The organism is Candidatus Saccharibacteria bacterium oral taxon 488, assembly GCA_010202645.1.
In the GTDB taxonomy this organism is placed as follows: domain Bacteria; phylum Patescibacteriota; class Saccharimonadia; order Saccharimonadales; family Saccharimonadaceae; genus Nanosynbacter.
Genome location: CP047920.1, coordinates 172382 through 287724, shown reverse-complemented (window position 1 = coordinate 287724; position 115343 = coordinate 172382). Strand labels below are relative to the sequence as shown.

Below are 115343 nucleotides of genomic sequence, written 5' to 3'. Positions count from 1 at the left end.
ACGAGCAACACACGCAATCTCCCGCCAGCGTCGTTACCATCTCCGCCAATCCCTCCAGCCGATAGCCGTCGACATTTTCATTGGCATATTCATTTTCAATCACTCGCGCGCCCTTATAGTCACTTTGTTGCAATAAGAATTCCAGCACGCTGGTCTTGCCGGCTCCCAGCGAGCCGTTCACCAAATACAGCGGCACCTTGTCAACAACCGCCCGCGCTTCGTCAAACGCCGCATTAACACTAAATTCCAAATCATCATCGCGTTTCGCCATACATCTATTATACGTCATCACGACCAAGGTGATATACTAAGGCTATGAAAGTCATTCTGGCCCTTGGCAATCCTGGCAAAAAGTATACTTACACGCGGCATAATGCTGGCTTTTTGGTGGTTGACCAGTTGGCGGCGGAGCAGGGTGCACAATTTAGCAATAAGCCCAAATTCTTTGCGGATATTGCTAAGCTAAATAATATCAAGCTAGCCTCAACTGCTGACGCAAAGTCGTTAACCGCTAGTCCGCAGGAAAAAGTTCTCTTGGTCAAACCAACGACGTACTATAACGAAGTCGGCGTTGCCGCGCGGGCGCTCATGGATTTTTATAAATTGACGCTGGATGATTTACTGGTTATTCATGACGACACTGACCTTGATTTTGGTAAAATCCGTATCCGTAAAGGCGGCCGCGACGCTGGCAGCAACGGCTTAAAATCGCTTCATGCTCACATTGGTTCTGACTTTTGGCATATTCGTATCGGTACAGACAATCTACTGCGGCGGCAAGCCTCAACCGACCGTTTTGTTATGATGAATTTTAATAGCGATGAATTAACTATTTTGAAAAATTGGGCCATCCCAACGGTGCAAACAATGATTCATGACTTTTTATCCGATCACATTTCAGCCATAAGCGTCAAATTATAACCCCCGACATATCACTACATCATTACGCCTGCGAAATTAAAAATGCTTATTGCAACAATGTCGCAATAAGCAAGCGATATCGCCCGAAACAAAAAGCCACAAATATCAATTACCGTCGCTTTCGCGGCACAATCCTCGCCGCGCCATGTTTCAGCCGCCGCTCAGCATTATGTAATTTCGCTGCGGCTGCTTCTTGCAAATTAATCGCTCGCGCCTCCAGTATACTACTACCAACCGCCAAACTCACAAACAATAGCCCCAGACCACCCGTCGCCCATTCCGGCAGTTCCAGATGAAACAGCTTAGCAATCATCATCATACCCAGCGCCATAATCGCCCAGTGCGCACCGTTTTCCAGATATTTATACTTGCCAAGCACGCCCGTCCGCAGCAAATACACCGTCAGCGAACGCACCCAAATCGCTCCGGCGCCGAGCCCCGCCACGATCAGCAACACACTGCTGGTAATAGCAAACGCGCCAATGACGCCGTCGAAGCTGAAACTGGCATCCAGCACCTCCAGATAGAGCAGGCTAGCGAACGCCGCCCAGCCAACCTTGACCTTGACCGATTTAGCATCATCCTCATGAAAGAATGAGCCGAACAGCTCCAGCCCGATGTGCAGTATAATCCCCAATACCGACGAGATCAGCACCAGCGCTCGATGCGGCGGCTCGACCGTGAAATACAGCACCGCCGCCACGCTCAGCATCAGACATACCTTGAAATTCTCAAACCGCCCAGCCTTGGCCAGCCACGGCTCGACATGCCGCATCCAGTGCACGCGCTTGTTGTAATCAATGAAATAACTGAGGCCGATCATAATCAAAAACGCTCCGCCAAACGCGTCGATCATCGGCGACGCCTCGTGCAAAATATGCCCGTACTCGACCGGCTTGTTCAGCGCCAAATCGACCACCTCCATAAAGCCGTGACCGCTCGCCACCATCACGATGATAATCGGCAGCACGAACCGCACCACAAACACCGCCACGAAAATACCGACCGTCAAGAACACCTTTTGCCAAACCTGGCTCATGCCGGCCAACACCTTGCTGTTAATCACCGCATTATCGAAACTAAAGGTGACCTCCAGCACCACTAAAATTACGAACAACCACAGACCATTAAGGCCTAGTTGGGTGAAAATCAGCCCGCCCAACGCCAGCGTCAACAGCGCCGAAAACCAAAAAATCCGAAATGGGTGATGCGAGTGTAGCCAATGTTTCATACTGAGTTTTAGTATAGCATGCTAGGCGGAGAGTAGTATAATAGAAACTATGCCGTCACTACAGACAATATATCAGCACGCTGGCGCCTGGTTCAAAAACCACAGCGATGCAATCCGATGGACTATCGTCGGCCTGTTTGGCATCGTTGTGATGCAGTATGGTTTACAAATCGACCTCTGGCTGATTGCTCATCCGCCGCACACATGGGCCGAGACGTTGGCGCCATTGGCACAGGATTTCCTGACACTAACCTGCAGCGTCATCGTTGAGGCCACACCGTTTCTCATCATCGGCATCATTGTTTCCGCTCTCATCCGCCGCTTCCTACCGCCAGACCGATTGCTGAAAATCCTACCCAAACACACGCTCATCCGCCGCATTCTCCTCTCGCTCGTCGGCATTGCGCTGCCAGTCTGCGAGTGCGGCAATGTGCCAGTCGCCCGCAGCCTCCTAGCGCACGGCCTCAAACCCGCCGACGTCATCAGCTTTCTCCTCGCCGCGCCGATCCTCAATCCGATCACCATCATCGCCACCATGACCGCCTTTAGTTTTGAACCACGCATGGTCTGGTGGCGCATCGGCTTTGGCTTTCTGATCGTCCAGCTGACCGCTTTGATCGTCAGCTTCATTCACCCCAGACACGTCCTCCAGCCGTCATTTGCTGCCTCCTGCACCGACCGTCACCCAACGACCTTTCGCCACATTCTCGCTGATTCTCGCAACGAATTTTGGCAACTCACCACCATGCTCGTCCTCGGCGCCATGATCGCTGCCGCCACCCAAGTCTTCGTCCCGCGCTCCATCATCAACGCCGTCGGCGGCGACATCATCCTGTCGGTCATCGCCATGATCGGCCTCGGCTTTGTCGTCTCTATCTGCTCCAGCGTCGATGCGTTTTTTGCGTTGGCCTACGCCCGTATCTTTACCAATGGCTCCGTTCTCGCCTTTCTGCTAACTGGCCCGATGATCGACATCAAGCTCATTCTCCTCATGAGAAGCACCTTCCGCCCGCGATTTATCCTGCTGGTTATGCTCATTATTTTCAGTCTGTCACTCGCGATAGGGATCGGAGTCAATCTATATGCACGCTAAGTTCGGCTCATTGTTACGCGCTGGCGGTGGGCTACTCGCCTGTGGCTACATCATCCTCATCGCCGTCCGCGGCCAGCTCGGCTTTTACATTCATCCGCGCTACCATCTGCTCGCCGTCGTGGCGGCCATGACTGGCGGTATGTTACTAATCCTCGATATCATCTTGCAGCTACGCCATAACCCAGCAGGGAAGCGACGAGCCTCCGCTGGCGCGACAACCACGAAGCACCCAGAAAAGCCGCGGCGTAAAATCTCTCTACTTTCAATCATCACCGCCGGCATCCTCGCTCTGGCCATCGTCCTGCCGCCGCGCCCACTGTCCTCGTCCAGCGCCGCCAACCGCGCCACGTCCGGGCCAACCAGCACGACCGGCCGCTGCGAAAAACCAGAGCCGCTTGACGGCAAGCCCGTTTCCATGAACCGCTGGCGTAACGCGTTTGATGACTGCCCGAATGACAGCTTTTTTGACAGCGTAACCATCGACGTCACTGGCTTCGTGGCGCGCGACCCGAGTGGCTTTTACGACAACCGCTATTTCGAGCTCTCGCGCTTCGTTATCAGCTGCTGCGCCGTCGACAGCACCCCGATCAATATCCTCGTTAAATCCCCAGACGCCGAGCGTTACCGCAACAACCAGTGGCTACAAGTGCGCGGCCAGGTTAAACGTGAGCTATCCGGCGGCCGAGCTGTCTATGTGCTCACTAACCCCACCATCACCCCAACCACCGAACCAGCCAATCCATACGAATTCCTCGGTGTTTAGCTACTCGTTATTATTGCGACAATGTATCAATTAGTGCTACACTTCGTTACTGCACGGGCTTATACACAAAGACTGAATTAATCACCTCATCGGTCGGATGATATTCCTCCATCAGCCGCACACCCTCAAAAGCGTGAGCATCAAATCCTGGATAGAGCAGGGTGCGCGCCCCGTACGCCCCGCGCGCGATCAGTCGCCCATCTGGTTTGAGCGCTGGTCGTACATGATCAACAATTGCTTGCTTTTCCGCCAGCGTTTCGCCAGCCAGCCCCGCCACATATATCGCATCATACCGCCCCTCATCCAACGCTACCGACTGACCCAGACCAGTCACAAATTTACCCGGCCAATTAAGTGCCGTGGCAAGGCCGCGTGATAACTCAATCGCCTCGTTCGATGCATCAATATGGGTAATCTGCGCTCCCGTTAATTGATGCAACCACCAGCCCGTCAGCGGCAACGGCCCGCTACCGATCATCGCAACCTCCGAGGAGTCACACAGCCACAGCCCAGCTCGCCCCAGTAGTCCAATCTCACGCCGCGTCAACTCTTTATAATTCTCATGATACGGAAACGCTTCCAGCTTTGCCCACGGGTTATCCGCCTTCGTGATACGCCTCGACCAGTACTGCTCCAGTTTTCCTTCGGCTACCGCGCAGCGCTGCTGCACCTGACGGCGAATATCCTCGTCGCACAGTAGCGGCTCCTCACCGTGCGCCACCACTGTCTCAACTAATTTGGTAAATGCCGCATTAACTTCCTCAGAAGGTGTGAGCTGCGGCAAGCTCAGCACTCGTTTAATACATTTATCCATAACTCATCAGTATGGCGTATTGTGTAGCTTATTGCAATTTTGTCGCAATAAGTGCTACAATTGCGACATGGATACCTTACGCGACATCTTTCGCCAAGCCGACCTTCGCCTGACCAAATCACGCTGCGAAGTCTTTACGGCACTCGAATCTATCGACGTACCACTGACCATCGCCGAAATCGCCAAGCGTTGCCCGAACACTAACCGCACCAGCATCTATCGCATTCTCGAAACCTTTCACGAGCTCCACGTCATTAACACCATCCACATCGGTTGGAAAGTCCGTTATGAGCTCGCCGAGCCATTTATCAAGCATCACCACCACCTCTACTGTACGCGCTGTCATAACGCCGAACCGCTGGAGACACCAGAGCTAGAGCGGCTCATCACCTTGATCGGCCGGCGCCATCACTTCCGTGTCGAGCGCCACCACTTTGAACTCGAAGGAGTGTGCCAGGCCTGCATGGCAGCTGGTGATACGCAGCCCGACCCAACCAAGACCAAAACGACGAGCCAAGCCTAGCCGACCGCCGGGCAGCAGCCACCCAAAAATAGCAAACATACGGGACCCGATACTCTCTTACAAACTACACCTCAAGCTTTGCCCGTAGCATGTCGCGCTCACGCGTCAGCGCCCGGTAGCGCTTAAACGCGCTCATCAGTTCGTTGCGCGCGGTCGCGTCTAGGTCAAAAATCGCGAGCAGCACCGAATCAATTTCCTTGACCGCCCGCTGCGCTTCTGACAAATTCGCCACGCCCGGCACCGTATCGAGGTATTCCTCGCGAATCGCTTCGGTCTTTTTCTCGTATAGTGCCAGCCGCTTGGCCGGGCTCTCGGCCGCTTTTTTACTCAGCCGGCCCAGCGCCTTTTCGTACTCCTGTCGCGCTGCCAACACCGTCACATAATCAATATTCAGCCCGAACAGCCGCGCCGCCAAGCCACCGCGCTCCTGTTCAATCGCCGCCATTTCTCGCTCAATTGCCGCCAACCGCCGCGTTACCTCGCGCCGTAGTTTCTTGACCTGACGACCGGCCCGCAGCCGCTGCCAGCATCGTACCAGCCCCCAGGCCTGCTTGTCCACCACAGTCACACCGACCTCAGAGAGCACCGCCCGGTACAGTTCGTACCGCATAAAATCTTCAACCTGCTGCCGACAGACCTCAATTGGCTGCCGGGCAAACGCTAGCGTTCGCTGATACGGCTTTTTCTCTCGCTTTGACGTAAACTGTGACCCCGCAAAGGCCAGTCGCTCCTCCTCGAGCCGCACCGGTATCATCATGGCGATCAGCCGTTGCTGCGACGACGTCTCAGCCAGCAAATCCTCCCGTAAGGCTTGTTGCAACATTGTCGCGTTATGTGCCGAAGCAATTGTCTCTAGCCTCGGCAACCATTCGTCCCGCCATGCCGTCAACATGTCGTGCATTGTGCGCTTGCTACGATTCAGCACCCGCGCGTCTCGTCGAAATCGCCGCGGCACACGTACCAAGACGGCGGCCGCTTGGGCTCGAAACACCAACGGGCGCTCTTGGCTTAACTTGACTAAGGTATCGTGCTCAATTATCTGCGTCATATGCCTTCACTATACTATTTTAGAGACAAAAAGTCAATATTATGCTCACGCATATTCATCTAACGTCTCGCTTTCCGGCAGGTCACCTCACACTAATTCACGCCCAATCTTCACTTACACGGTGCAAGATCACATCAAAAACCCAACTAAAAAAGCGCCAGGTAAGGGTGGGCATCACCTGGCGCTTTGTTACCCTTCAACCCACCCGAGCTACCGTCTCAGTGAAGCGTCGTGACTAAAACTCCAAAAGTCCGCGCCTGATTATAATATCAACACCATCCAGTGCTCACCTTAACAGAGGTCGCCTTCAAAAAAGGGCAGTTAAAGGGGTTAGTATGCGCGTAACGTTGAATCGCAAAAAGTGGAGGGTAAGAATACTTAATGCCATTGCGCGCAACCTAACATATTAGTTAGAATAGGGGGTATAAGGTGCTTTTGATTAGCGCTTTAACTAACCAATCGCTCCTGATTATAGCAAGCATTTGACAACATGTCAATACTTTTTATCACAAAAGTCATGGAAATCAATAGAATCCATCCAGATGAGCATAATTTTACCCAGAGGTTGGCAAGTATTGCTAATCCACCGAAAAGCTTGTGTTTCATGGGAAATTTGCCAGATAGCGGCGCACCGGTCGTGGCAATCGTTGGCTCACGCAAACCCTCGGCGTACGGCCGGGAGGTGACTGAGCAGCTGGCGGGCGACCTGGCAACAGCCGGCTGTATCATCGTCAGTGGCTTGGCGCTCGGCATCGACGGCATTGCCCAGAAAGCCGCCCTCGAGGCTGGCGGCACAGTCATCGGTGTCATTCCCAATGAACTACCTGACATCTCGCCGCAAACCAATTACAAATTAGCTATGAACATCATCGAAAACGGCGGCGCTATTCTATCCGAGTGGAAAAAAGGCGACGGTAAAATCGTCAATCGCTGGAGCTTTCTAGAGCGCAACCGCTTGGTCTCCGGCTTGGCTGACGCCGTCATCATCACCGAGGCCGCCGAACGCAGCGGCACGCTGAACACCGCCGCCCACGCCTTGTCCCAAGGCCGCGATGTCTTTGCCGTGCCAGGCAATATCACCAGTCCGCTGTCTGCCGGCTGCAACGCGCTACTCAAACAAGGCGCCCTCGTCGCCACCACCGCTACGGACATCCTCGACGCTATCGCCCCGTCAGCCACTCAACCCGTCACCGACCAAACCATCGTCCCCCTCGGTGAAACCCCAGCCGAAAACACTATCATTGGCTTGCTCCGGGCCGGCCTGAGAGACGGCGACCAACTACAACAACAATCCGGCCTCACCCCAGCCGACTTCGCCACGGCGCTAACCATGCTAGAGATCAACGGCGTAGTCAAACCGCTTGGGGCGAATAATTGGACCCTTAACTAGTACTAGTGTCAACAATGCGTCTATGCTTGTGGCGCTTCTGCCACGATGCTATGCTAGTCTCAATGAATAGAGAATTATCAAGGCCCAATACAACCATTGAAACGTGCCATAATCCAGACACCCCTATCGACCCAGAGGTATCAGACGACATACTCACGCTACCCAATCTCGTTACCATAGTAGGTGGACTATGCAGCATATACGGCATCCAAAACGCTGACACCGTTAAGGGTATCGCCGCCTTGGTCGTTGGCGAACTGTCAGACAAGGCTGATGGAGCACTAGCGAGACGCCTCCATCAGCAATCAAAACTTGGCATCAAGCTTGACCCCATCAGAGATAAAGTGGTCGCCGCCACTGCACTCCTAAAGATAGTAGAAGACGGCCTCGCCTCAAAGACTGTCGTTGCATCTATGACCAGCCTCGAGGCGACCAAAGCAATAGCCACGCTCATAGCGGAACAAAAGCACCGCCAACTCCCCGACCAGGCCAAACCGCTCCGACCAACACAGGCCGGCCGTATCAGTAGCGCCCTCGTATCGACCGCAACATCACTATACATACTCAGCGGTTCAGCAAGGTCGTTTGGCCACGAGAAAACAGCAAAGATACTCCGTAGCCTCGGTGACGGAGTATCTAAAGTATACTTACCATTTGCCAGCCTAGCAGCCGCTCAATATATGATACGTGCCGCCAAACTCAGTAAGCAAGTCAAGGAAGAAATACGCCGACAGCAATAAGAGGCTCTCGCGCCCAAACACCCTCGGCGGTTGTGGTTGCGAGGTGATTTGATATAATATAAAGTTATGAAAAATCTCGTCATCGTCGAGTCGCCAGCTAAAGCGAAAACCATTGAAAAGTACTTGGGCAAGGATTTTCATGTCTTATCAAGCGTGGGACATATCCGCTCAATCGTCAAAAAAACCAAGGACGGCACGCCACCAATTGATGTGGCGAATGATTTTTTTGCTGTCTACGAAGTCGATCCCGAGAAAAAGAAAGTCATCACCGAGCTAAAGAAAAACGTCAAGGCCGTCGGCAAAGACAATGTCTGGCTGGCCACCGATGAAGACCGCGAAGGGGAGGCCATCGCTTGGCATCTCTGTAAAGTGCTGGATTTGCCGATTGAGACGACCAGGCGCATCGTCTTTCACGAGATCACCAAGGACGCTATCACCACCGCCATCCAGAACCCGCGCACCGTCGACATGAACCTGGTGCAGGCACAGCAAGCCCGGCAAATCCTCGACCGGCTGGTTGGTTTTGAGCTCAGCCCCGTGGTCTGGCAAAAAGTACCGGGCGGCAAGTCAGCCGGCCGCGTCCAGAGCCCGGCAGTACGTCTGTTAGTCGAACGCGAACGAGAAATTATGAAGTTCGAGGGCAGCTCACAGTTCAAGGTGACCGCCATATTCATCCATGATAACCAAGAATTCAAAGCCGAGCTCAACCAGAAATTTGATTCCGAAGCAGCCGCCCACGAATTCTTGAACAGTCTCAAGCCAGCCACATTCACCGTCAGCGACATCTCCAAGACGCCCGGCACTCGCAACCCAGCCGCGCCGTTCACGACCTCGACTCTGCAGCAGGAGGCCAACGCCAAGCTTGGCTTCAGCTCCAAAGCCACCATGGCCTCGGCCCAGCGGCTCTACCAAGACGGTAAAATCACCTACATGCGTACCGACTCGGTCAATTTGAGCGGGCAGGCTATCGCCAGCGCCACCGACTTTATCAAGCGGCTGTACGGCCCAGATTATTCCACCGTCCGCAAATTCAAAACCAAATCCGCCTCCGCCCAAGAAGCCCACGAGGCCATCCGCCCGACCGACATCACCCGCGAAATCGTCACCTCCAACGAGTACGACCAAAAACTCTACGACCTCATCCGCCGCCGCACCCTGGCATCCCAAATGTCGGCAGCGAAATTGGAGAAGACCACGGTGGTAATTGCTATCGGCGGCGCTCGGGCATCTCATAAAACAATCCGGGACCCACATAAGCCAGCCCAGATTTTTTCTGAGACGCCACTCGCGCCAGATGCGCCAGCGCCAGCGACACCTCCCGCGCTGGAGGCTGTGAAACGTTCGCGAGGAGCGGACGTTTCAGCCGAACGCTCGCGTAGTATCTCCAGTGGAGATGCAAGCGAAAAGAGTACTCCAGAGAAGGAGCGTGGCGCTGGTGATGCCGATTTTGCTGACGATGTCCGAGATGCGACCGCAACAGACCTACACTTCGAAGCCAAAGGCGAAGTCATCACCTTTGACGGCTTCTTGCGCGTGTACGGCGGCGGCAAAGACGAAATCTTGCCGAAGCTCCACTCTGGCGACACACTTGAAACCCACGACATCACCGCCCGCCAAACCTTCGCCCGTCCACCGGCCCGCTATACCGAAGGCTCACTGGTTAAGAAGCTCGAAGACCTCGGTATTGGCCGGCCAAGCACCTACGCCACTATCATCGACACCGTACAGACCCGCGGCTACGTCGAAAAAGGTGACAGCGAAGGCCAGCCGCGCGACGTCATCGTCCTCAGCTACAACGGCGAAGAGGTCAGCCGCGACGTCGTTCAGGAAAAAACCGGTTCCACCCGCGGCAAGCTCATCCCAACGCCAAGCGGGGAACTGATCGCCGACTTTTTGACCGACCATTTCACGCAAATCGTTGACTATGATTTCACCGCCAATGTCGAAACTGAATTTGATAAAATCGCCGCCGCTGATCTGGCTAAAAGCGCCATGCTCCACGGATTTTACATGCCATTTCACAAATTGATTGAACAATCAGGCGGCATCGACCGCAGTAAAGTCGGCGCCAACCGCGAAGTCGGCATCGATCCAAAATCTGGCAAGCCAATCCTGGCGCGCTTTGGCCGCTTCGGTCCAATGTTGCAGCTGGGAGCCACTGACGACGAGGACAAGCCACGCTTTGCACCGCTACCGAAGGGCGCGAAAATTGAGACCGTCACCTTAGAGCAGGCACTAGAAATGTTCAAACTACCGCGCGTCGTCGGTCAAACCGAAGACGGACAAGACATCAAGGCCAACATCGGCCGCTTTGGTCCATACATCCAAGTTGGCAAGCTCTTCGTCTCCATCAAGCCTGAAGACCCGCACACCATCACCCCAGAAAAAGCCCGCGAACTCTACGCCGCCAAGCTCCAGGCCGAAGCCGAGAAAAACATCGCTGATTTTGGTGACGGCGTCAAAGTCCTTAACGGTCGCTTTGGCCCGTACATCACCGACGGCACGAAAAACGCCAAAATCCCCAAAGACACCGACCCAAAAACCATCACTCACGAGCAGGCCTTGGAGCTCCTAAAGGCCGCACCCGCAAAACCCACTCGCCGCGGCCGCGCCTCGGCCAAACCATCCAAATCCCCGAGAAAGAGCAGCCGTGCAAAGAAATAATTGACTCATAAAATAACCTAATCAAGCCATATTTTATTAGTGCTGCATAGACCACATTCCCATAATTCACAAAATTAAAAACTATCACACCATTTCATTGCAAAAATTGTTAAATACATGCTATAATTATGGCGTACTATACGACTTGCTTGACACGAAAATATTTTATTGTATAATAGCAATATCGTCATATATCAACATAACTTCTGAGGTGAGGCAGAGAGGATTTAACATAAAGCCATGAGCGACACACAAGAACAGAGCGCACCAGACAAGCAGCTTCGGCAAGCGGCCGAGGATGTTTTGGCGCAAATTCCGCAGGAGCGCGAGAAAGAGATTATTAGCCGTCGCTTTGGTTTATACGGCAGCAAAGAGACGCTGGAGCAGATCGGCGACATGCTCGGAATCACTCGTGAGCGTGTCCGCCAGCTCGAGAAGGCTATCCTCGTTCGTCTGCGCCTGTTGGTGGCTGACGGCGGCATACCAAGTGCCTCGGCCGCTGAAAAGATGGTTACCTCACACCTGTCAGAAATGGGCCGAGCTGCACCGCTGCATAATCTCGCCAAGCACGTCCTCGGCCGGGATGTCACCGATAGCGAACGATCACACGTCGCCTTTATCGCCGAGCTCAATCCGTCGATCAACATCATCACCGAGAACGATGACTATTACCACTCAGCCATCATCGGCACGCCAAACGACGAGAAGAATATCAAGAAGCAAGTCGAAGAAATTGTCAAAGCCATCAAACAGCACGGCGAGCCAGTCACCGCTGAGGAACTACACAAAACGCTCAATTACGAACACCCATCCAACATTGCCGCGCTCGCTTCGATCAGCAAGAAACTAGCTCACCTCCGCGGCCTGTGGGGCCTGATCAAGTGGCCGCTCGTCAACCCAAAAACCATTCGTGACAAGATTTTCGTCATTCTCGACAGCAACGGCCAGCCAATGCACTTCTCGGACATCGCTAAAGCCATCAAGGACAGCGATTTCAAGCGCAAAGATGTCACCATCCAAGCCATTCACAATGAGCTCATCAAAGACAAACGCTTCGTCCTGATAGGCCGCGGCATCTACGCCCTCGAATCATGGGGCTACGCTCGCGGTACCGTCGCTGACATCATTGCCAGCGTCCTACGCGAGGCCGGCGAGCCGCTGCACCGCGATGAAATCGTGAAGCGCGTCCTCGACAAGCGTCAAGTCAAAGAAACCACCATTCTGCTCAACTTGCAAGCCAAACCGCAATTCCAACGCTCCGCCAAGGCCACCTACATTCTGGTCAGCGAAGCCTAGGTTTGCATTTATCTATAAGGGGTGAGATAATGAAATAGCATGGAAATTATCTCTTCGATGATTAGTTTTTTAACACAGTGGTACGTCTGGATACCCATCACAGCCGTGCTGTCATTCTTGACGTGGCGCAACTATCAGCGGGCCGACGAATTCGAACCGACCGAGAGTGTGTTATTAGTACTCGAAATCCCCAAAGCCAACGACAAGAAAGAACTAGCCGCCGAGCAATTATTCGCCAGCCTGCACGGTATCTTGCGCGACAAACGCGAACTTAGGTTATCGGGCGGGCGACAGGAGCATATCAGCTTTGAAATCGCCTCGGTCAACGGTCAAATTCGTTTTTACGTCTGGGTACCCCGGACGCTACAGAGCTTCGTCGAGGGACAAATTTACGCCCAGTACCCAACCGTTCAAATCCACGTCGCCAGCGAAGATTACACCGAGCACGAGCGTGAGCACTCCACCGTGTACACCACTGAGCTAACCTTGACGGCGCCAGAGTTCTTGCCAATTCGCACCTTTCAAACCTTTGAAGTCGATCCACTGGCGGGAATTACCGGTACGCTGGCCAAGCTAGAATTGACCGGCGAGGAACTCTGGGTGCAGGTACTCATCAGGCCGATCGCCGACAGCTGGCAACAGTCCGCTGATCGCTGGATCGCCAGCGTCAAGAGTGGGCATAAACTCATCCCCGGGCTCGGCGGTGGCGGCCTGCAATGGATCGGTACGCTACTCGAGGCCCTCTGGAGACCACCGGGCCAGGGAAGTGATGGCAAAAAAGCGCCCGAGCTATCTGAGCGTGACAAGACGCGCGTTTCTGAGGCAGAGAAGAAGGCCACTAAATTAGGCTACGACGTCAAGATCCGCCTGGCGTACCTCGGTGAAGATCAAACCAGCGCCAAGCTACATATGCAGGCGCTGGTCGGTGCTTTTAAGCAATTCAACTCAACCAACCTCAACGGCTTTCGCGCCGTCAAGGGTGCGTTCGGCAAGGAGTTTCTCGACAAGTACCGCAAGCGCGCGTTTTACGGCGATGGCTACATCTTGAACATCGAAGAGCTAGCTTCTGTCTTTCACTTGCCGCACACCAATGTCGAGACGCCAAACATCGTCTGGGCCAGCGCCAAAACCGCCGAACCGCCGTCCAAGCTGCCTGTTCTGACCGGCAGCGACGCCAATGACGACCAAATTTCCGCCTTTGGCGTCACCAATTTCCGCGGCATCAACCATCAATTCGGCATGCTGCGCTACGACCGCTCGCGCCACGTCTACATCATCGGCCAGACGGGGGCAGGTAAGTCGGGTTTACTGGAGCTGTTCGCGCTCAGCGACATCTTTCACAATCAAGGCTACGCCATCATCGACCCGCACGGCGACTTCGCCATCAACAATATGAAATTCATCCCCGGCTCACGGCTGAACGACGTCGTCTATTTCAACCCGGCCGACACTGCCTATCCACTCGGCTTCAACCCGCTGGAAGTCACCAACCCGAACCAAAAAACCAATATTTCATCAGAGGTCATCGGCGTTCTGAAGCGTATGTTTGGCGAGAGTTGGGGCCCGCGGCTGGAGTACATTTTGCGCTACACCATCCTGGCGCTGCTCGACCGCCCAGAAACAACCATGCTCGACATCACTCGCATGCTGACTGATAAAAACTTCCGCAAAGAAACGCTAGGCTATTGCCGTGACACCGTGGTCTTGCAGTTCTGGAACGTCGAATTCGCCAGCTGGAACGACAAATTCGTCGCCGAAGCGGTCGCGCCAGTCCTCAACAAGGTCGGCGCCTTTACCGCCAACCCCATCATCCGCAACATCATCGGCCAGCCCAAATCCACCTTCAACATCCGCCAAATTATGGACGAAGGCAGAATTCTCATCGTCAATTTGTCCAAGGGTTTGATCGGCGAGGACAACGCCGCCATCCTCGGCTCATTCCTGGTCACCAAGATTCAGCTGGCTGCCATGTCGCGCTCTGACATCCCTGACATCCGCGACCGCCGCCCATTCTATCTTTACGTCGACGAGTTCCAGAACTTTGCCACCGATTCATTTGCCACCATCCTGTCTGAAGCCCGCAAATACGGCCTCAATCTGACCGTCGCCAACCAGTACATCTCACAGATGAACGAAACCGTGCGCGACGCGGTGTTTGGCAATGTTGGCACCATGATCTCGTTCCGCGTGTCTGCCGACGACGCACCAATCCTCGCCAAACAATTTGAGCCGAATTTTGAAGCCGTCGACCTCTTACAGATGCACAATCGTAATTTCGTCATCAATATGGTCATCGGGGGAGAGAAGACCCCGGCTTTCTCCGCGCGCACCCTCGAGCTCCCACCAAGCCAAGCCGACAACACACCGCACATCATCGAACATTCGCGGCGTATGTACTCACGGAGCCGGGAAGACGTTGAGCGAGAAATTGCCGCCGTCATCATGCCACCGCGCCCGCAAGCCGTCGCCGCAGCCGCACTAGCCCAGCCCGTTCAGGCGGCCACTAATCAACCGGTGCAGGGAGCCACGGCCACTAACACCCAACACCCCGCACCACAACCCGAACCCGTCACAGACAGCGGCGAAGTCATCTTGCAAATCCGCGGCAACAGCGCATTTGAATCAGCAGCTACCGACACCACCACACCGAAGAAACGCCGACGACGACGGAAGAAGAGTTCGACATAAGTATAATTTATGGCTTACACACCAGAGATTCCTCTAGATCGTCTCATCATGAAAAACATCAGCTACCTGCAGTATCCCGATCGTCCTGGGCATTTCTGTTTATAGAAGCACGAATAAGCTCGATGAGATCTTGATGCCCTTTATAATCTTCCCCTTCCTCGACAAGGCGCATGCTTTCCGCAAATAGTTTATCGTGGAGATCACGACTTCCTTCACTTAGCTCTGGTTCAGTAGGAGTATCGTCTAGGTCCCATTCGCGTAGCGCTGAATCAACAAAAAGATCCGCCCCGCCGTCTGGAGCATAGACCCTTGTTTTATCAATTTTTCTTCCGAAAAGCTTTGATAACTCCATCTTATCTCCCTTTATAATTATAGCACATACGAAACGATAGGGAAGTAACCATAATTTAAACTATGTTTAACTATAAACCCCCTTCTCAAACTAGATACAATTCAAGTTACTTGGAAATATATAGAACAAAAAGCGAACTTATCACATTAGCGGTTCAAGCGGCTTTAGGCTGCCAAGATTACGCACATACAGGCCGTATCGTTGTATCGCAGTCCATATATAGCAAACCTGGACGGATACAACAATGGGTACTATAACAACCAAGAGTGCTCAATCACCATAAAACATAAAACGCCGAGGTAAGTAAAACAAAGTTTTCAATAAATTCCGCAAAACCGCATTCGGTAGATTTATCCGTCAATCACGGTAACAGCACGGGGCGTCCAGTAAAGGGCAGCCAAAGCCAAGCTAACATTACATACAAAACAAAAAATATTATCGCGAAGAGACGATAGAGCATGCGTCTTTTCGTAGATAATTTAATGTCGCACAAGGTAGCTTTTACGTATTATGGTTATTTTGATACGCTAAACTTCGTTATACATACACTTAATATACCCTTTATAACTTTTTCGCCTAACACCTCTTACGGTGGGGGATCTCCTCCATACTTTCACCATACTACGGTGAGTGCTAATACCAGGATACGTTCAAGCTACCATAAACAGAACAGGCCACACTAACCACTTTCGACTTTCAGCCGGGGGAGTTTGGGATGCCTCCAGCGCCAGCGTCGTCTCCGTCTCTCAAATAAATATCAAGCTAGGCCTTACCAAACTAAACGTTGTTACAATCTAGGCGTAACTCGTAGACTTTTCCACATCACAAGGCACCACCCAGCATGGGCATATGCGCTTATACGAGACCATGCACGACAAACACAGCATCCCGCTGGTTAAGCCTACAAACATTTGACTTTTTCCTATTTTATTCCCCTGCTCTATTTTTTCCACAAGCACCTTATTTGATTTTTTGCTATTTTGATATTATAACTATGTTTTTCTTAATCCTCTGATAAACGAACAAAAAGCGAACTAGCGGAGTAATGGGCTCCGTCTCTACCCTGTTAGTGGTGCGGCCCCGTATAACCCGGTGAGACATAGATCACCCCTATCCGCTACTTATAAAACACCCGCTGATTGACGCGCACATCGATATACGCAGGAGCCGCGCCACTACTCTGGAAGAACGCCATAGCCTTGACCGCTTGCGCTACCTGTGCTGCCGCCTCCCTGTCGGTGGTCATTTTAATACTGTATGGACGGCCCTTGATTGACAGAAGCGCCTGGCGGACGGTGTTTTGCGGCAGGATAATTTCCGTAACCTCTAGCTGGTGCTCACGAAAGCCGGCAACAGCTTGACCGAGAAAGCTAAGGAAATGGCGATTGATAACCTCCTGGCCGGCGGCAGTCGGCACACCGCTCTGGTCTTTGACGATGACTGACGGCGAGCTCGCGTAGGTGGTCGAGAATGTCACGCCTGCGTCGTCAACAAAATAGCTCTTATCGCCAGAAGTCCACTGGACGACTGGCTGGCGAAAGGTAAGCTTGAGGCGCGGCCTAGCGAGCTGGTCGGCCTCGAGGCGAACCGTCTTGACCTCCGGGGCTTTCTCGAGGAAAAAACTAGCCAGCGACTGGTGATTCAGTACAAATAAGAATCGCTCGACCGGACGTGCACTGAGATATTCATCGATGAGGCGGTGGTAGCGATCGGCCTCTTTGGCGCTCGCCGCGTCTGGCGTTTGTACCGAGACCGTGACGGTACATTGCCATGCGAGTAGACCAATGACGACAAGCACCAGCGCACTGCTGAGTAACATAATCCACCGCGTCCGGCGACGTCGAGATTTCGCATGCTGAACCGTGCGCTCTGAGGTCTCGACTGGCGAGGCAGTGTGGCGGGTGTTGAGATTGCGATTACGACGATAGGCTGTCTCGAATGAACTATCCTCGTTAATCAGCGCCGCTTGACGACGAGCTGCAATTTCGCGGCGTGTGGTCGGCGTAGATTTTGCCCGAGAAAAGGGTAATTTCACCGACGTCTCCCCTGTCGACGAATGACGGTGAGGAGCATCGCTGCCATGTCCTTGGCGGCGTTGGGCTTCGCAAATGTACCGATGTTTCGCCCGAGGCCGGCCAAGATCCGCGGTGACTTGACGAGGCCAATGACCTTCTTGCTCAGCACCTCTGGCGTCTGCTCCAGCGTCGACTCCTCAACGATCACTGCCGCCAGCGCGTCCTGATACACCTTGGCATTCTTGAGCTGATGACCAGCCGTCAACATACCATTCGGCACGATCACCGCTGGTTTATGCAGTGCCGCCAGCTCCAGCAGCGTCGTCGCACCAGCCCGCGCCACCACCACATCCGCTGCTGCCAATACTTCGGCCATGCCGTGGTTAACAAACGCTTCCAATCGCCAGCCCGCCCGACTATCAACACGCTCTTTCAGCTCGTCAAACTGATGCTTACCAGAGATCAAGAACACCGACGCCTCAGCCAGCAGCTGCTCGCGCGTGGCTACCACCACCTCGTTGAGGCGCGCTGCTCCCAGTCCACCGCCAGTCACCACCACCAGTGGCCGCGCCGGATCGAAGCCAAACTTGGCCTTTAGTTGCCGCCGCTCGGTCGCGCTGTATGGTCGAAATTCCTCAGCCACCGGAATGCCGACATACTCCGCCTTGACATCAGGATAATTATAATGCTCCAGCGGCGCCCCGGTGCCGATCTTGGCAGCAAATGGCGCCAATAGCCGATTAGTTAGCCCTGGATGCGCATCCGAATCATGCAGCACCAGCGGAATCTTCAGCAGCCGCGCCGCATAGCCAACCGGCAGGCACACGTAGCCGCCCTTGATAAAAATCACATCCGGCCGCCACCTGAGCAACTTACAAAAGCTCTGAATAAACCCAATACCAACCAAAAAGATATCACGCAGATTCGGTAGCAAAATTGACGGACGAAGATGAAACGTCATGCTTTTACCGTGGTAGCGGCGGATTTTGCCAGCGATAATCAACTCAACCGGGATCGCCTCGTCAAATTTACCAAAAATACCGCGAGCACTAGCGCCAAACTTCCGATCACACCAAAACCGCAATTCGTGATCACCCGATGAGCGCAACTCCTTACACACTGCCACGACTGGCGTAACGTGTCCGCCCGAGCCGCCGCCGACCGCCAAGATCTTTGCCACTTCCCTCTCCTTCCATTAATGGTTTGTGCGCCGTATAGGCTGACAGTTGAAATGCCAGACCCAGCGCCGCTGCGATAAATAACATGCTGGTGCCGCCATAACTGAGCAGCGGCAGTGAGATACCAGTCATCGGAATAATCCCCGTCATTGAGCCAATATTCATCAGCACATGCGACGCCACCCAGCCAAACACGCCCGCCACCACTAGCCTTAGGTGCATATCAGCCAGCCGCGACGTCACCTTGAGCAGGCTCAGCAGCAGCGCCGAAAACAGTGCCAAGATAACCAACAAACCAACAAAACCAAAGGTCTCACCCATCACTGCAAAAATCGAGTCGTTAATCGCCTCCGGCAGGTAGCCCGTCGCCTGCACGCTTTTACCGATGCCGAGGCCCAGTAGGCCACCCGAGCCGAGGGCGATGCGCGCCTGCTGGATATGATAATTATTTTCATCCCGGCTGGCTGATTGATGCGTATCACCCTGGATAAAGGTCATCACGCGCTCGATGCGGTGCGGCGACGAGAACGTCAGCACCAACGCCGCCGCCGCGATAATGAACACAATGCGCCGCAGTAGCCGAGCGTCCATCCCCGACACCGCTAACACCGACAGCACCAGCGCTACGAGCGACACACCCGTCCCCAAATCTTTCTGCAGTACCACCACCACAAACATCGACACCGCCATAACAATACCCAGCGGGATCAGCGTCTCGTTGATATCATTGATCTTGCCTTGACGCACCCGCTTGGCCAAAAATCCAGCCACAAACAATAGTAAGCCAAATTTCAATAACTCCGCCGGCTGAAAACTACCCAGTCCACCCAGATAAAACCAGCGGTACGCACCGTTGGTGTCCGATGCAAACGGCAGATGCAGCAACGCCCCACAAACCACCAACAAGAAACACGCTGCCAAGCCCGCCACAAACAGCCGCTTGGCCCACGCCTCGGTCAACCACCGATACGGCAATATCGCCGCCACTCCAAACGCCACCACAGCGGTGATGACACTGGCCAGCTGCTTATTAAAAAAGAAGGTGTCGCTATAATTCGCGCCGTGCGTATGATTCAACACATTCGCCCGCTGCGGTCCCAACGCATACATCACCACCAGCCCGAGCATCAATAACAGCCCCATGTACAGCACGATCTGATACATCGGCCGATGTCGACGCACCGCCTTGGCGGTTGAGGTGGCAGTGCGGTTACGCAATATGACCCCCCGCCAGCGCCAGCATCACGCCGATAAACGCCATCACGCAGCCAATCACCCAAAATCGCATCGTCACTTTAGTTTCTGGCCAACCGCTGGCCTCCAGGTGATGATGGATTGGCGCTGACAAGAAAATTTTGCGCTTAAAGAGTTTTTTGCTCACAATCTGGATCAAGCTCGAGCCCGCCTCGATCACAAACAACAACCCAATCACCGGCAGCAGCAGCAATGAATTAGTCAGCATTGCCACCACCCCCAAACTTACCCCGTAAGCAAAACTACCAACATCGCCCATGAAAAACCGTGCTGGATAGATGTTAAACCAGAGATAGCTCAGTAACACACCAACCACCGTGAAGCAGAATCCCGCCAGTAACACCTGTTGTTGCAGCAAGGCAATCACCCCAAACGCCCCAAAGCTAATCCCCAGTAGCCCACCGGCCAAACCATCCAAACCATCAGAAATATTCACTGCGTTACCAGTCGCCACCGCCGCAAACGCAAACAACGGAATGATCAACCAGCCAATACTCACATCTCCCATAAACGGCACATGAAAGCTCATCACGCCCAACTTGACATAGAAAAACCAACCAAGCACCAAACCAATCAGCGTAATCAGCGCAAACTTAACCGGTGCACGCATGCCAGCATCTTTCTTGTTGCTACCAAAAATATTCAAATAGTCATCGATCAGCCCCACCGCCGCACCGCCAGCAAACGCCGCCAGTGGCAGCCATGTCTGCGCTCGATCCAAATTAAACAATAATGTCACCAGCCCAGCCGCGATCACACTGATAACACCAGCCATCGTTGGAATATTGCGCCGTATTTTTCCCTCATGCAGCCGATTAAATACCTGAAGCTTTTCCCCTGTCACCGCATTTTCGCGCTGGTGCTTCCAAAACCGGTATCGATAGGCAAAAAACGTATAAATCGGCGTCAAAAACATCGCTAGTAAGAACGCCCCGACACTGAGCAAAAATACGTGCGTTAATTCGTTGGTCATTGTTTGTAAAGCAGTTGCCATGGCTATCCCTTCGGTGCTAATTTCATATAATCAATCATCCAGTTGGAGATATCAGTAAAAATTGGTGCAGCGTGAATGTTACCCTGTAAGTTCTTGCGCTTGCCAGGCGCCGCGACACGTACCATTATGACATACTCGGGGCGATTTGCGCCACCATAGCCAATATACGTCGCTACCGTTTCGTCCATGGTATAGCTACCATTGATCAGCGTCTCTGAGGTGCCGGTCTTGCCGCCGACATCATAGCCCGGCTTATCTTTATCGGGCATACGCTGATTGAGAACTGCCCGCGCTGTTGACAGCATGCCACGCATCGTGGCTGATGACTGCTCAGAAATAGTCCTGCGCAGCGGTGAAGCAGCCGAAGGCCTCAAACCGCCATTCACATCCACCGTTCCAGCTACCACCGTCGGTCGAAAATACTGCCCGCCATTCACCACCGAACAAAACGCACTGGCTGCCTGCACCATCGTCGCATTCATACCCTGCCCAAACGTAATATTGGCGTAATTCACCTCCGCCCCCGGCCGATTCGGCGTATAGAGTAGCCCCGGCGCCTCCGCTAACTCAATCCCCGTCGCCTCACCAAACCCAAATTTCTCGTGATAATACTCATACAGCGTCTGTCGCGCACCCGGGGTGATCGTCGATCCATCGCCCAGCCGCCGCGCAATCGTGATCATGCCGACATTGAGCGAATTGTTAAACGCACTCTGCATACTCGTCGTGCCGCCAAGCCCCCTTAGGGCATTACAAATTTTCCGATCCCCCACCTCAGTACAATCAGTGTTCGAGTACGTTGACTGCGGCGTCACCACACCCTTATCAATCCCTGTCGCCATACTGAACGTCTTGACAATGGAACCCGGCTCAAACGGCAGCATCGTCGTCGCGTTGCTAAACACTGCTGCGTCTTTTTGCTTGGCGTACTCGGCTGGATTATACGTCGGATAATTTGCCATCGCTAGCACCTGCCCACTATTCGGATTCATCACCATCACACTACCCTCGGTTGCGCCGGCCTTTTCGATACCTCGTTTGAGCGCTTCTTCGGCGTGACTCTGCACATTTCGATCAATCGACAACGCCACATTCTCGCCCGACTTCGCCTCGACACGCACGTTATCCTTACTCAGCGTCAGCGGCACATTACGCACATCCGCCACTGTTTTGAGCAAGCCATCGCGGCCCTTCAGCCTATCATTCAGCGCCCCTTCAACTCCGTACTGACCCTTGCCCTCAGCATTCACGAAGCCTAGCACCTGCGCCGCCAGCTGCCCCTCCGGATAGTTGCGAATCGAGCCTTTTTGGTACAGGACCCCGACAAAATCCTTGGCCTTTAACTTCTCGGCCTGTGTACGCGTAATATTACGCGCCAGCACTTCGTAGCGAGAGGTGGTGCGCTCCAGCCGCTTGGCTGCGTCACTCACTACCTCGCCGCCCGCGATTTCCTGCAATGCTGCGATAATCTGCTGACGCTGCTCTTGCTTGACCGTCTGCGGATCAGCGATCACCGTATAGACCGTCTGGTTGAGCACCGCGGGAACGGGCGCGCCGCCATCCATCATATATAGTTTGCCCCGCTCGGCAGGAATGACGAAGTGCCGCTGCTGGCTAGCCTGAGCCAGCGACACGTATTCGCTGTGCTTGATGATCTGTAGATAAAACAGTCGCATCACAAAAATCGCCATCATCCCCAACAGAATGATAGCGAGTACGCCGGTTCGAGATTGCGTTAAGTGACGTTTCATACCGCTTGTCCTATTGTACCACTTTTACCCCCAGGCTAGCGAGCGTAGTTCGTCTGTGTCGGTGTTTTCATCGCCGAGGCGACGTTGCTATGCTTGACCTTTTCGAGTGCTGTCAGCCGCGCATTCTGTACCTCTAGCTCTGACTTTTTCGTCGCCAGCTCATTCAACTGCGAATCCAGCCCCTCCGCCTCGTAACCATAGGCCGTCGTCTTGGTCGCCTGCGTCAAGTACACCAGCCCCAGCACCATAATCATCAGCGCCACCAACACCGTATGCGCCACTGGCCCGAGCTTGGTCTGTGATCGAAAACGGGTGGCGTTCTGGTTACGGCGAAGCTGCGGCCCAGGACGACGCGGCGTAAATGTGGTGGATGAGCGTGTGTGCATAAATAATTTCTGTGTGTTTAATTTGTTACGGTTTGGTTTTCGGCGGCGTGTCATCAAGACACAGGAAAACACGGCCGGTCGGCTCGCCCCTATCGTGGAAGAACGAGCCGCCGAGCTTGCATACTTTTTCCGGGAAAACTATCAAGCGAGCTTACTTAGCCGCGGCGTACCGCAACGGTCTCAGCTGCTTCTGCGTCCTGGAATTGTACTTTGATGTGGATTGGCATGGTGTCGCCCTCCTTCTTTTTGTTTATGTTTTCACGGCGTAGCGAAACTTGGCGCTTCGACTGCGCGGATTGTGAACATCTTCTGTTCCAGACACCGGTTTTTTCTCTGGGATGATCAGCTCGGCCTCGTAACCGGCAGCTGCTTGCTCCCAGCAATATCGCTTAACCAATCGATCCTCTAGGCTATGAAAGCTAATTATTCCGACCCGCCCGCCCCTGCTAAGAAGGCGTGGCAGCAGCGGCAATAATTCCTCAACTAGCCGAAGTTCGTGATTGACTTCAATGCGCAGTGCCTGAAAGGTGCGAGTCGCCGGATGATGTTTCATCCCGCCGCGACCGACAGTGTGCTTGATCAGATCAGCCAGCTCAGTCGTTCCCCGAATCGGCCTGGCACCAACAATTGCCTGCGCAATCCGCCTGGCCCGTCCGGGACTTTCCTCGCCGTAACGAGTAATCAGCCGCGTCAGCTCATCAACCGAATACGAATTGACGATATCCGCTGCCGTCGTTTCCGTCCGATTATCCATCCGCATATCCAGCGGCCCGTCAAACCGAAACGAAAAACCTCTCTCTGCTCTGTCAAGCTGCGGTGACGACACCCCCAAATCAGCCAAAATCACGTCAAATGTACGTCCCTGCTTGACCAAATCCTGCGCTGCGCTCACAAAATCCTTGTGAATCAGCGTCGCGCCTTTTTCGGCCAAATCGCCCAGCGTGCTAATCGCTTTATCATCGCGGTCAACCAGCACTGCGCCCAAGTAATTATCCGTCCTCGTCAAGAATTCCCTGGCATGGCCGCCATAGCCAGCCGTCAGGTCGAGATACCTCTCGCCTCTGGCTGGCCGCAACCTATCCAAGGTCACCTCAAGGAGTACGGGAACATGAATCGGTTCGCTCACTTGAAGCGCTTCCGACTGTGGTGGATGTTCTTTAATACTCATAGCAAAAGTATACCATCCCGCAAGCCGATCCGCACGAGCGTAAGCGAGCTTTAGGGGGAGGAGGCAGCGCAGACGAATTTAGTTCGGCTGGCTGCCGGAGGGGTGAGCCCCTCCTCTTTTGCTGCTCGAGATCACCTAACTGGATATTTAATTCTGGCCGTTTTGTATTTGTGTTTTGTTTGTTTTTGTTGTCTAAGAGTGGAAATGTGATGATTATCAGTGACAACCATAGTTTCCAAAAGAGACTTATGTGTGAGGTGGAGTTTTTTGGGAGGTGTTTTGAGGAAAGAACGTTGCCGTTTTTATCGTGGAGCAAATTGCCACCTGCCATCTTCAAATACCCAGATAGTTGATCTCGAGAGGTTTTCAAATTGTTAAAGTACTAGACCAGCTAATCAGTCTGCATTCTCAGCCGCCATCAGCCGAAAATACGCGCCCGCCCGCACCGCCACGACTTCCCGGTCAATGCCAGCATAGTCGAGTAAATGCTGCTCAATCGTCACTCGCCCCTGTTTCTGGTCGAGCGCCGAGGCGGTTTTACCGCGGCGAAACTTGACGTTCAGGTCGGCCACACGCTCATCCAGAATACTTCCGGTCAGCGCGCCCTCCACTTCCCGATCCCAGACTCGCTGTGGATACAGGTGCAGATAGTTGCCAAACCCGCGGGTCAACACAACGCCAGACGCAAACTCTGCCCTGAGCTCGGCCGGGATCGTCAAGCGCCGCTTGTCGTCCAACTTTCGCTCAAAGTAATCTGTCTGCACGTCGTCCTTCCTCCGTGGTAGATTAGTTGGTTTTTTCGCAGTGGATGTTTGTTTTGGTTGGTGTTACCCGCCAACATTCGTTCCACTGATTCCACTATACTACCCACAACTACCCACATGCAAGCCTTTTTACCCACTTTCTACCCATTTCCCTACCAAACAAAAACTTTTCCACGATTCTGTGGAAAAGTCTAGTGGTGCTGTGCTCGACTAAAACACTATTGGTTACGGTGCACCGCATCACGGGTCGTGCGATATAACTCACGCTGAAGTCGCTCTAATATATTGCACGTATCAAGATCTGCCCCTTGCGCAGTAATCTCGCGCAAATTTTCATCAGCAGCAACTTTATAGACGTGACAATCACCTCTTTCACCTTCATCGGTATTATCGCAACAAATACGATACGTGTCGAACTCGGTCTTCGACACATCACCGTTTTCATCAAACCGACCAAGAGTAACATCCTGAGAACTAACACCCAAACGATGCATCGCACCCGCTATACTATCCAAATAATTCTGCGCCACCTGCTCGCAGTCAATGAGGGTTTGACTCATCTCCTGTGATACTTTGAGTAACTGTTCTCGTAGTGATGGACCGCTGTTTCTTTCTACTGTCTCGCTCATTGGATTTTAACCTCCTCTCTATGCACACGTGTTAACCCGTTTTTAGTTACTGCTGTCATTGATGATGCGTTTATTGTACCCTTGTCTTCTGTGGTGATTTGCATATTGCCTGTTCCCTTTATAATGTAAGAACTTGTTGCCCCGTCCAATCCGCTAATAACCTGCACCCCAGGAAACGCCTTAGATAGCGCTACCGCCGTACCTCTACGTTGCTGTGGCTTGTCACCAACCATAAGAGCATCAAATCTTTTTTCCCGCACAAGTGGATGACACGAGTTTAGTATGATCGTGCCTATCCCCAGCGTCTCTATCAGGCTACGCATACCTTTTTTATTGTACCATTTCCGAGGATTGGGCGGTATCTTCTCGTCCGACGACATGAAAAAACGACTCTCAGAACCATGACCAAACAAGACAAGCGTATCAAACGTATTGCTATCGACGCCAGCTCCTTCTAGCTTTTTTACTACACGAGACAGATCGCTCGTATGGTTTATTTCAACAGCAAATGTATTGGGGGATTCTATATCTCCATACGTCCCCGCAGCACCGTTATGGTCTCCTGTAGCACCCCTGACGATAATCGTTGCTGGATTACCGGATTCGGTACGTCCAGTTTCTAGTAGCTTCAGCGTACCCCTCAAAGTCTCTGGACTCCAATCACCAAAATGGGTTATCCCAAGTTCTTTCTGCAGCTTTTTGGCGTTGTCTAGTCCAACTCCATCAATAACCTTGTCCATATCGTTAACCCACTGATGCCAATAGTAAATCAGATTCCCATCATAACTACCACAAATTTCGGAGGGAGTCATGCCTAGCCAACGCGCCTCAAAATATTTATGCATTACCTCCGCATCTACCCATTCCCCCCTATCTCCTCTGCCATAGTACCTAATTACCAAGTGGTCGATATGGCTTACCGCATCTTCAACAAGTACTTGGCGCAGCGGCTCTGGAAAATCCTCTCGTTCTCTTGCATCTCGCGGCCAGTAGCACGGTGGAAAACCACGATCCTCCAACCACTTCATTGTCGTCTTGTAACCATAATCGCAATTATGGTTCAACATCGTAACATATCTAGCTACCTCACTGAGGACCATGTCCCTAAACTCTTCGGCCACCCCCTCGGGCAACATCCTTTCGACTCCTATCAGTTCAAACATTGAGTGCTGGTATTCATTGTCAAAAATATAGGAGGGATCATAGCTATCAGCCAAAGAGCGTACTGAATTGATCAGCTCCCACATTACGTGACGCAGTTTATCGGTAAGTTTTGGCATATGCTCATACTGTCTCCCAAAAAGCTCCTTAACACTATTTCGTGCTAAGCGCAATAAAGTATCCCCGGCGTAATCAAAATCATAATCTTCCGACTCTGGATTAAGCCGACCATCACTCGCAACCAACTCTCTTATATTAGGTATAAATTTTTCTATTTCTTCATACTTACCAGACATAAGCATATCTGCGATATCACTGTCCTCTAGAAGAATATCAACGTAGAAGTCACACCGCTCCTCAATCTCCTCAATTCTCTGCAGTGTTTCATCGTCAAGTGTTTCTGCTGTTTCTTCCGCACCATCAGAATTTTCACTATCAGCACCACTATTGTCTCTGTTAGCTTGGCCGTCTTCGCCGCACGCTATAAGCCGCAACGCCAAATTGCCCACAGCCTTTCTTATCCTACCCAAGAAGCCCGGTTTTTCGCCTTTTGTTTCTGACAAGAGAGGCTCCTCAACAACCTGGGACGGGGGCGTCCCCTCGCCAGCAGCACTAATGTTAGTCGTATTTGTTTCGGTCATTACTAGTTGCATAGTAGCATAATATATCAATAATGTCAACGGCGCTATCCTTGCCCACAGCTTACGCCAGTACCGCCCCTAGATAAGCTACACGCGCAGCTTCTTGATCACCGCCGCAAACCAGCGGGCGCTCGGCCGTACCGTCCGGGTCATGGTCTGCCGGTTGACTGCCGCCAGACCAAACTTTGGCCAATAGCCCTTGTCCCATTCAAAATTATCAAGCAGACTCCAGTGTAGATAACCAATCAGCTTGATATCGCGCTTTAGCGCCTCGTGCATTGCCTTGATCGTCTCGGTCAGCCACCACTGCCGCTGGCTATCAGTGCCGTCCGCCAGCCCATTCTCGGTAATCATAATCGGCAACCGATAGCGCTCGGCTACGTCCTCCAGTAGATACTGCAATTTATCCGGCTGCATATCCCAGCCAAGATCACTGACCTTCAGATACGGATCATGCGCCCGATAGCCATAAATCCGCCGGGCAAAGTAATAATTGATCGCCAAGAAATCACTATGCCGCCGCACTCGACGCAGCACCCACGTGTTCAAGAAATAATGTGCCACCCGCGCACTAGCACGACTAAGAATCGCATCATCGCCAGGATAGCAATAGATCAGATGATGCGCCATCGACACCTTCCACTTTTTGCGAGCACGCGTCAATTTATACACTTTTTTATGCGCCGTAACGAGGTTATAGAGCACGCGCAGCATATCACGCTTACGAGTTTTATTCGGCGGCCAATGCCCCTCGAGGTAGCTCTCGCCGGCGTACACGGTCGGCTCGTTAATGGTCACGATCCACTCAATGTCGCGCCCCAACTCGCTCAAAACTTTCTCAACGTAATACACGAAATATTTGATATTGCGCCGCTTTTCAAAGCCGCCCTTGGCCGCAAACCACTCTGGTAGTGTAAAATGAAACAGCGTCACCACCGGTGTAATACCCATCTTTTTCAGCGTCCGTAGATACGTCCGATAGTGGGCGATCGCCGCCGCATCCCACGCGCCCTCTTGCGGCTCAATTCGCGCCCATTCAATACAGAATCGAAAGGCATTCATGTTGAGGCTCTTGAGAATCGCGAAATCTTCCTCATAGCGATGGTAATGATCGACACCCCGCCCCGATACGTAGTTGTCAGACCTGGTCGCCTCTTTTTTGATGCGCGGCCAGCTGTCAATATCACCAAATTGATGCAGCGCCTGCACGGACAGCCGCTTGGCATGTTCAAGCTCCCACGTCGTCCACTGGTTCACCAGGCCACCCTCGACCTGATGCGCCGACGTCGCTGCACCCCATAAAAACTTCTTCGGAAACACGATGCGTTCAGATTGCTTCGCTGTCATCAATGTATATTATACCAAGTTATCAGCTCATCTGCCATCCTGGGGCTACTGCACCACATCCTCCCCAAAATGCTTCTGCAGCCGCATGCGAATTGAGCCTTCATGCCGGCCAAGTTGTTGACTAAGCTGCTGGATGGTTGCTCCCTGCAGAAACTCCTGTTTGAGGATGTCATCGTCGGCTTTTTCCCACGGCATGTAGGCGTTGGGGTGGGTTTCGCGCATTTTGGCAATCTTTTGCTGCCAGCTGCCGGACTGAGATTTTTTACCGGATTTTTTTGGCACCGACTGCTTTCGCTTCATTTCCTCCAACATTGGACGATAGTGCTTGGCCGCCTCATCACTTGCCCGCTGCAGCACCTCATCAATCGCCAATGCATCTGGTGAAATTTCCAGTGCCTTGCGGTTGATGCCATAGAGATACAGATTATCAAGATCCCGCACCCGACTGAGCGCCACATAGCCCATACCTTCAACGAACGCTTTTCTCAGGTCAATTTTTGCCGCGTCCAGTGTCATGCCTTGGCTTTTATGCACGGTGATAGCCCACGCCAGGCGCAGTGGTACCTGGGAAATGCTAGCGCGCTTACGCTCACCATCACGCAATTCCCACACATCCGGCACCATGGTCACCTGCTGGCCACTGCGAAACTCCACAATTGGATAGTCCGTCAGCGGCTCGAAATCCACCACCGTGCCGATACTACCATTGGCGTACAATTTCTGCGGCGAATTTTTCACCGCCATCACCAACGCACCCAGTTTCAACACCAGCTCACTCGGTGCCAGCACCGACCGCTGCAGACTCTCGACATACACCTTTGAGCCTGTCGTCGTCTGCTGATACGTCCGCTCCTCGCCCGCCAGCTCCGCCAGCTTCTGGCTATTGATGGCGTCAACATCAACATTGACGGTGTGTAGCTCGGTGATATCACCATCAGGCGGCTGAACTTCCGTTCGCGCCAGCAACATCTCAGCGTGATGCCGCCTGATATCGTCATTTCTCAGCGCCGTTAAAATCTCCAGCAGCTGCTCGTCATTTTGCCGATATTGCCGCTCCAGATATAGCACCGCCGGCTGCAATTCCTGCCACACCTCCGAGTACACCACGAAGCCGCCGCCCTGCTCGCTCGGACGATTGATTGGCGGCAATTGGAAAAAATCGCCACTCATCACCAGCTGCACACCACCAAACGGCTGGTCGTTTTCCCTGACGCCGCGCAGCACCCGATCGACCATATCCAACCGAAAATCATGCAGCATGGAAATTTCGTCAATCACCAACACATCAGTCTTGGTAATCACCTCACGCCGCGTTTTTGACAGCCGATCAAAAAAGTTGTTCGGGAGGTGATCGCTAACGCCAATACCGCTCCAACTGTGAATGGTATTGCCGCCCAAGTGCGTCGCCGCCAGCCCCGTCGTCGCTGTTACCGACACCTTTTTACCCTGGTCACGCGCCTGTGCAATAAAAGTGTTCAGCAGGTGTGTTTTGCCGGTACCAGCCGCACCCGTCAGCAGCGCCGACCGACCGCTCATCAAAATCGCCAGCGCTAATTCCTGGTCCATACTTAACCTCGTGGCGGTTCGCCCTCAGGCTCGCCCAGCAGTTTTTTCGACTTAATTTCGTAGCGTTTGCCGGTAATTTTGCTCTCAATGTAGTCCTCGTTGATCAGGTTCACAAACATATCCAGATCATTGCCATCCATGATGATAATCGCGCCGTTATCATCGCTCATTAGCTCCAGCTGCATCTCATCAGCATAGTCCAGCACCTGCTCTTGTTTGACCTCACCGATCTCCAATTTCTGCAGTTTATTGATGGTCTTTTTACGTTCCTTAACCAGCGCATTCAGATCCAGCCCCTCCGGGAAACTCAACTTATATTCCTTTTCAATTTCCGCCACTTTCTTATCAGCAATCACTTGCTTCTTATACTCATAGCCAAACATCCGCTCGAACTTTGAAGGATTAAAGGCAAATATATCCTGACCGATGATCAGCACCTGGTTATCATCTGGCACCTTAAACCCAACCTCCGCCTTAAACGCGCCAAACTTGCCGTCAGAAAACTCCCACGCCAGTGCGCTTTTGAGCGTCTGTCCCTGCTGGATCAGCTTGGCTGTATAAAAGACTTTTTCTGGATCATTCGGATCAGTAAACCGTGCCAGCACACCTTTCATTCGCTTAAACTCATGCTCAGTTTCCGAAAACTCTACGATGTCGCCACGCTCATGCTCGATCAAATGAATCAAGGTTTCCGCTCGGCCAACCTTGGCGAGGTCTGTTCGTAGTAGCACGTTGTCTTCCGCTTCGCTCAGCTCATAATCCCGCACGCTAAGGCCGGTACCCGCCCCCAAATTGACTTGATTGATATAGTCAAACAAAAATAGCGGCCGGAGCTGTTGCTCAACATCGCCCTTCAAAGGCATAACATACGGCGTGTAATTTTTATTAAACAAAAACAGCTCAATCTGTAAGTCATTCTTCTTCGCGTCAGTTTGATTGGCCCACAAAAAAATATCAGTCGTTTCCCTCACTTCTTCCATGAGGGTAATTATAGCAATTTTCTTGCTGAACCGCCAGACGGCTGATTAGATCCGTTCACCGAGCCGCGCCCGGTTAGCCCATTCATCTGCCAGCTCATTCCCCTCGTCGCCCTCATGGCCGCGCACCCAGCGGAGCTCCGCCTGAGAATTTGAATATAGCTCATACAGTTCTTGGACAATATCCAGATTTTTAATCTCGCCACCCTTCTTTGTCCAGCCGCGCTTTTCCCAACCCGGCGCCCATTTAGTCACCACATTGATCCAAAACTCGCTGTCAGTATAAATCACACACGGCGCACCGGCTGCATCCTGAAGCGCCGCAATTAGCGCCTTACCTTCCATGCGAATATTGGTCGTCTCGCCATCCTCCGAGCCCAAAATCCACGGCTGAAGATTGCGAATGACTGCGAACCCACCCGGACCAGGATTGGGACTAGCTGAACCATCAGTGTAATAAATTGTCATATTCTGATTATACATAGTTTCCTGGGCCTAGACGAGTTCATGCTGCAGGAAATACCACAAATCCTCTAAAAATGCATCACGCGCCGTGATTGAACGCTCGTTTACCATCAGATCATGGCTGGCGTAGTCGCGCCGCTGATGGATCTGCTTGAGCAGCTGAGACATCGTTTGAGCAATGAAAAGTTTCTCCTCATCAGGGACTGGGCGTTTCCGCTCTAACTGACGAATATATTTATAAATAATGTGCGCCACTTCCCCCGTTCGTGAGCGCTGCCGCTCGGCCTTGGTGACAAACTGCACTTCGACCGGTACGCCCTTGTCTAGCTCTGGATGATCCATCAGGAAGGTCACTTTAGAAACCTGATATTTCTGGCCACACTGCTTTACACTTTCATCATCTTGAATGGCAAACTCGCAGCGTCCTATATCAAACCCGTGTTGCCACATTTCCCAGCGCACGGCATTAACATAATCAACCGTACCCTGCACATATATTGCACTAGATTTGCTATTGGCCTTTTTCAGCTGAAACGCTGGGTTCATATCAATTCGCCGCTGTAAAAACTCCACGAAATCACGTGCCTGATCCTTTACCGTACCTGATATAACGGTCAGGCCGAGTACGTCCATCGGCGTATACTCCAGTTTGTCATTCTGGCGAGCTTCATGCACCTTGGCTGCCCACGACCCCACGGTTTTCAGGCGATATTTTCCCTCTACTTTCTTACCATTTTTTGCTAAGAAATCTCCAATGTGAATCGACCGATTCGGGCATGATTCTTCGCTACGCGGACCGACCACTGCTTCGGTCTTAACTTCCTCAGTACCAAAAATTGTATTAACTAAATTGCGGACACCAACCTGGCGAATTGTCTCATACTGCTCGCGGATCTCCTTGACGAGATCATGCTCGCCCTGCCCCTTTAGCCGAATGATATGCGCCTGTGAACGCAGGCTTGCCGCCAGCCCATCAAACCCCATCACTTCACACAGCGGTGCATAGAACGACTCCGCCTCCAAGACATCCTGCAGTTTGGCAGATTCACGTGATGATGACGGATAGCGCATATTGTCGAGTAGCTCACAGGCCTTGATGATCACCGCCTCGATATTGGTCTTATCCAAAAACTCAGCCATCTGCTCCACATCAACAAATGGCTCGATCTGCCGCCATGCTTCAGCTGGCACCGAACCGTTATAACGATCCGTGATAATCTCTCTGATATTTTCAGGAATAGTATTAGCCACCTGTAGTCGGTGCTGGCCAGAAGCCTTTTCCGTCTCAATAAGGTCCGCTAGGAGCGATGCTACATATGCACCCTGCTCGCGCGTCATCCCAGTTTTAGGATTCGTAAATACATCGGCCAGAGCCAAGCCGGCGGCCTGTCGACGCTCCGGCGTGCACTTCTGGCTATCTCTGTTGTGAAAGCGGTCAACCACGTCATGCAGTAGCACGGCATGAATTGCCTCAGGCGGCAGTTTCAAACCGGCAAACTCCTCCACCAGTTTCATCGTTCGCTCAGCATGCTCCACCAGATCCTTTCGTTCATTCACACCTTCACCTTGAAAATACCCCTCGAGTGTCAACTGAAAAGGAAACTCAAGAGATGGACGTTCAAGATTGATCTCAAATTTCTTTTGTGGCGTGCCCAGCTGCTCTAGCTGCTCACTGCACGAAGAACATAATTCACTCATAATCCAGTTCGTTATCAAACTGGGCTATTATAACAGATGATGTATATTTAGTCAATAAAATAGGTGCCGGCATCCGGATACGCATTGTACTGTTTCAGCGACATGCTCTGGCAATACGCCCCGGCGTCAAAGATCACTAGCTTATCACTAATCTCTGCTCGCGCTAGCCGCCGCGATTCGAGATTCTCTGGATTACTGGGCGCTGGCGTCAGGATATCACCCGTCTCACAGCAATGCCCCACCACGATGTACTCTCGCTGCTCCTCGCGACCCGCGAGTACCATCATCTCGTGCTGCGCGCCATACATCCCCGGCCGGGTGACGTCATTCATGCCGGTATCGAGGCGCAAAAACGTGTGGCCATCCGCACCAGTATCCACAATATCCACCACCTCCGCCACCAACACACCAGCATGCGCTACCAACCACGTTCCTGGCTCAATTTCTAGGTGTAATTGCCGCCCCGTTTCCTCAGCGAACTGAGCTAATTTCTGAGAAAACACCTCGCAAATGACCGCCAAATCCGCCTCTTGTTCATCGCCAAACCGATGCACTTTGAAGCCACCGCCAATATCTAGAGTGGTCACCTCCGGCAGTCGCCCAACCAGCGCCAGCGCTGCGTCCATCGCCTCGCCCCACAACCGCGGATCAGCACCCGAACCAATGTGAATATGCAGCCGATCAATAGTCATGCCATGACGCCTCGCCAGCTCCAGTGCCTGCTCGGTATAGGCATGCCACAAGCCAAAGCTGGAATTAACCCCACCGGTCATCGTCCGGTTATTGTGCCCCGAGCCCATACCAGGATTGAGCCGCAGACCGACCGTATTTGGGCGGCATGGACTCGAGGCAACCAGCTCCAATTGATGAAGCGACGTCGCCACGTAACGCACGCCAGCCCGGAGCAGCTCGTCGAGATTGTGCGCTGGCTGCTGGCTCGAGAGGCTGATACTTGGGCCGCTCACTCCCTGCTTGAGCAGTAGTGCTGCCTCGTAGCTTGAACTCACATCAAACTGCAACCCCAACTTATCAAATAATCGTATAATCTCGGGGTGCGAATTTGCCTTGGCCGCGTAACGCACCGTCAAGCCGAACGGCACCTGGCATGCTAGCGCCTGCCGGGCCCGCTCCTTCAACATCCGCCTTGAATATACAAAACTCGGCGTATCAAGCACCTCGGGCAGTTGATCAATTGGAAAGTTTATACCCATCCACTATCTCAGGAATTTGACTCAATGCTGTCGCTACTGGCCACGCTAGATGCTCTGGCGCCGCAATGCCGTTATATTCTGCCGTTTGAATAAACCGCACATTATCAGGTAGATCGCTGCCGATTGGCTTATCATCAACCATCCATACCTCGCCAGTTAGGTACTGCTCGCGGAAATAATCGCCTTTTGGCTGGAGCGTGGTGATGATCTCTACTTCCTTAAGCGACGGGCACAGCGCCGCCTTGAACCGCTGGTAATTCGCTGGTCCATAGGTCAAGACATGCACCGTTCCGCGCTGCCTGGCCCAGGCTACCACCTCAGCCACTCCGTCGTATTCCATTCGCCCATCAGCCAGTGCCGACTGAAGCAAGAACGAGAACGCCTCCTCATCATCAAGTCCCGCCGCCCGCACATGCGCCGCGAAATCATAATAGTATGCTTTCTCAGTGCGCACATGAAAGTCAGTCCGCCGCGCCAGCTCTGCTTTACTATCAATACCAAACTGCTGCCCAAGCAGCCCCCACTCTGCCTCGTCCAAATTGCTCGTCCGAAACAAGGTGCGATCAAGATCAAGAACTAACTTCAAACTCATGAAAAGTAGATCCTCATTAGTTCTCGCGCGATTTTATCGCTGTCGTGACGGATCAGACTACGCAGCGCCGCCAGCGGATCGGCCTTTTTATTATGCTGACGAATGCCATTAGCGATCAAGTGCTTACCTGAGGCATAATAATGCTTTTTCTTGAGCTCTTCCTCATCCCATTCCACCAAATATTCACCATTGTGCGCGTATTTATCAAGCAGCTCCTTTGGCGGACGATAATTGTTATACAGCACATAATCCATGCTCACCCCAGCAAACCGCTCGATCTCATCAACAAAATCCGCCACCGTAAAGCCATCGGTCTGCGTCGGCTTGGTCACTAGATTACAGACATACACCTTCTTGGCCTTGGTCTCGGCTAAAGCCCTCGTCACACCGCGCACCAGTAGCGCTGGCGCCAGACTACCGTACAATAACCCCGGCGCTACCACCACGAGGTCAGCATCTAGAATCGCCCGCCGAGCCTGTGGATTGATCGTTGCTGGCGGACTGAGTTCCAGCCACGGCCGCTCATCGCCTGGAATATTCGTCACCTCGATAGCATGCTCGCCCTCAACGACCGTGCCGTCACGCAGCCTCAGCGATAGCTTGGTATCGTCCAGCGTAATTGGAAACACCCGTCCGTTTACGCCGAGCACCTCGCTGGCTGTCTCGACTGCCTGCGAAAAACTCCCCGTCATCTTTTCCAGCGCCGCCATGAACAAATTACCAAATGCGTGCCCCTTCATACTACCCTCGTCAAACCGGTAGTTGAATAGGTCGCGCACTTTCGGCGAACTACTCAGCGCCACTAGACATTGCCGTACATCACCTGCCGGCAACACACCCAGCTCATCGCGCAGCATACCTGTCGAGCCGCCATCGTCAACCATGTTGACCAGCGCCGTGATGCTATGGGTATACTTTTTCAAACCCGATAGCAGCGTGAAACTACCAGTTCCGCCGCCAATTACTACAATTTTTACTCCAAAATATTCTCTATTCAATTCGTACGTCATGCCCGCATTATATCACTTCAGAGAGCTTAGACCAACGTGCCCTTTGGTAGCGGCCACTCTAAGAACGTCTGGTACTGCGTGTTAACGGCGGTCAATATATGCTCAGCCACCTTGGCTGGGTCGTTGAAAAAGGCATAATCATCCGGCCGACGCCCTTGCCAAAACGGCGTTTTCATCGCCCCGGGCAAGAATAGCGCTACGCGAATCGGTAAATGCTGCTCGTCTGCCTGCAACGCCAAGCTACGCGCCAGCCCCGCCTGGGCGTGCTTAGTCGCCACATAGACGGCTTCGTCGGCGCGAGCTTTGACGCTGCTGGTTGAGCCGATTACCGTTAGTGTAGAGCGTATCCGCTGCTGCGCCATCCTATGCCACGCCCACTGTACCAACGGCAACGGACCAGCGAAATTAACCTCCGCCATCGAGCGCGCATCAGGCTGATCCTCGAAATCACCGCGCCAGCCATAGCCCGCCGCCCAGACAAATTGCTCAATGGCGTCACCACCCAAAATCTGCTCAATCCGCGCCGGCGCTGCCGCTACTTGCTCGGGATAATACACGTCCAGCGGGAAGCCCTCGCCGTGCTCCTGAGCGTTATGTATCTTCCCCAGTACCAGCACACGCTTGCCATTTTTCCTGAGCTGCTGCGCCATTTCCAGGCCAAGCCCGCTCGTCCCACCAAGAATAATATGCATGTGGTTATTATAGCAGGAGGAGTGATGGGTTGTAAAATGCCAAGCGTAGGCACCTCAGTTAAGATAATTGAGTATCTTTACTGCTCCCTCAACTTCTTCATCAGGATATCATAGCCATCCGTCACCTCATCGTGCCGGTTACCAATCCCCAACTCGGCCATCTCGCGCCACAAACCATTAACTATAGCGGCAGGATCAGCATCCTCATCGGCTAATTGCTCCAGCTCCATAAAGTCGCCTAAACCCTCCACCGAGTCGATGCATACTTCTACATCGTTCAGTTTGCCAGTCTGGCGAGTCTTTGACACGTCCGAAAACGGCACGAAACCTAGCTCCTTGACGATAGCGATCATGACGTCTGGATCGCCAACTTCTGTTTCATGCTCAATACTGTCCAGCTGACCGGTCACTGATCGCTTGAAAGTGAATAACGCCCGCTTCGTTTCATTTTCGCCTTGCCCACGCGTTTCGGTACGCACCCGCAGCCAAGGCACCGTATTGCCGTCGCCGCCAGCTTCTCCCGGCAAACCAAACACTTGATCACGCTGATGCACTGACTCACCAAGGACGACACCCTCCGCCGCCAGCACAGCAAGCGTCCCCTCTCTATTTTGTAGCCTAGCCTTTATCTCGATCTCTCTCATACATAAATAATACCACGGTTAAGACACGCGCATTTGCGAATGGCACTTCAGCCAATCAGCAATCGCATCAATATCGAAATGATCGGTCGCGGCGCGGACAGCGAAATCTTCTAGTTCACCTCGCTGTGCTGTAAAATTATATCCATTCACCTCCAGCAAAGTCAGCCCGGCGAGCATTGCCGTCCGCTTATTACCATCAGCGAACGGATGGTCGCCAATAATCCCGCGCATCAACGCCGCTGCCTTGGTAAATACTGTTGCGTATAATTCCTCGCCAAATACTACTTGATGCTGTGTTGACACCGCAGCCTCCAGCCGTCCGACGTCACGCACGCCACCTGCACCGCCGTCTTTGACAAGCACTAGCGCATGAAGCTGCAGAATCTGCTCGAGAGTCAAACTAACCATTAGCGCTTCGCCAAGTGAGAAAAGTCCTTTTTGTATCGCCTAAGGAGCGAATTTGCAGTTTTGAGCACTTGATTATCGTCAGCCGCCTCCGAACGCTTACGTACCGTGACTTCAAGTTCATCGCCATCGCGAATCCCCAGCGCCCGCAAATCCCGCGCCGGCAGCGTCACGCCGCGGCTGGAACCAATCTTGATAACTTTTTGAATGGTGGTGATATTCATACAAACATTATAACAAAATTATAATTTTATTGCAATATTAGCGAAACCAAATCAATATTTACCGCACGATTTCGCTATGCAGCTCCTGCCATTTCATATGCGCCCCATAGGCTCGAGCTGGCGCATCAACCTCGCTTTTCTGAAGCAATAATTCCTCAGGATCAATAAACATTATTTCATCGCCCTCTTCACCTGGTATAAAATCAAAGTTCTCCGGCCAGACGCGACAATAAAAACAGATTTGATTTGCATCAAGCCGCTCGATATACATCTGTTCTGATGCGTCAAACAGTTGATAGCGCAAATCACCTTTATAGCCAACTTCTTCGTATAATTCACGTTTCAGCGATGATTCAAAATCCTCATCATAATCCATGCCTCCGCCCGGCAAATCCCAATAAGTCCGATTAATTTCCTTAACGACCAAAATCTGCCCAGCGTCGTTATAGATGAGAGCTTTGAGCGAAATTCGGTAGAGGTAATCGTGGCGAGTCACTCCGACTGAATCTTGCGTTACGAGATACCCGTTGGTGAGTTTTGTCATAGGGATAATTATAACACTTTTAGTCTAAACCCAGCGTAAGTACCATCGTGCTTATATGCCTCCTCGCCAAGGAACGCCGGGATAGTTTGCAACATATCGTTATAGACAAAGTTTTTAAGACCGACTGTATTTTTTTCTTCCCCATCATCTTATAAAAAGTTCGCTTCTGTCCATATTTTCCAACAGTTTAGACCGTTTAGCGAGCATATACGCCAATTTAGGCCTAATAACAATCTGCCAACGATATACGCGCTATTTATTGCATATTATTATATACATCAAACGCATTAATAATTTCTTGGTTGCGAATTACTTCGCTAGCATCAGCTCTTGCTATAATAGCTCTTGTCATTTTATCACTAAAGCCAATATACGTAACTTTTATACCCCGAGCTTTCGCAACCCGAATAGCTGGCAGCAAATCAGTATCTGAGCTTACCAGTATAACCTCATCAACCAGTCCGCTTAATGAATCAACGACAATATCCACCGCAATACCAACATCAACACCCTTTTCTTGCATACGCAGATCTCTGTGTTGACAGTTATGACACACATCGCTATCACGCACTTTTAATTTACCGACTTCGTTGAAAGTAATGTTTTGATTTTTCAAAGTATTTCTTAACCGTCGCGCCACATCCGAAAAACGCGTTGTTTTCTCTAGAATTGAATCGTCAAGATCTCTGCGAACCTGTACTTTAGCGCCATAAAACACAATTTCCACACCGACGCCAACGATATTTTCGACAAGCGACCTAATATCAATCTTAGTTAGTTCGTCCTTTGAAGATATTTTGCCATGCTCAATCAAAACCTCGGCAGCTTTATACAAAAAATTTTGACCATCGACATATACCCTCTTCATACACCTTATTATACCAAAAACCTCGACGGGGACGAACCCAAGTCGAGGTGCTGTACGTATTATATTAGCAGAGATGTGCGTATAAATCAATATTTATGACGCGTCAAAAAGTTGATGGCGCAAATCACCCTTGTAGCCAACTTCTTCAAGCAGCTCGCGCTTCAAAGACAACTCAATCGTCTCGCCAAAATCCATGCCACCGCCCGTCAAATCCCAGTTTGGGAAGGTTTCGCTTGTTCCTTGTTTGAAATGTAGATTTACAGTATATTCTGTCTTTCCAATATCCATTACTAACTACTCATTAGGTGCTAACAAGTTGGTAATTACCTAATTGTGATACTCTTTTATCTTATCGGCATATTCAGTCAAAAGTTTCTTTGAATAAATTTTTTCATTTTCTGAATTTCTAACCTCTTTCCAAAGAATGGAAGCTACTTTTAATTTGTTCGAATAGTTGCGACTATTTTCGTCTGCACTAAAATCCTTTAAAAATTGATTCCATTGACAAACCGAATTATCATACTTGGCATAATCTGATTCTCCATAATAAACTTTTAGCATATCTTGAATGGTAAAACTCAAATCATTTTCTCTTTTTACTTTCCTCCAAGCTGTTGCCATATTAGCAGTAAATTTAAAAGGTGTAATACCTGTTACGACGGAGAAATATTCTCTAAATTTTGCATTAAAAGAAAAACCACATTCAAGTAATGGTGTGTCTAATGTAATATTTTCAACTTGCTTCTTTTCATTTTTTATTAGTGATTTTTTAATCAGATTACCCTTAAAGTACTGCTCAATAATGTGATTGAGTTCTTGTTTTGTACCTCTATATTCTAATCCTAATGACTTGCAAATCTGTGAAAGTTCTTCACGATACCAATAATATTCATTAAACTCGTCAAACGATGTAATTTTATCAAACTCAGGTCTACTTTTTATCAATCTTTTATCTCCTTAAACCCAATTTGCTTTTTCATGTCTAGTATCTATAGCTCCTCAACATTCACCCGCCGCTGCTCTGTCGTATCTCGCTCGCGCACGGTGACAGTGCCGTCCTCCAGCGTCTGGAAGTCGATGACCACGCAGTGCGGGGTGCCGATTTCGTCTTGGCGGCGGTAGCGTTTGCCGATGTTGCCGTTGTCGTCCCACATCACTCGGCCAGGGTTGGCTTTGGTGAGCTGGGTGTAGACTTCGCGGGCTTTTTCCACCAATTCTGGCTTGTTTTTCAGCAGTGGCGAAACGGCAAATTTGACCGGCGCCAAATGCTCTGGCAGTGCCAAATACACCCGCTTTTCACCGTTTTGCTCGTCCTCGCGGTATGCACCCGACAGCACCGCCATCAGCGCCCGCTCCACACCAAACGACGGTTCAATAACGTGCGGAACAAATTTTGTGTTCGTTCCCTTGACGGTGTACTCCATGCTCTTGCCACTGGCACGCTGGATGTTCATCAGATCAAAATCAGTCCGGTACGCGATACCCATCAACTCCTCACGGCCAATTGGATAATCGTACTCAATGTCGATCGTCTTTTTGCTGTAGTGCGCCCGATCCTCCGCCGGTACGTCCAGCTCGTGGATGTGCTCTCGCTTCAAACCTAGCTCTGCCAAAAACGCATGCGTCGCCGCCAGCAATTCATCAAACGCCTCCTGCCAATGCTCAGGGTCGACGAAATATTCAATCTCCATCTGCTCAAACTCACGAGAGCGGAAGACAAAATCACGCGGCGCAATCTCATTACGGAAGGCCTTGCCCTGCTGAGCTATACCAAACGGTAAGTTCGGGTAGAAACTATCGACGACGTTTTTGAAATTGGTGAAGATACCTTGGGCGGTCTCGGGGCGGAGGTAGGAAATCGACTGTGGATCGTAGGTAATCGCTTTCATGCCATTAGGACTACGCTTACCATCGACGCTCCCCGTCAACTCATCAATTGCCAGCTCATTTTGCCCGCTAGCACCGACAAATGTCTTGAACATCATGTTAAACTGTCGCGGCTCACTAAAATCACCTCGCGTACCACAGTTAGGGCATTTAATCACTCTTAGCACATGCGACCACTCTTTCAGCCCAAAATCACTGGCCTCCTCGAGGTCAATCTCACTTGGGCCAAGCTCCATGTCCAGTATTTTCTTGAACAACTCGGGCTCTTTTTCTTTGATCTCGTCATAAAAATTCGGTGCCGTGGCATGCTCGCGATACCATTGGATCTTCTCGGTGAGGGTCTCGTACTCGTCCAGTTTTTCTTTCTGATCTTTGAGCAAGTGATCTTCACGAAAGCGCGCCTTGCAGTGGTTACATTCCACCAGTGGGTCAGAAAACGTATCCACATGTCCACTCGCCTGCCAGACCTTCTGATTCATCAAAATCGCCGCATCGACGCCATACATATCGTCGCGCTCATCGACAAACCTGCGCCACCACAAATTCATAATATTACGCTTCAGTTGCACGCCTAGCGGGCCGTAATCCCACGTGCCACTCAGACCGCCGTACACATCCGACCCCTGATATATAAAGCCGCGGCGCTTGCACAGGCTGATAATATCTTCCATTTTTGTAGTACTCACAGTCTTCCCTTTCTCCGCGTTGGCAACGCGACGATTCATTAACTGAGGCTTATTATAGCATGCTTGACGGTCGCTATTTATTGTGCAACAATCGCACGTAGGGAGTATCAATGGTGTTATGAGTCAGGAACAGTACAACACATCGTCTACAGATAAAATTTTTCCAGATTCCCCTGTAATACGTCACCCCCAGGAATACTCATTGGAGGAGGTCCGTAGATTACTAGAGATTTCTGATAAATACGAAGGAGCGGATGATAGAGCTAGAAGCATAGTCGCCGAAGGGATCCGCGTCACTGGTTTCGCTGCTTTTAGCTCCACAAGCCCGCTAACAGCTCAGGAGCAAGGTAAAATTAGAGAATACTTTGGGCAATGGATGCTACTCAGAGATCAACTCTCAGGACTCATCACCCCCTATGAACACAATACTTTTCTCTCGGCAAAGCGTAATTTTGACTCTGCCTGCACCAGTAAAGTGTCCGACCAAGTAAAGGTGGCCTTCCTAGATCAAGCACTAGAAGATGCTCACAGTGTTTACGCCAGTCAAACCAAAAGAACAGATATTTCTTTTAGTTCCGTCCTCAATAAAATATTCCTAGCGCGCACGTTACGCGATCTCGCCGCGATGGGTCGATTTGATGACGACGCTAAAAGAAGCGCGGTTGCCCTGCTCTGGGAATGTGCCGATGAGATTATCAAAATAAGTAAGCCAGATCTCGAGGTGGAATATTGCAAGGAGTCCTATTTACATGAGATTGAATATTTCCGTGGCCAATACTCGGAAGAGATAGAGATTAACCCCGAAGAGAACCCCGATATTTCAACACATAACATACTCACCAAGCTTAATCAGCCGGATATTGAGTCCGAGCAAAACCCTAATATTTTCGTGAAATCTGCCTTCTCTTCCCTGCAGAAAGCAATTGTGAAGCATGCTCTACAAGACACAGCTACACCGCCACATGCTGCCTAGCTACTAGCCAGCAACTAGCGATGACCAGGCCGAGGCCGCCGATGTGGGTGAGATTTTCTAGCGGCTTGGCTTGGATGAGGCGCAGCAGCTTGATATGATCGGCCGTTAGGTCGCCCTGCTCGCTTGGCCTTAGGGCCTTTTCGCTTGGATCGTACATGTATGATTTATCGCTCGTCAGCGTCCGCCCGGCCACGTCAGTGCGTAGATTCAGCTCGTCACCCAGTAGCCCGGCGTACTGCATATAAAACCACGTCTCGACCAGCAGCCGATCAACCGCCGGCCGATCAAGCCACGCCAACACCTGGCTAAGCACCGCGAACCACTCCGGCCCATCAACGGTCTCGGTCGCCTGCGCCACCAACTTGAGCGCCTGGTAAGCGAACTGCATCCGCTCATAATCCTCGAGGATATGCCGATAAAACGCACTGAGCCTGGCACTAGTCAGCAGCCCCAGCTCGCCGCGGCCCGAACGAATCACCACGTCACACAGCGCCAGAAGCTCAATGCCGCCAGCCAGCTTGCTCCGCTCGCGGCGCACCCCCTTGGCGATCACCGCCCGCCGCCCCTGGGGCGTTAGTAGCTGCAATACTCGATCAGCTTCCGCATAATCCGTCCGCCGTAGCACAATCGCCTTGAGCCGCTCGCCGTCTTTCATTCCGCCTCCTCGCCTAGCACGCTGAGCGCGGCCCGCACGTCGTCGGGCGTCATTCGCGCCTTATCAAGCACCGCCCGCACGCCAAACGACCGTAGCTGATCCAGATCAAGCACTACATTACTGCACACCACCACTGGCAACCGTGACAGATCCTCGTGGCTTTGCAGCTCATTCAGTAGCGCCATCCCCGTCTCACCCGCTAGCAACATATCAAGCACCAAGCCATCCGGCTGCCACTCATCAATCATCGCCATCGCCTGCCCAGCCGCCACCACTATTCGGGCCGTATACCCCGCCTCCAGCGCATACCGCTCCAGCACTGCCGCCCACTGCGGATCATCCTCGATGATCAGGAGTTTTTTCATAATAAGCTCATCTGCTCGCTGAGCGGCACATCAACATAAAACGTCAGTCCGTCTCGGTGGCGTATCAGCCCGATCTGCCCGCCCATCGCCCGCGCAAACGTCGCAGCGATATACACTCCGAGGCCGCTGCTATCCGGCCGAGTTCTGACCGACTTACGCATGGTCATCTCATCCACCAGCTGCCGATACTCAGCCAGGCTCATCATCGGCCCAAAATCCCGTACGCCCAGCCGCACCATCGTCCCTGCCTGGCGAACAGTCACGCGAATTGCGGCCCCAGCCTCGCTATAGCGCATCGCATTATCGAGAAAATTCATCATGATCCGCCCAAGCAGCAATGGATTAGCCACCACCAGTCGCTTTTTGCCCGCCCGTGGCCACGTCACCCGTCGGTCATACAGCCGCAGCATATCGCGCGACTGGTGCGCCAATTGGGCTAGCAGCGCCAGTGGATTAACCGGCTCCAGTGGAAACAGCGTTGGCTGCACATTCACGGTACGCGCCAAATCCTGCACTAAGGCCAGCGAGCGCTCCGCCGTCAGCGTCACTCGCCGCTGCATCAGTTGCGCCTCGGCTGGACTGAGCTGACCATCCTCAATCAATAAACTCATCTGCCGAATCAACGCCAGCGGCGCCTTCAGCTCATGCGCTGCCACCGCTATGCTCGGCATCGCGGCAAACTCCTTATCACTCCACTGTGGCTGCGCCATATACCTCTAGTATAGCAAACCGAGGCGCCAAAAAGAACCGCTGCCGCTCTGTATCATTTCACACACCAGCCGCGACCAAGAAAATTACTGGACAAATTTCACTGTCTTGAGAATAGCCTCAAAATCTGGCTTGAACGTATCAGCATCGGTTGAAAAACGCAGCGTCTTGTCGCGCACCTTCATCAGCACCACCGAGCCGCGCAGATCCTTGCTAAACGCACCGTCAATGCGTGTGGCAGTGTTGCCGTTATATTCGACGCTACTCGAGGTCAAGTCGCCTTTTTTCAGCAGGCTGGCGTACTGATCTAGCGTCTTGTTGAAGTCACTGTTAAGAATCTCGAGGCGCAGCGCAAACTTGTTTTGGTTGCTACTATGCGTGTTCGTCGGTGGCACGATAGCCGGGTGGAGATATGCTTTATAATCACCGCGATCGCTGCCGTCAGCCGCTACGTAAACACTCCAGGTCTTTGGGTACATAAACGACACGCGGCCGTACTGCTCGGGGCCGACAAATTCAATGCGCGGGTTTTTGGCCTCTTCATTAAATTTCTCGCGGTCAGCCTTTGATTGCTCTTCGCGCGCCTTGGCCGAAGCTACCGCCATCCGACTCTCGACCGCAGTTTTCTCCTGTGAATATGCCAGGTACGCCCAGATCGCCGCACTACCAGCCGCCACGAACAGCACAATCGCACTAATCGCCACAATCATCCAGCTATTAACATATCCCTGTTCCATCTCTGTTTTTCTACTCATATGCATCAGTATAGCTTATGCTTCGGGCGATGTAAAGCCTCCCGGCAGCCGATAGAGAAAATAGCCGTGGTATTCTTTTGTCGGCTGCGTGCCGGGAACAGAAAATCCGTAGCTCACGAAAGTCAACGGCTCGGTCTGGGCGGCCGCTTGGCGCCTGGCCAGCTGAAACATCTTTGCAATATCGCGGCCATCGCCAAAGGCATACATCACTGTCACCTTGTCGAGCACCGGCTGCCGCCAGATATTCGCCCAGTGCACTCGGGCGCCCGGTAGTTTGCGCAGCCGCCAGCGCGATATTAGCACCAAGAACGGATTAATCTCATAGCCAATCGCCCGCGCACCCTGCCGGGCTGCTGCCATCAGCACCACACCGTCGCCCGACCCGATATCAAGCACCACGTCGCCTTTACCGAGCGGCAGCGCCTCAGCAAACAGCCGCCGCACTTCGCGCGACTTTGACGGCACATACGGTGCGCCGATCAATGCCGGTAGCGCAAAGATCATCAGAATCGCGCCACCAAGCCACACGAGCCATATCACGCGCTAAAATCCTCGCCAAGCACCGTAATGTCGTGCTGCATATCATCCAGTACCGCCGTAATGTCTTGCGCCAGCTGCCGCGCCTCAACAAACCGCTGCTTGGCCTCGTCCAGGCTGAAGTCATCGCCCTGAAACCACGCGATGCGCTCGTTCAGCTCCGCCATCATCTGCTCAATCGTTTTTTCGTTTGTCTTATCGTTTTTCACTGCTTTCAATCCTCGCTTTCATAATCATATCTTTTGTTGTAATCTTTACAATACTACCAATTTGACGATCGCCGCTAATCATCGCATAACCGCGCCGCAGCGCCATCTCTGGGTCGTATTCAGCGATAATCCGTTGTTGCGACAATATCGCATTTTTAGCAATGTCAACGCGGTGCGACCACTGTTCGAGCGCCGCTTGTTGCGACATTGTTACGTGAAGGCGCCGCTCCTGGATCTGCTGCCGAATCACTTCCGTCACGCCACCCAGCCGCAACTCCAACTGCCGCCTCACCTCGTGTTTATCCGGAAACAATATCTGAGCGGCGTTGCTCGGTGTGGCCGCCCGCACATCAGCCGCCAGATCGCACAAACTCTCGTCAACCTCATGCCCAATGCCAGTCAGTACCGGCACACGACTACCAGCCACCGCCCGCACCAAGCATTCGTCATTAAAACTCGCGAGGTCCTCTGCGCTACCGCCGCCGCGAATCAGCACAATCACCTCTGGCGGCTCCGCCAGCTGGTTGCAGTGGGCAATCGCCCGCACCGCCTGATCGGCCGCACCGTCGCCCTGAACCTTCACGTTAGCAACGATAAACTTCACCCCGCCCCAGCGCTCGCCAGCAATTTTCATAAAATCTGCGTAGCCCGCTGCCTGGGTGCTGGAAATAACCGCCACGCGGACAGGATATGGCGGCAAGGGGCGCTTGCGTTCCGTATCAAACAGCGCTTCGGCCGCCAGCTTCGCCTTGAGGAGCTCGGCGCTACGCTTGAGGTGACCCGCACCCAGTGGCTTGACCTCCTGTACCGTTAGGCTAAACTTACCCTTGGCAGTTAGCTTGGCCGAGGCTCGCACCACCACGCGCATTCCCTCCTCGATTGGTGCCCTGAGCTGCCAGGTCATCATGAAACAATTGACCGCACTCTCAGCATCCTTGAGCGTAAAAAAGACAAACTTCTGCTGACGCATGGTGAACTCAGCGATCTCGCCTTCGACCTCGACGACCGGGACAGCGGTCTCCAGCACCTGATTGACGACCGCTACAAAATCGCTAACGCTAAACCGCGGCGCCATCGTCATCATCTGGCCGCCCATATTTGATCAGCGCGTGCTGATAGAACATATACCCAAAGACAATTGTCCCCGTTAGTAAAATCACCCGCGTCAGCACAATCCCAGCGATGGCAACGTCCGGCGCCACACCGGTCATACTCAAGAAAACGATCATAATTGCTTCGTACACGCCCGCACCACCCGGCGTAAAGGCCACCAAGCTAGCCAGTCCCGCCACGCCGTAGCCGATGATCAGCACCGCTGGATTGACCGACACGCCCAGTGCCCAAAACGCCACGATGAACATCAGCACATCAAAGATGGCATAAATCGCGCCCCAGACCAGCGGCTTGATGAGTAGGCGCCGATGTTCTGACAGCTCCACAAAATCATCATGCATCTCAGCAAAAAACGCTTCAATTTTCGTCGAAACCAGCAGCCGCTTGATTTTGCCCAGCGTCGCCCAGCGCACTACCGCGTTGATCAGCCGCGACACCCGCACCGCCGTGTTGTGCATCCGCTTTCGCGACGAGAACATAAAAATCAGCCCAAATGTCAGCGCCAACACCACCAGCACGAGGAGGAAACTTGACGTCACGATATAGCGATTGACCTGCCCATCAATTGACAAGATTAACACCGCCAGGATCAGCAGCACCATCAGCGACAAAAAGCCCGTCACGTAACGAATCACCTGAGCAAAGGTCGAGCGCGCCGAGCTGACGCCGAGCTTGTGCATCCGCCACGTCGTGTAGGAAATACCGCTGACGCCGCCTGACGGAAAAATGTGATTGACCAGATTCAGCTCCAGCGCAATCCGCGTCTGCTCAAACCGCGAGATATGCCCGATCAGTTTTTTATCGCGAAGATAGGCAAAGATCATCTCGCCGCCCGCGAAATAGACGATAATTTGAAACGGTAGCAGCAACATCAATAGCCAGATATTCGCCCGGCCAAGTAATTCCCATGCCCGAGCCAGCTCCGCCCGCGACAGAAAAATAATTAGCACCAGCACTGCCAACGTCACGAGGCTCATGATCGTCCGTGGTGACTTACATGCTTCCAAAAGTTGCCGTATCCCTTTCGACACCATATCGCCCATTATATCACGCAGTTTTTGCTATAATCAAACCATGTACATCACCCTGCTTGGCCGCCAGCCAGAGATCTCGCTCGCCGAACTTGCGGCGGTGTTTGGCGCAGACTGTGTCAATCGCATCAGCCAGCAGTTTGCCGAAGTTCAAACATCTCAATTTGATATTACCACCTTGGGCGGCACCATTAAATACGCCGAAGTGATCACCGAGCTACCAGCCAGCCGCACCGATAAAACCTCGCTCCTCGCCGCTTCGCGCTTCATCACCCAGCATTATCAAGCCAAGTGGGCGCACTCGCCGCATAAAATCACCCTCGGTCTCAGCGCTTATAACCTAGCCGTTGCCGCCCGTGATATCCAAAAAACCGGCCTCATCCTCAAATCATCCCTAAAAAAATCTGGCACCAGCCTCCGTCTCATCCCGAACGATCAGCCAGCCCTCTCTACCGCCACCGCGCACAATAACAAGCTCGGTGGTTCGCCGCATAAAGTCGAGCTGCTGCTTGTTAAAACGACCGACCGCCGCCTGATCATCGCCGAGAGCCGCGGTGTCCAAAACATCACCGCCTATACCCGCCGCGACCGCCATCGCCCCAAGCGCGACGCCTTCGTTGGCATGCTGCCGCCCAAATTAGCGCAGATTATGCTGAATTTAGCGCTGGGTGCCGGGCCGCTAGCTCGTCACAGATCGTGCGGCAATTCTGTGATGAGTAGGATTCCAGCCATCTCCTCCAAGTCGAATGCATCCGGCAACGCCGTCCGCAGAACTATCGACTTGTCAGAGAGGCTGGAATCCGACCCTCTCACGGAGGTTGGCAGACGGCACCCCTTGATACTCGACCCCTTCTGCGGTACCGGCACCGTCCTGCAAGAAGCCCTACTCGCTGGCTATGATGTCGTTGGCACCGACCTCAGCCAGAAAATGGTTGATTACACCACTGAGAACCTGTCGTGGCTGCAATCAACCTTCACTGCGCCCGGCAACGTCATTGATATTCACCAAGCCGACGCCACCACGCACCGCTGGCCAAACAGCACACACCTCGCTGCCGTCGTCTGCGAAACTTACCTTGGCCAGCCCTTTTCCGCACCGCCCGCACCCCAAAAACTAGCGGAAGTTGTCGGTAACTGCAACCACATTATCACCAGCTTCCTCACTAACATCCGCTCGCAGCTAGCGCCAAACACGCCGCTGTGTATCGCCGTGCCAGCGTGGTACGACGCATTTGGCCGAGCCGCTCACTTGCCGCTAATAAAAAACCTTCAACAGCTCGGCTATCACCAGCTCAACCGCACACCGCTCATCTATCGCCGCCCTGATCAGGTCGTCGCTCGCGAGTTACTGATCCTGCAAGCTACCTAAGCACCGGACGATTGAGTTGTAGCGCCGGATCATAGTCTGCGAGCTGCCCCAAGCGACCCACCAATTCCTTTTCCAAAAGATCAAGCTGCGCTTGACGCGCCTCTGCTGCTTGCTTGGCCGCAGAAGGAGCGATCGCCTCCGGATGATACTGCTGACACATTGCTAGTAAATCCCTAGCGCCCAGACCGATCCGCCGCTGATTCAACGCCACAAGTAAAAATGCCAATGCCGGCCGCGCCCGCTCGGTCATTTCCATCGTCATCTGTTGATCGGTATCGGCAAACACCTCCCGCCCGATCTGGCTCAATAGTCCGTCCACCATATTTGCCCCAATTGACGCATACAGCCCCTCGCCCGCAGCATAGTGCGCCAGCGGCTCGGAAAGCGCCACCTCAATCTTTACCATTGCACCACTCTCACGCTGCATCATCGCTGCGATCGTCTCTTCTGAGGTTGTCTGGCCATTGACACCGCGCTCAGCAACCTCTGCCGCCGCCGTCTGTACCGCGTGCAATGCTTGGAGTGCCTCTCCGTCACGAGGCTTCTCTTGAGATTCGTACACAGCACCACCGAATGCCACTGCGCCAACAGTACCCAACAAGACACCCAGTAGTGCCGTTCTTCTATCCACTTGTCTGTTGAAAATAGCTTCCATTGTCGTCATATTCTGCTCGCTCATAGCCCCTAGTTATATAACACTTGGCTAATCAAGTAAAGCCCCTTGACTTTTTATCAGCCGTCACTTATACTGGTACGGATTAGGTTTAGAAAATTTAAGGAGTTTCAATGTCAAAAGTCAAAGCTGGTGGCTCAAGTAAGAACATCCACAACAACCCTGGCCAACGCCTCGGCGTCAAGCGTTTCGGCGGCCAAAAAGTTAACGCCGGCGAGGTACTCGTCCGCCAAACAGGCGCTACGAAAGTCGCTGGTGAAGGCGCATACATGAGCCGCAACTACACCATCCACGCTGCTCAGTCCGGTGTCGTCACCTTCAAACGAGTCAAGAAAACCAAGTTCACCGGCAAAACCGAGCGACGAACTCAGGTTTGCGTCGGCTAGTCAGCACTATTCTCTATTCTATGACGCCGCCATCCCGGCATCAAGATTACACCCATCTATTTAGCTGTCTATTCCGCTACGCTAGTAGTATTTGAGCGGCTAGTTCCTCCAGGCAGCTACGACACGCCCAAATGATGCTTTACTCGCGCTACCACGTCGCCGATCACCACCTGTGACTTAACGAGATATTCATCCACGCCCAGCGCCTCTGCCCGCTCTCGGTCTTTCTGCTGGCTGAGCGCCGTCAGCATAATCACCCGCACGTTGGTCGTTTCTGGCGTATTGCGCAGGATATCGAGCACGTCAAAGCCGCTAATTTTCGGCATCATGGCATCCAGTACGATCAAGTCCGGCCGAAACGCCACCGTTGCCGACAGTGCGTCCTCGCCATTATGCACCTCACGAATCTCAAAGCCCTCCAGCTCCAGCCGCGACCGATAGACTGCCGCCAGTGCCGTATCGTCTTCAACTAATAGTATTTTTTTTCTGTGTTGCATGTCCCTTACCCTCCCTTTTTAAGCTAGACACTCTTTGCTTTCTCTAACTGTGGGTCACGCCCATTATCCGCCGCCCCAGTCGTCATCTCGACCTTGACATCCGGCTCGATACCCGACTTATCAATATTCTTGCCATGCGGCGTATACCAGCGCGCCTCGGTCACTTTTAGAACCGAGCCGTCCGCCAGATCAATCGGCCGCTGCACACTGCCCTTACCATAGGTTTTTTCACCAACCAGCGTCGCCTTGCCGTAATCCTTGAGCGCCCCCGCCACGATCTCGCTGGCGCTGGCACTACCACCGTTAATCAACACAACCGTCTTGATATCACCGAGAAGCGGCTGGCCAGTCGATTTCTCCGTCGAGACAACCTGCTCGCCGCGCCGCTGCGTCATCACCACCTGATGATCAAGCCACAGCCCTGCTAGCGCCTGTGCGGCCGCCACCGTACCACCAGGATTTCCCCTGAGGTCGAGGATAACTTTCTTGACACCTGCCGAGCGAAACTCCTCGGCGGCTTGGCGCGCTTGCTTGCCGGTGTCATCATTAAAGCGACTGACTGTCAAAATACCGATCTCACCATCAATCTTCCACTCGGCAGCCGGCGCGACGACTTTCTCGCGCGTCACTGTCACGTCTTTACGTTCGCCACCACGCGACAGCACCAACTTGACCGTCGTGCCAACGTCGCCACGAATACGCTGCACCACTTGATCAACCGGCATATTAGTCACCACCGTGTCATTGACCTTGACGATGGCATCACCAGCTTTGACGCCCGCCTTTTCGGCTGGGCTATTCTTTAGCGGCCGGATGATCGTCGGCACGTTATGCCGCTTGGCAATTTCCGCCCCGATACCGCCACCAATATTGCCCGACAAGCTCTTCTCAAACTCCTTGGCTTCATCCGGATCCATATACGCCGTGTGCGGATCGCCCGTCGCCGCCACCATACCGCGCGCCGCCCCACGCGTAAGTGCTTGCTCATCCAACGTACCGTCATAATGAGCCTTTAACTCACGGTACACGCGCTGCACTGTTGATACATCCAGCGACCCCGTCGCTGTCCTGAGTCCAAACAGTGACCCGACCTGCGCCATGATCAAATCCGACCGCGTTCCGGCCACAAAACTCACAATCGCGATCAGCAGCCCGCCCAAAAACAAGCGAGCCCGCGTTCCTACCCTCCGTTGCTCTGTCATATATCTATTGTACACAAAAACCCCCGCTGATGCGAGGGCTTTATTGGCTCATCGTACTATTAAAAATACACGTAGGTTAAGCCCGAGGCTAAACGCGTATACTTTCGGTACAGACCGTCCCACGCCAAGTTATAGTCACTGACCGTGATTGTACCGTCACCATTGACCGACTCAACATACATCACGTGGCCATAATAGCCAACATTCATAACCGCTGCTGCGCCAGCCTTTGGTGTCGAACCGCTCTGGATGCCGTATCGCGCCGCTGTTGATGGCCACTGATTAGCGTTACCAGCCCCACCAAAGTGTGGCACAAACCGACCGGTACTGTGGATCTTCCAGGCCACATAGCTCACGCATTCGCGCGTATATAGGCCCCATGGATCGACGTAAGCATCCAGTGGTGCATTCGCCCAGACGCCTGGATAGCCGCCACCGCCCGGGATACCACCCGGAATTGATACCCCGCCAAGTGCTCGCCGGTTAGCCGCCGCCTGCTCTTCGCGCAGTTTCGCTGCTTGGTTATTCCGCTGCGTCGCCAGGGCCGCGTAGGCATTCTGGTCATTCTTGGTGTCATTAACCAGCTTGGCCTGCTCCGCCTGCTTGGACGCCAGTTGTGTCTGCTGAGCTTTCTGGTCTTTGAGCACATTCTCAACTGACTTTTTATTCTCTTCCAGTTTAGCCTGCAGCGCCTTAATTTCCTTGATCTTATCATTCAGCGACGATCGCAAACTACTACGTTGCTCCTGCTTATCGACATAATCGCCGATTGATTTGGAGCTCGCCAGCATCTCGAGCGGTGAAATCTGATCATCAAGGTAAATATCCGACAAGATTTTACCCATGACCTTACGGTTTTTTTCAATCGCTAGCTTATTCTTAGCAATTTCCGCAACCAATGCGTCGTGCTTTTGCTGACTCTTGGCAATTTCCGCCCGAATCGAATCAATCTGCGCATTAATGCGCCCCAGCTCCTCCTCCAACGTCGCCGCCATCGTCCCGAGACGATTGGCCTCGTTCTGCGCCTGTTGCGCCTGTTGGTTGAGAGCGTTAATTTCCGCTTCATAGTCACGCGCGAATACGTGTGGGCCGAGCTGGAACACGCCAGCGCCCAAAACAACAGCACTAACCGCCACGAGAGCTGCCCGTGTGGCTCGTGATGTCGAAACTGGTGTGGTGGACCGTATCTTCATTGCTTTTTATTTTAGCACAAGCGACATATGGACGTCAAGCGCCTTGGCTCAGTAAATATTCAGGGGTCAGCGACAAAATAACTTATAATTTTAAGTATTTGCGCGTCGCGATCAATGACGAGATAATGCCAATCACCGCACCGATCATAATCATCACCAGCACCACCAGTCCAGCATACGTGGTACTAATATTCATCAAATTATCCATCGGCAGCCGCACCGCCAGCTTGTCATGCGCCGAGAACAACAACAAATAGCCGACTCCTGAGGCCACCAGCGCCGCGATAAATCCATACATAACTGCCTCGACGATAAATGGCCCGCGAATAAACCCGCGATCAGCGCCGATCAGTTTCATCATCTGGATCTCGTCTTTACGGTTAAAAATTGCCATCCTGATAGTGTTAAACACCACCAGCGACGAAATAACCACAAACACCACCGTAGCGATCGAGCCGGCAATACTGGCAAACCGCACCCAGTCACCGATGGCGTTGATCGCCTCACGTCGATCGCCGATGAACGACGGCTCTTTGGTCGGGTCTTTATGCTTTTTATACAGTTCGTCATTCTTCGTAAACTCAACCAGCGCTCGCTGATCATTCAAATCCCTGAGCGAGGCCCGCAGCGACGCTGGCATTTCGTTACTTGATTCCTTGATCGCCTCGAGAGTCGCTGGATCATTCTTATACTTCTCGATTTGCTCCTGACGCGCCTGCTCTGCCGAGATATACGTCACCTTTTCGACATTGTGCAGCTTGCTCAGGCGCGATGTCAGCTCGTCGATCACCTTTTGCTCGGTTGAGCCTTTGAGGAAGATCGACATATCGGCCCTGCGCGAAATCGTATCGACCGAGTCAACCAGCACCTGGCGAGCAGCCATAGTAATGGCAATAATGAGCAGCGTCACCGCCATCACCGCAGTCGCCGCAATCGTCAGCCAGGTGTTACGGCTAAAATTATTGATGCCATACCGGCACATTCGCCAGAACGTCAGCACCCGACGGCGACGCTGCCGCGTGCGCTTAAGGACTTTGGGATCGACGCGCGCCTTGGCGGCGGCTTTACGTGAAATATCGGTCATTGTTTGTAACTCCCCTTGGCTTGATCAGAGGTAATTTTACCGTGATCGATGGTGATCACCCGGCGCTTGAGCTTGTTCACAATATCGACATTGTGCGTCGTCAGCAGCACCGTGGTGCCGTATTTGTTAATTTTTTCCAGCAAGCGCACAATATCCCAGCTGTGCTTGGGGTCGAGGTTACCGGTCGGCTCGTCAGCGATCAAAATCTTTGGCTGGCGTACCACCGCCCGGGCAATTGCCACCCGCTGGCGCTCACCGCCAGACAGCTGGTTCGGGAAATTCTTTTCCTTGCCTTTGAGTCCGACCAGTTCAATGACTTTTGGCACCGTTGACTTAATCTCGCGGTTGGTCATCCCAGCAATCTCCAGCGCAAAAGCCACATTTTCAAATACCGTCCGATTCGGCAGCAGCTTGAAATCCTGAAACACCACGCCAATCTTGCGCCGCAGCAGCGGGATATGCTTGTCTTTGAGCGTATCATAATCAATCCCGCCGACGACAATCTTGCCACCAGTCGGCTTTTCCTCGCGGGTCAGCAGCTTGAGCAGCGTCGACTTCCCCGCGCCTGATGTCCCAACCAAAATCACAAACTCGCCCGGTTTGACATGAACACTCACCCGGTTCAAGGCCGGCTTGTTGTCCTTGCCATATGTCTTGGTAACCCTATCTAACAAAATCATTGCCATTAGTATAGCAGATTTTTTGGGATGGTGCGAATAGGCGCAGCAAACCATGCTACACTAGACATATGAAAACTTCAGCCACATTGCTCAATCGTCTCAGTATCATGTTTATCGCCCTCAGTATCATTGGAGTCGGGTTAATGATTATCAGTAATCTCAGCGTACCATTCCTACCGGATACGTTTGATGCGGCGCGACCGCAAGACACCTGGTCATGCTGCGCGGCTCCTCGAGAAACTGCCAATGCTCTACGCTGGCCGCTCTTCTTGACTGGCGGTCTACTCCTATTTATCAGCATTGTCTGGGGTGTATATTACCTCGGACGTGGACTACGACAGCTCGTGGGGCAATCACCTGATGAGTCAGCGCAACCTGTACGGCGCACCTATAGGATACTGGAGATTGGCTTGCGACTATTGGCGCTACTTATGGTCATGTCGCTTGGCGCCACGCTTATATGCCTATTCCTCACACCCCACGTCACGCTACTACAAGACATAGCACAACACAGCGGTATTTTCGTATATATCATGTACACTGCGACTGGGCTGCTCCTGGCTACCGGCTGTCTCGCCTTGCCGCTTTATACGCTTATTGGCACCAACCGCTGGCAGAACAAGGCAATTACCGATAAAAATCGATGGCTTGCACGCCACACGTCAACATTAGTATGGTACGGCCTCGCCATGGTGTGCTTTCTGGTGGGTACATGCGCCTGGCTCTATTACATCATCGGCGATAACACTAACCGAAAATATCCGATCGACGTTCTCGTCAGGCAAACTGCTTGGCCATTTGGCGTGCATTTCCTGTCCGTCATGGTCATCAGCCTCATCGCCTTTGCCGTGATGATCACTATTGCTGTCTTCCGTCAGCCGCGCGACTCACGCAAATAAGCCATCATAAACTCATCAATATCGCCATCCAGCACGCCCTGGGCGTTGCGGTTCTCGTGCTTGGTGCGAGTATCCTTGACCAGCGTATACGGATGCAGGACGTAGTTTCTAATCTGACTACCCCAGTTGGCTGACTCGCCAGCCCTGAGATCAGACAGGGTTTCGGCGTGTTGCTCCAGCTTCATCGCCAGCAACTTGGAGCGCAAAATCTTCAGCGCCGTTTCTTTATTCTGGATCTGCGAACGCTCATTCTGAATCGCCACGGTAATACCCGTCGGCACGTGCGTCACCCGTACCGCTGAGTCAGTGGTGTTCACGCCCTGACCACCCTTGCCGCCCGAGCGATACACATCAATCCTCAGATCATTCGGGTCAATCGCAATTTCATCCGGCTTATCAATCTTTGGCAGCACCTCCACCAGTGCAAAGCTAGTCTGGCGCAAATTATCAGCATTAAACGGACTGAGGCGTACCAGCCGATGCACGCCATTTTCTGAGCGCAATTTTCCATAGGCAAACGGCCCAGAAATTTCCAACACCGCCGTCTTTATCCCAGCATCATCATTAGTCGAGCGCTCCAGCGTGTCGGCTTTCATTCCCGACTTCTCCGCCCAACGCAGATACATCCGCTCCAGCATCGCCGCAAAGTCCTGAGCATCCAGCCCGCCCACGCCAGCCGAAATCCGCACCACCGCCTCGCGGTTGTCGTACGGGCCGTTGAACAATAGATCAGTCTTGCGCTGAGTAAACTCCTGCTCCAGCGCCGTCACCTGCGCCTCAAACTCCGGCAGTAGATCATCGTCGCCCAACTCCATCAACTCAGCGATATCCGCTAACTGCACCCCCAGCGTCTGCCACGGCTCAACTGTCTGACACAAGCTAGCCGCCTTTTTGGCCAGCGCCTGCGCTTCGTCCGGATTATGCCAAATCTCCGGCTGATTAAGCCGCTCATCCAGCGCCGCCAGCTCTTGCTCCAGCGCCGCAACATCCAGCACCGCCTTGGCCTGTTCTACTTCTGATCGCAGGGTTTGGATGCGTTTTTTGAGTGGCTGCATGGGTACTATTGTAACAATTTTGCTATACTTTTTGTATGAAGATTGGCATATTTGATACGGGAACTGGCGGCAAATTAGTAGCAAAGAGGCTGAAAAAATTACTGCCGCAGCATTCGTACATCACGGCGATCGACCGCGAGCATGCACCGTACGGTAATCGTTCACCGGAAGAGATTATCACGCTAACCGATGCCGCCATCCAGCCGATACTATCATGCGACATTATTGTTATAGCATGCAATACCGCCACGACTAACGCGATTAGCTCGCTGCGGCAACGTTACACAGACGTATGCTTTATGGGCTTTGAACCGATGATCAAATCGGCCGTCATCTTGACCAAATCACATCATATTACCATGCTGGCGACAAACGCCACCAAACACAGCCAGCGTCTGCGCGCGCTTATCAGTGAATATGCTACTGGCGTTCGCATCGACACGCCAGACACCCGTGCGTGGGCGCAGATGATCGATCAAGGTTTGGCCGACGACATTATACTTGATGAAGTATCGGCCAGTGTTGCGGACGGCAGCGATGTTATTGTTCTAGGCTGCACGCATTATCTGGCAATTAAGAGGCGGTTACAACGCCTTTTTCCGCAATGCCGCATTCTTGAACCCACTGCAATTATCGCCAAGCGGATTAGCGATTTTGCTAGCTAATTGTTATACTTATCCTAATGAATCAAGACATTGCTAAAATCCTCGTAACTACTAAGCAAATTAACAATGCAGTGGCGCAGCTGGGCCGAGAGCTGACGGCAGAGTATCGTGACAAGAACCCGCTGGTCATCGGTGTACTGCGCGGTGCGGCGCCGTTCATGATCGATCTGGTGCGCGCCATGGATTGCTATATGGAAATCGATTTCATTGACATCTCTAGCTACGGCGACGCAACTGAATCATCCGGCGCGGTCACTATCCTCAAAGACATTGATAGCGACGTTACTGGGCGGCATATTTTGCTGGTCGAAGACATCGTCGATACTGGCCGAACGTTGGAAAAATTGCTGGAATTATTCGCCGGTCGCGGTGCCGCCTCAGTCAAAGTCTGCTCACTACTCGATAAACCCGAACGGCGTATCGCCAACGTTACCGCCGATTACGTCGGCCTGTCCGTCCCCAACGAATTCGTCGTCGGCTACGGCCTAGATTTCCGCCAACAATACCGAAACCTACCGTATATTGGAGTGTTGAAGCCTGAGGTGTATCAGGGATAAAGTAATACGCTACTAATGATGAGTCTGAAAAGATTCATTACTCATAGAGTGGTATCTCACGGCAAGCTGACCAGATAGCCTAGAGGCCGACTGTACATGATCACGCCATACTCTTTCAATGACCGACTTATGATCTTCATGCCACTTTTCTAATTCTACAGCCCTGGCCGGGTCAAGCTTACCGATAGCTTCCTTAATCACGAATTCTGCATCAGCAGGACTTAGTGGAGATTCGATCGGCCCAGCCGTTGCCAACTGATCATCACAAAGTAATGCCCCATAAAACCTCCTCGCGTCTATCGTATTCCCCCTAGCGCTATAGCCTGTTTTCCTAATAGAGATATAATACTCTTCGCTACCATAACCTTCAAAATATTCTATTTTCTCAAAATTTCCATTTTTATCATAATACGCAGTCGGGGTTTTTCGCTGCAAATCTGCTTCTTCATAGCCCCTCAGAACATGCCGAGCATCTTCATCACTCAATTCTCCCATACCAACAGCAAACTCAACGGCTTCTTTAAACTGACAAGGAGATGCAAAGCAGGCCTGAAGAGAATCTTTATCAAGCATCCAATAAGTTGAGCATCCGGACATATCATCAAACCCCCTAAGGTAGAAATTGTATCCATCTAAGCTAACGATGATACTCTCCTCCTCTTTCCCATGACGGATGGTACGATGTACTTTATTATTCTCAGAGTCAGCACAACGAGGCTCAGGTATCTCTACAATCGGTAACTGCAGTCTATCGGCATGCATATGCATTACCTGCGCAAGACGATGATTTACCGGCTCACCTTTTGGTGTTACTTTGTAGAAAAAACCAACGGTTTGCAGCTGGTGACCCTCGTGTTCGGCGAGAGCCACGACTTCATTATGATCATACTGTGAAGTCCTATTTAAAAGTTCATTCGGATCTATAATATCACAAATATGACCCTGTTTTATGAGCAGATCTCGATTATTGTTACGAGCACTCGCATCAGCTCCAGAAGTTCTGACTATATTCCCTTCAGGAGCATCAATAATAAGCCCACCGCCCCCCCAAGTGGCGGTGTGGTCTTGGTCGATCAATGACATACTAGCAGAAACCCTATCTCCAATGCGCTCAGGTTGTTTATACATAGATATAGATTGGTCTCCTGATGTCTCAGGACCAAACCCCTCCATTAAGCCCAAGGCACAACCAGCCGTGGCGCTCATTTTGGCAAATGGATTAATAGCGTGAACAAGATATCGGAAATGTTTTGGGTTATGTTCTTTCGGATCAGTCGTTTCACCCCAAAGATGCGGCTGATGATGTTGTTCAATAGACCTATCTTTTTCTGACATAACAAATATTATACATATTTTATTGCAACATATCAACGTTTTGGTCTAAGATATTGCTCAACTACGGCAGATCGTTATAACAAAACTACCACCTACAACTTCTCTACCGCCGCCACAAACTGCTCGCCGCGGTCGACGTAATTTTTGAACATACCAAAGCTAGCGGCCGCCGGGCTAAGGATGACAACATCGCCCGGGCGAGATAATTGACTGGCCTGGGCAACGATATCCACCATCGTTGTCTGACCGAGCACCACTGTTGTCGCCGTCACCGATGCTTGATGCAGCGACTGCTCAATCTTTGCCGCATTCGCCCCGATAATAATCACCGCCCGCACCGTTTGTCTGGCAATCTCCGTGGCCATTTCATCATAATCCGCCCCCTTGTCGTACCCGCCGACGATCAGCACTTTCGGCGCTTCAAACGCCCGCAGCGCCGCGATAGCACTGCCCGGCGTAGTAGCGATACTGTCATCGTAATACTTCACGCCGTTTTTCTCAGCAACGAATTTTAATCGATGCGGCAGCCCCGTGAAACTCTCTAGCCCAGCCGCATACTGCTCGTCGGTCACTGTGATCGGCAGTTCTGTCACCGCGCTCATCGCCGCACAGGCGTTCTCGAGGTTGTGCGCGCCCGGCAGCCGCAAATGATCGGTGCGACAAATCCGCCGATCTTGCACACAGAAGTAGCCATCCCGGACATACACCTGATCCTCGTCAGGGACAGCATAGCGGTACGCGAAATTTAACTCATCATCTCCGCAGTATTCGCTACATGTCTCACAGTCACACCCATACAATGGCCTATCAAGCGGCGCGGTGGCTACCTCCCGTGAGTATTTATTCGTTGGATGATATAAACATGTATCAATAATACCCTGGTGGCGATGAATATTTTTCTTGGCATCGAGGTACTCAGCAAAATCCGTATGTACCTCCAAATGATCCGGCTCGATCATCAATACCACGGCAATGGTCGGCGATTTCTCGAGATCCCACAGCTGAAAACTCGATAGTTCGTACACAACGAAGTCGTCCTTTGTGATGTTTGGTAGCGCGTCCAGTGCCGGCACACCAATATTCCCAACCAGATGCACCGTCTGACCGGCCGCCCGCAAGATCGCCGCGATTAGACTGCAGGTCGTACCCTTGCCTTTCGTCCCCGTCACGCCAATAATCGGCGCTGGACATTTGTCAAAAAACTCATTGGTCGCCGACCATATTCTGCCCGATGTTTTGAGCAGCCGCGGTGGCACACCCGGTGCTCGCACCACCATATCGGCATCCTGCAGCTGCTCGGTGAACACCGACTCACCAGTCCGCACCGTCACGCCATCCGGTGCATTCTCGACCGCTTTATGGTCAGCAATCACAAACTCGGCATCAGGAAAAGCCTGCTGAAAATATCTCAAACTTGATATACCCTCAAGACCATAGCCAGCGATAACGATCTTCATAGTTTCTATTATACCATCAAGAACTTCGAGATATTGGAACATCTAGCGCTGAATTGGCTACATCTCTCTCCTGCAGCTTCTTGCCCCACTCTTTACTAAGAGCATCAAAACTAACTCGGGCAACCACATACGATTCCGCTTTATGCCGACATAGCTCCACGTTAACAGCAACTGGAGGGATTAATCCGGAATCTATATGGGGTTGAAGGCGATGCAAAAGATCGTCTCGGATAAAGTCGACGATATAGTCACCAGTAACCTGCGGCACAAAATCATAGCGTAGCAAAGGCCTGCGCGGGAACCGGGATGAAACTGTTGGGTTTTTGTCATTGCTGTTTTGATTAACAAATATAGCCCGCTCTTGACTGGCAACACTAGGGTATATTCCATCCCCTTTCTGCCGATCCTCCAGGGCGCGCTGGCGTACAACTCGTGCAAACTCAGCAATTTTGGAGCACCAATGCAATATAGCGAGGTCATCTGGCTGTAAAATAACCTCATCGTTCTCTGGAGTTAACTTTTCAGAACCAGCGGTACTATGCTGCGGAGCATCACTCCGAATCGCGTGTTCGCCTATCTCTCGCAACACTGCATCACTAACGGCCTCCTCTTTAACTCCTTCATCAATTTGTCGTGGATATACGTTAGCCCTAAAAATTACCGAGCCATATGGAAGCACCGGAAGCCGATCGTCATAGGACGGTTTAACTGTATGCGCTTCGATAATACTCTCGGGAATAAGCCCAGAGTCGATATACGGCTGAAGCCGCTTTTTCATATGGATTTCGATAAGTTCCTCCTCATCCTTTGGACGCAACGAATTCCTATTAGTCTCAGTCGCCTTGCATACTTCATATAAACAAATCGCATCATCCCTATGCCTATTGTTGAGATTGTCGGTATAATCAAGGGGCATACTCGCCACAAGATGAACAGCGGAAGGATCGATAGGCCGCGAGCCATTTATAATACTCCTGCGCAGATCACGCACTTCACGATAGATCGTACTGACGAGTGCCAACACATTTCGACCCTCTAGTATGCGGCCCTTATCAATATCCCGCTCTAGTGTTTCAGCAGCCGCATCACTACGCTCCTGATCAGCAATCATCCGCCCGAGCAGCTCCGCTCGCTCCTGCTCCGATATTGCTGGACCAAGATCGGTCTCTACTAGATTATGTTCATGCATGTTCTACTCCTCTCGCATTGCGACTAAATAAACCGGCTATTCCAAAGACAGTCCACTCACCTCAGTCCAACTGAATAACCCCATAGTAATGGTAATACACAAGGGTTATCTTTCTCAAGCATAAGCGCAGGAAGATCCCGCCTAAAACAGCCCCTCGAGCTTCTTCTGCAGTCGCCCGAGCAGCTCTTTATCGCCGCTACTCACGCCAGCAAGCACCCAGGTATTTGCCGCAAAAAACTCTCGCGCCACCCGAACGATTTGATCGGCAGTCACTGCCAAAATCGCTGTCGGCACGCCCTCATAATTCTTGACGAAATCATCGGCAAAATAACGCCCGGTATAGAAATTACTGATTTGGGCCACCGTCTGCGCCCCCATCTGATAACGGCCCAGCGCATACGACTTGGCATTCTCGATATCCTCTGAGGTGATCGTTCCGTTCAGCACCCGACGCAGTTCGCGCACGATAATATCAAACAACGCCTCTGCTGTCTCGAGGTTGACCTGGCCGCCAAAGTCCCAAGCCGAATCATGAAACCCGACCGAGGTATCGCTAAACACGCCGTAAGCCAGCCCTTTCTTGCGCGCCGCCCCGAAAATCCGCGAGCTCATCGTCCCGGTCAAGATATGATCCAAGCAGCCCATAGCGTCAGAATCGTCATCGCTCAGCTCACGCGGCAGATTCATCGACCAGCCAAATGTCAGATTCGAGGCCTCCTTGCGGCGGACAAAAATCGGTGCGGCACTCGACAGTTTATCGTGCGGAATGGTAAACCGCTCGCCCGGCTCTAGCTGCCACTGCTCCAGCGATTCACGAATTGTCGCCATCCGCCCGGTCAACTTACCCGCCACCACAAACCGCATATTATTGAGGGTATGTGTCCGCCGATGATGCTCCTTGATGTCTTTTAGGGTAATCGCGTCAATCGTTTTCAGCCGCTGATTATATGTCAAAATATCCTCGCCCAGTGCCTGCTGCACCCGCGGCCACATCACGCGGTTGTGGTTATTGAGATAGCCGGTCAGCTCGCTCCGAACATTACCCTTTTCAGCCTCTAGTTCTTCAGCATTAAAGCGCGGCGTAGTAATCGCCAGCCGCTGCAAATCCAAGATCCGATCCCATTCAAAATCCGCGCAGGCCGCCTCGTACACCATTGAATAATCAGAGGTGAACGCATTATGATAGGCGCCATTCTTGGTAAACTCCTGCTCATACGCGTGCTCCGAACGAAACTTCTCATTCGCCCCGAATGCCATGTGCTCCATGATGTGCGCCGTCTCGTAGATATCCTTGTCGCGAACGTAGCGGTTGCCCGCCCGAAACTGCACCTGAAAGCTCATCACTGTCGCGTCCGGTACATCAATAAACAAGCCTTTCGCACCGTTTTTCAATTTTATTTCTTTGACCGTATGTTTCATCTGTCTGTCGCTCTCTGCCCACCGGTTTTAGATTTATTTGCGGTTCTTTTTGCGGTTTTGGCGCTGTGCTTTTTTCTTCTTGCGTGCTTGGTTTTTGGCACGGTTCGACTCGGCGTTTGATTTGCCCTTTTTCACCGAAAAGTCACCGTCGCGATTTTCCTCGCCCGCACCAACTTCATTAACGCCACGCTCAACTGCGCTTTCTGCCAGGCGCGTTAGCTCGGTATCATACTCATCATCCTGCGACTGGCGAATCACTGCGTCAGATTTATGAATATGAAAAATTGTGTTCAGAACTTCGTTACGCAGATTTTCCTGAAGGCTGGTGAACAATTTTTGTGACTCCGCCCGGTATTCTACCAATGGATCGCGCTGCCCAACGCTGCGCCAGTGGATCCCTTCGCGTAGGTGTTGCATATTCTCTAGGTGCTGCATCCACAGGGTGTCGAGCACCGCCATATACACCTCGCGCTCTACACCGCGTAACTCTTCAGTACCGATTTCTTCATCTTTTTCCCGGTAGGCCTGGTGTGCTAGTTTCAGGGCTTCTTGGAGGCGTGGACGGTCTTTTTTCTCGCGGCCAACCTTGCGCACGGCCGCTTCATCGACTGGAAAGGCCGACGTAAATTCCTCGATAAACTTCGGGTTGTTCTTGGTCGGTAGCGTCACTAATTCTTTGACTCTATCTCGCAACAACCGCTCAATTTCCGGCTGAATATTATCGCCTTCAAGGATTTTTCGCCGCATCGTGTAGACCACGCGGCGATGACGATTAATCACGTTGTCGTACTGAACAACATTTTTGCGCGTATCAAAGTTGTAACCCTCAACACGCTTCTGGGCTGCCTCCAATGTCTTTGACACAGCGCGGTTTTGAATTGGCGTATCTTCGTCCACGCCCAGCCGATCCATCAACGCCGCGATGCGCTCGCCCTGGAAAATTCGCATCAAATCATCTTCGGTTGACACATAGAACTGTGTCTCACCTGGATCACCCTGACGACCGCCGCGACCGCGCAGCTGATTGTCGATGCGGCGTGACTCGTGCCGCTCAGAACCAATCACCACCAGACCGCCTAGCTCTTTCACGCCCTTGCCGAGCTTAATGTCGGTACCGCGTCCGGCGATGTTTGTCGCTAGCGTGATGGCGCCCTTTTCACCAGCCTTCTCAATGATAGCCGCCTCGCGCTCATTATTCTTAGCGTTCAAAATCTCAAACTTGATGCCCTCTTTTTCCAAATATTTGGCAATCTGCTCGTTCTTGGCAATCGAGCCAGAACCAACCAACACTGGCCGGCCCTGCTTGTGATAATCTTTGATGGCTTCAGCCACCGCCTTCAACTTGCCTTTTTCAGTCTTGAAAATCAGGTCTTCTTTATCGTCGCGAATCACTGGTTTGTTCGGCGGAATCTGGATAACGTCCAGTGAATAAATTTGTTGAAACTCTTCAGCTTCAGTAAACGCCGTACCAGTCATACCGGAAAGTTTATTGTACAAACGGAAATAATTCTGGAACGAAATGGTCGCTAGTGTCATGCTTTCTTCTAGCACTGGTACGCCCTCTTTGGCCTCAATGGCCTGGTGTAAACCCTCGTTGTAGCGCCGACCTTGCATCAAACGGCCAGTGTGCTCATCGACGATGATCACCTCGCCGTCATTGGTCACCACGTAATCTTTGTCACGCTTGAACAATGTTTGTGCTCGCAGGGCTTGGTCCATGTGGTATACGCTGCGCACATGGTCTGGGGTGTACAAATTTTTTATTCCCAGCAGTTTTTGGACTTTTTCCACGCCCCCGTCAGTCAAGGCCACGCTGCGGCGCTTTTCATCCAAAACATAATCCTCTGGCGCTAATTTACTGGCAACTTTGGCGAACGTGTAGTAATTGTCTGGGTTTTCCGCTGCTGGCGCCGAGATAATCAGCGGCGTACGCGCCTCGTCGATCAGAATGGAGTCCACCTCGTCAACGATGGCGAAGTTCAGCTCGCGCTGCCTGAGCAAATTAACGTCGTTCACCATGTTGTCGCGTAGATAGTCAAAACCAAACTCATTGTTGGTACCGTACGTAATGTCGGCAGCGTAGGCTTCCTTACGAGTGACCGGACGGAGCTTGCGCATGCGCGGATCGTCGTGATGCTCATTATCATACTCTTTGTCATAGATAAATGACGCTTCGTTGATAATCACACCAGTCGTTAAGCCCAAAAAGTCATACACCTGGCCCATCCAGCCCGCGTCACGCTGTGCCAGATAATCGTTGACGGTCACCACATGAACGCCCTTGCCTTCCAGCGCATTGAGATAGGTCGGCAGCGTCGCCACCAGGGTCTTACCCTCACCAGTCTTCATCTCGGCCACATTGCCCTCATGAAGAACCATGCCACCGATTAGCTGGACGTCATACGGACGCTCGCCGATAACGCGCTTGGCAGCCTCACGTACCACTGCAAAGGCATCCGGCAAAATCGTATCCAGCGTTACGTTTTTCTTTGTCAGACGCTTTTTCAGCGCCTCCGTCTGCACCCGCAACTCCTTGTCCGACATTGTTTCATATTTTTCGGACAGACCGTTAATTGCGTCAACTTGCTTACGCAGCCGTTTCAAAATCTTCTTCTGCGGATCGCCAAAAATCTTACTCAGCGCCTTTTGTTGTGTCATTGCCATAAACTCAAAACTCCCTCACTTTCAGGCATTTTCAAAAACTGTATATATTATACCGTGCAGGGCTGGAAAATTAAAGGGTGTTTGGATGTGGAGTTAATCAAGGCTCGCCTATACAACACTCAACTATGCGATCACGCCGCCATAGCCCGCGAGCCCACATCCTCCATCTTTAGCGAGGTGCCACATCCACGGATCGCCATCAGCCTGTCAGAGTCTGGATTATTCCAGCCAATATACAAAGCGCAGGCGCAATAATTGATACTAAACTCACTGGCTACCCATGAACTGACACCTCCGGTATCTACCGGTGGCATACCTTGACGAACGCGATGCATTTGATAGGCAGCATAACCAACTACCGGTACTATCGCCTTGAGTTGTTTTGTCTGATTATAGGATAGACCCTGATCCTGAGGCTGTTCACGATTAAACAGCATAAAAGCTGTCCATTTATTATCTCCTACAACTGGCAGCTGCCAGTTGTTCATCGTACCTTTCATTATACCCTCCCAGTTATCAGCGACTTCGTCATCTACGAATAGTCGACGGGCATATCTTGTCGACTTAATATTGGGTTTGGGCTCATACGCCTTAGAAACAAATTGACACGTTGCACCTAACGGTAATGTCAACGGCGTTACCACTAAGTCATAATCTGATAATTGCTCTTTCAATTCTGCCAAATGCCCAAAATCAATACCACCCTGCGCCAGCTCATTTGGCGACGGCATATTAATATCGGCTTCGGCAAAAATCGTCTTATAATCCTCGAGGTCTCGCTTAAATAGCTCTTTAATCTCTGGGTTCGTTATGACTTCCAGCGCGCCAAAGCCATTCTTGACCTCCCTAACAGTAGCATCAAGCGCGGAGATCGCCGCAGAACCAACATCTTGACTTGTATGGATATGTCTCTCATGGGCTTTATCCCAAGCGTTCCCGGCAGCGGTGAGAATTTCCGGTGGAAGAATTTCAGGCATACTCATATACTTTGCCCTAAAAGCCAATCAGCTTTCATCTGTCTCCTCGTTATCTCCTGCTTCTTCCGATGTATTTCTCAGCATTTCCTCCGGCAGCAAATCATGATACTCAAGGATATGATGCATTACTTTGCGGTCATTCGGGTTCTTAATGCCATCCAGAAAGGTCTGACAAGCCCGCTTCAGCGATACCACGCCGTAACTACCGACGACCTTATGTAGAATATCCACCATTGTGCGCGGCGCCAGCACCGTCTCCTCTAGACCAGGACGATCATCGACCATTCTCTCTGTATCAATGAATTGATCGTAGCCTTCGCCGTTGATACCGCTAAATATTTGCTGACTCAACCGAGCCGCTCTCACGAAATTCTCGAAATCCCCCTCATCAATATCTGGCGGCAACTCGCCTCGTTTCGTCGCCACCGCCGCCATAGCTAGCTGAGCATTCTCGCGCGGATATTCATCATAGCCCTTGTCGTAGTCGGGATAACGCACGCGATTGATATTTGCGCCAAAACGGTTTTGGAACTCAACGCTCAAATCATCCACCCCCTTGTAGCGTTTTGACTTTTCATTCGCTGTGGCAATGATACAAAAACCCGGTTGAACCTCAACAACCTTCCCAGAATCTTCCTGAACGGTAAATCTATCACCTGGACGCAGCTGCATGATTTTATTCAAGCGTTTCAACAGCTCTGGCGGCATGGCGTTAATTTCGTCAAGGATAAGCGGCTTACCCTGCTCCATGGCACGGATAATCGGCCCCGGCACAAACTCGCTAACACTCGCACCGTTTTTCTCGCGCAGCTCTTGCTTACCCATCAACTGGTAACTATTGACGTCACCATATGCGCTGACGAACTCAGGTTCAACCCCAAAATACGTCTGCACCATATACTCCGCCAAAGCGGTTTTCGCACCACCCGTTTCACCAACGAACAACGTTGGCTCACCCCGCACCATAGCCGGCAGCGTTTCGTCAATGATTGTTTGCATCTGTTCAGTCATCAACAAACCGCTGTTCAGTTGTCGTTTCCACTCACGGACTTGTAGACGAGTCACTTCTTTCAAAAACTGCTCCTTGCTGCTATTTGGCGGAATATCAATATTTTCATCGACCTCAGACAACTGCTTTTGCCATGCATCTTTTTTCTGCCGCTCGCCCGCTGTCAAATCACGGCCCGTTTTCGCCGCTCTACTGTATAAGTTTGCTATCTGCTCGCTAATATGCTGTTTTCTGCCTTGGGCGCGCAAAAACTCAGCTGCCGCGCGAGTCGCCGCCATCTGTTCGCCACGATATTCCTCATCAAACCGCTCCATCAGCCCGGTATCTTTGCGTAGTTCATGCAATTTGGCGTGGTACATATACCATTCTTCCAGATTGTCGGCTACATCAGGGTGTTCATCCTTAAAGCTTTCCCAGCGCTGCAGCTCCTCTTTGCTTGTGTCGCGCGGCATATGTTCTTCCCAATTCGGCTCCGCCAGACCCAGCAAAAAGTTCTCACTAATTTCACTGACGTCTATATCCGGCTCCTTCAAATCTGTCCGGCGCCTCGATTCATTGATGCGCTCAACGTGTGGTGCCGCCAGTTGCTCCAGAGTTTGCCGATCTCCTATGGCCGCCGTGCGCCAATCAGCCCTAACCGCCTGCATAGCTTCCTGTAAACCAGTCATCAACTCCACGACACCGTCCACGGTTCGATCAGCCATGTCTGGACTATAATAACTTTCTGAAACACGCGGCTCAAGCCGTAATTCGGTTTCAGTCGTGACGGGTTTTGATTCAACTATTTTCATAGGGCATGTTGGTATTTTAATTATATGGCTCGTATTATATACTATAAGCATAAGGTTTGTAAAGAAAAATGACTGAAACATTACAGCTACCAACAAATTATACAGAGTTACCACAATTGACGCCCGAGCAAGAGGCGTTGGCTGAAGAATTCCGCGTTGCCCTTGATAATGCCGAGAGGTTTTTACTAGATCAGGAACCGGCGATCTGTCGGTTAACCGGTCTAGAAGTACGGACTGTGATTGGCAAAGGCTGGGCTACTGACCTTGAAACTGGCTTAGTTACCATTGATCTGTTATTCTTCCTTGAAAAAGGCTATTCAGCCGATGATTGTGTCTTTAGTATCCTACATGAATTAATGTCACATGTACGTGACGTCAAGTGCGATCCCGTATTTGCAGCGCGGCAACGCGCGTTCATCATGGGCAGCAAAGACCCTCAGGAGCAACAAGCGCGCCATATTTTCAATAACATCCTGACCGATATCCATGGCAACAAACAGATTATGAACATGCTACCCGCCATGCGAGAGGTCGGTGCGGATCTTTATGATAATCGCCTATTTCCGACAGAGCGAGATGGCGAGATAGTTGATTACACCAACATACCAATGCACCTGCAATTTCTCTACAAAATTATCCGCCAGGAGATGGTACCAAACAGTGAAACACCCGTTCGCCAAGAGGTCGATGAAGCCATAAACCAACTGCGCAACTTTCAGGATGGGCAGTTTGACCTTATTTCGTTCCTGACCAATCCTGGCGCAAGGGGTCCTAATGGTAAAAAACTTTCTGGCAGCGACCGCTTTGACTATTGGCTTACGCAGATTTGGCCAAAATATGAAGCTCTCATGAAATTAGACAAACAAGAGGCAAAAGACACCCAACAGCAAAACAACAACCAGCAAACTAACAGCAACACCACCGAGCAGCAAGATACTGACCCATCACAAAACGATAATACTAAACAAGACAGCAATCCATTTACGGACGCCTATGCCGATTATTTCGACAATAAGCATCCCGAGCCATTCAGCCCCGAAGAACACGAAAAAATCCATAACGCTATCGATAAAGCTGCTCAAGAAAAACGCCACGAAACCATGACACCCGAACAGCGAGAACGCGCCCGTCAGATAGCAGCCAACCGCCGCTATCAAGAGCAGACTGGACATTCACTACAGGAAAAACAGCATTATGATAGCGAGGTCAAGCGACTACACAGGCAGATTGATCAGATGCGCCAAGTCTTTCAATCAGTCTTGGATGAAGTTGTTGCTACCCGCCACGGTCTCAGTCGCCGTCCCCATCAAGACGGCGATATCCTCGACCCTAACCGCCTGGCACAAACTGTGGTCGACATCGAGAGTGGTGTCGCACCAGAAGCGTTTCAGCGCTATGAAACCGTCCGCGGACGAACCGAATTGAATTGTAAGACTGACTATTTCTTTGTATTCGACTGCTCTGCTTCCATGAGGGGCAAGCCAGCACAAGCTGCCGCCAGTTGCGCCATCATCATGCTGGAGGGACTTGCCAGCATGGAACGCGACATTCGACAGCTGGAAGAACAGCAAAATATTGATTTGTCCGACCTGTCGGTACGCACCTCGCTATACACATTTGGCAGCAACGCAACATGCCATAAGCCACTTGGTAGTAGTCTAAACGATAAACAACGACTTGACACGTATACTGCCATAGTTGCAGCTAATGCGGACGGTACGGCGGATTATTTGGCCCTCCAGGAAATTGCTGATCTACCCCGTAGTCAAGATCGTCAGCGAGTCATTATCGTCGTGACCGACGGTCAAAGTAATAACCCCGGTGCCGCCCAAGCAGCCATCAGCCAGCTTCGCCGTAACCAAAATACCGTAGTATACGGCGTATCCATTGGCTCAGACGCTGCTGAGCAGCTGTACGCTCCGAATGCCAAACTTATCAACGACCCTAAAGACCTGCCAAATGTGTTACAATCATTTATAGAAACAACGATTCAAACATAAAAAGAATAACATATGGCTAATCTCGATCTACTACCACCAGACATTCAAGCCGCGGCAAATAATGCTTGGCAGAGAGCTCAGGAAGGACAAAAGGCCCAGTCTCTCAATACCAGTCAGGGTTTTGGTTCTGCAGCGCTTCTAAACACTCTCAATGCTGATGTGAGAGAAGCTAGAGAGAAAAATAAAACCGGATTTAATAGTCTTAATACGATACCCAATCCAGAAACACAGCGGGCTTTTGAAAAAGCTTTTACTCTATCCGAGCGTTTGGTTAGCTACATCGGCCTTTCGGCACCAACACCAGAACAAATGGTGTCTGTCGGTGTTAACCTTCAATACCTAGCCGAACAATTTGCGCTCATGGAGCAAGAAGAAGGTGTCACACCACACGTTGTCTTGGCGCCCCACGGCCTCGGCAAGCAAAACTGGCTAACTATTGGTCAAAAGATGGCCACAGACACAACTATACCAAATAATTCACTACGGACTTATGATATTAGCAATCACGGGGTTGACGTGTGTGGACTAAAGCTTCCCCCAAAGCTTGAGGATAATGTTTGGTATGTCTCAGACCAAGTGCCAACTTCAACAACAACTCCGAGACTGGCCACCTTACCAACTTACCAAGATGAGAGCTATTCAAACATAAACTGGACACTTCGTCTCCTCTCCGGTAGAAATGCACCAGATCACATGTCCATGTCCTACGAACAAAGCCAGAAACAAGTCCCTTCTATAGAGCATCAAACAATAGCCGAAGGACTAACTGATAAATTTACCGCAATACTAGCCGGCAAGCATCCGACAGACAGTAGCGGTTACTCTTCACTATGCCGGCAAGTCGACCCAGACACCGATATAACCTTATCTGTTTGCTTTGACATACCTTGGGGTATAGTGATTGTTTCCTGGCAAATAATCGGCGATTCATGCAATAATATTGGTATTCGTTCCCCGATTGGTTAGTTAGCTCCCCTACTGCTCGCGCTGGAAACCGCGCTTGAACCGTGCCAGTACGCCGCGGCTGCTGCCAACGTGCGCCAACACATCATCCTTATACTTACGTAGCTGCCCGTTCAACTTCGCTTCGACGATATCGACTGCTGCCAGCACGTTCATCGTCGAATCTTTAGCGGTGATCTTCTTGTCTGGTACATTAATAATTACTTCAACCTCGTACTTGTTGCCGCCAGGATTATCGATCTGCTTGATCTTTACATCAGCAGTCGCGCTCTTGCGGGCATGCCGCGGCAAGTATTTACCCAGCGCACCGATTTTGCGCTCAACGTATTTCTTTGTGGTGTCCGTCAATTCGTATTTGACGCCTGTAATGGTAATATCTTTGATCATAGTTCCTCCTCTTATCACGTGCTAACGCGGCAAAACAACACCCGCGTCCTTCGCCATTTTTAGTAATTCTTCGTTAATCACGAGCAGCTTTTCTTTCGACGACATTTTGGCAAAGCTGGCGCTCATAAATGATTTGTTCGGCTTGCCGTAAATAACATCGTATATCTCTTTAATGTCGTTCGTTAGTGCCTGCAATTCACCTTCAACTCGGCCGAGCCGATCTTTAACTTCGCGCATCTCGCCTTCAACCCCATTGAGTCGGCTTTTAACTTCACACATCTCGCTTTTCAGGCTAGAGACATCATCTTTCAGTCCAGAGACGTCCTCTTCAACCGAATCAAGTCTAGCCTCGATCCTGTCAAACCGCTTGTCATGCTCGTCAAATCGCGGCAAGACAACGGCTTCCAACGCCTCAACCACGCCATCAGCGATCGCGCCCTTGATCCATTGCTTGTCATCGTTCGTCAGTGCCATACACCCTCCTAGACTCCATTATATCATCTCGCGGCCATTCATATATGGACGAAGTGCTTCTGGCACCACGACATCACCCTCGGCGGTCTGATAATTCTCGATAATCGCCACCATACAACGCCCCAGCGCAAAGGCCGTCGCGTCATTCGTGTGGATCAATTCAACCCCGTTATCCGTGCGCACCCGCGTCATCAAGCGGCGTGCCTGATAATCAGTCATGTAGTCAGCAGTATGCGTCTCGCGGTACTTGCCCTGACCCGGTAACCACACTTCCATGTCAACACCACGCGCATTTGGCTTACCGATATCACCGGTGCATTTCATCAGGACATGATACGGTAGCTTGAGTTGAGTCAAAAGCCATTCTTGAATCGCGATAAAGAGCAGGTGTTCGTTATAGCTATCCTTTGCCTCGGTGAAGCTCTCCATCTCGAGCTTATCAAACTGGTGCATCCGAATCAGCCCTTCCATATCCTTGCCGTACGTCCCCGCTTCTTTTCGGAAACTGGTCGCAAAGCCTAAGTACCGAAGCGGTAATTGCTTGGTGTCAAAAATCTCACCCGCGTGCATGCTGCCGAGCACATGCTCAGCGCTCCCCTGTAGCCACAGTTCCTCGCCCTCAATCTTGTAGCGATCATCACTTGGCTGGAGACGATCCATCTGATCATACGGCTCAGTTCGGATCATTAGCGGTGGCAGTACTGGTATAAATGGCCTGGTATCGACATTAAGGCCAGCCTTTTCGGCGATCTCTTTGATCACCGCTGGGTTGGTGAGCGATGTGATCACAAACTGGATAATCGCCTGCTGCAACAACACCAGATCACCCATGATATAGGCAAAGCGAGCACCAGCAACCTTGGCAGCGCGCTCTTTGTCGAGCCAGCCTTTTGCCTCGGCGATTTCGTAGTGATTTTTCGGCACAAAATCAAAGGCTGGGATATCACCGACTACCCTGACCTCAACATTTTCATCCTCGCTGAGACCAACTGGTACGTCGGCGTGCGGCATATTAGGCACCTGCTTTAGTAGTGCCGTGTATCGTTCCTCGACCTCGCTCAGCCGAGCCTCGAGCCCGCTCAGCTTGGCCTTGATGGCCTTACCCTGCTCAATCAAACTTGGCTCAGGCTTGCCGCCCTTCATCTGCGCAGCAACCTCATTACGCTGTTGGCGCAGCTCGTCAACCTGGCGCTGCAGCTCGCGACGCTCGTCGTCTAATTGCAACAATGTCGCAATAGACACGTCACATCCCTTGTGTTTCGCCGCAGTCTGCACTGCCTCGGCGTTATCTCGAATAAAGCGAATATCTAACATGGTATCATTGTAGCAGATATACGATAATTTATCTCGCTAACTTGACTGCTACCTTGACTAGTTTGAAAGCTTGGTAATTGTCAGGCTTGCGTCGCTGAGCTGCACACTCTGGAGGTCTGACACAACGATCAATTTCAGCTTGGTACCAGCTGTGGCCCGCATCATCCGTGAATATGGCAGCGTCGAACGACGGACACCAGCTTGGTTAGATGACCACGTGCCCTCTGGACGATCACCATTCACGTCATTAACGATTTGGTAAATGTTACGCATCGGCGAGTTGTCAACGGTACGAATACTGGAGCGGATGAAATATACACCGTCACTTGGAATGGTATACGTGTGATTCACTGAATCCCAGGTGCCACCACCGGTATTCGTGGTGATCGTTGTCATCGGAATGGCTGTATAAGTGTCAGCATTAACATTCACCGCCGTGATATTACCATTGCCGACACCGATGGAACCAGCAAACATCGTTTCTTGCGGCAAGCTTCTCCACGCAACATCACAATCTGCCGCCGATTTTTTCATCAGTACCTGACCAATTGACCCACCAGCCGGAATATTTGATCCGGTGAACGTCAGTCCAATATTTGGTGTACCATTGCCCGTAACGTTGAGCTTAGTCGAACATGGCTGAGTACTATTTGTCACATTGACTGTTGCATTTGCACCAGCTTCGCCCTTTTCACCTTTATCACCCTTTTGTCCTTGGGGACCAGCGTCGCCCTTCGGACCTTTAGTTCCAGGTGCACCGGCATCTCCCTTGGCCCCTTGTGGGCCGGCAGGGCCAGTTTCACCCTTAGCCCCTGGCTCGCCTTTGTCACCCTTAGTACCCTGAAGACCCCGTGGCCCCGCTGGACCAGTGTCACCTTTATCCCCCTTAACACCCGGTATACCCTGGGGGCCGGGCAGGCCCTGAGGACCTACTGGGCCGGTGTCACCCTTGTCGCCTTTTTGACCTTGAGCGCCTGTCGCTCCAGTATCACCTTTAGCGCCTTTGAGTCCTTGTGGGCCGGCGGGACCGACTGGACCGGTATCACCTTTGGCTCCCTGAGGACCTGCAGGACCTTGTGGGCCATCATTACCTTTCTCACCTTTCTCGCCTTTTTGGCCTTGTGGACCGGCAGGGCCAGTTTCACCTTTTTGACCTTGGGCACCGGCAGGTCCCTGAGCACCTTGCGCGCCCTGGGCACCCGTTGCACCCTGTGGACCAGTATCACCTTTGTCACCCTTCGGACCCTTTAGATCAGATAATGCGATGAGGTTATGCCAAGTAGCATCACCCCTGTAGCGCCACTGGATATACAACGCAGTTTTCTGCAGCTCAATCTCTCGTCCATCATTACCAGCATCGCCCTTTTGGCCTTGGGCGCCCGCTGCACCAGTGTCGCCTTTAGCACCTTTCTCGCCCTTGTCACCTTTTTCACCTTTATCGCCTTTAGCACCAGCGTCTCCCTTTTCGCCCTTAGCGCCGGTATCACCCTTGTCACCTTTTTGCCCTTGCTGGCCGGTATCGCCTTTGTCACCCTTCGGGCCTTGGGCGCCATTGTTACCCTTCTGTCCCTGTGGACCAGCTGGGCCCTGCGGGCCGGCCGGGCCTTGGGCACCTGTCGCGCCGGTATCGCCCTTTGGCCCGGTCGCACCGTTCTTACCATTCGCCCCATCACGGCCATTGGCTCCACGCTGCCCTGTGTTCACACCGTTTTTACCGTCTTTACCAGCAGCTCCGGCCTCACCAGTGTCACCTTTGTCGCCTTTCTCGCCCTTGTCACCTTTTTCACCCCGCAACTCAGAAAGAGAGACGATATCTTGCCAATCACCATCCATAAACTGCCACTACACCTTGCCATTGCTTTGGCGCAGGCTAATCTGATCTGGACGAACCCCCTTGTAAAAGCGATTACCGCCGCCCCACGGCCACCACCACAGCAGTAGAATGATTAGTATCGTGACGATAAACAAACATATTACCAGTTTACGACTCGCATATGTTTTATCTGAGCGCTCGTTCATATTGTATTATATCCCCTATTTGATCTTGCTATACGCCTATTTAGCACGATTATAGCATGAGCACATTCTAAAAGCCATAATTTTTATCAAAAATCGCGGGTAATTACGACAGGTCGGCCACAATTAAGTAGTACGGGCCAGTCATTCCGTACGCAGCGCCTCAACCACACGTCTCACCGCCTTCGACGAAAAAACTCTGAAAAATAAAGCCTATCTCCTCAGCGCGAAACCTATCCGTTGCCCGCGTCTTGAGGCGCAAAATATCTCGCCATCAACTAGCACCTCGCCTTCTTGCGGTTTGTCGAGCCCGGAAATGGCGTGCATCAGCGTCGACTTGCCCGAACCAGATTTGCCTAAAATCGTTACACTCGCCCCATCCGCGATCTCGATATTAACATCATCCAGCGCCACAAAAATATTTTTCTTACTGCCGTATGTTTTGGTAATATGTTTGACCTCTATCATTCTTCCTCCTAATTCCTGCGGCTTCTCATTCCAATGAGGACGAGACGCTGTAACTAGGCCCAACCTCCATGCTACAATCGTATCATAGAATGAAGAACGCGATCAAAACTTATAATTTCCTAGTCGCGTCCGTAGTCGCCCAATCCAAAGGACACGAGGTAGCAGCATAAAAAGTGACCATACGCTTTTAACGACGAACTAAACCGCACTAATCGCACCGCTCATCAGCAAAACAATGATCAGGCCACCCAGCCCGACTCGATACCAAATAAATAACGAGAAGTCATTCCGCGCCACAAACTTGAGCAGCCACGATATCGCAATGTAACCGACCACAAACGACACGATGGTCGCAAGTCCCGTCGCTACCCAGCCGACACCGCCGGCAATGTGCTTTGAGGCAGTCAGCATCTCCAGCAGCCCCGCTGCCACCAGCGCCGGAATACCGAGGAAAAAGCTCAACTTCGTCACCGTCACTCGGTCAAATCCCCGCAGCAGCCCCACCGAGATCGTTGCTCCCGACCGGCTAATACCCGGTATCAAGGCCAGGCACTGCCCCACGCCAATCGCCAGCGTGTCTCGCCACGTCGTTTGCTGCTCGCTGCGGTGACTGGCCTTTTCTGAACGCCTATCGGCCCACCACATCACCAGGCTCCAGCCGATCAACGCCACCGCCACAAACCACAAACTACGCAGCACCGTCTCGACCTGATCCTTAAACAGTAGTCCAATCACTGCGATCGGCACCGAACCGATAATAATCGCCCAGCCATACGCATAATCAAACTGGCGCCGTGCCCGCTTCCACCACAGCCCGCGCCACCACGCACTTAGCACCCGCCAAATATCGCCCCAGAAATAGATGATCGCTGCCAAGATCGCGCCGATCTGAATTACTGCCGTGAACGCCGTCAGGCTCGGATCATCAATCCTCATCCCCATCAATTTCTCGACGATCGTCAAATGTCCCGTCGAAGAAACTGGCAGAAACTCCGTTACGCCTTCAATGATGCCGAGGATGATCGCCTGCCACCACGCCACTTGCTTAATAGCTCCTTTTCATACCTTCAGTGTAGCAGCTCAGTAAGCATTCGCCAACCTTCACGCTCACTATGTGTTGCTTGATTGTGGTACGGGCGATGGCGATAGCGGCCCAGACACATGCAGCCGCACAAACCCGAAGCAGTCGACGTCAAGCTCTGGCGAGAGGCCAAACCACGTTGTGCGACAGCGACTACGCTGATTTTCAACTCTGAGTACAAGCTTATCACCGTCACGTACCGCCGACACCTTTGGCTGCTGGCGCTTGCCCTTGAGGTCTATATAGCGCAGTTCAATCTTGATATCACCTCGGGTCGTATCCCCAAAATGTAACGGGACACTTCCACCCTCGACGTGGACATACTTCACGCCCTTCATATCACTTGGCAGTTCAACCGGCACGATTTTTGTCAAGCGCTCCTCGTCACATGCTAGCTCATTCGCCATACCGACACCAAACAGCGTCATTCCCGAAACCGATAGTGCTCCCACAACTAGCGCCACCACCGTCATAACCACCGATAGCCGCTTTAATGTCCACGTAAAGGCGCTGTGGCTCAATATCGCGCCCAGCCATACCGCCGCCACGCCACCAACGAGTAAGGATGCCCACAGACCCCACGCCCACGGCTGTGCATAGAATCCATCAAGCAAACCAATCACCGCGATGCCACTGACCGCCCCACGATGAGTGCAATAAATAATCCCAGCGTTACCATGAGAATACCAACACCAAGAATAAATCGAAATACTTTTGCCGCCGTATGACCCGTGTTACTATTCCGCCCTACGGATGGCTCATTCCGACTGGCCTGACGCTTCAGCGAATCAAACGTTACCGCCTTGCCTCGCATCTGGAGCTTATCAGAAGCAGTCCGCGCCTCTGGAACTGACAGCCACATCACGATATAAATCAGTACCGCTGCACCAAAGGTAATAAATGGCGAGAAAATGAACAATAATCGTACCCACAAAGGATTGGTTCCCCAATAAGCAGCAATGCCTGCACATACGCCACCAATTAGCGCATGTTCTGTATCGCGCATCAGCCGTCGCTCCGAACGCTCGGGCTCGTCATCGGTCTCCACCGCCTCGTCATCGTCCGAAAAATCGCGCGGTTCGCCCATTTGTTTCTGCACCGCCAGGACGTCGTCATGACTGATCACGCCGTCCTTCGACACGCCGCGCTCCGCCAAAAGCTCCACCATTCGCGCTTCGATTTCCCGCATAGCTTCTGGCTCGGCGTGCATGTTTTTCTGAATTAAATTCAGGTATTTTTCCAATGATTTTTTAGCATCAACTTCCACGCTGAACGGCGTTTTTGCCAAATGGATTCTGGTTATTTCTTTCATCGCTTTGCTCCTTTCTCGAGATTTTTTAGCGAAGTATTCAACATTTTGATACGATCTTTTAGTTCATCCACCAGCTGCGCGCCAGTGTCGGTGAGTGAATAATACTTGCGCGGCGGTCCCTGCTCGCTTTCCTGCCATTCGTGCTGCAAATAGCCGTATTTTTGCAAGCGGCTGAGCAGCGGGTAAATTGTCCCCTCAACCACCATCAGCTCCGACTCGCTCAATTGCTTCACAATGTCGCCGGTATATTGCGGTTGTTTGGCACAAACCAGCAGCACACAGTAGACCAAAAAACCTTTGCGCAGCTGAATCGCTAAGCTTTCGGCGTAAGCACTAACGTCCATGCTTTTTCTCCTCTGGCACGGTCGATTTCTCAACCCGCCCGTCTTTAATTATGATCTGATAATCGCATTTCTTCGCCAGGTCGACGTCGTGTGTCACCACAATCAAGGTTACGCCCTTTTGCTTATTATAATCAAACAACAATTCTTCCACTTTCGCACCCGTTTCGCTGTCCAAGTTACCAGTAGGCTCGTCGGCGAAAATAATTTGCGGATCGCCGACAATCGCCCGAGCAATCGCCAAGCGCTGCTTTTGCCCGCCCGACAAATCCTTAGCACGGTTCTTGCGCTTATCGTACAAATCCACCGCCTTGAGCGCCGCGTTGATTTTATGCGCTCGCTTTTTCCGTGGCAGCCGCGCAATTTCCAGCGGCAAACTGACGTTGTCAACCACGCTCTCATTGCCTTGGACAAAAAAGCTCTGAAAGATAAAGCCGATTTTCTTGGCGCGAAACTCATCGACATGCTTTGACTTTAGCTGCAATATATCTTTCCCGTCAATGATAACTTGGCCTTTTTGCGGCTTATCTAGGCCTGAAATAGCATGCATCAGCGTCGATTTACCCGAACCAGATTTACCGAGGATTGCCACGCTCGCGCCCGTCGGAATGGTCAAGCTGACATTTTTCAGTGCCGTAAATTGGTTTTTCTTTTTGCCATAAATTTTCGTCACATTCTTTAGTTCAATCATGATAATTCTCCTATTCCGTCCTTAATGCCTCAATTGGATCTAATTTTGTTGCTTTGCGGCTCGGCAGCCAGCCAGAAATTACTGCCATCACCACTAGTCCAATCACTAGTAGCCCGATTTGCAGCGGATCAATTACTAGCAAATTAGTCCCGGCACCTAATTTTAAGAAGCTGGCAATAACTGGGTTCAGCAGCGTCACTAAGCTCGCCAGCCCAACACCAATCAAGCCGCCTAGCAAACCAACCCACGCTGCCTCATAGCGGAATAATTTACCGATATCGCGGCCTCTCATCCCCAACGCCTTCATCAAGCCAATTTGGCTAGTACGCTCCAGTACCGAAATATACATAGTGTTAATAATCCCAAATACACTGGCGAGCAGCGCCAAGCCGCCGAATCCTGCCAGCGCCACCTGTGCTACATTAACCATCGTTAGTAACGCCTTCCGAATATCCTGAATTGAGTACGAGTTATAATCTTTGCCAATTACATCTTTAGCAGCATCAACATTTTTCTCATCATCCACCATAGCAATAGCCGTTGAATACTGATGTGGTTGGCTCTTATCATGGCTAAATTCATAGATAGCCTTAGCGTCAGCTGTCGAGATCCTCAACATTGGCTCATAGAACAAAACAGTGTCTGATTTTTTATCCACTGCCGCAATCTTGAATGACACCTCTTTGGCAACATTGCCACCCTGCGCCGCACTGCGCACACCCAAGGTTATCGTCTGACCAATCGCCGATTGCGCATCCTTAAAGCCCAACTGCTTCACATAATCATCCGGGATGATAATCTCACCTGGCCTTGGCATGAAGTCTTCCAACGTTCCCGCTGCCAATTCTGCCCGAGTTCTATCCATTTTAACAGCTACCGTCAGTGCAAATTTTTTATCACTCGCTGAGCTTTTAGCATAGGCGACGCCATCAGTTGAATACGCCGGTGTTACCGTTTTTACGTGCGGTGTTCGTCGGATCTTCTCCAAATCCTTGTCATTGAGCAAATATTTGCTACGCGCCGCCGATGCTTTATTCTTGTCAGCTTCTTCTGCCGAACTACCATACTCTGGCAATTGATCCTTCTTTTCGGCTTCAATTTTTTTACCAACCATAATCACTTTCTTGTCGCCAGCCGCATCAACCATACTATTGGTGTATAACCGGCCACCCTCACCAGCCATCAGGGCCAAGCCAATCGTAAACGCCCCGACGGAAATCGCCAATGACGTCAAAATCGTCCGACCCTTTGACTGGCGAAGATTCCGCCCCGCCCGCTTGATGATATCGATTCTTCTCATACCTTACTCCTTATAGTTTTATTGTACATAGTACTATGTTATACAAGGTACTGTTAAATGTCAAGCTATTTTGATTATTTTACAACCTGAATAGTAACCTACCCCTTAGAATTCTTCGATTTTTATTTTTATTTTACAGCAAGCCGAGAGATTACCTACCCTATTCCTCGTCGTATTCATCCTCAATTTCCTGATCCAAAATCTCTTCAATCACGTCCTCCAGCGTGATAATCCCTAGCTCATTCTCGTCACCCATCACCACAAACAAATGATTGCGGGTTTGGATAAATCGACTGAGCACCGTGTCCAGCCGCGACCGCGCGTCGATGTCATGGATCTTATCACGGTATAGTTGACTAATCGGTAGCGGCAGCTCGCGCCCCACCACATCTTTGACGTATAAAATCCCTACCAGCCGCCCATCAGCCCGCACCGGGATCCGCGAATGGCCAGCGTGCTTGATCTGTGCCAGCAGCGTCGCGTCCAGCTCATCATCCAGATCCACGGTAAATACCTCATCCATCGACGTTACCAAATCACCAGCCGTCTTTTTACTGAATTGCAGTGCACCCGCCGCGATCCGACTTTCGTCATAATCAACCGGGCTGTCCGACCGCTCAGCATGCTCGTGAATGATTTGTTCTAGCTCTTGGTGTGAGTACAACTGTGGAGCTTCCTTGCCCACCCAACGGTTCAATAGCTTTGACATTGGATGAGCCAGTGGCCAAAATAACACATAAATCACATCCAGCAGCCAGAAAAAATAGCGCGTAATCTGGTAGCCGCGCTGCGTAAAAATCGCCTGCGGTAAAATCTCGCCAAACATAGTGATCAGTAATGTAGCGATCAACCCGCCGATCACGCCGTTCGTCATATTACCCAGTAAAATCGACATCGCCGTATTGACGCCAACGTTACCCAGCAAGATGCAAAAAATCAGGTAATAGCCGTCCTTGCGGTAGCGATACACCCGTGCAGCTATTACATCGCCCTGTCTGGCCTTGCGTCGCAAATCATCCGGCCGCGCCATCATTAATCCAATATTAAGACCTGAAAACGATCCCGACAGCACTAACAGCGCCGCCGCCAATACTAGCAATACAACATCAGGCATAGTGCTTACCAGCCGCCGCCTCCACCACCGCCGCCGCCACCGCCAGCGAAGCCACCGCCAGCGAAGCCACCGCCAGTTGAGCCACCCGTCGAGGACTCAAAGGAACTGACGCTTACGGCCGTACTCGACAAACTACTCATTCCTGCCGAAAATACTGCCGCATTAAACGCGCCCTGGCCGCTATACCAATCCGGCTGCTCGCCAGCCTGCTCATAGTACTTACCCAGCTGCGCACTCCACTCTTTTTCCTGTCCAAACAACACCGCGTATGGTAATACCCTCTCATACAATTTCACCAATTGTTTCTCATCAGCCGCGTCAACCTTTATTTTTTCTGCACCCTCAGGACTCTGCAGCATTTGTAAACGCTCGACCTCAGCCACGCCAATGTACCTCTTCAGGCCCGCCAGATGCCGCCTGAGCGCCAGACCCTTGTCTGTCAGCACCTTACCAAACGACAGATAAAACACCATCCCCGCCAACACCAAGAGCACCGGCGACAACAACAGCACCGCAAAAATACTGATAATTATCGCGTACCGTCGAAATCGTCGGGTATGCTGCAGCTCGCGCGCTTGCAAACCATAGTCGTCAATGAGCCGCCCTTTCATTTGCTTTGCGCTGTAGCGTACTCGCGCTGCGTATGGCGCATTGTTACGCAGCGTTTTTAGATTTAACCGCTTACCAACTCTCGGCAAGGAGCCAAATATATTCCTCAGCATTTCTTGCTCCTCGGCCAGGAGTTTGCCCGGAGCTTGTATCACTTTCACTTCGTACTCAGCTGTTCGCCATGTTGTACGCGGCTTCACCTCGATAACCTGAATGTAGTGGCGCACCGCCAGGTCTATCATTTGCGCCGCCATCACCGAACCCTTGACCATATGAAACGGCTGCACCAGCTTGGCCGACGTCGTCACGCTCGTACCTCGCGGTGGCAAATACTCCGGCGGAATTGGCTCCAGTTCTTTACGGCGACCAATCGACCGATAATAAGCCACGATGACCACCCCCGCCAATATCAGCGCCACCGCTAGCAACACCAATTGCAATTTCGCCCACCAATCAATCAGCTGTTCCATGAATGACATCTGATACGCCGCAAATGTCCCCGGTGCAAATCCGACCGCGATCGTCACGCCCGCCTGATTTGGCAGTGCGCGGGCTGTCGCCGTCAACGTATCGCCCTGTTCACGTACCTCGCAGCGCTGACTACTACCGAACCGACCCTGATAACACTGGAGATTCGTTCGTTTAGCAGCCACCAACTCGGGACTCAGCTTGAGCGTCACCGATGCTGACTGAATTGGCACCTGCCAAGCAGTGCCAATCGCATCCCAGTAAAACTCCTGTTTACCCGTATCGTGATATGATTTCGTCACGTCCCGCTGCGTATAGGTAATGACATAGGTCTTTTTGCCCTTGACGTAGGTGTCTTTGTTGCCAATTCTCAGCTCATCATTATGCCACCTATACTCCAGCGGAGTGCCTCGCTCATCCGTCACTGACTCCAGCGTAAAGTGAGTCGGATGTTTATCATACTGCTTGACGAACACCGGTGCAATACCATGATTCTGCCGTGGCGGAAAATTCGCAGTAATGATCAATTTGGTACGCAGTGTCGAACGCTGTTCACTATCGCGCCCCAGTTCCATGTCGACAGTATACTTACTAATCGTAAAATTATTTGTCGCCTGTGCCGTTGACCCGAACCCAACCAACAGCACCATCACCGCGACCATCCCAAAGAAAAACCGCTTCATATGTTAATTATATCACTTATTACTGATGCGCTTTTAATAATATTATCGCCAATGGCCTTGCAAAGATGAAGTATTTATTGGATAATGGAGAACGATGTTCAAGGATACGCTGCTAACAAGAGATGAAACCCCGACGCCCCCAGAGACCTCGACGTCCTCATGGGAAGTGGACTCGCCCGATGGCTGTGACGACCCAGGTCAAGCAAAGAAGCTCTACCATAATGCTCATTCGTGGATAGAAGAACTAAGGAGCAGGACGGAACCCCCGGCCTACCCACTCCGTGCCCTAATGGATGTGGTCAATGTGGCTGATTTACTCCGTGAAAAATATCCAGAGGAAGCATACGCTCTCGAGGACGCGCTCAAGGAATTGGAGCGTAAACCTGGTGGGCTTTCTAAAGAAATGCAAAAGCGTCTCGGCCGAGTAACTCTAGCAATATATAACTTTTATCATCCAAAAACTGACGCTACACCAGCAAAAACGATCATGGAGCAGTTTAGCCAGCAGAACTTACCAGTGCAAGATGATATCATACTCCAAGGGTTATCTGAAAGTGGGTCTCAGCGACTGATGCTGAAAAAAGTACGGAAACAAGCACGTCAAGCTGTACAGAAGAAATTAGAAAAAACGACGAGGCAGCGCATATTTAGAAAGCAACATACACTGTCACGCATACTATATTGCATCTTTCGTAACATATTTTAAGTAACAAACTGTCGCAAATATCGCCCCAAGACTCTACCGCAGCGCCACAACTGTATACGCTAACTCACCCTTTGGCGTGCTGATCGTTACCGTATCACCAACTGTTTTTCCCATCAACGCCTGGCCAATCGGCGACTCATTCGAGACCTTCCCTTCTAGCGGATCCGCCTCGACCGGCCCAACGACGGTATAAACCACTGTCTTACCGTTCGCCTCCAGCTCCACTGTACTACCCAGCACCACCGTCGAACTACTGCCAGCCTGAATGATGCTCGCATTCTGCAAAATTGTTTCAATCTCGGTGATGCGCGTTTCTAGCAGCCCTTGAGCCTCGCGCGCTGCGTCATACTCTGCATTTTCGCTCAAATCGCCAAAATCCCGCGCTGCCGCGATTTTATCAGCGATCTCACCGCGCCGACTTTTCAGCTCGTCTAGCTCTCGTTCTAGCTCACGTTGGCCACTCTCAGTAATCTGATATACCTTATTCATGTTACTCTCCTCACTCCATATATAGCGTCTACAAAAACAAAAAGTGCTATATATAGCGCTTATCCATATGGTTATTTAAGTCTCTACGAGTATAGCAATCACCCCAAACCATGTCAATACATGACGGAGCCCCTGGTGCAATCTGGCCTCCGTCGCACATATCAGACAATGTGATCACCCGCGCTCCAAACAAAACCTAAGCAACTGCTGATAATCCAACTTCTTTGTCTCACCAGTTGCCCGCTCGGTCAGTTCAAATAACCCATCGCTATCAATCGCTCGCTCACCAATCGTAATCCGCCATGGCAGACCCATCAACTCCGCATCGGCGAACTTGACACCCGGCCGCTCAGCCCGATCATCCAGCAGCACCTCCACGCCCTTTTCTGCCAGCTCGGTATATAATGTACTCGCTAGCTCCTGACCCTTATCACCAATCGCCACCACATGAACCTTGAACGGTGCGATATTCTCCGGCCAGACCAACCCCTTATCATCCGACATTTTTTCGGCAATCACACCCATCACCCGCGTGATACCAATGCCGTAGCTTGCAAGGTAAATCGGATGCTGCTTGCCATCTTCACCGGTGTACATGATACCCATCTGTTCAGCTTTTTCGGTACCAAATTTAAATATATTGCCCACCTCCGCACTGACAACTGGTAGTAGATCATCTCTACTGATGCCCAATTCCTTAGTAGCATCATCCAACACTTCTTCGTTGACGGCTACCGTCTGGTCAGCATTGACGTACAGTGTATCCTCACCCGCTTCACATATCGTCTGGAACTCGTGACTAAACTTAGTAAACGCCCCACCGCCAGCAAATGTCACAAATGTACTGTCACCAATGCCAAACCGCGCATAGCAGCGCTTATACGCCTCAATAACCCGTTCATAGTACTGATCCATGTCCTCCTGTGTGGCGTGCAGACTGTACATATCCTTCATGACAAATTCACGGCCACGCATAATACCGCTCTTTGATCGCAGTTCATTACGCAACTTGGTCTGAAACTGATACACGCTAACCGGTAGATCCTTATAGCTTTTAACATATTGCTGCATCATTTCCATAATCGCTTCTTCGTGGCTCCATGCCAACCCCAGCTCAGTGTCGTCTTGCAAGCGAGTTTTAAACCACACATCGACCACCTCATCACTCCAGCGACCAGTTGCCTCCCAGGTCTCGCGGCGCTGCAAATTCGTCATGATCAACTCTTGGCCACCAATCGCATTCATCTCCTCACGGACAATTTGTTTGATGTTTTCCAGCACACGCAGCCCTAGTGGCGTGTACGCATACACGCCCGCCATCACCTTATACACAAATCCCGCGCGGATGAGGAGCTGGGCATTTTTCGACACTTCGTCCGCCGGTGCGGTCTTGGCCGTCCTCGTAAATAGTTGGCTCATTCGCATTTTACATTCCTCCGATAAGCGGCAGCAGCGCCGACTTTAGTTGCTCTAAAAGGTTTGGATTAACGTACAGCGCATAAAAGGCGATGCTGTTTTTCGCGATATGCATCAAAACTGGCACCCAGATCGCGCCGGTATACTCCCGCGCTAGGCTCATCACGATACTCAGCACAAAGGTATCGGCCGCGACCGCCCACTGCAACGACCCGCTGCCTCCCCACAAATGCGCCGCCCCAAACGTCAGGCTGGTGATCAAAACCGCCATCCAAACTGGCGCCGTCCGCCGCAATTTACCATACAAATAACCGCGAAATAGTAGCTCCTCCGCCACCGGCGCCAGCACCGCTATCGTCATAAATGCCGCGATATATTGCCACTGGGTACCAAGCATCGACTGCGAGAATGGCAGTGCCTGTGGCTGATGAATATCAATTGCTATCAGTTTAGTCACCACTGTTAAAAACACCATTGAGCAAATTGTGTATACAATAAAGGCTGCCGGTGTAATCACCACGTCCCACCACGACGGCCAATCGGTCACCCCCATTTCTTTCAGCGTCGTTCGGCGGCGACGGACATAAAATGGCAGGCCCACCACCAAGGTCACCGCCAGGACATACACAACGACCGAACCCGTCGCGTTCAGCAGCACCTCATTCACCGAACCAAGCGGCACACCAACATGACTAAGCACCCACACTAGGCCAAGCACAATTAACTGCGCCATCCAGAACGCCGCATACGTCCATGCTGGCAGCACAATGAGCAGCCACCAATTATGTTTATTCAGCCGCCCCTTTGTCGACTGGGTTTTTTCACTTCTCGCCCGCTTTCTCATAATTTTATCCCCTTAATACTTTCGCAATATCACTCCATGTCACTAAAACCGTCAGCGCCATTAGCACCAGAAAGCCGATGCCCTGAATCGTTTCCTCGCGCTCTTTGGTCAATTTTTTCTTGAATAATTTAAAGCCCGCCATCGTGAACCACCGCCCGCCGTCCAGCGCCGGAATTGGCAGCACGTTCATCACCGCTAGTGTCAACGAAATGATCGCCGCCAGCAGTAAAATCTGCGTCACACCAGAACTCAGCACTGACGGAAACAGCACACCCAAGATGCCGACCGGCCCGGCCACACTTTCGCCAACCGCCGCCAGATCAGCCTTGGCCGCCTGGCGAGATTCTGGCGAGCCAACTAATTGCCCGATCGTCCCGTTGATCGTTTTTACAAGGATCGAGCCAACGCCCGCCACCGTCTCATACGTCAATTGCCCCGTAGTCACCACTGCTGCGATTGGCGCCGACCAGGTACTGTGAATCGTCTGCGTCTGTTGCGGGCCGACGCCGAGATAGCCGCCATTCTTTGCTTGCTCAGCAGTTTGCAATTTGACCTGCTTGGTGAACATCTGACCGCTGCGCACCAGCTCAATCATCACCTCACGACCAGCCTGCGCCTTCGTGGCTGCCGACAGCTCGGCTGGTGTTGCCACGTTATGATCGCCGATCTTTCGCACCTCATCGCCACGCTGAAGGCCAACTTTCTCCGCTGGCGAACCTGGCGTCACTCGCGCCACCGTCAACGCCGAACGCTCCACCCGCGAATCAAATGGTAGCACTGCCTGCTGTGGTAAAATTTTTGGCATCCCCACCAGCGCCAATATCATGAACAGCAGGGCAGCCGTCAGCCAATTCATCATCACGCCGGCTAATAAAATCTTGGTCTTTACCCAAAAAGTAGCGCCGCCATACGTCCCTGCGCCTTCGGCCGAATCGTATTCACCCTTCAGCTTGACGAACCCGCCGAGCGGCAGCCAGTTTAGACTAAACATCACATTCTTGCCAAGAAAGCTCTTTTTAGGCCGCCATTTTTTCGCAGCCGGTGGAAAACCGATACCAAATTCCTCAACCACCACACCATTGCGCCGCGCCACGATCGCGTGCCCCAATTCGTGCACTACCACCAACAAAACCAGTATGATCAGCCCGATCAAAATTCCAATGAACACCATTATTACCCTCCAAAGCGCCGATTACGTTTTTTGTACTCCTCTAGAATGAACTCCACATCTTTTATCGTCATGTCCGGCCAGTTTTTCTCGATGAACATTAGCTCACTGTATGCTGCCCGCCACAGCATGAAATTACTCAATCGCTGTTCGCCGCTTGTTCGCACAATGAGGTCACACGGCGGCACTTCCGGCGCATACAAGTTCTGAGCGATCAGTTCTGGTGTCACCTCTTCGACCGCCACGCCCGACTGAACAATTTTTTTAACCGCGTCGGCAATTTCCAAATGTCCGCCGTAATTAAGGCACAAAAGCAGCTCGCCACCCGTCAAATTCCGCGTTCGCTCCTCGGCTCGCTCAATCGCTTTTCGTAAGGTCTCTGACAGCCCCTCGCGTGAACCAATCACCCGCATCCGCACATTATGCTCCAAAAATATCGGCACGTCCGACTCCAGTACCTTGAGCAGCAGGCCCATCAAATGCCCAACCTCCTCCTCAGAACGCTTCCAATTTTCTGTACTGAACACATACGCGCTGGCATACTTGACGCCACGGCGCAACGTCTCCAGTAGCACATCCTTCAGACTATTGTATCCCGCCAAATGCCCCTCATAGGCCGGCAGGCCGTGCTGCTTCGCCCAGCGGCGATTACCGTCAACGATAAAGCCAACGTGCCTCGGCAATTCTGTTTTTTCACTCATGTTTCACCCTCCACTCATCAATCAATTTCACATCCTGTATATCTTTTTCGCGCCCGCGCCAGTTTTTCCAGCGCCGCAGAAAATCTAGATTGACAAACTTCACACCATCATATTCCACCGCGTAGTCCAGCAGCTCGTCATACTCAACAATTCGCCCGTCAATTTCCCAGCCATCCCAGATCTCGGCCGATCCATCATGCTTCACCAAATACTGGCGTTGATTTTTATCAATCTTTTTAGCCCAGCCATCGCTACGAGCAATTTTTTCTAATACCGCTTGACCTGCCGCCACGTCAATATCAGTAGACCAGCGGATTCCTAACTGATCCAAAATACCGCTGCCAATGATAATAATCTGATCCAGCGGCAGCCCTAATTCTTTCACACGCCCGGCAAATGTCCGACTCATCAAACCGTCAACACGTCCTTTTCTTTCGCCTTAAACACTTCGTCAATTTGCGTCTGCACCTTACTCATCAGCGCGTCAATCTCTTTCTCGACTCGCTTATAATCATCCTCGCCGAGTTCCTTGGCGTCTTTCATGCGCTTGGCATCCTTCAGAGCATCCTGGCGAATCGTCCGCATAGCGATCCGCGCTTCTTCGACCTTTTCGCTAACCTGCTTGACTAATTGCTTGCGGCGCTCCTCAGTCAGCGCTGGCACTGGCACGCGCACCACCCGCCCATCATCGGACGGATTAAAACCCAAACTCTGGTTGTCGCGAATCGCTGCCGAAATTGCCGTAATATTACTCGGATCAAACGGCGTCACTACTAGCATCTGCGCCTCCGGCGCCGTCACATTTGCCACCTGGTTCAGCGGCATCCGCGTCCCGTACGCCTCCACCATCACGCCGTCCAGCATCCCGGCATGCGCCCGTCCCGTCCGCACCTTTTTCAGCTCGTCCTGAAAATGGCTAAACGCCTGCGCCATTTTATCCTCATATGGTTGTGTGTCAAACATATTTCCTCCCGTTATCTGTCATCCATTATAACAGACTAGTGGCAAGGTTGTCTGCTTGACTTATCCAAATATTCATGCTAAAATCAAAACGTTAACGTATAACTAAACAAAAACTTAGAAATGACCTACGATTTTGAACGACTAGACTGGATTGGAAAAGACGGAGAGAGGACAAAGAGAAGACCAACTCCGCTTAGTTCTGAGGAAGTTGCAGCACGCGACGGTGACTATAATGCAAAACTTTACGGTAATCTCCCGGATGGTATCAACGAACCTACCGGCGACGTGGAAACACCAGGCGACCAAGACGAAAGTCGTGAGTTCTTTGGTGAGGCTACCGCGATCGCCGCTGAAAATAATGACACTCTTGATGCCGACAAGGAACACCCCAATGGCTTCAAGACCGTAAAAGTTGAATACGGGGGACAGGAATTCACCATCCGCCGTGCAGAAGACTGGTATATGGAGGAGCACCCCGAAACACCACGAGTAGCCATTGAATTTCCGCCAATGCCTATTGATTACTTGGGCGTCACTGGCACTCACCATGTCAAGCTCATCGAGAGCGCGCCCGACACGTGGGAATGTGTCATCAAAAACGATATTACTAGTGGCAGCGAGCAAGACCTACCGCCCAAATATAGAGGCATGCAACGTCCCCTTTCACTGCATGAAACCCACATTAAACATAGCATTCTCTCTCATCCAGGACTCATTGATCCAGAAGACCAAAAAAATCTCCGACGGGTCGCCGATCCTTATGCGGAACTAACTTCGCCAGAAGAAGCCGCATGATATAATTATCGTCAGTGATAACACAAATCAAACTATATCATTTTCGCTCCTACGACCTTTATGAGACGACACTGGCGCCAGGCGGCACCGTCATCATTGGCCCAAACGGCACCGGCAAGACAAACTTGCTCGAAGCGATATACGTTGCCCTCCGCGGCAGTAGCTTTCGTGGCAGTCTTGCTGATTGCATGCAGCACGACCAAACACAAACCATCATCCACCTCGAAACCGACAATGCCTCTCGACGCCTCCAGCTGCTCCGCACAACCGACGGCACGATAAATAAAGAGTTTACGATTAACGATAGCCGCAGCAAGCTCCTTCCCCGCAAACATCGCCTGCCGGTCGTTCTGTTTGAGCCGAGCGAGCTACGGCTCATTTCCTCCTCGCCATCGCGGCGGCGGGATTTTCTGGACGGTATATTATCTCGGCTGGATGCTCAATACGAAGCCACTCTCCGTGCCTTTCACCGAACCCTGCTGCAGCGCAATGAACTACTCAAACACCCCCACGAGACGACCCAAAACTGGCGTGATCATCTCTTTGCCTGGGATATTAAGTTCGTCCAGCTAGCGACCCACATCGCCCAGGCTCGTGCTGAATTCTTGGCTAAACACGAGGCGGCGCTGAGTAGTTTATATGTAGCGCTAGCGGGACACAAGACAGCTTTTACGGCCGCCTATCAAGCCAGTGCATCACTTGATCAATATGAACAAGCACTCCTCGATCACCTGCAGCGCACCCGCGACTATGAAATCACCACAGGCCACACCTCGGCCGGCCCGCACCGCGAAGATTTTGCGATTTTCCTCCATAATCAACCAGCCATCAAAGTCGCCTCACGCGGCGAGATGCGCACCATTATGCTAGCTTTCAAGCTACTCGAGCTGGAACTGCAAACGAAAAAAAGCCAATCACGACCATTGATCCTCCTGGATGACGTCTTTTCTGAGCTGGACGCCACCCGCGAAAAGCTCCTCCAAGAGACCATCCAGAACCACCAATTCATCGTCACCACCACTGACGCCCGCCACCAGAGGGATGACTGTTTGATAATCTCAACGCGCTAAAATCCCGCCAAAATGGCGGGATTTATCATGCTAAATCAAAGTATGACGATATTATTCGCTCACGCCCAGCTCAATTCGCCTAAACTGACGCACCACGATGTTCTCGCCGAGTTTAGCGATCGCTTCCTTAATATGCTGCTCAACTGTCTTAGAATCGTCCAAGATGTACGCCTGGCTCATTAATACTTGTTCGACAAAATGCTTTTTCAATTGACCTTCAACAATCTTCTCGCGCATTTCTTCAGGCTTGCTTGCCAATACCTCGCTGGCCATTAGCTCTGTCCTAACCCGCTCCATTTCCTCAGCCGGAATATCCGCCTCAGAAACATACTTCGGACTCATGGCTGCAATTTGCATAGCGATTTCGTGCGCCAATGTCTTGAAATCATCCAGCCGCGCCACGAAGTCGGTCTCACAGTTCACTTCAACCACCACGCCAATTCGGCCCGAGTGTACATAGCCCTCAATCAAGCCTTCGCGCGCTTCGCGGTCGCCCTTTTTCTCAGCCTTGGTCAAGCCTTTTTTACGCATCGCCTCCAGCGCCTTGTCAAAATCGCCATCAGTCTCGACCAGCGCTTTTTTAGCATCAGTCAAACCAACGCCAGTCAACTCGCGCAGCTTTTTAATGTCATCGACAGAAACTCCCATCCTATTTCTCCTCTTTTTTCACTGGTTTTTCTTCAGCCTTCACGCTACCCGCGCCCTCAGCTACAGCTGCCGTGAAGTAGTCAAGTAGCTGCTGGATGCTCTTGATCGCATCGTCGTTGCCTGGGATGACGTAATCAATACCCGTTGGATTGACATTAGTATCAACCACGGCAAACACCGGCACGCCCAGAGCCTCTGCCTCGCACACTGCGTTCGCATCAGTCAGTGCGTCAACCACAACCACGGCGCCTGGCTTGCCCATCAAGTTCTTGATGCCACCATATTTGAAATTCAGGTTATCAATTTCCTCCTGGAAACGCTGCACCTCTAGCTTGTTGTAGCGCTTCTCCAGGTCGCCTGACGCCATCCGCTTCTCAAGGTTCTTCAATTTCTTGATCTGCTGAGCGATTGTCGAACCGTTGGTCAGCATACCGCCGATCCAGCGTTCAACCACGTACGGCTGATTGATGCTCTCGGCCGCTTGGCGCACCACGTCTTTGGCTTGCTTTTTCGTACCGACAAATAGCACCTTTTTACCGCTAGCGGCGATTTTTGTCAGCTCCGGCAGCGCCTTCTCTAGCGCCTCAGCCGTCTTTGCCAAGTCAATGATATGGCTATCCTGGCGTTTTGAATGAATATACGGCGCCATCTTTGGGTGCCAGCGACTGGTCTTGTGTCCGAAATGAACACCAGCTTCAAACAAAGCTTTCATGTCTACTGTTACAGACATTAGGTTACTCCTTTTCCTCGCCCGCCGCTTATTGGAGCTGCGACGGGCTGTGTCGTTATGTTTAGTTACCCGCTAATTATACCACTAGTAAACATCAGACGCAACTACGTCGTAACGAGTCCTTGTTGCATTTATGCCTATCTGGCCCTCTCGTAGACACTAGCGCCCCGTCACTTGTTTTAAGTTTGCATTGCTCCTCATTTTTTGCTAAAATACCAAGGTTATGAAAAGCAGTATTCACCCACAGAACTATCGCCCGGTCGTATTTAGCGACGATCAAGCGGGCTTCGCGTTCTTGACTCAGTCAACAGCGCAAACCACGGATACCATCGTTTGGGAAGATGGCAAGACTTATCCACTCGTCAAGGTGCACATCTCCAGCGCCTCGCACCCATTCTTCACCGGCGAAGAAAAGATCATCGACACCGAGGGTCGTGTTGACCGGTTCAAGGCACGCCAAGCAGCCGCCCAGGCTCGCAAGACGGCCCTAGCAAATAAAGCCAAGAAGGCTGCCGCTAAAAAAGCCGCCAAGGTAGCAGATGATGACACAGACGACACAAAGAAGAAAGCGGCCACACCTAAAGTAAAAACTAAGAAGGTTAAGAAATAGCCCTAACTCATTAATACTTTTGATATCACGTAATAGCTCCGCTAAAGCGGAGTTATTACAATTAGATTGAATTTGAATTATTTTATACTAACTCCTGCTAGATTTTTCTAGTTTGCTGTCAAAGTGCTCCATCATGTGCTCAAGTCTCAGTAAGTGAGCTAACTCTCCTACATCCTCTCGATACAGAGTACCTGGTTTCCGCACTCCATTTTCATCAGTAGCAACATGTTCAGCAGTACCATCTGGAGAAAACCACCATATTTCACCATCAGTTTTTGTAACCACATGGTCACCAGTATACCTGCGGCCGCTCTTCTCCCTTTGCAAGTGATTCGTAAGGCGCACTTCCTTGATCACACCCGTTCTAGGATCATAAGAGGTTGATACACGAACACGTCTAGGATCGGAATCAGTACCTCCAACATCACGTGTCTCAACCATACCGATAATCTGCCCGCCATCTTCTTGCCTCGTCGCAATAAAATCACCGTAGCACGAAACTTGCTCTACCTTCACATTTTGATCTAGAGACGGAAGGTCATACATAGCTGGTAGCCACCGCTCTGTCGACTCATCGCCTTTGTCCCTTCCCGACATGTACTCACTGGCATTTGCAAACATCTTAGCAACAAACTCAGGAGACCCGACCTTTGTCTCCGGGAGACCTGCGCCATCTTTCAGTTCTGCTATGCGCGGCTCGTCAAGGGCTAAACTTGCTAACTTCCTTTCTGTCTGCCGGCGTGTATGTTCAGCATTTTCTTCTTGTGCCATCTCCCAGGCCTTCTCGACATTACGAACCCGCCCAAAATTTGTCCCGAAGGTTTCGTTGACCATACGTCGTGTTGCTTGTAATAATTTGCCCATACTTTTTATTTTCCTTATCTTTGCTACTGCAATACGTGATGTACCAATGGTCTACATATTACTCTATTTTTCTTTATTTGTCAAGTATTTTATCATACTATCGGTATTTTACTAGTAAGCCCGCCACCCCCCACCAATATGCTATAATAATCCATATGACAAAAATCTCTCTCGACCTCGAGGCGTTGAAGGCGGAGCGGGCAGCGCTGGGTGATTTTTTAGCGCGTCCCGACGCGTATGGCTCGCCGGACTTCACGAGTAAAAATAAGCGGTTTTCCGAGCTAGAGACGCTCATTACCAAGGGTGAAGAGCGAGCGGCGTTGGAGCAAAATCTACGTGACGCCAAAGAATTAGCGAATGATGGCGGCGAATTGGCAGAATTAGCGAAAGCTGAAATCACTGAGACTGAAGCACGTCTGGCAGAGCTGGAAGAAGAATTATTCATCCTACTGACACCAAAAGATCCAAACGACGAGAAAAACATCATCATAGAAATCCGGGCTGGCGCTGGCGGCGACGAAGCCTCGCTGTTTGCAGCGGAACTGTACCGCATGTATTTACGTTGGTGTGAAGCAAATGGCTACAAAACTGAGCTCATCAGTGAATCTGCCAACGACTCCGGCGGGTACAAAGAAGTCATTTTCATGGTCAAGGGCGACGCGCCATACGCCAAATTGAAATTCGAAGGCGGCGTCCACCGTGTCCAACGCGTGCCAGTCACCGAAAGCCAAGGCCGCGTCCACACCTCCACCGTCACCGTAGCGGTGCTGCCAGAAGCTGAAGAGACTGACATCGAAATCAACCCGAATGATCTGCGCGTCGATATTTACCGCAGCTCTGGTCACGGCGGTCAGAGCGTCAACACCACCGACTCGGCAGTACGCATTACTCACCTGCCGACTGGTATCATGGTTACCAACCAAGACGAGAAGTCGCAGATCAAAAACCGCGAAAAAGCCATGAGCGTGCTGCGTTCGCGGCTGCTGCAGATGAAAATTGACGAAGAAAACGCCAAATTAAGCGCTGAACGGCGTTCGCTAGTCGGCACTGGCGACCGCTCTGAAAAAATCCGCACCTACAACTTCCCGCAAGACCGCATCACCGACCACCGCATCCACTACAGCCGCAGCAATATCCCCGCGGCAATGAATGGGGATATTGACGACCTTATTGAACATCTGCAACGTTTTGAGCGTGAACTTAAAGCGAAGAATGCGGAAAAGTAGTGTCAGCCGCTTAGTAGTATTGTGTACCTAGTGCAACCGAGCCAACTTTACTATTCCGTCGCTGCTTTTCAATTTTGTGTTTTATTGTCTCGAATGGACTTTTACCTTTTATGGTATCACGGCAACCCATATCATATTTATGCTCCGCCGAAATGGATTTTAGCGTCATACCGCCACGAGCATACCCCGGAATTTCCGTAATATCCTCACCAATCACGAACTCTCGTCCGTGTATATCATTGCCCACTGGCACTGGTATCGCTGCCTCGTCTCGGGTATTGTTGCGCGTATATACATCATACGCGACCATGTGATCATAGTATCGTGCAGTCACAACCTTATCTGGTGTAACATAAGACTTAACCCTAACGCCATCATCACGAGTAGCCTCAAAACAAAGCATGCCGCCACTCAACTTAGGATCTTCAAAATATTTATGACCAGCACCGATAGTTACTTTGTCACCCGGCTCATCGTAAACTAACACTCTAGCACCGCTTTCATAGGTGACGACACGCGGCTCACGCTCTTCATCCATATGTTCTAATGTCGCTGGTGATGGAGTCCTATTTCTATCCACAACTTATTCCTTTTTACTTGATTATGCTTAGTGTGCTTCTTACATTACTCTCTCTCTCGTGATTTGTCAATACTTTTTACAACTTTATAGCTATTTTGCAACCATAATCACTTTACTCATTCCTAGCTATGTAGTATAATTAACAACATGAATATAGCAACCTGGCTAAAGAACGCCGCTAAACAGTTAAAAGCTATAGGTATTGCGTCGGCGCGGTTGGACGCCGAGCTGATATTGGCTAACACCCTGCGGAAGAACCGAACATACCTTCACGCACACCTGGATGAGGAGATTGACCCGCGGCGGGTTGATATTGCCGAGGCCAGGCTGAGCCTGCGCCTTGACCGAGTGCCGCTGGCATATATTTTGGGCTGTAAGGAATTTTACGGACGGAAATTTACCGTTTCACCGGCCGTCTTGGTGCCGCGGCCGGAGTCGGAGGAGATGATTGCCCTGTTCTTGGTGCTGACAGCCGGTGAGATCGCGCCAAAGACGCTAATTGATATCGGTACCGGTTCGGGCTGCCTCGGCATTACAGCGGCGTTAGAGCGGCCGTCCCTGCGGGTTATTTTATCGGACATTAGTCCACAAGCCATAAAAATTGCCGAGAAAAACGCGAGCAATTTGCAGGCGCGGGTGACGCTGCAGCAACAGTCACTCCTTTCTGGGCAGATTGAGCCAGTAGATTATATCTTTGCTAATTTACCGTATGTTGACCAGTCCTGGGAGACTTCGCCAGAGCTGCGCCATGAACCAGCTGAGGCCCTGTTTGCAGCAGATAACGGACTGAGGCTGATCGAGATGCTTATTGAGCAAGCGCCGCGCCACATAACAGCGGGCGGCCTGCTCTTTCTAGAGGCCGACCCGCGACAGCACCAGGCAATTCTCGACCAAGCAAAGGACCACGGCCTTCACGAGGCAGAGACGCGCGGCTTTATCATCGTCCTACGCTTTGTAAGCACCAAGCGTTAGCTTGACCTTCTGTTCCTTGCCGTCGCGCAGGATAGTCAGTTCTACTGTCTCGCCTGGCAAGAACCCAGAAATAAGACTGCCGAGGCCGCCCTGCTCGCCGATTAGCTTGTCATTCACCTTGGTAATGACGTCGCCGTCCTTGATGCCTGCTTTATCTGCCGGCCCGCCAGCGACGACCGCCGATTTGTCGCGTGAACCACCGACATAGGCGCCGCTTTTGGCGGATAGTTTATACTCGGCACGCACCTCAGGCGTGATAGCGATATATCGCACGCCGATATACGATTTCTGAATTTTTCCAGATGCCAACACGCTGCGGACTAGCCCCTTGGCAGCACCGATCGGAATCGCAAAACCTACGCTTTGTGCATCCGAGACAATCGCTGTGTTGATGCCGATAACCTGGCCCGACATGTTGAGGAGTGGCCCACCAGAATTGCCCGGGTTGATCGCGGCGTCGGTCTGGAGCAAATCAGTCAAGCTCTCGGCTTCGCCGCTTCGCTCGCTAGTGGACGCCTGAACCGGCCGACCCTTGCCCGAGATAATACCCATCGTCACAGTATTTTGGTAACGACCCAATGAATTGCCGATTGCAATCACTTTCTGACCGACACGAACGGTACCTGAGTCACCCAGGGTGGCCGCTGGCAGATCATTAACGCCGTTAATCTTGAGAAATGCCACGTCGTTGAGTGGGTCGGCTCCGACAAACTTGACATCGGTATATTGCGTGCCGTCACTGCTCACAATTTCAACACGATCAGCGTCCTTGACAACATGTTTATTTGTCAAAATATAGCCGTCCTTACTAATGATAATGCCCGTACCAGCACCCTGCCGCACGTCGCTATACGAAAAGGACCGACCGTTTTTGGTTGTAACAATTGAGACTACGCTTTTAGAAACACGCTGTACCACCTCGCTAACATCGGCTTCGTCTCGCGATATAACCCGGTTGCCATCAGCCACTGGCTGCGGAGATTGCTTCGTCAACTGAAGTGTTAACCACGACCCAAATGCCGCTGAACCAAACGCCAGCCATATGCCCGCAATGATACATATACTTATCAGCGCAATCTTCTTGCGGCGGTTCGGTTTTGGCTGGTTGGTTAGATTCGCTTCTTGCTCCATAGGTTTACTCCAATTTTATAATTTATAGTGTCACCGAGTTAAAGAATAATAAGATAGTCAGGATGAGTGCCGACGCCAAGATAGCTGGGCCAGCAACTTCAGCAATAACGATCGTTTTATGCTTATGCCAAGAGGTATAGACACGCTCAGCTACGAATGACAGCAGTATAAAGATAATCGTCGCCTGTGGTAGTTGCAGCGCGTTTACCCCAAGCAGCGCATAGCCAAACGTCCAGTAATGCGCCAGCCAGCCAATCTCCGCAAACACCAGCCCCCAGGCTAGACTGAGTACCGTAATCTGCTCCTCACGAAACGTCGATAGAAAATGCCGAGCCGTACCATACCCGATGACTAGCGCACACAGCACAACCACCGCAGCTGACCATTCGTGTGACACTGCAAACAGTGCTGCTGTGCCGATAAATACCGCGAGACCCGCCTGCAATGTCATCTGCCAGCGCTTTGATAGCGGCTTGATAGCGACAAGCCATATCGCATAAAATACCGCTAGCGCAATTCGTAGCACCAGCGTCGCCTGCGGCGCATACATCAGCGCCACCACACCGAGACCAACCACCACGTCAACCAGGCTTCCTTGAATATTCGTTAGCCAAAACTTAGGGCGCACCGACAATGTCCGCCACTTGCTTAAGAGTACCAGCACAATCGCCGCCAACGGATAATGAATCTCCTGCGACATCCAGAACAAGACTGCCACCATCCCTAAATTGAGTGCATAATAAGCGATATTACTGAGAAGCGACCGTCGCCTGGCTGTTTTTTTCAGAAACTCCATTGCCACCCTATTATACCAAATTACGGCCCGATTATCACTACGAAGTCAGCTTCGGCTGGCAGGTTAAATGGCGGTTTACCTTCGGTTAATGTTACACCATACAGTTCTTTAATCTTGTTGGCAGAAGCCTGCTTGGACTTGCCCGACTCCAGCTGATAAACCCTGTACTTTTCGGTAATTTTCTGTGGTGAATTGCCAACGCTCACCACGTTGAGCGATGCTGCCTTTAGGCGATCAGCTTCGGATTTGGCAGCCCCAACCACGCCGCTGCCATTGAGCACCAGAACACGCGCCTTTTCCTTGGCAAGTGCATCACCGTACATTTCCACCTTGATAAATGATCGAATTTGCGAATAATCAAACTGGCCAGCTGTCGGCACGACCACACTGGCGCCACCAACACTACTCGTGCCAAGCAGGACATTATCTTTTTCAATAAAGCTGAGGCGGTGAATGTCCGTATCCTTGATCTTGGAAGCAACATCCATCACCGTACGGACTTCCTTGGCATCAACGTTAGTGCGCAGATTCTTGCCCATGGCGTCCATCAGCGCCGTCACCTTGCCAAGATCAGTCAGCGTGCCTGTCGAGGCTGCCTTGTTCTTGAGCGCCATCAGCACCAACTGTTGGTTTTTCTCGCGGTCAAAGTTCGACTTGTCCAGCCCATACGAACCGCCCAGCGCTCCACGCGCTCGCGAGAAATACAGCGCCTTGTCACCGTCCATCTCATTTGGCCCATTCTTGAAATGAATGTAATGCCCCGTCGGACAGCGCCGTTTCCGCTGCTCCGCTGACAGTCCCTTCTCCCGACACATCCAGTCGACGCTCGGGTCAAACACACCTCGTGGATCGTCGCTCTGAACATTCACCGTCACACCACCAACCGCATTAACCGCGTCCTTGATTACCTGAGCATTAACGTGTGCTACGTACTGTATATCCATATCAAAAATCTTGCCAACAAACTCGCGGCTGGCATCTATCCGCTTCTTTTCAGCCTGTTCATCATTACCCTTGGCAACACAGTCAAAATATTCGTTAATCTTGCCGGCACGACCAGAATTACAAACTCGCCCAAACTGCACGTATAAGTCGCGCGGAATACTAAACATATAGGCATCGTGCTTCTTTTGATCAACACTCAGCACCATCATTGAGTCGGTCAACGTTGCGCCCGGATGGTCTGGATCATCATCCGTCGTACCGAGGATCAGCATATTGCTCCGCCCGTGTGCATCCATTTTCAGCGGTTGATTCTGAAACAAGTCAATCAGATTACCGCTACCAAACACTCGCCCCGCATTGACCCACGCCTTGTACAGCAAAAATCCGCCCACCAGAATTATCAGCGCCACGATCACCAGGATAATAATCTTTAGCTTGCGACGTTTCTTATGCGGTTTCTTGCGCTTTTCGCGAGGTGTTTCGGACTTTTGAAGCTCGAGATCTTTGAGCGAATTGCTAATATCTTCGTCAATATCAGCAGTTGACGAAGTCGCGAGACGCACCCGATCAGCTTGCGACAGTGACTGGCGCGGTAATTGGACCGGCTGCTGCCCAAGTATCTGTGGGGTAGGCTGCTCCGCCTGATGAGGATGAGCGGCTACCTGCTCTGGCGATACACCACCCAAACGAGACCGCTGAACCCTCCGCGGTACAAATCCATCGACCGAATTCCTATTTGAAATTTTCACTGCTCCTTATTATAGCACACTTCTCTATTGATCAAGCTTTTGGTTTTCGCCGCCAAACCATGTATAATAAGGCGGATGGATGCTCACTTTCTCGATCGACACCCGCGCCTGAGGGACAGTCTGGGACTGATTATTTTTGTAATCGGGGTAATCATCGGAACAATTTTGATCAATACCTTTGTTTTTCGTAGCTTTGGCGTGCAAGGTCCAAGTATGGAAAACACCATGCACACCAACGACCGCCTGATCGTCGACCGACTATCAGTCACCATTAAACAGCTTCAAAATCAGCAGTATATCCCCAAGCGCGGCCAAATTATCGTCTTTAAAAATCCCAATTACAATCCAACCCTAGGTCACGACGAATATATCGTCAAACGGGTAATTGCTTTCGCGGGTGAGCGCGTCACCGTCAAAAACGGCATTGTCACCGTTTATAACAGTGAACATCCGAACGGCTTTAACCCTGATACAACCGTCAACAAAAACGAACCAAAGTCGCCCACCTCTGGCGATGTTGATACCAAGGTGTCCGAGGGGACGGTTTTCGTGATGGGTGATAATCGTGAGGGTAATTTTTCGTGTGACTCGCGTAACTGCATGGGCAACATTCCGCTGTACGACATCGTCGGGCCGGTCATCGCCCGCATTTTCCCCTTCACACAGATCAGAGGGTTTTAATAGTCAGCCAATCAAGTCGCGAATCCGCTCAAAATCCGCTTGATCTTTGAACGGGATGATAATCTGACCAGCACCGCGCTTACTGGTGCGAACCGTGATGTCAGCACGGAGTTTTTTCGACAGGCGCGCCACCGACGAGGCGTGCGGCGAGCGGGCCGACTTTGGAGTTGGCGCGGGGCCCGACGGCTGCTGCGACCGCTTCCAGGCGGCGATCATCTGCTCGAGCTTGCGCACACTCCAGCCCTGATGAATCGTCTGCCGCAGCAAATCCTCCGCCACGTCATCCGGCAGCCCCACCAATGTTCGCGCTTGCCCTTCAGAAATCTTATTTTCAAACAGCGCCGTCCGCACCACGCTCGGTAATTTCAAGAGGCGCAGCGTATTACTAATGGCGCTGACCGATTTGCCGCCGACGTGCTGGCCGATTTGTTCCAGCGTCATATTGAACTGGTCGCGTAGCTTCATGTAGGCCGTCGCCGTCTCCAGCGGATTGAGGTCGCGTCGCTGCAAGTTCTCGATCAGCGACACCTCCAACCGGTGCTGATCACTCAAACTACGAATGATACTCGGCATCTCTACTAATCCAGCCAGCTGCGCCGCTCGCCAGCGCCGCTCGCCAGCCACGATCATGAATTGTGCCCCGCGTGGCGTCACGACGATCGGCTGTACCACGCCGTGCCGACGGATTGAATCAGCCAGCTCACGCAGCGCTTCCTCATCAAAGAACCGCCGCGGCTGATCTGGATCTGGAATAATATCGGTAATTGGTATCTGGCGTAATTGCGACATTGTCGCATCTTGACCAGCCGTCGGGTCAAAAGCCTCGTCAAACAAATTTGTCGGTATCAGCGAATCAAATCCCCGCCCAAGTCCCTTTTTCATCCTTCAATCCTCTCGATAATTTCTTTGGTCAGCGCGTGGTAAGCCCGCGAGCCCTTTGAGAAACGATCGTACACACCAACCGGCACGCCGTGGCTTGGCGCCTCAGCGAGGCGAATATTGCGCGGAATCGTCGTCTTGAAAATCGTATCGGCAAAATGCTTTTTAATTTCATCGTACACCTGGCTTGATAGAGTCGTTCGCGAATCAACCATGGTGGTCACCACGCCGAGCAAGCGCAGATGCGGATTGAGCCCCTTGCGAACCAACTTCATTGTCTCCATGAGTTGCCCCAGCCCCTCTAACGCATAAAACTCTGCCTGCACTGGCAATAGAACGTACTGCGCTGCGATCAGCCCATTCACGGTCAGCAGACTCAGACTCGGCGGACTATCAATGATCACATAATCATACCCAGCGAGGCTCGCCAGCGCCTGGCGCAGCCGCACAAACCGCCCCTCGGCTTGGGCCAGTTCAACCTCGGTATTTGCTAGGTGCGACGTGGCCGGTGCGATTGATAGGTTCTTGATGTCGGTCTGAATAATTATATTATTCAAGGCCGTCTGACCAGTTACCACCTCGGTCATCGTTGCGCCCAGTTCTTGCTTATCAATACCGAGACCGCTGGTGGCATTTCCCTGCGGATCAAAGTCAATGATCAGCGTCCGCTTACCGGCTTTTGCCAAAAAATATGCCACGTTGATTGAAGTCGTCGTCTTGCCGACGCCACCTTTTTGATTTGTCACCGCAATAATCTTCGTCATCGATACCCCTTCTGCTTACCTCATTGTACCATAGTTTCGGCCATAAAAATACCGCCCTCATCACGGGGCGGTATGCTAATTCATCGGTTATTTGATCGAGGTAATCTCAATCTTGGTGTACTTCTGGCGATGACCCGTTTCTTTGTGGACACGTTTCTTGCTCTTGTAGCGGATAACGCGGACCTTGTCACCCTTAACTTCTGCTTCAACAACCTTTGCCTTCACTACCACACCTTTTACGGTTGGTGTGCCAACTGTTGTTTTATCACCATCAATCACTAAAAGTGCGTCGAGAGTGAGTTCTTTTGTGCCTTCAGGGAGGAGATCCACCAAGAGGGACTCTTTTTCGCTGACAATATATTGCTTGCCAGAGATTTTTACGACTGCTTTCATTTCGTTCCTTAAAAATTAGTTTTCAATCCGTTCCATTGTACCAGAGGCGCACTAACAAATCAATACTGCCCCAGTTTCTTTACCTCGCCGGCGCTGTGCTATCATCCTAAAATCAATTGCACGAACACGACCCCGACCGACCGCACACCACATTATTTGCGTGCAACCAGCCCTCGACATTACCGCCGTCCAAATGCATACCTACCGCCGGCACAACCTTGACGACACCGCCGGCCCGAGCATAATTACTGACTGCATCAGTTAACTCATACTCACCACGCGGCGATATTTCAACATCAGCACAAGACTGAATAACTTTCTTGGTGAGGACATATTTACCGATGTTGGCAAAGTGACTCGGCGCCTCTTCTGGCTTTGGCTTTTCCACGATCTCTACAAAATTACCAGCCTCGTCTATCACAATCGCCCCGTACCGACTAATGTCATCGCCCGGTACTTCCTGAGCCAGCAGGCTACATTGACCGTCTGGCGTCGCCGCCAATAGCCGCGCCACTTCGCTTGAGCCATCGGCATTATACATAAAGTCATCACCCATCAGCACTACTGCCGACTCACCATCCTCGAGATAATCAGCCGCCAGGGCTACCGGTACTGCTGAGCCATACTTGCCATAGCTTGGCTGCGTCACAAAGTGAAGCTTCGCATCAATTGGCGCCACTAGAGCCAGCTTGTCATCCTTACCCTTGCTCCGCAAATAATCGTTGAGCAAAATATTGCTCCGATAGTAGCTCTCTAATTGTGAACTCTGCTCGCCAACCACAAAAATCAGCTCGCGCACACCAGCCGCCAAGCAGTCCTGCACCACATAATCAATCAGCGGTCGATTGCCAATTGGCAGCATGCATTTTTCAATTGATTTAGTAATTGGTAGCATTCGTGTGCCCCAACCAGCGACCGGAATAATAGCTTTGGTAATCATATTTCCTCCTTACATCTTGAGTTCTTTATGTGATTTCTGCAAAATATCCATCATCTCCGCGTAGCGCATCTCGCCCGCAGAAATTTTGGCATAGAGATAAACGATATTATCTACCACCTCAATATTAACCTTAATGTCCTGATCGTACAACCAGGCCATGAAACTTGGATTGAGCAGCTCAAAGCTCGTCACTTGGTTCTCATCGGTGGCGTAGACTTGGTAGCGCTTGTTAAAGTCACCCCACTCCAGTTCTACCTTTTTATAACCCGACGGCGCCCTAAACCGTTTCAGGAAACGTGAATCCCGACGCTCCACTAAAATCCCGCCATACGACTTTGGTAAATTAACCTGTCCAATAATGTATGTAGTCGCCGAATCAGTATTTGAAGCGTCAGCCACATAGGTGTATAGCTGCACTAATAGATTGCCCGTCCAGAACCCGATGATATGGTTGTTGATGTCAGTACCCTTAAAGCCGCTCTTAAATAATTCACCGCGGGCCGGTAGCAGTAGCCGCCCCCAGTCCGGACTGAAGTACATGTCGTATTGCGCTGCAAACTGCTGCATAGAGGCGACAAGCTGGGCAGAATCTTCTGTTGCCTGATCAATACTATCCAGTAACCAGCCATCACCCGAGCGCACAAAGTTCCACTGCTCACCAAACTCGCCCGTATCACGATGTAGCACCGCATCACTCGCCACGTCAATCAGCTCATCATTTGCCGAGGCAACAAAACTCACACTTACTCGGTCATTCTGATCATTCGCATCATCATACGCCCGGGTGATAATCGCTTCACTGATCGCCACATTCTTCATGCGATTGACTCGCCCCATCTGTTGTAAGGCATACAACATTAGTCCAATGTGCCGCGCATAATTCGGCGTGACGTATTGCTGAATTGATGGCAAATCCATCCGCTCCCAATCATATTGAAACCGATTAAACACCGTTGTTGCGTAATTGACAATACCCTGCTCATTCCAGGCGCTGTCCTGAGCCGCCGCTTGCCGGACGGCTTGCTGTGCGGCCTCACTGCCCTTACGAAAACGGCTGATCTTATCCGTAAATGCCCCGATAATCGCACCGACCAATGCCGAGATGGCCACCAGGATAAAAATAACAACACCGCCGAGTAGGTAGAACAAGCTGGCGAGTAGGCCGGCCAAAAACCCGACCGCTATGGCGGCCATCTTTGACTGAGTGGCTCTTTTCACAAAACCACTTACCGAAATTGCAATTACCATCGGTATCCCGAAAAGGACAACGCCACCACCACCGCCAGAACTTGACCCACCGCCACCGGCTCGCGCGAAAAAGAGTAACTGACTGAGAACTGCTAAACCATACATAGACCCATTGTACCGCGTTGCATGGCGATCGCCAAGGTCATGAGCGTCCGATCGGCGCGAGACCAAGTAAACGCTCGCCGCGCATCAATTTTGAGGTCGTAACTTTTATCGTGATGACTATTCTACAACAGCAAGAGCAATCTCGAGCTCAGCCCCTTCAACCGTCACTGTCGACTGGTTGTCATGCACCTCGCCAAACACCGCCAGCGTCTCAGCAGCAATCACCTCAGTATGCTCATCAATCGCTTGATGAAGTTGCTCGTCATTCGTCGTCAGCTGCAGCATAATTCGATCGTCCACTTGCAATCCCGCCTTCTTGCGCGCGCTTTGGACGTGGCGAATAACTTCACGCATCAAACCTTCGCGTTTGAGTTCGGGCGTTAAGTGCTTGCTAATTTCGATCCAATTCTCTGGCTTGATCGTGCCCTCGGTCACGTCATAACCAGCCAGATACTCGTCTAGATTCTCAATCCAGCGAATCTCCTTAACATTTAGCTCCTCAGCCATAATCTGCTCGTAATACTCAGCCAATTTCGCACCCGCATATGCCGCAAATTGCAGCGGTTGGCGAACCTTAATTGATGCTTGGTGCTCATCCTGTTTCATTCGCAAACTAAGGCCATTGTTGATCAATTCACGCGTCCGAGCCATGTCGGCCAGTGCCTGCTCATTCACCTCGCCCGCTGGCAGCCAATCCTTCAGATGAATCGACTCGTTATCACCCGTCAAATTGTGATACAACTCCTCAGCCAAAAACGGTGTAAATGGCGCCAAAATGTAGCTCAGACGCACCAGCACGTAGTGTAGCGTGCGGTACGCATCATTCTTGTCACCATCATCCTCAGCGCCCGCGGCCCCTTTCGACGATCTCCAGAAGCGGCGGCGGCTACGGCGCACGTACCAGTTGGACGCGTCGTCCAGGAACGGTAAAATCGGCTTAGTGGCGTCTTGCAAATTGTAACCATCAAGACCCTTTTCAACATCCGCCACCAATTGATGTAAGCGGCTAACAATCCAAATATCCAACGGATTAGTCAACGTACCAAGTGGATCTTTCAAATCGCCATTAAATTCCCAACCATCAACTTCCGCGTACATCGTGAAGAAATCATACATATTCCAGATCATACTGAGCTTGCGCGCCACATCCATGACATCCTTATCCGCTAGTGCAAAGTTCTCGCCATTTGTCAGCGGACTAGATAGCATGAGAAAACGAAAACTATCAGCCGACGTTTTATCCATCAACTCCATCGGATCGGTGTAGTTTTTTAGCTTTTTACTCATCTTTTTGCCGTCCGCCGCGTTGATGAACCCGGTACAAATCAAATTTTTCCACGGCGACTTACCGAATAGCGCCACATTGACCGCTGTCAAACTATAGAACCAACCGCGTGTTTGATCAATCGCTTCAATGATGAAATCAGCCGGAAAACTTGCTTCAAATTTTTCCTTGTTCTCAAACGGATAATGGAACTGGGCGAACGGCATTGAGCCAGATTCAAACCAGCAGTCGAGCACCTTACCGATATGCCGCATTTCCACACCATCGCACTCAAACGTCACGTCCATCACTTGCGGCAAATGATAATCATCCAGCCTACGCCCCGTCAGCTCTTCAAACTCCGCAAAACTACCAATCACCTTGACAACTTCCGTGCCGTCATTCTTGACACCTTTCCACACTGGAATCGGCGTTGCCCAATAGCGATCACGGCTCAAATTCCAATCCGGCGCCTGCTCTATGATATTATGAAATCGCCCCGTCCGCAGATTATCTGGCGTCCAATGAGTCTGTTCATTTGCCTCTAGCATTTCTTTTTTCTGGCTTTGAATATCCATAAACCAGCTCGGATGTGCCCGATACATCAATTTGGTACCACAGCGATGACAATGCGGATATTCGTGGCGAATATAGTCAATTTTTAGCGCTCGGCCTTCCTCCAGCAGCGTCTTAGCAATCTCTTTATTAACCTCCCAGATATTACGACCGAGCCATCTACCCTCAGTATAGTTACCATCACCATCCACTAGTGACAACATCGGCACATCATATTTACGGCAAAGTTCATAGTCATCCTCACCATAAGCTGGCGCAATATGCACCAGACCTGTACCGTCATCGGTCGTCACGAAATCAGCATGCAAAATTTTATGAGCATTCGGACCGCGGTTCTCAAATAGCGGCTCAAATCGCTTGCCTACCAGCTCCGAGCCTTTTATCGTTTTGACAATTGAATATTCAAGCGGCTGATGTTTTTCATCGGTCATAACTCTTTCGACAGCATCGCTTGCAATATAAAATTTCTTATCGCCATACGCCACCAATGAATAGTCAACATCTCGGTTGATTGCCACCACCATATTCGCTGGCAAAGTCCACGGCGTCGTCGTCCAGGCAAGCAAATATTCATCTTCGTCTTCTAATTTGAAATAGACAAACAAGCTTGGATCGGTGTCTATCTGGTAGCTGTTTTCCATCGCCACTTCGCTCTTGGAAATTGGCGTAGCATCCTTCGTGCAATAAATTAGAATCTTCTCACCTTCATAAATCTTGCCCTCCTCGTAAAGTTTCTTAAACGCCCACCAAACTGATTCCATGTAATTGTTATCCATGGTTTTATAAGCGCCCTTAAACTCAACCCAGCGGCCAATTCGCTCAATTGTATCTTCCCATTCGGTACCGGTTCGCACCATCGCCGCACGGCATTCCTTGACATAATCCGACACGCTAATCTTCGTGCCAATCTCTTTTTTATTAGAAATGCCAAGCGTTTTTTCAACATACACCTCGGCCGGCAAACCATGACAATCCCAACCCCAACGGCGCTCAACTCGCTGGCCTTTCATGGTATGATAACGACCCATCGTATCTTTAACGGTGCTGACTAACAAATGCCCGTGGTGCGGCGTGCCAGTCAAAAATGGCGGCCCGTCATAAAATACCCAAGAATTATTAACCGGCCGATTCTCCACCGATTTATTAAACGTATCGTCAATCTTCCAGCGCTGCACCCAGTCCTTTTCATATTCTGCTGCTCGGCGACGTGTTCCGTGTTTGAATTTCATACTTTTCCTCCTTATCTACCTTATGTTCACTGCTCTGTTTAAATTATTAATCAAACTTTCCTGTTCGCTGTTCATCATTCTATTAGTTTCCTCATCGCTTTTACTATCTCCTCATGAATTATTCCATTGCTTAGTACCGCCCCGCAGATATCCTGATCGTACCGCTGCTCCCGGCCAAAAAGGTCAGTCACTTTGCCGCCAGCTTCCTCGACGATGACTTTCGCCGCCGCAATGTCAACGTTTTTACCCTTCGTACCAGTGAAGACTGACGCAACAAACTCGCCGCGCGCCACCAGTGCCGCAGCGTGCGTTGTACTACCAACCGTCGTTACATACACATCTTTTTCATAAGCAAGATCATGAACGACCTGCATCACATCCCATTGAGCACTCGGCCACCAATCAACATTCATCTCCACGCGGTCATCCAGACTATGCTGACTAACGTGAATCGGCTGGCTATTCATGTACGCGCCACGACCACGTGACGCCCAGTACAGATGGTCGCTAAACGGCGCATAAATCACACCGACTTCCGGCTGGCCATTAATCACCAACGCTAACGAGAATACCGATACTGGTAACTCCATCGCAAAAGGTGCCGTACCGTCAATCGGGTCACATACCCACACATAGTCCGAACCGCGGCGAGCACTCGCTTCTTCACCGTCAATATCATGGGATGGGTATCGCTCAGCTACTCGCTTGATCACAAGCTGGTTGATTTCCTCATCAGCAATAGTCACAATTGTGTTGTCCGCCTTGAGATGAGCGTCCGGTTTTTTACCAAAATATTTTTGCATAATGTCGCCCGCTTCGTGCGCTACACTTTTTGCAAAATCAAGCCATTCTTGTTGTTGGTTGGTCACGATTTACTCCTTAACAATATATTCCTTAGTGTCATCATCACTGCATCATCCAGCACCCGCACTCGATCCCTATGCCGATCACTATACCCAAGCGCACCCTTCTGATTTGTATAGAGCGTTATGTGCGGAATGATAAACTCTGCCCGCGGGATCAGCTCACGAATTGCATCACGCCAAGTTTCTAGTTCATCCCATCGAACAAGCGCGATAATCGTTTCACGGCCAGTCACGTCATCCTTTAGCTTAAGAAAATCACCGGTCAATTCTGGCTCTGTAGTCATTGCTGCACCAGCTTGACACGACACCTGTTCCAGCCACCCATGACCAGCCTCATCGAGCCCGTACTCCTCACGCACCGCAAATAACGACAAATGGAATTCATCATCTTTGAGCAACAACCCCGCCACTTGACGCGGAAAGTCTATCGCACGCACCAAATCAGTCGTATCATACATGATATAATCATGCGTCCGATCAATGACAAAACTCGTAATGCGATTATCCTGCGGTATAATGCTCATCCTCTCTCTCCTCCATAGCCTTGCGCAACCTACCGTGTGCATTTCGCAATGGCGCGACTGTGTTGAGCTCAATTATCCGTGCCATGGTATACTCTCGTCCACTCGTCTTCGTCCGATACCATACGACGCGGTAGAGGTCGTCTTCTGATGTCTGCTCGATCAGTTGGTCAATCGCTGCCACTGCTTCATCAAGCTTTGTCAGTACGGCACTATACGCTATATCAGCATATTGCATATAGAACTTTTGCGCTACCGCACCATAGCCAGTGGTAATAATCGTCGGCACCATATGAGTCTGATGATATGCACTGCCCCACTCTAGCACCGTGGTAGCCCACCCTAGTAGGTAGCTGGCTAGCTGGTGAGGATTCATCATCGTGCCTTTTATCTGCCCCGGAAGCACCAGCTCATCCGCCCAGGGAGCGGCTGCCTCGAGCAGTGGCCACAGCGCCGCACACTCGTGGCGAATGGCGTGCTGCAAGGCTGACTTGTAGGCTGGTATCGGCATACTACTCCTTATATAAAATAAAATCACCTCTTCTGACTTCGAGAATCCGCTGGAGGTGTTTCAAGCGGACGGTACCATCTCGATTCCAAAAGAAGTGATTCTTCGCGGGCTTTGCCGAGTTGACCGGCATCCACGCACTCTTTTAGCACTCAATTGTCACTTTGTCGCAGCGAGTCACGGCGGGGTCTAGTCTCAGTTGATAAAACCAATTTCTTCCCGCAGGCTTCGCGGTTGATAGCCGCTCATTTTGCATTGGCGCCATCAGAGATATACTCCATCAGGCACACGCAAAAACGCCCTACTTTCATTGTAGCGCGTTTTTACCAAAATCCCAAGAGATTATTTGATTTCCAGACCACCCAGGACGCATTCGCCCTTCAGATAGATCGTCTTTTTAGCAGAAGACTTCGGCGCAGTTTTATTCTCACTGCCACCCAAAACACCACGCACCTCATTTTTGACAATCACGTCGTCAGGCAAACTAATGCTGGCACCGCCACAAAAGGTAAAGACGTCGATAACTGCACCATCCTTGATCTTCGCCTGGCGCAGGTCCAACTCCATACCACCAAATATTACTGCCACGGAGCCACCAGTATAGTCACCTTTCACCCGTGATTCTTCACCATAAAAAATTGCAACTTTTTCACTATCACCATCATCAACCGCCCGCTTTTTAGATTGCCGACGGCCTGAACCAATACCGAACACGACCGACAAACCAATAGCAATCAGTATTACCGGCCAGAATGATTTCCACGTACCAATATTAATTACACCATAAGCACTCAGCCCAATCAACACGCCAACAGCTATCAATAACAGCCCCCACACCCAGTCTATCGGTCTGCGATAACTGAATAATAGTATCAATAAGCCAGCAAAGGCCCAAAAAGCGCCCCAAAACAGGGGCCAGCTATTAAAGGTAATAACTCCGAGATTCCGCAGCAGCAAAATCCCGCCGAGCGCCACAATGGTAATGCCCAAAAACGCTCTGATGAGAAAATTTTTCTTCATATGCCCAGTATACGGATACCAGCACCATTATTCAATACGCCTACTCTTAATTTATGCAAATAGCTCACGCCCAAATGTTGCTAAAATAACAACAACGATCACAACGGTCACTAGCGCCAACAGGAACGTGTCAAATCCCCGGTCGACAAATTTTCTCATACGCCTACCGCCAACCATCCTAGTCACCACATTATATCTAGTCAGTCCGTAACAGACCAGCAGCATACCCGCGTCCAGTGTCAAGCACCACGGACACAACGCGCCAATCTCAACATAACTCATATAAAACATCCAACCAGCAAACAGCAAGCCCGCCACCGCGCCAAGCTGCGCGCCCCACATAAACCATTTCGGCAACTTCACACCCGCTAGCAGCGCCACCGCAATTGTCACCATCACTGGTAGCGTCATCATACCGATGAAACTATTAGGAAAGCCGAGTGGTGTCGCCGACCAGTGGTTTGCCACCGCCGAACAGCTTATCGCCGCGTTCAAGTCGCAGTTCAGCACGGCATGCGAATTTTTAGCAAGCGTCAGCGCCTCGATCGACAGCACAAACGAAGCTAACAAGCCCAAGCCGCTGCCGAGCAGCAGCGCTAATGCTGCGAACTGCTGGCGTTTTGAATCTTTGTTTGAGAGCCACTTATGCAGCATATCAAACATAAAAACTCACCTCACTAATCGTCGGTAGCGGTAATCCGCGCCACATATTCTGCATCTGACTATCAGCGCTCAGCGCGATAACGGTTGGGTATTCAACGATGTCGTATGTCCGGCAAAAATCGCTGCCCTCAGCCGAATCTGGGTCAAGCTCCTCAATCGTATGTCCCGTCTGCCGACTAAAGTCATGCAGAAAACTAGTGACTTGGCGCGCGTAATCACTTTCCGCCCGGTATACGACAATGACTCGCATTATTCTTGTCCTTTCTGGCGGCGTTGTTCCAATATCTTGACGAAATCATCCAGCGTCTCAAACTTCTGAAACACACTGGCAAAACGTACATACGCCACCTCGTTACGCTTCGCTAACTCATCCAGTACAAACTCGCCGATCTGCCGCGACGGCACTTCTGAGGCGCCCAGGGCATACAACTTATCTTCAACCGCCGTGATAATCGACTCGACTTCCTCATCAGATTTAAGGAATTTGCCAACCGACTGGCGCACCGCATGCGCTAACTTGACTCTATCAAATAATTCGCGGCTGCCGTTTTTCTTGATCACAATGAGGTTTGGCTTTTCCACGCGTTCATACGTAGTGAAACGCCGTCCATCCGGCGTCTCGCGGCGGCGGCGAATCGCTACACCATCAGAAACCTCTCGCGACTCGATCACGCGGCTATCCCCAATGTTAAATCCGCTCATTTATTCCTCCTTGTTCTTTTTGCGGCGACGAAGGAAGGCTGGCGTATCATCTTCGTCCGCCTCATCCTCAGCTGGCTGATCCCAGATGTTATTTTCCTGCTCAGACGTAAAGTCCGTCGCTCCGCTCTGCTCACTGAGCTCCAGATCAATCCCTTCAACCACCTCGTCATCAACCTCAGTCTCTGATTCATGCGACACTTCACTCGTCAAACTCACCTCGTGATCATGATACGTCTCGCTATCAAACCCAGTAGCGATAACCGTGATGATCACCTCGTCTTCGAGCTCTGGCTTGAGCGTCGCTCCAAAGATAATATTGGCATCAGGGCTGACCGCGCTGGTAATTACCTCAGCTGCCTCCTGGATCTCTGCCATGCTCATGTCATAGCCACCAGTCACGTTAAACAGCACACCCTTCGCGCCGTCAATCGACACCTCGATCAGCGGACTCTCAATCGCTTGCTGAGCGGCCTGCACCGCACGGTTCTCGCCATCGGCCCGACCGATCCCCATCAGCGCCGAACCAGCCCGACTCATCACCGCCTTGACGTCAGCAAAGTCGAGATTAATCAAACCATGCTCGGTAATTAACTCCGAGATACCCTGCACGCCTTGGCGCAGCACATCGTCAGC

120 protein-coding genes (2 of these 120 running past the window's edge) are annotated in these 115343 nt (G+C 51.5%); 24 read left to right on the top strand and 96 right to left on the bottom strand.

The window, feature by feature from the left end:
• A protein-coding gene (locus GWK77_01495; protein ID QHU92851.1) for a hypothetical protein crosses the window boundary here: on the bottom strand, nucleotides 1–271 show its beginning. The gene continues 698 nt to the left of window position 1, outside the view; only the first 271 of its 969 coding nucleotides appear in the window; it begins with the start codon at nucleotides 269–271; its stop codon lies beyond the left edge, outside the window.
• 44 nt (nucleotides 272–315) lie between these two features.
• Here GWK77_01495 and GWK77_01490 point away from each other — a divergent pair, with 44 nt between their 5' ends.
• The gene (locus GWK77_01490) at nucleotides 316–921 is read left to right on the top strand and encodes an aminoacyl-tRNA hydrolase (GenBank protein ID QHU92850.1); all 606 of its coding nucleotides are present in this window, start codon (nucleotides 316–318) and stop codon (nucleotides 919–921) included.
• Nucleotides 922–1030: 109 nt separating this feature from the next.
• Here GWK77_01490 and GWK77_01485 read toward each other — a convergent pair whose 3' ends face one another.
• Entirely contained in the window at nucleotides 1031–2152 is a 1122-nt protein-coding gene (locus GWK77_01485) for a DUF475 domain-containing protein (GenBank protein QHU92849.1), read from the bottom strand.
• A gap of 49 nt (nucleotides 2153–2201) precedes the next feature.
• Between GWK77_01485 and GWK77_01480 the strand changes: the two genes are divergently transcribed.
• The gene (locus GWK77_01480) at nucleotides 2202–3245 is read left to right on the top strand and encodes a permease (GenBank protein QHU92848.1); all 1044 of its coding nucleotides are present in this window, start codon (nucleotides 2202–2204) and stop codon (nucleotides 3243–3245) included.
• Nucleotides 3235–4008, top strand: a complete 774-nt coding sequence (locus GWK77_01475) for a TIGR03943 family protein (GenBank protein ID QHU92847.1) — start codon at nucleotides 3235–3237, stop codon at nucleotides 4006–4008. Before GWK77_01480 ends, GWK77_01475 begins: the two co-directional genes overlap by 11 nt.
• Nucleotides 4009–4054: 46 nt before the next feature.
• Here the strand turns inward: GWK77_01475 and GWK77_01470 are convergent, their stop codons facing one another.
• Nucleotides 4055–4822 (bottom strand): methyltransferase domain-containing protein, encoded by a 768-nt coding sequence (locus GWK77_01470; GenBank protein QHU92846.1) that lies wholly within the window; start codon nucleotides 4820–4822, stop codon nucleotides 4055–4057.
• Nucleotides 4823–4889: 67 nt separating this feature from the next.
• On the opposite strand from GWK77_01470, the gene GWK77_01465 reads away from it, so the two are divergent.
• Nucleotides 4890–5345, top strand: a complete 456-nt coding sequence (locus GWK77_01465; protein ID QHU92845.1) for a hypothetical protein — start codon at nucleotides 4890–4892, stop codon at nucleotides 5343–5345.
• Nucleotides 5346–5409: 64 nt separating this feature from the next.
• Here GWK77_01465 and GWK77_01460 read toward each other — a convergent pair whose 3' ends face one another.
• Complete coding sequence (locus tag GWK77_01460; protein ID QHU92844.1) at nucleotides 5410–6393, bottom strand: hypothetical protein; 984 nt, start codon at nucleotides 6391–6393, stop codon at nucleotides 5410–5412.
• A gap of 517 nt (nucleotides 6394–6910) precedes the next feature.
• Between GWK77_01460 and dprA the strand changes: the two genes are divergently transcribed.
• The 5 genes from dprA to GWK77_01435 all read left to right on the top strand — a co-directional run bounded on the left by dprA (nucleotide 6911) and on the right by GWK77_01435 (nucleotide 15171).
• Nucleotides 6911–7783 (top strand): DNA-protecting protein DprA, encoded by an 873-nt coding sequence (gene dprA / locus GWK77_01455; protein ID QHU92843.1) that lies wholly within the window; start codon nucleotides 6911–6913, stop codon nucleotides 7781–7783.
• Between the two features lie 62 nt (nucleotides 7784–7845).
• On the top strand, nucleotides 7846–8523 hold the full coding sequence (locus GWK77_01450) for a hypothetical protein (protein QHU92842.1): 678 nt from the start codon (nucleotides 7846–7848) through the stop codon (nucleotides 8521–8523).
• 66 nt (nucleotides 8524–8589) lie between these two features.
• Complete coding sequence (topA, locus tag GWK77_01445) at nucleotides 8590–11187, top strand: type I DNA topoisomerase (protein ID QHU92841.1); 2598 nt, start codon at nucleotides 8590–8592, stop codon at nucleotides 11185–11187.
• Between the two features lie 240 nt (nucleotides 11188–11427).
• Nucleotides 11428–12483 (top strand): hypothetical protein, encoded by a 1056-nt coding sequence (locus tag GWK77_01440; GenBank protein ID QHU92840.1) that lies wholly within the window; start codon nucleotides 11428–11430, stop codon nucleotides 12481–12483.
• A gap of 39 nt (nucleotides 12484–12522) precedes the next feature.
• Nucleotides 12523–15171: a type IV secretion system DNA-binding domain-containing protein gene (locus tag GWK77_01435; GenBank protein ID QHU92839.1), complete on the top strand. Its 2649-nt coding sequence runs from the start codon at nucleotides 12523–12525 to the stop codon at nucleotides 15169–15171.
• A gap of 58 nt (nucleotides 15172–15229) precedes the next feature.
• On the opposite strand, the gene GWK77_01430 is transcribed toward GWK77_01435, so the two are convergent.
• From GWK77_01430 to GWK77_01295, 28 genes are all read right to left on the bottom strand, one after another.
• Complete coding sequence (locus GWK77_01430; GenBank protein QHU92838.1) at nucleotides 15230–15523, bottom strand: hypothetical protein; 294 nt, start codon at nucleotides 15521–15523, stop codon at nucleotides 15230–15232.
• Between the two features lie 1117 nt (nucleotides 15524–16640).
• Nucleotides 16641–17558 (bottom strand): hypothetical protein, encoded by a 918-nt coding sequence (locus tag GWK77_01425; protein QHU92837.1) that lies wholly within the window; start codon nucleotides 17556–17558, stop codon nucleotides 16641–16643.
• Entirely contained in the window at nucleotides 17555–18718 is a 1164-nt protein-coding gene (locus GWK77_01420) for a hypothetical protein (protein ID QHU92836.1), read from the bottom strand. Before GWK77_01420 ends, GWK77_01425 begins: the two co-directional genes overlap by 4 nt.
• On the bottom strand, nucleotides 18651–19934 hold the full coding sequence (locus GWK77_01415; protein ID QHU92835.1) for an FtsW/RodA/SpoVE family cell cycle protein: 1284 nt from the start codon (nucleotides 19932–19934) through the stop codon (nucleotides 18651–18653). The genes GWK77_01420 and GWK77_01415 overlap by 68 nt, the downstream gene beginning before the upstream one ends.
• The gene (gene mraY / locus GWK77_01410; GenBank protein ID QHU92834.1) at nucleotides 19927–20964 is read right to left on the bottom strand and encodes a phospho-N-acetylmuramoyl-pentapeptide-transferase; all 1038 of its coding nucleotides are present in this window, start codon (nucleotides 20962–20964) and stop codon (nucleotides 19927–19929) included. Before mraY ends, GWK77_01415 begins: the two co-directional genes overlap by 8 nt.
• A 2-nt stretch (nucleotides 20965–20966) precedes the next feature.
• Entirely contained in the window at nucleotides 20967–22715 is a 1749-nt protein-coding gene (locus tag GWK77_01405) for a hypothetical protein (GenBank protein ID QHU92833.1), read from the bottom strand.
• A gap of 35 nt (nucleotides 22716–22750) precedes the next feature.
• Complete coding sequence (locus GWK77_01400; protein ID QHU92832.1) at nucleotides 22751–23155, bottom strand: hypothetical protein; 405 nt, start codon at nucleotides 23153–23155, stop codon at nucleotides 22751–22753.
• Between the two features lie 196 nt (nucleotides 23156–23351).
• Entirely contained in the window at nucleotides 23352–24269 is a 918-nt protein-coding gene (gene rsmH, locus GWK77_01395; protein QHU92831.1) for a 16S rRNA (cytosine(1402)-N(4))-methyltransferase RsmH, read from the bottom strand.
• A gap of 395 nt (nucleotides 24270–24664) precedes the next feature.
• Nucleotides 24665–25033, bottom strand: a complete 369-nt coding sequence (locus tag GWK77_01390; protein ID QHU92830.1) for a cell division/cell wall cluster transcriptional repressor MraZ — start codon at nucleotides 25031–25033, stop codon at nucleotides 24665–24667.
• A 218-nt stretch (nucleotides 25034–25251) separates the two neighbouring features.
• Nucleotides 25252–25662, bottom strand: coding sequence for a hypothetical protein (locus GWK77_01385; GenBank protein QHU92829.1), 411 nt, complete (start codon nucleotides 25660–25662; stop codon nucleotides 25252–25254).
• Nucleotides 25659–27464, bottom strand: coding sequence for a hypothetical protein (locus GWK77_01380; GenBank protein QHU92828.1), 1806 nt, complete (start codon nucleotides 27462–27464; stop codon nucleotides 25659–25661). The genes GWK77_01385 and GWK77_01380 overlap by 4 nt, the downstream gene beginning before the upstream one ends.
• A gap of 87 nt (nucleotides 27465–27551) precedes the next feature.
• The gene (locus GWK77_01375) at nucleotides 27552–28811 is read right to left on the bottom strand and encodes a family 1 glycosylhydrolase (GenBank protein QHU92827.1); all 1260 of its coding nucleotides are present in this window, start codon (nucleotides 28809–28811) and stop codon (nucleotides 27552–27554) included.
• Between the two features lie 45 nt (nucleotides 28812–28856).
• On the bottom strand, nucleotides 28857–30377 hold the full coding sequence (locus GWK77_01370; GenBank protein QHU92826.1) for an AAA family ATPase: 1521 nt from the start codon (nucleotides 30375–30377) through the stop codon (nucleotides 28857–28859).
• 2 nt (nucleotides 30378–30379) lie between these two features.
• Complete coding sequence (locus GWK77_01365) at nucleotides 30380–31357, bottom strand: DUF4868 domain-containing protein (protein ID QHU92825.1); 978 nt, start codon at nucleotides 31355–31357, stop codon at nucleotides 30380–30382.
• A 45-nt stretch (nucleotides 31358–31402) separates the two neighbouring features.
• The gene (locus tag GWK77_01360; protein ID QHU92824.1) at nucleotides 31403–31822 is read right to left on the bottom strand and encodes a ribonuclease HI; all 420 of its coding nucleotides are present in this window, start codon (nucleotides 31820–31822) and stop codon (nucleotides 31403–31405) included.
• 27 nt (nucleotides 31823–31849) lie between these two features.
• Complete coding sequence (locus GWK77_01355) at nucleotides 31850–33517, bottom strand: hypothetical protein (protein QHU92823.1); 1668 nt, start codon at nucleotides 33515–33517, stop codon at nucleotides 31850–31852.
• A gap of 47 nt (nucleotides 33518–33564) precedes the next feature.
• Nucleotides 33565–34728 (bottom strand): diaminopimelate decarboxylase, encoded by a 1164-nt coding sequence (locus tag GWK77_01350; GenBank protein QHU92822.1) that lies wholly within the window; start codon nucleotides 34726–34728, stop codon nucleotides 33565–33567.
• Complete coding sequence (locus GWK77_01345) at nucleotides 34706–35320, bottom strand: hypothetical protein (GenBank protein ID QHU92821.1); 615 nt, start codon at nucleotides 35318–35320, stop codon at nucleotides 34706–34708. Before GWK77_01345 ends, GWK77_01350 begins: the two co-directional genes overlap by 23 nt.
• Nucleotides 35317–36330: a uridine diphosphate-N-acetylglucosamine-binding protein YvcK gene (gene yvcK, locus GWK77_01340; protein ID QHU92820.1), complete on the bottom strand. Its 1014-nt coding sequence runs from the start codon at nucleotides 36328–36330 to the stop codon at nucleotides 35317–35319. Before yvcK ends, GWK77_01345 begins: the two co-directional genes overlap by 4 nt.
• Nucleotides 36331–36356: 26 nt before the next feature.
• Entirely contained in the window at nucleotides 36357–37022 is a 666-nt protein-coding gene (locus GWK77_01335) for an SDR family NAD(P)-dependent oxidoreductase (protein ID QHU92819.1), read from the bottom strand.
• Between the two features lie 77 nt (nucleotides 37023–37099).
• Entirely contained in the window at nucleotides 37100–37666 is a 567-nt protein-coding gene (gene cyaB, locus GWK77_01330; GenBank protein QHU92818.1) for a class IV adenylate cyclase, read from the bottom strand.
• A gap of 18 nt (nucleotides 37667–37684) precedes the next feature.
• On the bottom strand, nucleotides 37685–38074 hold the full coding sequence (locus tag GWK77_01325) for a type II toxin-antitoxin system death-on-curing family toxin (GenBank protein ID QHU92817.1): 390 nt from the start codon (nucleotides 38072–38074) through the stop codon (nucleotides 37685–37687).
• On the bottom strand, nucleotides 38074–38295 hold the full coding sequence (locus tag GWK77_01320) for an AbrB/MazE/SpoVT family DNA-binding domain-containing protein (GenBank protein QHU92816.1): 222 nt from the start codon (nucleotides 38293–38295) through the stop codon (nucleotides 38074–38076). The genes GWK77_01325 and GWK77_01320 overlap by 1 nt, the downstream gene beginning before the upstream one ends.
• Nucleotides 38296–38353: 58 nt before the next feature.
• Nucleotides 38354–38839 carry an NUDIX domain-containing protein gene (locus GWK77_01315; GenBank protein QHU92815.1) on the bottom strand — a complete coding sequence of 162 codons (486 nt, stop codon included), beginning with the start codon at nucleotides 38837–38839 and terminating at the stop codon, nucleotides 38354–38356.
• 256 nt (nucleotides 38840–39095) lie between these two features.
• Entirely contained in the window at nucleotides 39096–39707 is a 612-nt protein-coding gene (locus GWK77_01310) for an NYN domain-containing protein (GenBank protein QHU92814.1), read from the bottom strand.
• Between the two features lie 93 nt (nucleotides 39708–39800).
• Complete coding sequence (locus tag GWK77_01305) at nucleotides 39801–39995, bottom strand: NUDIX domain-containing protein (GenBank protein ID QHU92813.1); 195 nt, start codon at nucleotides 39993–39995, stop codon at nucleotides 39801–39803.
• 39 nt (nucleotides 39996–40034) lie between these two features.
• Entirely contained in the window at nucleotides 40035–40649 is a 615-nt protein-coding gene (locus GWK77_01300; GenBank protein QHU93411.1) for a hypothetical protein, read from the bottom strand.
• Between the two features lie 47 nt (nucleotides 40650–40696).
• Entirely contained in the window at nucleotides 40697–42319 is a 1623-nt protein-coding gene (locus tag GWK77_01295) for a glycine--tRNA ligase (GenBank protein QHU92812.1), read from the bottom strand.
• Between the two features lie 79 nt (nucleotides 42320–42398).
• Here GWK77_01295 and GWK77_01290 point away from each other — a divergent pair, with 79 nt between their 5' ends.
• Nucleotides 42399–43253: a hypothetical protein gene (locus tag GWK77_01290; protein ID QHU92811.1), complete on the top strand. Its 855-nt coding sequence runs from the start codon at nucleotides 42399–42401 to the stop codon at nucleotides 43251–43253.
• On the opposite strand, the gene recO is transcribed toward GWK77_01290, so the two are convergent.
• The 8 genes from recO to GWK77_01250 all read right to left on the bottom strand — a co-directional run bounded on the left by recO (nucleotide 43231) and on the right by GWK77_01250 (nucleotide 48629).
• A complete protein-coding gene (gene recO / locus GWK77_01285; GenBank protein ID QHU92810.1) occupies nucleotides 43231–43908 on the bottom strand; it encodes a DNA repair protein RecO in 678 nt (225 codons plus the stop codon). The genes GWK77_01290 and recO overlap by 23 nt on opposite strands.
• Nucleotides 43905–44273 carry a response regulator gene (locus GWK77_01280; protein QHU92809.1) on the bottom strand — a complete coding sequence of 123 codons (369 nt, stop codon included), beginning with the start codon at nucleotides 44271–44273 and terminating at the stop codon, nucleotides 43905–43907. Before GWK77_01280 ends, recO begins: the two co-directional genes overlap by 4 nt.
• Complete coding sequence (locus GWK77_01275) at nucleotides 44270–44983, bottom strand: hypothetical protein (protein ID QHU92808.1); 714 nt, start codon at nucleotides 44981–44983, stop codon at nucleotides 44270–44272. Before GWK77_01275 ends, GWK77_01280 begins: the two co-directional genes overlap by 4 nt.
• An 84-nt stretch (nucleotides 44984–45067) precedes the next feature.
• Nucleotides 45068–45736, bottom strand: a complete 669-nt coding sequence (locus tag GWK77_01270) for a hypothetical protein (protein QHU92807.1) — start codon at nucleotides 45734–45736, stop codon at nucleotides 45068–45070.
• 15 nt (nucleotides 45737–45751) lie between these two features.
• Nucleotides 45752–46276, bottom strand: coding sequence for a hypothetical protein (locus tag GWK77_01265; protein QHU92806.1), 525 nt, complete (start codon nucleotides 46274–46276; stop codon nucleotides 45752–45754).
• Entirely contained in the window at nucleotides 46273–46482 is a 210-nt protein-coding gene (locus GWK77_01260) for a hypothetical protein (GenBank protein QHU92805.1), read from the bottom strand. The genes GWK77_01265 and GWK77_01260 overlap by 4 nt, the downstream gene beginning before the upstream one ends.
• Nucleotides 46469–47578 (bottom strand): exodeoxyribonuclease VII large subunit, encoded by a 1110-nt coding sequence (xseA, locus tag GWK77_01255; GenBank protein QHU92804.1) that lies wholly within the window; start codon nucleotides 47576–47578, stop codon nucleotides 46469–46471. Before xseA ends, GWK77_01260 begins: the two co-directional genes overlap by 14 nt.
• Nucleotides 47541–48629, bottom strand: a complete 1089-nt coding sequence (locus GWK77_01250) for a flippase-like domain-containing protein (GenBank protein QHU92803.1) — start codon at nucleotides 48627–48629, stop codon at nucleotides 47541–47543. The genes xseA and GWK77_01250 overlap by 38 nt, the downstream gene beginning before the upstream one ends.
• Nucleotides 48630–48669: 40 nt before the next feature.
• Between GWK77_01250 and GWK77_01245 the strand changes: the two genes are divergently transcribed.
• Entirely contained in the window at nucleotides 48670–49995 is a 1326-nt protein-coding gene (locus GWK77_01245) for a methyltransferase domain-containing protein (GenBank protein QHU92802.1), read from the top strand.
• Here the strand turns inward: GWK77_01245 and GWK77_01240 are convergent.
• Nucleotides 49988–50674: a hypothetical protein gene (locus GWK77_01240; GenBank protein ID QHU92801.1), complete on the bottom strand. Its 687-nt coding sequence runs from the start codon at nucleotides 50672–50674 to the stop codon at nucleotides 49988–49990. The two genes, GWK77_01245 and GWK77_01240, sit on opposite strands and share 8 nt — an antisense overlap.
• 107 nt (nucleotides 50675–50781) lie before the next feature.
• Between GWK77_01240 and GWK77_01235 the strand changes: the two genes are divergently transcribed.
• Nucleotides 50782–51054 carry a 50S ribosomal protein L27 gene (locus tag GWK77_01235; GenBank protein ID QHU92800.1) on the top strand — a complete coding sequence of 91 codons (273 nt, stop codon included), beginning with the start codon at nucleotides 50782–50784 and terminating at the stop codon, nucleotides 51052–51054.
• A 116-nt stretch (nucleotides 51055–51170) separates the two neighbouring features.
• Here the strand turns inward: GWK77_01235 and GWK77_01230 are convergent, their stop codons facing one another.
• The 5 genes from GWK77_01230 to ftsE form a co-directional block, all read right to left on the bottom strand.
• Nucleotides 51171–51551, bottom strand: coding sequence for a response regulator (locus GWK77_01230; GenBank protein ID QHU92799.1), 381 nt, complete (start codon nucleotides 51549–51551; stop codon nucleotides 51171–51173).
• 23 nt (nucleotides 51552–51574) lie between these two features.
• On the bottom strand, nucleotides 51575–52753 hold the full coding sequence (locus GWK77_01225; protein ID QHU92798.1) for a PDZ domain-containing protein: 1179 nt from the start codon (nucleotides 52751–52753) through the stop codon (nucleotides 51575–51577).
• 59 nt (nucleotides 52754–52812) lie between these two features.
• A complete protein-coding gene (locus tag GWK77_01220; protein QHU92797.1) occupies nucleotides 52813–53946 on the bottom strand; it encodes a CHAP domain-containing protein in 1134 nt (377 codons plus the stop codon).
• A gap of 82 nt (nucleotides 53947–54028) precedes the next feature.
• A complete protein-coding gene (locus tag GWK77_01215; GenBank protein ID QHU92796.1) occupies nucleotides 54029–55030 on the bottom strand; it encodes an FtsX-like permease family protein in 1002 nt (333 codons plus the stop codon).
• On the bottom strand, nucleotides 55027–55710 hold the full coding sequence (gene ftsE / locus GWK77_01210; protein ID QHU92795.1) for a cell division ATP-binding protein FtsE: 684 nt from the start codon (nucleotides 55708–55710) through the stop codon (nucleotides 55027–55029). The genes GWK77_01215 and ftsE overlap by 4 nt, the downstream gene beginning before the upstream one ends.
• Before the next feature lie 68 nt (nucleotides 55711–55778).
• On the opposite strand from ftsE, the gene GWK77_01205 reads away from it, so the two are divergent.
• Nucleotides 55779–56609, top strand: a complete 831-nt coding sequence (locus GWK77_01205) for a hypothetical protein (GenBank protein QHU92794.1) — start codon at nucleotides 55779–55781, stop codon at nucleotides 56607–56609.
• Here GWK77_01205 and GWK77_01200 read toward each other — a convergent pair.
• On the bottom strand, nucleotides 56585–57664 hold the full coding sequence (locus GWK77_01200; protein ID QHU92793.1) for a peptide chain release factor 2: 1080 nt from the start codon (nucleotides 57662–57664) through the stop codon (nucleotides 56585–56587). The genes GWK77_01205 and GWK77_01200 overlap by 25 nt on opposite strands.
• Before the next feature lie 35 nt (nucleotides 57665–57699).
• On the opposite strand from GWK77_01200, the gene GWK77_01195 reads away from it, so the two are divergent.
• Both GWK77_01195 and hpt read left to right on the top strand, forming a co-directional pair.
• Nucleotides 57700–58329 carry a hypothetical protein gene (locus GWK77_01195; GenBank protein QHU92792.1) on the top strand — a complete coding sequence of 210 codons (630 nt, stop codon included), beginning with the start codon at nucleotides 57700–57702 and terminating at the stop codon, nucleotides 58327–58329.
• A 17-nt stretch (nucleotides 58330–58346) separates the two neighbouring features.
• Nucleotides 58347–58886 carry a hypoxanthine phosphoribosyltransferase gene (gene hpt / locus GWK77_01190; protein ID QHU92791.1) on the top strand — a complete coding sequence of 180 codons (540 nt, stop codon included), beginning with the start codon at nucleotides 58347–58349 and terminating at the stop codon, nucleotides 58884–58886.
• Nucleotides 58887–58898: 12 nt separating this feature from the next.
• Here the strand turns inward: hpt and GWK77_01185 are convergent, their stop codons facing one another.
• From GWK77_01185 to GWK77_01155, 7 genes are all read right to left on the bottom strand, one after another.
• Nucleotides 58899–60221 (bottom strand): hypothetical protein, encoded by a 1323-nt coding sequence (locus tag GWK77_01185; GenBank protein QHU92790.1) that lies wholly within the window; start codon nucleotides 60219–60221, stop codon nucleotides 58899–58901.
• 92 nt (nucleotides 60222–60313) lie between these two features.
• The gene (gene murD, locus GWK77_01180; protein ID QHU92789.1) at nucleotides 60314–61678 is read right to left on the bottom strand and encodes a UDP-N-acetylmuramoyl-L-alanine--D-glutamate ligase; all 1365 of its coding nucleotides are present in this window, start codon (nucleotides 61676–61678) and stop codon (nucleotides 60314–60316) included.
• Between the two features lie 16 nt (nucleotides 61679–61694).
• Nucleotides 61695–62867 carry a hypothetical protein gene (locus tag GWK77_01175; protein QHU92788.1) on the bottom strand — a complete coding sequence of 391 codons (1173 nt, stop codon included), beginning with the start codon at nucleotides 62865–62867 and terminating at the stop codon, nucleotides 61695–61697.
• Nucleotides 62868–63008: 141 nt separating this feature from the next.
• A complete protein-coding gene (locus tag GWK77_01170; protein QHU92787.1) occupies nucleotides 63009–64286 on the bottom strand; it encodes a hypothetical protein in 1278 nt (425 codons plus the stop codon).
• 33 nt (nucleotides 64287–64319) lie between these two features.
• Complete coding sequence (gene secA / locus GWK77_01165; GenBank protein ID QHU93410.1) at nucleotides 64320–66944, bottom strand: preprotein translocase subunit SecA; 2625 nt, start codon at nucleotides 66942–66944, stop codon at nucleotides 64320–64322.
• A gap of 137 nt (nucleotides 66945–67081) precedes the next feature.
• Nucleotides 67082–67927, bottom strand: a complete 846-nt coding sequence (locus tag GWK77_01160) for a hypothetical protein (GenBank protein QHU92786.1) — start codon at nucleotides 67925–67927, stop codon at nucleotides 67082–67084.
• A gap of 27 nt (nucleotides 67928–67954) precedes the next feature.
• The gene (locus tag GWK77_01155) at nucleotides 67955–69640 is read right to left on the bottom strand and encodes an AAA domain-containing protein (protein QHU92785.1); all 1686 of its coding nucleotides are present in this window, start codon (nucleotides 69638–69640) and stop codon (nucleotides 67955–67957) included.
• 155 nt (nucleotides 69641–69795) lie between these two features.
• Here GWK77_01155 and GWK77_01150 point away from each other — a divergent pair, with 155 nt between their 5' ends.
• Together GWK77_01150 and GWK77_01145 are read left to right on the top strand one after the other, a co-directional pair.
• The gene (locus GWK77_01150; protein QHU92784.1) at nucleotides 69796–71727 is read left to right on the top strand and encodes a VWA domain-containing protein; all 1932 of its coding nucleotides are present in this window, start codon (nucleotides 69796–69798) and stop codon (nucleotides 71725–71727) included.
• Between the two features lie 12 nt (nucleotides 71728–71739).
• Entirely contained in the window at nucleotides 71740–72693 is a 954-nt protein-coding gene (locus GWK77_01145; protein QHU92783.1) for a hypothetical protein, read from the top strand.
• 9 nt (nucleotides 72694–72702) lie between these two features.
• Here GWK77_01145 and raiA read toward each other — a convergent pair whose 3' ends face one another.
• The 14 genes from raiA to GWK77_01075 all read right to left on the bottom strand — a co-directional run bounded on the left by raiA (nucleotide 72703) and on the right by GWK77_01075 (nucleotide 84948).
• On the bottom strand, nucleotides 72703–73077 hold the full coding sequence (gene raiA, locus GWK77_01140; protein ID QHU92782.1) for a ribosome-associated translation inhibitor RaiA: 375 nt from the start codon (nucleotides 73075–73077) through the stop codon (nucleotides 72703–72705).
• Nucleotides 73078–73098: 21 nt separating this feature from the next.
• Nucleotides 73099–73551, bottom strand: a complete 453-nt coding sequence (locus GWK77_01135; protein ID QHU92781.1) for a hypothetical protein — start codon at nucleotides 73549–73551, stop codon at nucleotides 73099–73101.
• An 18-nt stretch (nucleotides 73552–73569) separates the two neighbouring features.
• On the bottom strand, nucleotides 73570–74865 hold the full coding sequence (gene serS / locus GWK77_01130; GenBank protein QHU92780.1) for a serine--tRNA ligase: 1296 nt from the start codon (nucleotides 74863–74865) through the stop codon (nucleotides 73570–73572).
• Nucleotides 74866–74922: 57 nt separating this feature from the next.
• Nucleotides 74923–76698 carry an exosporium protein gene (locus tag GWK77_01125; GenBank protein QHU92779.1) on the bottom strand — a complete coding sequence of 592 codons (1776 nt, stop codon included), beginning with the start codon at nucleotides 76696–76698 and terminating at the stop codon, nucleotides 74923–74925.
• Nucleotides 76699–76707: 9 nt separating this feature from the next.
• On the bottom strand, nucleotides 76708–76884 hold the full coding sequence (locus GWK77_01120) for a hypothetical protein (protein QHU92778.1): 177 nt from the start codon (nucleotides 76882–76884) through the stop codon (nucleotides 76708–76710).
• Between the two features lie 210 nt (nucleotides 76885–77094).
• Entirely contained in the window at nucleotides 77095–77349 is a 255-nt protein-coding gene (locus GWK77_01115; protein QHU92777.1) for an ATP-binding cassette domain-containing protein, read from the bottom strand.
• Nucleotides 77350–77547: 198 nt separating this feature from the next.
• Nucleotides 77548–78390 carry an undecaprenyl-diphosphate phosphatase gene (locus tag GWK77_01110; protein ID QHU92776.1) on the bottom strand — a complete coding sequence of 281 codons (843 nt, stop codon included), beginning with the start codon at nucleotides 78388–78390 and terminating at the stop codon, nucleotides 77548–77550.
• Between the two features lie 69 nt (nucleotides 78391–78459).
• Entirely contained in the window at nucleotides 78460–79053 is a 594-nt protein-coding gene (locus GWK77_01105) for a hypothetical protein (protein ID QHU92775.1), read from the bottom strand.
• Entirely contained in the window at nucleotides 79050–79742 is a 693-nt protein-coding gene (locus GWK77_01100) for a PspC domain-containing protein (GenBank protein QHU92774.1), read from the bottom strand. The genes GWK77_01105 and GWK77_01100 overlap by 4 nt, the downstream gene beginning before the upstream one ends.
• On the bottom strand, nucleotides 79739–80086 hold the full coding sequence (locus GWK77_01095; protein QHU92773.1) for a PadR family transcriptional regulator: 348 nt from the start codon (nucleotides 80084–80086) through the stop codon (nucleotides 79739–79741). Before GWK77_01095 ends, GWK77_01100 begins: the two co-directional genes overlap by 4 nt.
• A complete protein-coding gene (locus GWK77_01090; protein QHU92772.1) occupies nucleotides 80076–80774 on the bottom strand; it encodes an ATP-binding cassette domain-containing protein in 699 nt (232 codons plus the stop codon). The genes GWK77_01095 and GWK77_01090 overlap by 11 nt, the downstream gene beginning before the upstream one ends.
• 10 nt (nucleotides 80775–80784) lie before the next feature.
• Nucleotides 80785–82074: an FtsX-like permease family protein gene (locus GWK77_01085; protein ID QHU92771.1), complete on the bottom strand. Its 1290-nt coding sequence runs from the start codon at nucleotides 82072–82074 to the stop codon at nucleotides 80785–80787.
• A 160-nt stretch (nucleotides 82075–82234) separates the two neighbouring features.
• A complete protein-coding gene (locus tag GWK77_01080) occupies nucleotides 82235–83188 on the bottom strand; it encodes a DUF21 domain-containing protein (protein QHU92770.1) in 954 nt (317 codons plus the stop codon).
• A 5-nt stretch (nucleotides 83189–83193) separates the two neighbouring features.
• On the bottom strand, nucleotides 83194–84948 hold the full coding sequence (locus GWK77_01075) for a DUF2207 domain-containing protein (protein ID QHU92769.1): 1755 nt from the start codon (nucleotides 84946–84948) through the stop codon (nucleotides 83194–83196).
• 304 nt (nucleotides 84949–85252) lie between these two features.
• On the opposite strand from GWK77_01075, the gene GWK77_01070 reads away from it, so the two are divergent.
• Nucleotides 85253–85654, top strand: a complete 402-nt coding sequence (locus tag GWK77_01070; protein QHU92768.1) for a hypothetical protein — start codon at nucleotides 85253–85255, stop codon at nucleotides 85652–85654.
• 33 nt (nucleotides 85655–85687) lie between these two features.
• Here the strand turns inward: GWK77_01070 and greA are convergent, their stop codons facing one another.
• The 7 genes from greA to GWK77_01035 all read right to left on the bottom strand — a co-directional run bounded on the left by greA (nucleotide 85688) and on the right by GWK77_01035 (nucleotide 91235).
• Entirely contained in the window at nucleotides 85688–86143 is a 456-nt protein-coding gene (greA, locus tag GWK77_01065) for a transcription elongation factor GreA (GenBank protein QHU92767.1), read from the bottom strand.
• A 174-nt stretch (nucleotides 86144–86317) separates the two neighbouring features.
• On the bottom strand, nucleotides 86318–87568 hold the full coding sequence (locus GWK77_01060) for a prolyl-tRNA synthetase (protein ID QHU92766.1): 1251 nt from the start codon (nucleotides 87566–87568) through the stop codon (nucleotides 86318–86320).
• A gap of 1 nt (nucleotide 87569) precedes the next feature.
• Nucleotides 87570–88403, bottom strand: a complete 834-nt coding sequence (locus tag GWK77_01055) for a CPBP family intramembrane metalloprotease (GenBank protein QHU92765.1) — start codon at nucleotides 88401–88403, stop codon at nucleotides 87570–87572.
• A 4-nt stretch (nucleotides 88404–88407) separates the two neighbouring features.
• Complete coding sequence (locus GWK77_01050) at nucleotides 88408–89574, bottom strand: PDZ domain-containing protein (GenBank protein QHU92764.1); 1167 nt, start codon at nucleotides 89572–89574, stop codon at nucleotides 88408–88410.
• A gap of 2 nt (nucleotides 89575–89576) precedes the next feature.
• Complete coding sequence (uppS, locus tag GWK77_01045) at nucleotides 89577–90272, bottom strand: di-trans,poly-cis-decaprenylcistransferase (protein ID QHU92763.1); 696 nt, start codon at nucleotides 90270–90272, stop codon at nucleotides 89577–89579.
• Complete coding sequence (locus GWK77_01040) at nucleotides 90265–90681, bottom strand: hypothetical protein (protein QHU92762.1); 417 nt, start codon at nucleotides 90679–90681, stop codon at nucleotides 90265–90267. The genes uppS and GWK77_01040 overlap by 8 nt, the downstream gene beginning before the upstream one ends.
• Nucleotides 90681–91235 carry a ribosome recycling factor gene (locus GWK77_01035; GenBank protein ID QHU92761.1) on the bottom strand — a complete coding sequence of 185 codons (555 nt, stop codon included), beginning with the start codon at nucleotides 91233–91235 and terminating at the stop codon, nucleotides 90681–90683. The genes GWK77_01040 and GWK77_01035 overlap by 1 nt, the downstream gene beginning before the upstream one ends.
• 120 nt (nucleotides 91236–91355) lie before the next feature.
• Between GWK77_01035 and GWK77_01030 the strand changes: the two genes are divergently transcribed.
• Nucleotides 91356–92030 (top strand): hypothetical protein, encoded by a 675-nt coding sequence (locus GWK77_01030; protein QHU92760.1) that lies wholly within the window; start codon nucleotides 91356–91358, stop codon nucleotides 92028–92030.
• Between the two features lie 14 nt (nucleotides 92031–92044).
• Nucleotides 92045–93100 carry a DNA replication and repair protein RecF gene (gene recF / locus GWK77_01025; GenBank protein QHU92759.1) on the top strand — a complete coding sequence of 352 codons (1056 nt, stop codon included), beginning with the start codon at nucleotides 92045–92047 and terminating at the stop codon, nucleotides 93098–93100.
• A 51-nt stretch (nucleotides 93101–93151) separates the two neighbouring features.
• Here the strand turns inward: recF and tsf are convergent, their stop codons facing one another.
• Nucleotides 93152–93748 (bottom strand): translation elongation factor Ts, encoded by a 597-nt coding sequence (tsf, locus tag GWK77_01020; GenBank protein ID QHU92758.1) that lies wholly within the window; start codon nucleotides 93746–93748, stop codon nucleotides 93152–93154.
• A gap of 1 nt (nucleotide 93749) precedes the next feature.
• On the bottom strand, nucleotides 93750–94478 hold the full coding sequence (gene rpsB, locus GWK77_01015) for a 30S ribosomal protein S2 (GenBank protein ID QHU92757.1): 729 nt from the start codon (nucleotides 94476–94478) through the stop codon (nucleotides 93750–93752).
• 223 nt (nucleotides 94479–94701) lie between these two features.
• Between rpsB and GWK77_01010 the strand changes: the two genes are divergently transcribed.
• Nucleotides 94702–95088: a type B 50S ribosomal protein L31 gene (locus tag GWK77_01010; GenBank protein QHU92756.1), complete on the top strand. Its 387-nt coding sequence runs from the start codon at nucleotides 94702–94704 to the stop codon at nucleotides 95086–95088.
• Nucleotides 95089–95175: 87 nt separating this feature from the next.
• Here the strand turns inward: GWK77_01010 and GWK77_01005 are convergent, their stop codons facing one another.
• Nucleotides 95176–95952: a hypothetical protein gene (locus GWK77_01005; GenBank protein QHU92755.1), complete on the bottom strand. Its 777-nt coding sequence runs from the start codon at nucleotides 95950–95952 to the stop codon at nucleotides 95176–95178.
• 155 nt (nucleotides 95953–96107) lie between these two features.
• Here GWK77_01005 and prfA point away from each other — a divergent pair, with 155 nt between their 5' ends.
• On the top strand, nucleotides 96108–97178 hold the full coding sequence (gene prfA / locus GWK77_01000) for a peptide chain release factor 1 (protein ID QHU92754.1): 1071 nt from the start codon (nucleotides 96108–96110) through the stop codon (nucleotides 97176–97178).
• A 10-nt stretch (nucleotides 97179–97188) separates the two neighbouring features.
• Here the strand turns inward: prfA and GWK77_00995 are convergent, their stop codons facing one another.
• The gene (locus GWK77_00995; GenBank protein ID QHU92753.1) at nucleotides 97189–97758 is read right to left on the bottom strand and encodes a hypothetical protein; all 570 of its coding nucleotides are present in this window, start codon (nucleotides 97756–97758) and stop codon (nucleotides 97189–97191) included.
• Between the two features lie 147 nt (nucleotides 97759–97905).
• Between GWK77_00995 and prmC the strand changes: the two genes are divergently transcribed.
• Nucleotides 97906–98730, top strand: a complete 825-nt coding sequence (gene prmC, locus GWK77_00990; GenBank protein ID QHU92752.1) for a peptide chain release factor N(5)-glutamine methyltransferase — start codon at nucleotides 97906–97908, stop codon at nucleotides 98728–98730.
• Here prmC and GWK77_00985 read toward each other — a convergent pair.
• From GWK77_00985 to GWK77_00975, 3 genes are read right to left on the bottom strand one after another with little or no spacing between them, the layout of a single operon-like run.
• On the bottom strand, nucleotides 98704–99861 hold the full coding sequence (locus GWK77_00985; protein ID QHU92751.1) for a PDZ domain-containing protein: 1158 nt from the start codon (nucleotides 99859–99861) through the stop codon (nucleotides 98704–98706). The genes prmC and GWK77_00985 overlap by 27 nt on opposite strands.
• A 22-nt stretch (nucleotides 99862–99883) precedes the next feature.
• Nucleotides 99884–100657, bottom strand: a complete 774-nt coding sequence (locus tag GWK77_00980; protein QHU92750.1) for a hypothetical protein — start codon at nucleotides 100655–100657, stop codon at nucleotides 99884–99886.
• Nucleotides 100658–100677: 20 nt separating this feature from the next.
• Nucleotides 100678–102351, bottom strand: a complete 1674-nt coding sequence (locus tag GWK77_00975) for a hypothetical protein (protein QHU92749.1) — start codon at nucleotides 102349–102351, stop codon at nucleotides 100678–100680.
• 75 nt (nucleotides 102352–102426) lie between these two features.
• Between GWK77_00975 and lepB the strand changes: the two genes are divergently transcribed.
• The gene (gene lepB, locus GWK77_00970) at nucleotides 102427–103032 is read left to right on the top strand and encodes a signal peptidase I (GenBank protein ID QHU92748.1); all 606 of its coding nucleotides are present in this window, start codon (nucleotides 102427–102429) and stop codon (nucleotides 103030–103032) included.
• Nucleotides 103033–103035: 3 nt separating this feature from the next.
• Here the strand turns inward: lepB and GWK77_00965 are convergent, their stop codons facing one another.
• From GWK77_00965 to ftsZ, 14 genes are all read right to left on the bottom strand, one after another.
• Nucleotides 103036–103914, bottom strand: a complete 879-nt coding sequence (locus GWK77_00965; GenBank protein QHU92747.1) for a ParB/RepB/Spo0J family partition protein — start codon at nucleotides 103912–103914, stop codon at nucleotides 103036–103038.
• Entirely contained in the window at nucleotides 103911–104675 is a 765-nt protein-coding gene (locus GWK77_00960; protein ID QHU92746.1) for an AAA family ATPase, read from the bottom strand. The genes GWK77_00965 and GWK77_00960 overlap by 4 nt, the downstream gene beginning before the upstream one ends.
• Before the next feature lie 87 nt (nucleotides 104676–104762).
• Complete coding sequence (rplU, locus tag GWK77_00955; protein ID QHU92745.1) at nucleotides 104763–105068, bottom strand: 50S ribosomal protein L21; 306 nt, start codon at nucleotides 105066–105068, stop codon at nucleotides 104763–104765.
• Between the two features lie 112 nt (nucleotides 105069–105180).
• Nucleotides 105181–106008 (bottom strand): NTP transferase domain-containing protein, encoded by an 828-nt coding sequence (locus GWK77_00950; GenBank protein ID QHU92744.1) that lies wholly within the window; start codon nucleotides 106006–106008, stop codon nucleotides 105181–105183.
• A 9-nt stretch (nucleotides 106009–106017) separates the two neighbouring features.
• On the bottom strand, nucleotides 106018–107361 hold the full coding sequence (locus GWK77_00945) for a TIM44-like domain-containing protein (GenBank protein ID QHU92743.1): 1344 nt from the start codon (nucleotides 107359–107361) through the stop codon (nucleotides 106018–106020).
• 117 nt (nucleotides 107362–107478) lie between these two features.
• On the bottom strand, nucleotides 107479–110430 hold the full coding sequence (locus tag GWK77_00940) for an isoleucine--tRNA ligase (GenBank protein ID QHU92742.1): 2952 nt from the start codon (nucleotides 110428–110430) through the stop codon (nucleotides 107479–107481).
• A gap of 74 nt (nucleotides 110431–110504) precedes the next feature.
• Entirely contained in the window at nucleotides 110505–111299 is a 795-nt protein-coding gene (locus tag GWK77_00935; protein ID QHU92741.1) for a hypothetical protein, read from the bottom strand.
• Entirely contained in the window at nucleotides 111296–111820 is a 525-nt protein-coding gene (locus GWK77_00930) for a hypothetical protein (protein QHU92740.1), read from the bottom strand. Before GWK77_00930 ends, GWK77_00935 begins: the two co-directional genes overlap by 4 nt.
• Complete coding sequence (locus tag GWK77_00925) at nucleotides 111798–112328, bottom strand: ClbS/DfsB family four-helix bundle protein (protein ID QHU92739.1); 531 nt, start codon at nucleotides 112326–112328, stop codon at nucleotides 111798–111800. The genes GWK77_00930 and GWK77_00925 overlap by 23 nt, the downstream gene beginning before the upstream one ends.
• 339 nt (nucleotides 112329–112667) lie before the next feature.
• Nucleotides 112668–113345 carry a hypothetical protein gene (locus GWK77_00920; protein ID QHU92738.1) on the bottom strand — a complete coding sequence of 226 codons (678 nt, stop codon included), beginning with the start codon at nucleotides 113343–113345 and terminating at the stop codon, nucleotides 112668–112670.
• A 51-nt stretch (nucleotides 113346–113396) separates the two neighbouring features.
• Nucleotides 113397–114008, bottom strand: coding sequence for a vitamin K epoxide reductase (locus GWK77_00915; GenBank protein QHU92737.1), 612 nt, complete (start codon nucleotides 114006–114008; stop codon nucleotides 113397–113399).
• Nucleotides 114001–114258, bottom strand: coding sequence for a hypothetical protein (locus GWK77_00910; protein ID QHU92736.1), 258 nt, complete (start codon nucleotides 114256–114258; stop codon nucleotides 114001–114003). The genes GWK77_00915 and GWK77_00910 overlap by 8 nt, the downstream gene beginning before the upstream one ends.
• On the bottom strand, nucleotides 114258–114710 hold the full coding sequence (gene nrdR / locus GWK77_00905; protein ID QHU92735.1) for a transcriptional repressor NrdR: 453 nt from the start codon (nucleotides 114708–114710) through the stop codon (nucleotides 114258–114260). Before nrdR ends, GWK77_00910 begins: the two co-directional genes overlap by 1 nt.
• A protein-coding gene (gene ftsZ / locus GWK77_00900; protein QHU92734.1) for a cell division protein FtsZ crosses the window boundary here: on the bottom strand, nucleotides 114711–115343 show its 3' portion. 558 nt of this gene lie beyond the right edge of the window; 633 of the gene's 1191 nt are visible here — the last part of the coding sequence; the start codon falls outside the window, past its right edge; it ends in the stop codon at nucleotides 114711–114713.

Excerpts from the sequence above, each read along its gene's own strand:
- GWK77_01490 (QHU92850.1), top strand. The coding sequence starts at position 316 with ATGAAAGTCATTCTGGCCCTTGGCAATCCTGGCAAAAAGTATACTTAC.
- GWK77_01485 (QHU92849.1), bottom strand. The coding sequence starts at position 2,152 with ATGAAACATTGGCTACACTCGCATCACCCATTTCGGATTTTTTGGTTT.
- GWK77_01480 (QHU92848.1), top strand. The coding sequence starts at position 2,202 with ATGCCGTCACTACAGACAATATATCAGCACGCTGGCGCCTGGTTCAAA.
- GWK77_01475 (QHU92847.1), top strand. The coding sequence starts at position 3,235 with ATGCACGCTAAGTTCGGCTCATTGTTACGCGCTGGCGGTGGGCTACTC.
- GWK77_01470 (QHU92846.1), bottom strand. The coding sequence starts at position 4,822 with ATGGATAAATGTATTAAACGAGTGCTGAGCTTGCCGCAGCTCACACCT.
- GWK77_01465 (QHU92845.1), top strand. The coding sequence starts at position 4,890 with ATGGATACCTTACGCGACATCTTTCGCCAAGCCGACCTTCGCCTGACC.
- GWK77_01460 (QHU92844.1), bottom strand. The coding sequence starts at position 6,393 with ATGACGCAGATAATTGAGCACGATACCTTAGTCAAGTTAAGCCAAGAG.
- dprA (QHU92843.1), top strand. The coding sequence starts at position 6,911 with ATGGAAATCAATAGAATCCATCCAGATGAGCATAATTTTACCCAGAGG.
- GWK77_01450 (QHU92842.1), top strand. The coding sequence starts at position 7,846 with ATGAATAGAGAATTATCAAGGCCCAATACAACCATTGAAACGTGCCAT.
- topA (QHU92841.1), top strand. The coding sequence starts at position 8,590 with ATGAAAAATCTCGTCATCGTCGAGTCGCCAGCTAAAGCGAAAACCATT.
- GWK77_01440 (QHU92840.1), top strand. The coding sequence starts at position 11,428 with ATGAGCGACACACAAGAACAGAGCGCACCAGACAAGCAGCTTCGGCAA.
- GWK77_01435 (QHU92839.1), top strand. The coding sequence starts at position 12,523 with ATGGAAATTATCTCTTCGATGATTAGTTTTTTAACACAGTGGTACGTC.
- GWK77_01430 (QHU92838.1), bottom strand. The coding sequence starts at position 15,523 with ATGGAGTTATCAAAGCTTTTCGGAAGAAAAATTGATAAAACAAGGGTC.
- mraY (QHU92834.1), bottom strand. The coding sequence starts at position 20,964 with ATGGCAACTGCTTTACAAACAATGACCAACGAATTAACGCACGTATTT.
- GWK77_01405 (QHU92833.1), bottom strand. The coding sequence starts at position 22,715 with ATGAAACGTCACTTAACGCAATCTCGAACCGGCGTACTCGCTATCATT.
- GWK77_01400 (QHU92832.1), bottom strand. The coding sequence starts at position 23,155 with ATGACACGCCGCCGAAAACCAAACCGTAACAAATTAAACACACAGAAA.
- rsmH (QHU92831.1), bottom strand. The coding sequence starts at position 24,269 with ATGAGTATTAAAGAACATCCACCACAGTCGGAAGCGCTTCAAGTGAGC.
- GWK77_01385 (QHU92829.1), bottom strand. The coding sequence starts at position 25,662 with ATGAGCGAGACAGTAGAAAGAAACAGCGGTCCATCACTACGAGAACAG.
- GWK77_01380 (QHU92828.1), bottom strand. The coding sequence starts at position 27,464 with ATGACCGAAACAAATACGACTAACATTAGTGCTGCTGGCGAGGGGACG.
- GWK77_01375 (QHU92827.1), bottom strand. The coding sequence starts at position 28,811 with ATGACAGCGAAGCAATCTGAACGCATCGTGTTTCCGAAGAAGTTTTTA.
- GWK77_01370 (QHU92826.1), bottom strand. The coding sequence starts at position 30,377 with ATGGACCAGGAATTAGCGCTGGCGATTTTGATGAGCGGTCGGTCGGCG.
- GWK77_01365 (QHU92825.1), bottom strand. The coding sequence starts at position 31,357 with ATGGAAGAAGTGAGGGAAACGACTGATATTTTTTTGTGGGCCAATCAA.
- GWK77_01360 (QHU92824.1), bottom strand. The coding sequence starts at position 31,822 with ATGACAATTTATTACACTGATGGTTCAGCTAGTCCCAATCCTGGTCCG.
- GWK77_01355 (QHU92823.1), bottom strand. The coding sequence starts at position 33,517 with ATGAGTGAATTATGTTCTTCGTGCAGTGAGCAGCTAGAGCAGCTGGGC.
- GWK77_01350 (QHU92822.1), bottom strand. The coding sequence starts at position 34,728 with ATGGGTATAAACTTTCCAATTGATCAACTGCCCGAGGTGCTTGATACG.
- GWK77_01345 (QHU92821.1), bottom strand. The coding sequence starts at position 35,320 with ATGAGTTTGAAGTTAGTTCTTGATCTTGATCGCACCTTGTTTCGGACG.
- yvcK (QHU92820.1), bottom strand. The coding sequence starts at position 36,330 with ATGACGTACGAATTGAATAGAGAATATTTTGGAGTAAAAATTGTAGTA.
- GWK77_01335 (QHU92819.1), bottom strand. The coding sequence starts at position 37,022 with ATGCATATTATTCTTGGTGGGACGAGCGGGCTTGGCCTGGAAATGGCG.
- cyaB (QHU92818.1), bottom strand. The coding sequence starts at position 37,666 with ATGAGAGAGATCGAGATAAAGGCTAGGCTACAAAATAGAGAGGGGACG.
- GWK77_01325 (QHU92817.1), bottom strand. The coding sequence starts at position 38,074 with ATGGTTAGTTTGACTCTCGAGCAGATTCTGCAGCTTCATGCGCTAGTG.
- GWK77_01320 (QHU92816.1), bottom strand. The coding sequence starts at position 38,295 with ATGAATATCACCACCATTCAAAAAGTTATCAAGATTGGTTCCAGCCGC.
- GWK77_01315 (QHU92815.1), bottom strand. The coding sequence starts at position 38,839 with ATGACAAAACTCACCAACGGGTATCTCGTAACGCAAGATTCAGTCGGA.
- GWK77_01310 (QHU92814.1), bottom strand. The coding sequence starts at position 39,707 with ATGAAGAGGGTATATGTCGATGGTCAAAATTTTTTGTATAAAGCTGCC.
- GWK77_01305 (QHU92813.1), bottom strand. The coding sequence starts at position 39,995 with ATGGATATTGGAAAGACAGAATATACTGTAAATCTACATTTCAAACAA.
- GWK77_01295 (QHU92812.1), bottom strand. The coding sequence starts at position 42,319 with ATGAATCGTCGCGTTGCCAACGCGGAGAAAGGGAAGACTGTGAGTACT.
- GWK77_01290 (QHU92811.1), top strand. The coding sequence starts at position 42,399 with ATGAGTCAGGAACAGTACAACACATCGTCTACAGATAAAATTTTTCCA.
- recO (QHU92810.1), bottom strand. The coding sequence starts at position 43,908 with ATGAAAGACGGCGAGCGGCTCAAGGCGATTGTGCTACGGCGGACGGAT.
- GWK77_01280 (QHU92809.1), bottom strand. The coding sequence starts at position 44,273 with ATGAAAAAACTCCTGATCATCGAGGATGATCCGCAGTGGGCGGCAGTG.
- GWK77_01275 (QHU92808.1), bottom strand. The coding sequence starts at position 44,983 with ATGGCGCAGCCACAGTGGAGTGATAAGGAGTTTGCCGCGATGCCGAGC.
- GWK77_01270 (QHU92807.1), bottom strand. The coding sequence starts at position 45,736 with ATGAGTAGAAAAACAGAGATGGAACAGGGATATGTTAATAGCTGGATG.
- xseA (QHU92804.1), bottom strand. The coding sequence starts at position 47,578 with ATGGGCGGCCAGATGATGACGATGGCGCCGCGGTTTAGCGTTAGCGAT.
- GWK77_01250 (QHU92803.1), bottom strand. The coding sequence starts at position 48,629 with ATGGTGTCGAAAGGGATACGGCAACTTTTGGAAGCATGTAAGTCACCA.
- GWK77_01245 (QHU92802.1), top strand. The coding sequence starts at position 48,670 with ATGTACATCACCCTGCTTGGCCGCCAGCCAGAGATCTCGCTCGCCGAA.
- GWK77_01240 (QHU92801.1), bottom strand. The coding sequence starts at position 50,674 with ATGAGCGAGCAGAATATGACGACAATGGAAGCTATTTTCAACAGACAA.
- GWK77_01235 (QHU92800.1), top strand. The coding sequence starts at position 50,782 with ATGTCAAAAGTCAAAGCTGGTGGCTCAAGTAAGAACATCCACAACAAC.
- GWK77_01230 (QHU92799.1), bottom strand. The coding sequence starts at position 51,551 with ATGCAACACAGAAAAAAAATACTATTAGTTGAAGACGATACGGCACTG.
- GWK77_01225 (QHU92798.1), bottom strand. The coding sequence starts at position 52,753 with ATGACAGAGCAACGGAGGGTAGGAACGCGGGCTCGCTTGTTTTTGGGC.
- GWK77_01220 (QHU92797.1), bottom strand. The coding sequence starts at position 53,946 with ATGAAGATACGGTCCACCACACCAGTTTCGACATCACGAGCCACACGG.
- GWK77_01215 (QHU92796.1), bottom strand. The coding sequence starts at position 55,030 with ATGACCGATATTTCACGTAAAGCCGCCGCCAAGGCGCGCGTCGATCCC.
- ftsE (QHU92795.1), bottom strand. The coding sequence starts at position 55,710 with ATGATTTTGTTAGATAGGGTTACCAAGACATATGGCAAGGACAACAAG.
- GWK77_01205 (QHU92794.1), top strand. The coding sequence starts at position 55,779 with ATGAAAACTTCAGCCACATTGCTCAATCGTCTCAGTATCATGTTTATC.
- GWK77_01200 (QHU92793.1), bottom strand. The coding sequence starts at position 57,664 with ATGCAGCCACTCAAAAAACGCATCCAAACCCTGCGATCAGAAGTAGAA.
- GWK77_01195 (QHU92792.1), top strand. The coding sequence starts at position 57,700 with ATGAAGATTGGCATATTTGATACGGGAACTGGCGGCAAATTAGTAGCA.
- hpt (QHU92791.1), top strand. The coding sequence starts at position 58,347 with ATGAATCAAGACATTGCTAAAATCCTCGTAACTACTAAGCAAATTAAC.
- GWK77_01185 (QHU92790.1), bottom strand. The coding sequence starts at position 60,221 with ATGTCAGAAAAAGATAGGTCTATTGAACAACATCATCAGCCGCATCTT.
- murD (QHU92789.1), bottom strand. The coding sequence starts at position 61,678 with ATGAAGATCGTTATCGCTGGCTATGGTCTTGAGGGTATATCAAGTTTG.
- GWK77_01175 (QHU92788.1), bottom strand. The coding sequence starts at position 62,867 with ATGCATGAACATAATCTAGTAGAGACCGATCTTGGTCCAGCAATATCG.
- GWK77_01170 (QHU92787.1), bottom strand. The coding sequence starts at position 64,286 with ATGAAACATACGGTCAAAGAAATAAAATTGAAAAACGGTGCGAAAGGC.
- secA (QHU93410.1), bottom strand. The coding sequence starts at position 66,944 with ATGACACAACAAAAGGCGCTGAGTAAGATTTTTGGCGATCCGCAGAAG.
- GWK77_01160 (QHU92786.1), bottom strand. The coding sequence starts at position 67,927 with ATGCCTGAAATTCTTCCACCGGAAATTCTCACCGCTGCCGGGAACGCT.
- GWK77_01155 (QHU92785.1), bottom strand. The coding sequence starts at position 69,640 with ATGGCTGATCGAACCGTGGACGGTGTCGTGGAGTTGATGACTGGTTTA.
- GWK77_01150 (QHU92784.1), top strand. The coding sequence starts at position 69,796 with ATGACTGAAACATTACAGCTACCAACAAATTATACAGAGTTACCACAA.
- GWK77_01145 (QHU92783.1), top strand. The coding sequence starts at position 71,740 with ATGGCTAATCTCGATCTACTACCACCAGACATTCAAGCCGCGGCAAAT.
- raiA (QHU92782.1), bottom strand. The coding sequence starts at position 73,077 with ATGATCAAAGATATTACCATTACAGGCGTCAAATACGAATTGACGGAC.
- GWK77_01135 (QHU92781.1), bottom strand. The coding sequence starts at position 73,551 with ATGGCACTGACGAACGATGACAAGCAATGGATCAAGGGCGCGATCGCT.
- serS (QHU92780.1), bottom strand. The coding sequence starts at position 74,865 with ATGTTAGATATTCGCTTTATTCGAGATAACGCCGAGGCAGTGCAGACT.
- GWK77_01125 (QHU92779.1), bottom strand. The coding sequence starts at position 76,698 with ATGGATGGTGATTGGCAAGATATCGTCTCTCTTTCTGAGTTGCGGGGT.
- GWK77_01120 (QHU92778.1), bottom strand. The coding sequence starts at position 76,884 with ATGAACGAGCGCTCAGATAAAACATATGCGAGTCGTAAACTGGTAATA.
- GWK77_01115 (QHU92777.1), bottom strand. The coding sequence starts at position 77,349 with ATGATAGAGGTCAAACATATTACCAAAACATACGGCAGTAAGAAAAAT.
- GWK77_01100 (QHU92774.1), bottom strand. The coding sequence starts at position 79,742 with ATGAAAGAAATAACCAGAATCCATTTGGCAAAAACGCCGTTCAGCGTG.
- GWK77_01095 (QHU92773.1), bottom strand. The coding sequence starts at position 80,086 with ATGGACGTTAGTGCTTACGCCGAAAGCTTAGCGATTCAGCTGCGCAAA.
- GWK77_01090 (QHU92772.1), bottom strand. The coding sequence starts at position 80,774 with ATGATTGAACTAAAGAATGTGACGAAAATTTATGGCAAAAAGAAAAAC.
- GWK77_01085 (QHU92771.1), bottom strand. The coding sequence starts at position 82,074 with ATGAGAAGAATCGATATCATCAAGCGGGCGGGGCGGAATCTTCGCCAG.
- GWK77_01080 (QHU92770.1), bottom strand. The coding sequence starts at position 83,188 with ATGCCTGATGTTGTATTGCTAGTATTGGCGGCGGCGCTGTTAGTGCTG.
- GWK77_01075 (QHU92769.1), bottom strand. The coding sequence starts at position 84,948 with ATGAAGCGGTTTTTCTTTGGGATGGTCGCGGTGATGGTGCTGTTGGTT.
- greA (QHU92767.1), bottom strand. The coding sequence starts at position 86,143 with ATGAATAAGGTATATCAGATTACTGAGAGTGGCCAACGTGAGCTAGAA.
- GWK77_01060 (QHU92766.1), bottom strand. The coding sequence starts at position 87,568 with ATGCGAATGAGCCAACTATTTACGAGGACGGCCAAGACCGCACCGGCG.
- GWK77_01055 (QHU92765.1), bottom strand. The coding sequence starts at position 88,403 with ATGAGAAAGCGGGCGAGAAGTGAAAAAACCCAGTCGACAAAGGGGCGG.
- GWK77_01050 (QHU92764.1), bottom strand. The coding sequence starts at position 89,574 with ATGGTGTTCATTGGAATTTTGATCGGGCTGATCATACTGGTTTTGTTG.
- uppS (QHU92763.1), bottom strand. The coding sequence starts at position 90,272 with ATGAGTGAAAAAACAGAATTGCCGAGGCACGTTGGCTTTATCGTTGAC.
- GWK77_01040 (QHU92762.1), bottom strand. The coding sequence starts at position 90,681 with ATGAGTCGGACATTTGCCGGGCGTGTGAAAGAATTAGGGCTGCCGCTG.
- GWK77_01035 (QHU92761.1), bottom strand. The coding sequence starts at position 91,235 with ATGTTTGACACACAACCATATGAGGATAAAATGGCGCAGGCGTTTAGC.
- GWK77_01030 (QHU92760.1), top strand. The coding sequence starts at position 91,356 with ATGACCTACGATTTTGAACGACTAGACTGGATTGGAAAAGACGGAGAG.
- tsf (QHU92758.1), bottom strand. The coding sequence starts at position 93,748 with ATGGGAGTTTCTGTCGATGACATTAAAAAGCTGCGCGAGTTGACTGGC.
- rpsB (QHU92757.1), bottom strand. The coding sequence starts at position 94,478 with ATGTCTGTAACAGTAGACATGAAAGCTTTGTTTGAAGCTGGTGTTCAT.
- GWK77_01010 (QHU92756.1), top strand. The coding sequence starts at position 94,702 with ATGAAAAGCAGTATTCACCCACAGAACTATCGCCCGGTCGTATTTAGC.
- GWK77_01005 (QHU92755.1), bottom strand. The coding sequence starts at position 95,952 with ATGGGCAAATTATTACAAGCAACACGACGTATGGTCAACGAAACCTTC.
- prfA (QHU92754.1), top strand. The coding sequence starts at position 96,108 with ATGACAAAAATCTCTCTCGACCTCGAGGCGTTGAAGGCGGAGCGGGCA.
- prmC (QHU92752.1), top strand. The coding sequence starts at position 97,906 with ATGAATATAGCAACCTGGCTAAAGAACGCCGCTAAACAGTTAAAAGCT.
- GWK77_00985 (QHU92751.1), bottom strand. The coding sequence starts at position 99,861 with ATGGAGCAAGAAGCGAATCTAACCAACCAGCCAAAACCGAACCGCCGC.
- GWK77_00980 (QHU92750.1), bottom strand. The coding sequence starts at position 100,657 with ATGGAGTTTCTGAAAAAAACAGCCAGGCGACGGTCGCTTCTCAGTAAT.
- lepB (QHU92748.1), top strand. The coding sequence starts at position 102,427 with ATGGATGCTCACTTTCTCGATCGACACCCGCGCCTGAGGGACAGTCTG.
- GWK77_00965 (QHU92747.1), bottom strand. The coding sequence starts at position 103,914 with ATGAAAAAGGGACTTGGGCGGGGATTTGATTCGCTGATACCGACAAAT.
- GWK77_00960 (QHU92746.1), bottom strand. The coding sequence starts at position 104,675 with ATGACGAAGATTATTGCGGTGACAAATCAAAAAGGTGGCGTCGGCAAG.
- rplU (QHU92745.1), bottom strand. The coding sequence starts at position 105,068 with ATGAAAGCAGTCGTAAAAATCTCTGGCAAGCAATATATTGTCAGCGAA.
- GWK77_00950 (QHU92744.1), bottom strand. The coding sequence starts at position 106,008 with ATGATTACCAAAGCTATTATTCCGGTCGCTGGTTGGGGCACACGAATG.
- GWK77_00945 (QHU92743.1), bottom strand. The coding sequence starts at position 107,361 with ATGTATGGTTTAGCAGTTCTCAGTCAGTTACTCTTTTTCGCGCGAGCC.
- GWK77_00940 (QHU92742.1), bottom strand. The coding sequence starts at position 110,430 with ATGAAATTCAAACACGGAACACGTCGCCGAGCAGCAGAATATGAAAAG.
- GWK77_00930 (QHU92740.1), bottom strand. The coding sequence starts at position 111,820 with ATGAGCATTATACCGCAGGATAATCGCATTACGAGTTTTGTCATTGAT.
- GWK77_00925 (QHU92739.1), bottom strand. The coding sequence starts at position 112,328 with ATGCCGATACCAGCCTACAAGTCAGCCTTGCAGCACGCCATTCGCCAC.
- GWK77_00920 (QHU92738.1), bottom strand. The coding sequence starts at position 113,345 with ATGAAGAAAAATTTTCTCATCAGAGCGTTTTTGGGCATTACCATTGTG.
- GWK77_00915 (QHU92737.1), bottom strand. The coding sequence starts at position 114,008 with ATGTTTGATATGCTGCATAAGTGGCTCTCAAACAAAGATTCAAAACGC.
- GWK77_00910 (QHU92736.1), bottom strand. The coding sequence starts at position 114,258 with ATGCGAGTCATTGTCGTATACCGGGCGGAAAGTGATTACGCGCGCCAA.
- nrdR (QHU92735.1), bottom strand. The coding sequence starts at position 114,710 with ATGAGCGGATTTAACATTGGGGATAGCCGCGTGATCGAGTCGCGAGAG.